Annotated in this window: 106 protein-coding genes and 3 pseudogenes (1 of these 109 cut by a window edge); 56 read left to right on the forward strand and 53 right to left on the reverse strand. The window is 40.4% G+C overall.

Going from position 1 to position 115,343, the window contains the following annotated elements; translation table 11 throughout:
- From rpoD to ACGTJS_RS08900, 8 genes are all read right to left on the reverse strand, one after another.
- On the reverse strand, nucleotides 1-1,166 hold the 5' portion of the coding sequence (gene rpoD, locus ACGTJS_RS08865; protein WP_410471796.1) for an RNA polymerase sigma factor RpoD. It extends 736 nt beyond the left edge of the window; the window shows 1,166 of its 1,902 coding nt (coding positions 1-1,166); its start codon is at nucleotides 1,164-1,166; its stop codon lies off the left edge, out of view.
- Nucleotides 1,167-1,312: 146 nt separating this feature from the next.
- The gene (locus ACGTJS_RS08870; protein ID WP_410471797.1) at nucleotides 1,313-1,567 is read right to left on the reverse strand and encodes a 2Fe-2S iron-sulfur cluster-binding protein; all 255 of its coding nucleotides are present in this window, start codon (nucleotides 1,565-1,567) and stop codon (nucleotides 1,313-1,315) included.
- A 54-nt stretch (nucleotides 1,568-1,621) separates the two neighbouring features.
- Nucleotides 1,622-2,755, reverse strand: a complete 1,134-nt coding sequence (nrdB, locus tag ACGTJS_RS08875; RefSeq protein WP_410471798.1) for a class Ia ribonucleoside-diphosphate reductase subunit beta — start codon at nucleotides 2,753-2,755, stop codon at nucleotides 1,622-1,624.
- 359 nt (nucleotides 2,756-3,114) lie between these two features.
- Complete coding sequence (locus ACGTJS_RS08880) at nucleotides 3,115-4,911, reverse strand: acyl-CoA dehydrogenase C-terminal domain-containing protein (protein WP_410471799.1); 1,797 nt, start codon at nucleotides 4,909-4,911, stop codon at nucleotides 3,115-3,117.
- Nucleotides 4,912-5,003: 92 nt separating this feature from the next.
- Nucleotides 5,004-6,788 (reverse strand): EAL domain-containing protein, encoded by a 1,785-nt coding sequence (locus tag ACGTJS_RS08885; RefSeq protein WP_410471800.1) that lies wholly within the window; start codon nucleotides 6,786-6,788, stop codon nucleotides 5,004-5,006.
- Nucleotides 6,775-7,536 (reverse strand): 16S rRNA (uracil(1498)-N(3))-methyltransferase, encoded by a 762-nt coding sequence (locus ACGTJS_RS08890; protein WP_410471801.1) that lies wholly within the window; start codon nucleotides 7,534-7,536, stop codon nucleotides 6,775-6,777. Before ACGTJS_RS08890 ends, ACGTJS_RS08885 begins: the two co-directional genes overlap by 14 nt.
- 55 nt (nucleotides 7,537-7,591) lie before the next feature.
- Nucleotides 7,592-8,743: a PilT/PilU family type 4a pilus ATPase gene (locus ACGTJS_RS08895; RefSeq protein ID WP_410471802.1), complete on the reverse strand. Its 1,152-nt coding sequence runs from the start codon at nucleotides 8,741-8,743 to the stop codon at nucleotides 7,592-7,594.
- Nucleotides 8,744-8,836: 93 nt separating this feature from the next.
- On the reverse strand, nucleotides 8,837-9,886 hold the full coding sequence (locus ACGTJS_RS08900) for a type IV pilus twitching motility protein PilT (RefSeq protein ID WP_315043068.1): 1,050 nt from the start codon (nucleotides 9,884-9,886) through the stop codon (nucleotides 8,837-8,839).
- Nucleotides 9,887-10,086: 200 nt separating this feature from the next.
- Here ACGTJS_RS08900 and ACGTJS_RS08905 point away from each other — a divergent pair, with 200 nt between their 5' ends.
- From ACGTJS_RS08905 to ACGTJS_RS08915, 3 genes are read left to right on the forward strand one after another with little or no spacing between them, the layout of a single operon-like run.
- A complete protein-coding gene (locus tag ACGTJS_RS08905) occupies nucleotides 10,087-10,761 on the forward strand; it encodes a YggS family pyridoxal phosphate-dependent enzyme (RefSeq protein WP_410471803.1) in 675 nt (224 codons plus the stop codon).
- Nucleotides 10,762-10,816: 55 nt separating this feature from the next.
- Nucleotides 10,817-11,002, forward strand: a complete 186-nt coding sequence (locus tag ACGTJS_RS08910) for a hypothetical protein (RefSeq protein WP_410471804.1) — start codon at nucleotides 10,817-10,819, stop codon at nucleotides 11,000-11,002.
- Complete coding sequence (locus ACGTJS_RS08915) at nucleotides 10,999-11,448, forward strand: helix-turn-helix transcriptional regulator (RefSeq protein ID WP_410471805.1); 450 nt, start codon at nucleotides 10,999-11,001, stop codon at nucleotides 11,446-11,448. Before ACGTJS_RS08910 ends, ACGTJS_RS08915 begins: the two co-directional genes overlap by 4 nt.
- Nucleotides 11,449-11,450: 2 nt before the next feature.
- On the opposite strand, the gene ACGTJS_RS08920 is transcribed toward ACGTJS_RS08915, so the two are convergent.
- Complete coding sequence (locus tag ACGTJS_RS08920; protein ID WP_410471806.1) at nucleotides 11,451-12,335, reverse strand: hypothetical protein; 885 nt, start codon at nucleotides 12,333-12,335, stop codon at nucleotides 11,451-11,453.
- A 416-nt stretch (nucleotides 12,336-12,751) separates the two neighbouring features.
- Here ACGTJS_RS08920 and ACGTJS_RS08925 point away from each other — a divergent pair, with 416 nt between their 5' ends.
- Nucleotides 12,752-13,261, forward strand: coding sequence for a C40 family peptidase (locus ACGTJS_RS08925; RefSeq protein WP_410471807.1), 510 nt, complete (start codon nucleotides 12,752-12,754; stop codon nucleotides 13,259-13,261).
- Nucleotides 13,262-13,420: 159 nt separating this feature from the next.
- Entirely contained in the window at nucleotides 13,421-14,794 is a 1,374-nt protein-coding gene (locus ACGTJS_RS08930; protein ID WP_410471808.1) for a GGDEF domain-containing protein, read from the forward strand.
- Between the two features lie 4 nt (nucleotides 14,795-14,798).
- Here ACGTJS_RS08930 and truD read toward each other — a convergent pair whose 3' ends face one another.
- Entirely contained in the window at nucleotides 14,799-15,893 is a 1,095-nt protein-coding gene (gene truD, locus ACGTJS_RS08935) for a tRNA pseudouridine(13) synthase TruD (RefSeq protein WP_410471809.1), read from the reverse strand.
- A 10-nt stretch (nucleotides 15,894-15,903) separates the two neighbouring features.
- Nucleotides 15,904-17,052, reverse strand: a complete 1,149-nt coding sequence (locus ACGTJS_RS08940) for a beta-ketoacyl-ACP synthase III (RefSeq protein WP_315043060.1) — start codon at nucleotides 17,050-17,052, stop codon at nucleotides 15,904-15,906.
- 222 nt (nucleotides 17,053-17,274) lie between these two features.
- Between ACGTJS_RS08940 and ACGTJS_RS08945 the strand changes: the two genes are divergently transcribed.
- Entirely contained in the window at nucleotides 17,275-17,622 is a 348-nt protein-coding gene (locus ACGTJS_RS08945) for a DUF485 domain-containing protein (protein ID WP_410471810.1), read from the forward strand.
- A gap of 140 nt (nucleotides 17,623-17,762) precedes the next feature.
- Entirely contained in the window at nucleotides 17,763-19,415 is a 1,653-nt protein-coding gene (locus tag ACGTJS_RS08950) for a cation acetate symporter (protein ID WP_410473252.1), read from the forward strand.
- 72 nt (nucleotides 19,416-19,487) lie between these two features.
- Here ACGTJS_RS08950 and lysS read toward each other — a convergent pair whose 3' ends face one another.
- From lysS to prfA, 3 genes are all read right to left on the reverse strand, one after another.
- Nucleotides 19,488-21,014: a lysine--tRNA ligase gene (lysS, locus tag ACGTJS_RS08955; protein WP_410471811.1), complete on the reverse strand. Its 1,527-nt coding sequence runs from the start codon at nucleotides 21,012-21,014 to the stop codon at nucleotides 19,488-19,490.
- A 30-nt stretch (nucleotides 21,015-21,044) separates the two neighbouring features.
- Nucleotides 21,045-21,446, reverse strand: a complete 402-nt coding sequence (locus ACGTJS_RS08960; RefSeq protein ID WP_410471812.1) for a type II toxin-antitoxin system VapC family toxin — start codon at nucleotides 21,444-21,446, stop codon at nucleotides 21,045-21,047.
- Nucleotides 21,447-21,718: 272 nt separating this feature from the next.
- Nucleotides 21,719-22,798 (reverse strand): peptide chain release factor 1, encoded by a 1,080-nt coding sequence (prfA, locus tag ACGTJS_RS08965; RefSeq protein WP_410471813.1) that lies wholly within the window; start codon nucleotides 22,796-22,798, stop codon nucleotides 21,719-21,721.
- Nucleotides 22,799-22,960: 162 nt separating this feature from the next.
- Between prfA and pnuC the strand changes: the two genes are divergently transcribed.
- The 3 genes from pnuC to dcd are packed head-to-tail and all read left to right on the forward strand — an operon-like array spanning nucleotide 22,961 to nucleotide 24,851.
- Nucleotides 22,961-23,638: a nicotinamide riboside transporter PnuC gene (gene pnuC / locus ACGTJS_RS08970; protein ID WP_410471814.1), complete on the forward strand. Its 678-nt coding sequence runs from the start codon at nucleotides 22,961-22,963 to the stop codon at nucleotides 23,636-23,638.
- A 10-nt stretch (nucleotides 23,639-23,648) separates the two neighbouring features.
- Nucleotides 23,649-24,218 carry an AAA family ATPase gene (locus ACGTJS_RS08975; protein WP_410471815.1) on the forward strand — a complete coding sequence of 190 codons (570 nt, stop codon included), beginning with the start codon at nucleotides 23,649-23,651 and terminating at the stop codon, nucleotides 24,216-24,218.
- Between the two features lie 57 nt (nucleotides 24,219-24,275).
- Nucleotides 24,276-24,851 (forward strand): dCTP deaminase, encoded by a 576-nt coding sequence (dcd, locus tag ACGTJS_RS08980; RefSeq protein WP_410471816.1) that lies wholly within the window; start codon nucleotides 24,276-24,278, stop codon nucleotides 24,849-24,851.
- Nucleotides 24,852-25,146: 295 nt separating this feature from the next.
- Here the strand turns inward: dcd and ACGTJS_RS08985 are convergent, their stop codons facing one another.
- Nucleotides 25,147-26,925 carry an acyl-CoA dehydrogenase C-terminal domain-containing protein gene (locus ACGTJS_RS08985; protein WP_410471817.1) on the reverse strand — a complete coding sequence of 593 codons (1,779 nt, stop codon included), beginning with the start codon at nucleotides 26,923-26,925 and terminating at the stop codon, nucleotides 25,147-25,149.
- A 334-nt stretch (nucleotides 26,926-27,259) separates the two neighbouring features.
- Here ACGTJS_RS08985 and ACGTJS_RS08990 point away from each other — a divergent pair.
- The 7 genes and pseudogenes from ACGTJS_RS08990 to fdx form a co-directional block, all read left to right on the forward strand.
- Nucleotides 27,260-27,691 (forward strand): annotated as a pseudogene (locus ACGTJS_RS08990) (Rrf2 family transcriptional regulator); the annotation flags it as partial.
- 170 nt (nucleotides 27,692-27,861) lie between these two features.
- Nucleotides 27,862-29,079 (forward strand): IscS subfamily cysteine desulfurase, encoded by a 1,218-nt coding sequence (locus ACGTJS_RS08995; RefSeq protein WP_315042751.1) that lies wholly within the window; start codon nucleotides 27,862-27,864, stop codon nucleotides 29,077-29,079.
- Nucleotides 29,080-29,266: 187 nt separating this feature from the next.
- Nucleotides 29,267-29,650, forward strand: coding sequence for a Fe-S cluster assembly scaffold IscU (gene iscU / locus ACGTJS_RS09000; RefSeq protein ID WP_315042752.1), 384 nt, complete (start codon nucleotides 29,267-29,269; stop codon nucleotides 29,648-29,650).
- 121 nt (nucleotides 29,651-29,771) lie between these two features.
- Nucleotides 29,772-30,092, forward strand: coding sequence for an iron-sulfur cluster assembly protein IscA (gene iscA / locus ACGTJS_RS09005; protein ID WP_315042755.1), 321 nt, complete (start codon nucleotides 29,772-29,774; stop codon nucleotides 30,090-30,092).
- Nucleotides 30,093-30,168: 76 nt separating this feature from the next.
- The gene (gene hscB, locus ACGTJS_RS09010) at nucleotides 30,169-30,687 is read left to right on the forward strand and encodes a Fe-S protein assembly co-chaperone HscB (RefSeq protein WP_315042756.1); all 519 of its coding nucleotides are present in this window, start codon (nucleotides 30,169-30,171) and stop codon (nucleotides 30,685-30,687) included.
- Between the two features lie 59 nt (nucleotides 30,688-30,746).
- Complete coding sequence (gene hscA, locus ACGTJS_RS09015) at nucleotides 30,747-32,675, forward strand: Fe-S protein assembly chaperone HscA (protein WP_410471818.1); 1,929 nt, start codon at nucleotides 30,747-30,749, stop codon at nucleotides 32,673-32,675.
- 148 nt (nucleotides 32,676-32,823) lie between these two features.
- Nucleotides 32,824-33,165, forward strand: coding sequence for an ISC system 2Fe-2S type ferredoxin (fdx, locus tag ACGTJS_RS09020; RefSeq protein ID WP_410471819.1), 342 nt, complete (start codon nucleotides 32,824-32,826; stop codon nucleotides 33,163-33,165).
- A gap of 39 nt (nucleotides 33,166-33,204) precedes the next feature.
- On the opposite strand, the gene ACGTJS_RS09025 is transcribed toward fdx, so the two are convergent.
- The gene (locus ACGTJS_RS09025) at nucleotides 33,205-34,557 is read right to left on the reverse strand and encodes an adenylate/guanylate cyclase domain-containing protein (RefSeq protein WP_315042764.1); all 1,353 of its coding nucleotides are present in this window, start codon (nucleotides 34,555-34,557) and stop codon (nucleotides 33,205-33,207) included.
- Nucleotides 34,558-34,580: 23 nt separating this feature from the next.
- Nucleotides 34,581-35,018, reverse strand: a complete 438-nt coding sequence (locus tag ACGTJS_RS09030) for an HIT domain-containing protein (protein ID WP_315042766.1) — start codon at nucleotides 35,016-35,018, stop codon at nucleotides 34,581-34,583.
- 312 nt (nucleotides 35,019-35,330) lie between these two features.
- Between ACGTJS_RS09030 and ACGTJS_RS09035 the strand changes: the two genes are divergently transcribed.
- Entirely contained in the window at nucleotides 35,331-36,953 is a 1,623-nt protein-coding gene (locus tag ACGTJS_RS09035) for a mechanosensitive ion channel family protein (protein ID WP_410471820.1), read from the forward strand.
- Between the two features lie 29 nt (nucleotides 36,954-36,982).
- On the opposite strand, the gene ACGTJS_RS09040 is transcribed toward ACGTJS_RS09035, so the two are convergent.
- Nucleotides 36,983-37,450, reverse strand: a complete 468-nt coding sequence (locus ACGTJS_RS09040) for a threonine/serine exporter family protein (RefSeq protein WP_315043057.1) — start codon at nucleotides 37,448-37,450, stop codon at nucleotides 36,983-36,985.
- The gene (locus ACGTJS_RS09045) at nucleotides 37,450-38,229 is read right to left on the reverse strand and encodes a threonine/serine exporter family protein (RefSeq protein ID WP_315043059.1); all 780 of its coding nucleotides are present in this window, start codon (nucleotides 38,227-38,229) and stop codon (nucleotides 37,450-37,452) included. The genes ACGTJS_RS09040 and ACGTJS_RS09045 overlap by 1 nt, the downstream gene beginning before the upstream one ends.
- 185 nt (nucleotides 38,230-38,414) lie before the next feature.
- Here ACGTJS_RS09045 and ACGTJS_RS09050 point away from each other — a divergent pair, with 185 nt between their 5' ends.
- Together ACGTJS_RS09050 and iscX are read left to right on the forward strand one after the other, a co-directional pair.
- Nucleotides 38,415-39,551, forward strand: coding sequence for a vWA domain-containing protein (locus tag ACGTJS_RS09050; protein ID WP_410471821.1), 1,137 nt, complete (start codon nucleotides 38,415-38,417; stop codon nucleotides 39,549-39,551).
- 242 nt (nucleotides 39,552-39,793) lie between these two features.
- Nucleotides 39,794-39,994, forward strand: a complete 201-nt coding sequence (gene iscX, locus ACGTJS_RS09055; protein ID WP_315043055.1) for a Fe-S cluster assembly protein IscX — start codon at nucleotides 39,794-39,796, stop codon at nucleotides 39,992-39,994.
- Between the two features lie 87 nt (nucleotides 39,995-40,081).
- On the opposite strand, the gene ACGTJS_RS09060 is transcribed toward iscX, so the two are convergent.
- From ACGTJS_RS09060 to mnmG, 8 genes are all read right to left on the reverse strand, one after another.
- The gene (locus ACGTJS_RS09060) at nucleotides 40,082-40,864 is read right to left on the reverse strand and encodes a sulfite exporter TauE/SafE family protein (RefSeq protein ID WP_315043053.1); all 783 of its coding nucleotides are present in this window, start codon (nucleotides 40,862-40,864) and stop codon (nucleotides 40,082-40,084) included.
- A gap of 74 nt (nucleotides 40,865-40,938) precedes the next feature.
- On the reverse strand, nucleotides 40,939-42,486 hold the full coding sequence (locus tag ACGTJS_RS09065; protein WP_315043051.1) for an aspartate aminotransferase family protein: 1,548 nt from the start codon (nucleotides 42,484-42,486) through the stop codon (nucleotides 40,939-40,941).
- 86 nt (nucleotides 42,487-42,572) lie between these two features.
- Nucleotides 42,573-42,722 (reverse strand): transposase, encoded by a 150-nt coding sequence (locus ACGTJS_RS09070; protein ID WP_315043049.1) that lies wholly within the window; start codon nucleotides 42,720-42,722, stop codon nucleotides 42,573-42,575.
- Between the two features lie 2 nt (nucleotides 42,723-42,724).
- On the reverse strand, nucleotides 42,725-43,054 hold the full coding sequence (locus ACGTJS_RS09075) for a hypothetical protein (RefSeq protein ID WP_410471822.1): 330 nt from the start codon (nucleotides 43,052-43,054) through the stop codon (nucleotides 42,725-42,727).
- A 129-nt stretch (nucleotides 43,055-43,183) separates the two neighbouring features.
- Nucleotides 43,184-44,563 (reverse strand): diaminobutyrate--2-oxoglutarate transaminase, encoded by a 1,380-nt coding sequence (locus ACGTJS_RS09080; protein ID WP_410471823.1) that lies wholly within the window; start codon nucleotides 44,561-44,563, stop codon nucleotides 43,184-43,186.
- Between the two features lie 498 nt (nucleotides 44,564-45,061).
- Nucleotides 45,062-46,018, reverse strand: coding sequence for an AEC family transporter (locus ACGTJS_RS09085; protein WP_410471824.1), 957 nt, complete (start codon nucleotides 46,016-46,018; stop codon nucleotides 45,062-45,064).
- Between the two features lie 110 nt (nucleotides 46,019-46,128).
- On the reverse strand, nucleotides 46,129-47,427 hold the full coding sequence (locus ACGTJS_RS09090) for a citrate:proton symporter (RefSeq protein WP_315043041.1): 1,299 nt from the start codon (nucleotides 47,425-47,427) through the stop codon (nucleotides 46,129-46,131).
- A 110-nt stretch (nucleotides 47,428-47,537) separates the two neighbouring features.
- Nucleotides 47,538-49,415, reverse strand: a complete 1,878-nt coding sequence (gene mnmG / locus ACGTJS_RS09095) for a tRNA uridine-5-carboxymethylaminomethyl(34) synthesis enzyme MnmG (RefSeq protein WP_410471825.1) — start codon at nucleotides 49,413-49,415, stop codon at nucleotides 47,538-47,540.
- A 231-nt stretch (nucleotides 49,416-49,646) separates the two neighbouring features.
- Here mnmG and purH point away from each other — a divergent pair, with 231 nt between their 5' ends.
- Nucleotides 49,647-51,230, forward strand: coding sequence for a bifunctional phosphoribosylaminoimidazolecarboxamide formyltransferase/IMP cyclohydrolase (gene purH, locus ACGTJS_RS09100; protein WP_410471826.1), 1,584 nt, complete (start codon nucleotides 49,647-49,649; stop codon nucleotides 51,228-51,230).
- Between the two features lie 143 nt (nucleotides 51,231-51,373).
- On the opposite strand, the gene ACGTJS_RS09105 is transcribed toward purH, so the two are convergent.
- Nucleotides 51,374-53,593 (reverse strand): NADP-dependent isocitrate dehydrogenase, encoded by a 2,220-nt coding sequence (locus tag ACGTJS_RS09105; protein WP_315043363.1) that lies wholly within the window; start codon nucleotides 53,591-53,593, stop codon nucleotides 51,374-51,376.
- Nucleotides 53,594-53,783: 190 nt separating this feature from the next.
- Entirely contained in the window at nucleotides 53,784-54,611 is an 828-nt protein-coding gene (locus ACGTJS_RS09110) for a DHH family phosphoesterase (protein ID WP_410471827.1), read from the reverse strand.
- Nucleotides 54,612-54,748: 137 nt separating this feature from the next.
- On the opposite strand from ACGTJS_RS09110, the gene ACGTJS_RS09115 reads away from it, so the two are divergent.
- The 8 genes from ACGTJS_RS09115 to ACGTJS_RS09150 all read left to right on the forward strand — a co-directional run bounded on the left by ACGTJS_RS09115 (nucleotide 54,749) and on the right by ACGTJS_RS09150 (nucleotide 65,790).
- Entirely contained in the window at nucleotides 54,749-54,913 is a 165-nt protein-coding gene (locus ACGTJS_RS09115) for a rubredoxin (RefSeq protein ID WP_410471828.1), read from the forward strand.
- A 249-nt stretch (nucleotides 54,914-55,162) separates the two neighbouring features.
- Complete coding sequence (gene pyrH, locus ACGTJS_RS09120) at nucleotides 55,163-55,888, forward strand: UMP kinase (RefSeq protein WP_410471829.1); 726 nt, start codon at nucleotides 55,163-55,165, stop codon at nucleotides 55,886-55,888.
- A gap of 54 nt (nucleotides 55,889-55,942) precedes the next feature.
- Nucleotides 55,943-56,497, forward strand: coding sequence for a ribosome recycling factor (gene frr / locus ACGTJS_RS09125; RefSeq protein WP_315043356.1), 555 nt, complete (start codon nucleotides 55,943-55,945; stop codon nucleotides 56,495-56,497).
- Nucleotides 56,498-56,627: 130 nt separating this feature from the next.
- Complete coding sequence (gene uppS / locus ACGTJS_RS09130) at nucleotides 56,628-57,335, forward strand: polyprenyl diphosphate synthase (RefSeq protein WP_410473253.1); 708 nt, start codon at nucleotides 56,628-56,630, stop codon at nucleotides 57,333-57,335.
- Nucleotides 57,336-57,353: 18 nt separating this feature from the next.
- Nucleotides 57,354-58,241: a phosphatidate cytidylyltransferase gene (locus tag ACGTJS_RS09135; RefSeq protein ID WP_410471830.1), complete on the forward strand. Its 888-nt coding sequence runs from the start codon at nucleotides 57,354-57,356 to the stop codon at nucleotides 58,239-58,241.
- Nucleotides 58,242-58,357: 116 nt separating this feature from the next.
- On the forward strand, nucleotides 58,358-60,484 hold the full coding sequence (gene uvrB / locus ACGTJS_RS09140) for an excinuclease ABC subunit UvrB (RefSeq protein ID WP_410471831.1): 2,127 nt from the start codon (nucleotides 58,358-58,360) through the stop codon (nucleotides 60,482-60,484).
- Between the two features lie 67 nt (nucleotides 60,485-60,551).
- A complete protein-coding gene (locus ACGTJS_RS09145) occupies nucleotides 60,552-61,463 on the forward strand; it encodes a hypothetical protein (protein WP_410471832.1) in 912 nt (303 codons plus the stop codon).
- Nucleotides 61,464-61,506: 43 nt separating this feature from the next.
- Nucleotides 61,507-65,790 carry a DUF3418 domain-containing protein gene (locus ACGTJS_RS09150; protein ID WP_410471833.1) on the forward strand — a complete coding sequence of 1,428 codons (4,284 nt, stop codon included), beginning with the start codon at nucleotides 61,507-61,509 and terminating at the stop codon, nucleotides 65,788-65,790.
- A gap of 60 nt (nucleotides 65,791-65,850) precedes the next feature.
- Here the strand turns inward: ACGTJS_RS09150 and ACGTJS_RS09155 are convergent, their stop codons facing one another.
- From ACGTJS_RS09155 to ACGTJS_RS09170, 4 genes are all read right to left on the reverse strand, one after another.
- Complete coding sequence (locus ACGTJS_RS09155; protein WP_315043310.1) at nucleotides 65,851-66,081, reverse strand: hypothetical protein; 231 nt, start codon at nucleotides 66,079-66,081, stop codon at nucleotides 65,851-65,853.
- Between the two features lie 28 nt (nucleotides 66,082-66,109).
- Nucleotides 66,110-67,735: a cell envelope integrity protein CreD gene (gene creD / locus ACGTJS_RS09160; RefSeq protein ID WP_410471834.1), complete on the reverse strand. Its 1,626-nt coding sequence runs from the start codon at nucleotides 67,733-67,735 to the stop codon at nucleotides 66,110-66,112.
- A gap of 108 nt (nucleotides 67,736-67,843) precedes the next feature.
- On the reverse strand, nucleotides 67,844-69,028 hold the full coding sequence (locus tag ACGTJS_RS09165; protein WP_410471835.1) for an aspartate aminotransferase family protein: 1,185 nt from the start codon (nucleotides 69,026-69,028) through the stop codon (nucleotides 67,844-67,846).
- Nucleotides 69,029-69,149: 121 nt separating this feature from the next.
- Nucleotides 69,150-69,773 carry an FxsA family protein gene (locus ACGTJS_RS09170; RefSeq protein WP_315043313.1) on the reverse strand — a complete coding sequence of 208 codons (624 nt, stop codon included), beginning with the start codon at nucleotides 69,771-69,773 and terminating at the stop codon, nucleotides 69,150-69,152.
- 213 nt (nucleotides 69,774-69,986) lie between these two features.
- On the opposite strand from ACGTJS_RS09170, the gene ruvC reads away from it, so the two are divergent.
- The 9 genes from ruvC to ACGTJS_RS09215 all read left to right on the forward strand — a co-directional run bounded on the left by ruvC (nucleotide 69,987) and on the right by ACGTJS_RS09215 (nucleotide 78,340).
- Nucleotides 69,987-70,586, forward strand: a complete 600-nt coding sequence (gene ruvC / locus ACGTJS_RS09175; protein WP_315043314.1) for a crossover junction endodeoxyribonuclease RuvC — start codon at nucleotides 69,987-69,989, stop codon at nucleotides 70,584-70,586.
- A 9-nt stretch (nucleotides 70,587-70,595) separates the two neighbouring features.
- On the forward strand, nucleotides 70,596-70,736 hold the full coding sequence (locus tag ACGTJS_RS09180; protein WP_315043315.1) for a hypothetical protein: 141 nt from the start codon (nucleotides 70,596-70,598) through the stop codon (nucleotides 70,734-70,736).
- Between the two features lie 179 nt (nucleotides 70,737-70,915).
- The gene (locus ACGTJS_RS09185; protein ID WP_410471836.1) at nucleotides 70,916-72,019 is read left to right on the forward strand and encodes a calcium:proton antiporter; all 1,104 of its coding nucleotides are present in this window, start codon (nucleotides 70,916-70,918) and stop codon (nucleotides 72,017-72,019) included.
- A gap of 206 nt (nucleotides 72,020-72,225) precedes the next feature.
- Nucleotides 72,226-72,714, forward strand: coding sequence for a peptidoglycan-binding protein LysM (lysM, locus tag ACGTJS_RS09190; RefSeq protein WP_410471837.1), 489 nt, complete (start codon nucleotides 72,226-72,228; stop codon nucleotides 72,712-72,714).
- Between the two features lie 299 nt (nucleotides 72,715-73,013).
- Nucleotides 73,014-73,463 carry a hypothetical protein gene (locus ACGTJS_RS09195; protein WP_410471838.1) on the forward strand — a complete coding sequence of 150 codons (450 nt, stop codon included), beginning with the start codon at nucleotides 73,014-73,016 and terminating at the stop codon, nucleotides 73,461-73,463.
- Between the two features lie 69 nt (nucleotides 73,464-73,532).
- The gene (gene topA / locus ACGTJS_RS09200; protein WP_410471839.1) at nucleotides 73,533-76,175 is read left to right on the forward strand and encodes a type I DNA topoisomerase; all 2,643 of its coding nucleotides are present in this window, start codon (nucleotides 73,533-73,535) and stop codon (nucleotides 76,173-76,175) included.
- On the forward strand, nucleotides 76,168-77,022 hold the full coding sequence (locus ACGTJS_RS09205) for an NgoPII family restriction endonuclease (protein WP_410471840.1): 855 nt from the start codon (nucleotides 76,168-76,170) through the stop codon (nucleotides 77,020-77,022). The genes topA and ACGTJS_RS09205 overlap by 8 nt, the downstream gene beginning before the upstream one ends.
- Nucleotides 77,019-78,011 carry a DNA cytosine methyltransferase gene (locus ACGTJS_RS09210; protein ID WP_315043481.1) on the forward strand — a complete coding sequence of 331 codons (993 nt, stop codon included), beginning with the start codon at nucleotides 77,019-77,021 and terminating at the stop codon, nucleotides 78,009-78,011. Before ACGTJS_RS09205 ends, ACGTJS_RS09210 begins: the two co-directional genes overlap by 4 nt.
- Nucleotides 78,012-78,025: 14 nt before the next feature.
- A complete protein-coding gene (locus ACGTJS_RS09215; protein ID WP_410471841.1) occupies nucleotides 78,026-78,340 on the forward strand; it encodes a DUF3817 domain-containing protein in 315 nt (104 codons plus the stop codon).
- Between the two features lie 61 nt (nucleotides 78,341-78,401).
- On the opposite strand, the gene ACGTJS_RS09220 is transcribed toward ACGTJS_RS09215, so the two are convergent.
- The 9 genes from ACGTJS_RS09220 to rlmN form a co-directional block, all read right to left on the reverse strand.
- Nucleotides 78,402-80,258 carry a sensor histidine kinase gene (locus ACGTJS_RS09220; RefSeq protein ID WP_410471842.1) on the reverse strand — a complete coding sequence of 619 codons (1,857 nt, stop codon included), beginning with the start codon at nucleotides 80,256-80,258 and terminating at the stop codon, nucleotides 78,402-78,404.
- Nucleotides 80,259-80,284: 26 nt separating this feature from the next.
- Nucleotides 80,285-81,685 carry a ribosome biogenesis GTPase Der gene (gene der, locus ACGTJS_RS09225; RefSeq protein ID WP_410471843.1) on the reverse strand — a complete coding sequence of 467 codons (1,401 nt, stop codon included), beginning with the start codon at nucleotides 81,683-81,685 and terminating at the stop codon, nucleotides 80,285-80,287.
- Nucleotides 81,686-81,749: 64 nt separating this feature from the next.
- Complete coding sequence (gene bamB / locus ACGTJS_RS09230; RefSeq protein ID WP_410471844.1) at nucleotides 81,750-82,979, reverse strand: outer membrane protein assembly factor BamB; 1,230 nt, start codon at nucleotides 82,977-82,979, stop codon at nucleotides 81,750-81,752.
- Between the two features lie 49 nt (nucleotides 82,980-83,028).
- Nucleotides 83,029-83,856: a YfgM family protein gene (locus ACGTJS_RS09235; RefSeq protein ID WP_410471845.1), complete on the reverse strand. Its 828-nt coding sequence runs from the start codon at nucleotides 83,854-83,856 to the stop codon at nucleotides 83,029-83,031.
- Between the two features lie 135 nt (nucleotides 83,857-83,991).
- Nucleotides 83,992-85,344, reverse strand: coding sequence for a histidine--tRNA ligase (gene hisS, locus ACGTJS_RS09240; RefSeq protein ID WP_410471846.1), 1,353 nt, complete (start codon nucleotides 85,342-85,344; stop codon nucleotides 83,992-83,994).
- A gap of 43 nt (nucleotides 85,345-85,387) precedes the next feature.
- Nucleotides 85,388-86,509: a flavodoxin-dependent (E)-4-hydroxy-3-methylbut-2-enyl-diphosphate synthase gene (gene ispG, locus ACGTJS_RS09245; RefSeq protein WP_315044093.1), complete on the reverse strand. Its 1,122-nt coding sequence runs from the start codon at nucleotides 86,507-86,509 to the stop codon at nucleotides 85,388-85,390.
- Between the two features lie 38 nt (nucleotides 86,510-86,547).
- Nucleotides 86,548-87,408 (reverse strand): helix-turn-helix domain-containing protein, encoded by an 861-nt coding sequence (locus ACGTJS_RS09250; protein ID WP_410471847.1) that lies wholly within the window; start codon nucleotides 87,406-87,408, stop codon nucleotides 86,548-86,550.
- A gap of 58 nt (nucleotides 87,409-87,466) precedes the next feature.
- Nucleotides 87,467-88,354, reverse strand: a complete 888-nt coding sequence (gene pilW, locus ACGTJS_RS09255) for a type IV pilus biogenesis/stability protein PilW (RefSeq protein WP_315043578.1) — start codon at nucleotides 88,352-88,354, stop codon at nucleotides 87,467-87,469.
- 140 nt (nucleotides 88,355-88,494) lie between these two features.
- The gene (gene rlmN, locus ACGTJS_RS09260) at nucleotides 88,495-89,682 is read right to left on the reverse strand and encodes a 23S rRNA (adenine(2503)-C(2))-methyltransferase RlmN (protein ID WP_410471848.1); all 1,188 of its coding nucleotides are present in this window, start codon (nucleotides 89,680-89,682) and stop codon (nucleotides 88,495-88,497) included.
- 417 nt (nucleotides 89,683-90,099) lie between these two features.
- Between rlmN and ACGTJS_RS09265 the strand changes: the two genes are divergently transcribed.
- Nucleotides 90,100-91,344: a S1C family serine protease gene (locus tag ACGTJS_RS09265; RefSeq protein WP_315043587.1), complete on the forward strand. Its 1,245-nt coding sequence runs from the start codon at nucleotides 90,100-90,102 to the stop codon at nucleotides 91,342-91,344.
- 57 nt (nucleotides 91,345-91,401) lie between these two features.
- On the opposite strand, the gene ACGTJS_RS09270 is transcribed toward ACGTJS_RS09265, so the two are convergent.
- Both ACGTJS_RS09270 and ispH read right to left on the reverse strand, forming a co-directional pair.
- Nucleotides 91,402-92,727 (reverse strand): AarF/ABC1/UbiB kinase family protein, encoded by a 1,326-nt coding sequence (locus tag ACGTJS_RS09270; RefSeq protein ID WP_315043582.1) that lies wholly within the window; start codon nucleotides 92,725-92,727, stop codon nucleotides 91,402-91,404.
- Nucleotides 92,728-92,771: 44 nt separating this feature from the next.
- Nucleotides 92,772-93,704, reverse strand: a complete 933-nt coding sequence (ispH, locus tag ACGTJS_RS09275; RefSeq protein WP_410471849.1) for a 4-hydroxy-3-methylbut-2-enyl diphosphate reductase — start codon at nucleotides 93,702-93,704, stop codon at nucleotides 92,772-92,774.
- A gap of 125 nt (nucleotides 93,705-93,829) precedes the next feature.
- Here ispH and gmk point away from each other — a divergent pair, with 125 nt between their 5' ends.
- The 13 genes from gmk to ACGTJS_RS09340 all read left to right on the forward strand — a co-directional run bounded on the left by gmk (nucleotide 93,830) and on the right by ACGTJS_RS09340 (nucleotide 105,555).
- Nucleotides 93,830-94,444: a guanylate kinase gene (gene gmk, locus ACGTJS_RS09280; protein ID WP_315043585.1), complete on the forward strand. Its 615-nt coding sequence runs from the start codon at nucleotides 93,830-93,832 to the stop codon at nucleotides 94,442-94,444.
- Nucleotides 94,445-94,634: 190 nt separating this feature from the next.
- Nucleotides 94,635-95,735 carry a ParB/RepB/Spo0J family partition protein gene (locus tag ACGTJS_RS09285; RefSeq protein ID WP_410471850.1) on the forward strand — a complete coding sequence of 367 codons (1,101 nt, stop codon included), beginning with the start codon at nucleotides 94,635-94,637 and terminating at the stop codon, nucleotides 95,733-95,735.
- Nucleotides 95,736-95,765: 30 nt separating this feature from the next.
- Nucleotides 95,766-96,404, forward strand: a complete 639-nt coding sequence (locus tag ACGTJS_RS09290) for a MotA/TolQ/ExbB proton channel family protein (protein ID WP_410471851.1) — start codon at nucleotides 95,766-95,768, stop codon at nucleotides 96,402-96,404.
- A 24-nt stretch (nucleotides 96,405-96,428) separates the two neighbouring features.
- The gene (locus tag ACGTJS_RS09295; protein WP_315043698.1) at nucleotides 96,429-96,881 is read left to right on the forward strand and encodes a biopolymer transporter ExbD; all 453 of its coding nucleotides are present in this window, start codon (nucleotides 96,429-96,431) and stop codon (nucleotides 96,879-96,881) included.
- Between the two features lie 45 nt (nucleotides 96,882-96,926).
- On the forward strand, nucleotides 96,927-97,706 hold the full coding sequence (locus tag ACGTJS_RS09300; RefSeq protein ID WP_410471852.1) for a TatD family hydrolase: 780 nt from the start codon (nucleotides 96,927-96,929) through the stop codon (nucleotides 97,704-97,706).
- Nucleotides 97,707-97,829: 123 nt separating this feature from the next.
- Complete coding sequence (locus ACGTJS_RS09305) at nucleotides 97,830-98,474, forward strand: TetR/AcrR family transcriptional regulator (RefSeq protein WP_410471853.1); 645 nt, start codon at nucleotides 97,830-97,832, stop codon at nucleotides 98,472-98,474.
- A 63-nt stretch (nucleotides 98,475-98,537) separates the two neighbouring features.
- Nucleotides 98,538-99,191, forward strand: coding sequence for a prepilin-type N-terminal cleavage/methylation domain-containing protein (locus tag ACGTJS_RS09310; protein ID WP_410471854.1), 654 nt, complete (start codon nucleotides 98,538-98,540; stop codon nucleotides 99,189-99,191).
- On the forward strand, nucleotides 99,188-99,637 hold the full coding sequence (gene gspI, locus ACGTJS_RS09315) for a type II secretion system minor pseudopilin GspI (protein WP_410471855.1): 450 nt from the start codon (nucleotides 99,188-99,190) through the stop codon (nucleotides 99,635-99,637). Before ACGTJS_RS09310 ends, gspI begins: the two co-directional genes overlap by 4 nt.
- Nucleotides 99,638-100,657 carry a type II secretion system minor pseudopilin GspJ gene (gspJ, locus tag ACGTJS_RS09320; protein WP_410471856.1) on the forward strand — a complete coding sequence of 340 codons (1,020 nt, stop codon included), beginning with the start codon at nucleotides 99,638-99,640 and terminating at the stop codon, nucleotides 100,655-100,657.
- Nucleotides 100,657-101,781 (forward strand): type II secretion system minor pseudopilin GspK, encoded by a 1,125-nt coding sequence (gspK, locus tag ACGTJS_RS09325; RefSeq protein WP_315043685.1) that lies wholly within the window; start codon nucleotides 100,657-100,659, stop codon nucleotides 101,779-101,781. The genes gspJ and gspK overlap by 1 nt, the downstream gene beginning before the upstream one ends.
- A gap of 114 nt (nucleotides 101,782-101,895) precedes the next feature.
- Entirely contained in the window at nucleotides 101,896-103,194 is a 1,299-nt protein-coding gene (locus ACGTJS_RS09330; RefSeq protein ID WP_410471857.1) for an NCS2 family permease, read from the forward strand.
- A 125-nt stretch (nucleotides 103,195-103,319) separates the two neighbouring features.
- Nucleotides 103,320-104,132, forward strand: coding sequence for an exodeoxyribonuclease III (xthA, locus tag ACGTJS_RS09335; protein ID WP_410471858.1), 813 nt, complete (start codon nucleotides 103,320-103,322; stop codon nucleotides 104,130-104,132).
- A 40-nt stretch (nucleotides 104,133-104,172) separates the two neighbouring features.
- On the forward strand, nucleotides 104,173-105,555 hold the full coding sequence (locus tag ACGTJS_RS09340) for an FAD-binding oxidoreductase (RefSeq protein WP_410471859.1): 1,383 nt from the start codon (nucleotides 104,173-104,175) through the stop codon (nucleotides 105,553-105,555).
- A 284-nt stretch (nucleotides 105,556-105,839) separates the two neighbouring features.
- On the opposite strand, the gene thiS is transcribed toward ACGTJS_RS09340, so the two are convergent.
- The 6 genes from thiS to ACGTJS_RS09370 all read right to left on the reverse strand — a co-directional run bounded on the left by thiS (nucleotide 105,840) and on the right by ACGTJS_RS09370 (nucleotide 108,791).
- Entirely contained in the window at nucleotides 105,840-106,049 is a 210-nt protein-coding gene (gene thiS / locus ACGTJS_RS09345; protein WP_315044132.1) for a sulfur carrier protein ThiS, read from the reverse strand.
- An 89-nt stretch (nucleotides 106,050-106,138) separates the two neighbouring features.
- Nucleotides 106,139-106,507: a DUF423 domain-containing protein gene (locus ACGTJS_RS09350; protein ID WP_410471860.1), complete on the reverse strand. Its 369-nt coding sequence runs from the start codon at nucleotides 106,505-106,507 to the stop codon at nucleotides 106,139-106,141.
- Complete coding sequence (locus ACGTJS_RS09355; RefSeq protein WP_315044130.1) at nucleotides 106,504-106,803, reverse strand: hypothetical protein; 300 nt, start codon at nucleotides 106,801-106,803, stop codon at nucleotides 106,504-106,506. Before ACGTJS_RS09355 ends, ACGTJS_RS09350 begins: the two co-directional genes overlap by 4 nt.
- A 171-nt stretch (nucleotides 106,804-106,974) precedes the next feature.
- Nucleotides 106,975-107,100: a hypothetical protein gene (locus ACGTJS_RS09360; RefSeq protein ID WP_410471861.1), complete on the reverse strand. Its 126-nt coding sequence runs from the start codon at nucleotides 107,098-107,100 to the stop codon at nucleotides 106,975-106,977.
- An 11-nt stretch (nucleotides 107,101-107,111) separates the two neighbouring features.
- Complete coding sequence (gene rpoH / locus ACGTJS_RS09365) at nucleotides 107,112-108,248, reverse strand: RNA polymerase sigma factor RpoH (RefSeq protein WP_410471862.1); 1,137 nt, start codon at nucleotides 108,246-108,248, stop codon at nucleotides 107,112-107,114.
- A gap of 186 nt (nucleotides 108,249-108,434) precedes the next feature.
- Entirely contained in the window at nucleotides 108,435-108,791 is a 357-nt protein-coding gene (locus tag ACGTJS_RS09370; protein ID WP_410471863.1) for a sulfurtransferase TusA family protein, read from the reverse strand.
- A gap of 152 nt (nucleotides 108,792-108,943) precedes the next feature.
- Here ACGTJS_RS09370 and ACGTJS_RS09375 point away from each other — a divergent pair, with 152 nt between their 5' ends.
- The gene (locus ACGTJS_RS09375; protein ID WP_410471864.1) at nucleotides 108,944-110,470 is read left to right on the forward strand and encodes a M48 family metalloprotease; all 1,527 of its coding nucleotides are present in this window, start codon (nucleotides 108,944-108,946) and stop codon (nucleotides 110,468-110,470) included.
- Nucleotide 110,471: 1 nt separating this feature from the next.
- Here ACGTJS_RS09375 and yihA read toward each other — a convergent pair whose 3' ends face one another.
- Nucleotides 110,472-111,149, reverse strand: coding sequence for a ribosome biogenesis GTP-binding protein YihA/YsxC (yihA, locus tag ACGTJS_RS09380; protein WP_410471865.1), 678 nt, complete (start codon nucleotides 111,147-111,149; stop codon nucleotides 110,472-110,474).
- 319 nt (nucleotides 111,150-111,468) lie between these two features.
- Between yihA and ACGTJS_RS09385 the strand changes: the two genes are divergently transcribed.
- Nucleotides 111,469-112,137, forward strand: coding sequence for a c-type cytochrome (locus tag ACGTJS_RS09385; RefSeq protein ID WP_410471866.1), 669 nt, complete (start codon nucleotides 111,469-111,471; stop codon nucleotides 112,135-112,137).
- 68 nt (nucleotides 112,138-112,205) lie between these two features.
- Nucleotides 112,206-112,721: pseudogene (locus ACGTJS_RS09390) on the forward strand (phosphate ABC transporter ATP-binding protein); the annotation flags it as partial.
- Nucleotides 112,722-112,971: 250 nt separating this feature from the next.
- On the opposite strand, the gene ACGTJS_RS09395 reads toward ACGTJS_RS09390, so the two are convergent.
- Both ACGTJS_RS09395 and ACGTJS_RS09400 read right to left on the reverse strand, forming a co-directional pair.
- Complete coding sequence (locus ACGTJS_RS09395; protein ID WP_410471537.1) at nucleotides 112,972-113,868, reverse strand: IS982 family transposase; 897 nt, start codon at nucleotides 113,866-113,868, stop codon at nucleotides 112,972-112,974.
- 85 nt (nucleotides 113,869-113,953) lie between these two features.
- The gene (locus ACGTJS_RS09400) at nucleotides 113,954-114,895 is read right to left on the reverse strand and encodes an IS4 family transposase (protein ID WP_410471867.1); all 942 of its coding nucleotides are present in this window, start codon (nucleotides 114,893-114,895) and stop codon (nucleotides 113,954-113,956) included.
- A gap of 76 nt (nucleotides 114,896-114,971) precedes the next feature.
- On the opposite strand from ACGTJS_RS09400, the pseudogene ACGTJS_RS09405 reads away from it, so the two are divergent.
- Nucleotides 114,972-115,187: pseudogene (locus ACGTJS_RS09405) on the forward strand (phosphate ABC transporter ATP-binding protein); the annotation flags it as partial.
- Nucleotides 115,188-115,343 lie beyond the last annotated feature (156 nt).

Genomic DNA, 115,343 nt, shown 5'->3' on the forward strand with positions numbered 1-115,343 from the left:
GCTTCGCCCACAGACATATTGCGAGCCACCACTTTCATTTGGTTAATTTCCATACCCAACTGTTGTTCATAGTTGGCAATACGCTGTTGGTAAGGCAAAACTTCGTCCAATACTTTTGCCAAGGTATCGGCAAAATCAGGCTTGCCAGCGATACGGTTTGGCAACCAGTCCAAATTGGTTTCGTTACTTGGGAATGATTTACGAAATTCTTCTTTTGGCATTTTACCACGACGAATGACGAGCTTCATGATTTGGCGTTCGTTTTGGCGTACATCTTCGTACACTTCACGCATCATATTCATGATAATATCAGACATACGTCCTGTTAATTTAAACAGCATAAAGCAGTTTGCCAAATCTTCGTAGGCTTTGTTGGCTTGTTTACTATCACGACCGTGTTTTTCTATGGTTTTTTTGGCGACTAGATAAATTTTTTCTAATTCTTCAAAACGGGTTTTTACTTCTTCAGGGTCAAGACCGCTGGTATCGTCAGCTTCAGCGTCATCGCTGATATCATCGCTATCAAGCGATTCTTCATCTTCTGCAACTTCGTCCAACTCATCAAGCTCTTCATCTTTAACGGATTTTTTGGCAATGACAGGCAATTGAATGTCATCAGAGCCTTCACCAATCTCAATATCATCAGTCCCTGCATCTAAAAAACCTGTGATAATGTCCGAAACCTTTTTTTCACCTTCAAATATTTCTTGATACTCTTTTAAGACAAGCTCAACAGTACCAGGCCAAAATGTCATGGCATATTGCACATCACGCACGCCATCTTCAATGCGTTTGGCAATGGCGATTTCACCTTCACGCGTGAGCAAATCCACCGTCCCCATCTCACGCATATACATACGCACAGGGTCTGTGGTACGCCCCGGTTCTGATTCAACCGATGCCAGCACCGCCGCCGCTTCATCTACCGCAATCTCGTCATCATCGCCATCGTTGCTCAGCATCATGTCGTCTTCATCAGGGGCGACATCATAAATTTTGATACCGACATCAGATAACATCTGAATGATGTCTTCAATTTGGTCGCTTTCAGTTACCGAGTCAGGCAGTTGGTCATTGATTTCGGCATAAGTCAAGTAGCCTTGTTCTTTACCCATTTGGATTAACGTGGCTAGTTGGGAAGTTGAATGTTCGTCATAATCGCTCATGCTGGCTCGCTTTTATTATATAAAAATAATTGTGGGAAATATTAAAAATTTGGAAAGAAAAAGTTAATCGTATATTATAGCTGAAAAAATGGGGATTGTTGGTAAATTTATAAAGGGTAAGAATAAATTTTTTTATAAAACATGCGTCAAATTAACGCCAAAACCCCTTTAACATAACAACAACACGGCAAAATCTCATCATCATTTAACATCACAAGCGGTGGGCTAGGGTAGTGAAGTTGGGTTTGTTCATTCATCGCTTTGAACTTTTTTTTACAAGTGCCACAATAACCTTGCCGACATTCAAAATCGGCAACCACGCCCACACGCTGTAACCCTGCCAACAAAGTTTCATTGTCATGCAAATAAAATTGGCTGTCTTTGGTGATTATCCACGCCATAAAAGCAACGGTGTTGTTTGCTAAAGTTATTAATAAAACTGTTAAAAAAGAATATTACAATTCAAAATCATCAAACGCACCATCGCCCAATTCTGCGTCAATCTGACCGACCAAATAGGTGGTAATCTCCGACTCTTGTGGCGCGACTTGTACATTGTCTGATGACAACCAATTGTTAATCCAAGGGATAGGGTTGTTTTTGCTATTGGCAAAAATAGATGGCAAACCAACCGCTTCCATACGCAGATTGGTAATATATTCTACATACTGTGCTAAGATATTTTCATTTAAGCCAATCATTGAGCCATCTTTAAACAGATATTTTGCCCATGCTTTTTCTTGCTCGGAAGCGACTTTAAAAATTTCAATACAATCTTGCTGACATTCTTGGGCGATTTGTGCCATTTCTGGGTCATCACGACCTGACTGCATAAGATTAATCATGTGTTGTGTGCCGTTTAAATGCAAGGCTTCATCACGAGCAATCAATTTGATAATTTTGGCATTACCTTCCATGACTTTGCGTTCGGCAAAGGCAAATGAGCAAGCAAACGACACATAAAAACGAATCGCTTCCAAAACATTAATCGCCATTAAACACAGATATAATTTTTTCTTAAGTTCTCTTAAGCTGATTTTGATAGTTTTGCCATGAATGATTTGTTCACTTTCACCATAAAGATTGTACAATTGTGAAGTTTCATACAAATCATCATAATATTTGGCAATGTCGGTCGCACGTTCCAAAATTTGTTCATTTTCCACAATTTCATCAAAAACACGGCTTGGGTCGGTCATGATATTGCGAATGATATGGGTGTAACTGCGTGAATGAATGGTTTCGTAAAACGACCACGTTTCAATCCAAGTTTCCAGCTCTGGTAAAGACACCAACGGCAATAACACCGCATTGGGGCTACGTCCTTGAATACTGTCAAGTAATGTTTGGTATTTTAGATTGCTTAAAAAGATGTGTTGTTCGTGGTCTGGCAAATTAGCAAAATCCAATCTATCTCGTGATACGTCAATTTCTTCGGGTCGCCAAAAAAATGACAATTGTTTTTCAATCAGTTGCTCAAAAACAGGGAATTTTTGTTGGTCGTAGCGTGCCACATTCACAGGTTGCCCAAAAAACATCGGTTCGGTTAAAGGATTGTTTTTGATTTGGACAAAAGTTGAGTAATTCATAAGCGTTACGACCCTACAGCAATAAAAATGGTGGTTATTATACCGTTTTTGTACAAAAATTGCCATGCCATTTATTCATAAATTCTTAGAACCTGTATTCACAATGTTACGCAGTAAAATCTTACAAGTTTTTTAATCAATATTTATTTGCTTTTGCATGAAAAATGGCTAAATCTTGCTTTTCTGCGTCAAAAACTTGTTTGATAGAATAGCTATCAAACTGCATTTTTTCCTTGAAAAGCTGGCGATTTATCTCATTTTTCATTGCAAAAATGTTATGAATACAGGTTCTTAAATAAAAAATCCGTTTTTAATCGTAAAAACGGATTTTTGTTGCTTTGACAAAAGTGATAAATCAATTAAAACACAAATTCATCAACTTCCATGCTCATTAACGGCTCAAGACCGCTGTCAATGCGTTTGACATAGGTCAAAGTGCGTGGCAACAGTTTTGCAAAATAAAACTGTGCGGTTTTGATTTTGGCGTTATAGAACTTGGCTTCGGTGGTGTCGCCTTTTAGGGCTTGCTGTGCAACCAATGCCATTTTTGCCCATAAATAGGCTAGGGTAACGTAACCGCTAAAGTACATATAATCCACCGCATTCGCACCAACAGCATCAGGATTTTCAACCGATTGCATACCGATGCGAGCGGTCAAATCGCTCCAATCTTTGTTTAGGCGGGCAAGTGGGCGGACAAATTGTCCCATTTCGTCATTGTCTTTGTGTTCTTCGCAGAGTTTGTGAATGACTTTGGTAAAGTTTGCCAACATTTTGCCTTGCGAACCCAACACTTTACGACCCAATAAGTCAAGCGATTGGATTTCGGTTGTGCCTTCGTATAGGCAGGCGATACGGGTATCACGCACGTTTTGTTCCATACCCCATTCACGGATAAAGCCATGCCCGCCATACACTTGCACGCCGTGATTTGCCGATTCATAACCTGTTTCGGTCAAGAAGGCTTTGGCAATTGGCGTTAAAAGCGATAGCATTTGGTCAGCGTAAGCGACTTGGGCAGGGTCTTCGCCTTTGGCAACCACATCGGCAAATTGAGAAAGGTAATACACCAACGCACGACCGCCTTCGGCAAATGCTTTGGTTGTCAAAATCATATTACGCACCGCAGGGTGAACGATAATTGGGTCAGCAACTTGTTCTGGCACTTTTGCACCGCTTAACGCACGCATGGCAAGGCGTTCTTTAGCGTAGCTTAAACCACCTTGAAACGCCACTTCAGACGCTGTTAAACCTTGAATTGCCGTACCGATACGAGCGGTATTCATAAAGGTAAACATACAGTTTAAACCTTTGTTTTCAGTCCCAATCAAAAAACCTTTCGCTTTATCAAAGTTCAAAACGGCAGTCGCTGACGCTTTAATTCCCATTTTATGCTCAATAGAACCGCACGTTACCGCATTGCGTTCACCGATTGAGCCGTCTGCATTGATGTTAAATTTTGGCACGATAAATAGCGAAATTCCTTTTGTGCCTTGTGGTGCGTTGGGCAAACGAGCCAATACAATATGCACGATATTGTCCGCCATGTCGTGTTCGCCAGCAGAAATAAAGATTTTTTGACCTGTAATCGCAAATGAACCGTCATCATTTGGCTCAGCTTTGGTACGGATAATACCCAAATCAGAACCTGCGTGTGCTTCGGTCAAGCACATTGTACCTGTCCATTCACCTGTAATCAGCTTGCTTAAATAAGTAGATTTTTGTTCATCGTTACCATGATGTTCAATAGTACGAATTGCCCCTTCAGAAAGACCTGGGTACATAGAAAACGACCAGTTTGCCGAACCTACAATTTCGTTAATGATAGAACCTAGCGAAATTGGCATACCTTGACCATCATATTCAACATCGCCACATAATGACGTAAAACCAAGCTCACAGTATTGTTTGTACGCTTCTTTAAAACCTGTTGGCGTATAGACATTGCCATTTTCAAAACGACAGCCTTCTTCATCACCTGTACGATTGAGCGGTGAAAGTTCGTTTTGAGCAAAATCCGCACCTGCTTCTACAAAGCTGTCTAGCGTGTCTTTATCCACTTCGGCGAATGCAGGAATGGTTTTATAATGCTCTTCAAACTTTAACAACTCGTGCATGACGAATTTAATATCACGGATAGGTGCGGTATATTGCATGGTATTTTCCTTTTTAATAAAATGAAATAAGTTTAAAAAATATGCCTATAAGATAGGAAATTTTTAAAAAACTTACAAGGTTTTTACCATGACTATGCGGTCATAAAATCTTGTATCCAAAGGGTTGTTTCGTCCACAGACATGGGCTTGCCATAAAAATAACCTTGAGTCATATCACAGCCGATTTGTTGGAGTAACGCCAACTCTTCAGCCGTTTCCACGCCTTCGGCAACCACTTCCATATCAAGGCTATGCGCCATATCAATGACCGATTTTACCAGTTTTAATTTGCGTTCATTGGTGTGAATATTTTGGATAAAAATTTTGTCAAATTTGACCGTATCAATCGGATAATCCAACAAATAACTGAGTGACGCATAACCTGTCCCAAAATCATCAATGGCAAGTTTAATGCCTCGTTCATGTAAAAAATTGAGCATGGCTAGGGTTTGATGATTGTTATGCAGTTGAGCCGTTTCGGTAATTTCAAACTCAATATGATTGGCAAAAGTTGGATATTTTGCCAAAATCTCTGTCATAAACGGCAAAAAATGGGCATGCCAAAGCTGACGCACATCTACATTAATCGCCACTTTGACATCAAAGCCCATCTTGTCCCAAAGATTGACTTGTGTCATACAATAATCCACAATATTTTCAAACAAATCTTGAGAAAAATTCTCTAACACTTCATCTAAAAAATCTTTTGGCGATAAAATTCCAAGCATAGGGTGCTCCCAACGCACCAAAGCTTCAAAAGACAAATATTTGGTTTTAAAACAAATTTTTGGTTGAAAAAACGCAATCAACTGCGAATCTTTTAACGCCTGTGTAAACGCACTTTTCACGTGCACACGATTAAACATGGGACTATAATCCAACGTATCAAACCACACAATCCGATTACCGCCCGTGCTTCTAGCTTGTTTTAATGCCTTGTCCGCTTGGTGCAACAAGGTGTCATAAGTCAGAATATTGCCTTGATACAATGCTACGCCCATAGAAAAATGCACATAAATATGAGAGCCATTAATCAAAAAATGTTGATGAGAAATCTGTTGCAACTGTTCCAAATAATTTGTCAAATCTGCTGGCGAGCTCATAGTAATGAGCAAAGCAAAATCATCACCGCCTAGACGAGAAAAGCCTTGCACATTGCAGTTTATCGGCTCAATTTCTTTCACACGTTTGACAAATGCCTTTAAAATCATATCGGTGGCAAGTCTGCCGATACTGGCATTAAAGGCTTGCAAATTATCAATATTGATTCGCACAATTGCCAATTTTTGTTGATATTTTTCAACCAAATCTGCATTATTAATGATATTGCGAATAAAAACGCTGGTTAATGTAAAAAAGTTTTGACGGTTTTGTAGCCCCGTTAATTGGTCGTATTCCAACACATTTTTTAATGACGTTTCTATCTTGGTTTGTTGGCTGACATCGGACAAAAGTCCTAGATAAATGCTGATATCATCATTGATTTTTATCGGAATACCTCGAATATGAGCAAAAATTTGTTTACCATTTGGCGGCATGATTACCATCAAACGGTCAATTTTTTCGCCATTTTTGAGTTTTTCTTCGGCTTGCAAAAAAATCTCTTTGCGACTGTCTTCAAACCCTTCAATCGGATTGATGGAAAAATAGTGCCCTAAAATATCTTTTGGCTTGCGTTGCAAAACGTGCATCAATCGCTTGTTAAAAGCAATAAATTGACGACGATGGTCAAGCAAAAATACCGCATCTGATATGTTATCTAACAAATGGTTTAAAAAAACTTGATAAATATCAGCAGAAATATACTGCTCAAAAAATGCGGTATCGGTATAAAAAGCGGGTTGTTCTGGATAAGCGGATAAATCAAATGTGTTCATATGTTACAGTGTATAACGTTTGTAAAGCAGTTAAAGCGACAACTGGAGCGGTCTCGGTACGCAAAATGCGTTCACCGATTTGCCATGCCAAAAAATGATGCTGATAGGCAAGATTTAATTCTTCATCAGACAGACCACCTTCTGCACCAATCAGTAAACAGTAATTTTTGTTTTTATCAAATTTATTAAAACCAAAAATTTGTTCACTTGACAAACGTTCTGGTACGGCAAGCACGATTTTTGTCGTATTTGGCTCGTCAAAATTTTTGATAAAATCGTCAATGCCAATCGGTGCTAAAATTTGTGGAATGATGTTTAATCCGCATTGCTCGCACGCAGCATTTGCCACGCTTTGCCAATGTTCTAGTTTTTTGGCGATTTGGTCAGGTTTTAAACGCACTTCACCGTGATGACTGGTTAATAACTGAATAGTGGATACGCCTGTTTCGCACGCTTTTTGAATGGCGTAATCCATACGCTCGCCACGACTCATGACGAGGGCAATCGTTACACCAAATGGCAAACTGCGGTTCACTGGATTAAAATCAGTGATGGTAACTTGGGCAGTTTTTTTGTCTATTTGGCAAATTGTTACGCTGTATTCACCGCCTTGCCCATCAAAAAAAATTGCGGTATCGCCAACGTTAGCTCGCAATACTTTGCACCAATGATGAAAAATGTTGTCGGTCATGGCGATGGTGTCGCCAATTTTTAGTAGATTGGGTATGTCAAAATAAAATCTTCGCATGATTGGTTATCATTTTATAAATAAAAAGGCTGGTAGAACCAACCTTTTTAAGCTTTTAAGAGAAAAAATTGCCTTTGTCGGTATAATCTTCATCAGCTTGTAATGAAAAGTTAGAATCTTCATCATCAACTTGGGCGGCGTGCTTACTGTGTAGCTTAATCATCAGACGTAAGTCATTCGGACTGTCGGCAGATTTTAACGCATCTTGATAAGTGATTTCGCCGTTTTCGTATAGGTCAAACAAGGCTTGGTCAAAGGTCTGCATACCGACTTCACGAGAACGTTTCATTACAGGTTTAATCTCATGGATTTCGCCTTTACGAATATAATCACCGATTAATTGAGTATTTAACAAAATCTCAATGGCGGCACGGCGACTTTTACCATCAGGCGTTGGAATCAACTGCTGAGCGATAATAGCACGCAAGTTCAATGATAAATCCATCAAAATTTGTTCATGTTGTTCCGCTTCAAAAAAGTGAATAATACGGTCAATCGCTTGGTTGGCGTTGTTGGCGTGCAGGGTAGCAAATACCAAGTGACCTGTTTCAGCGTATTGTACCGCATAGTCCATCGTTTCACGCGTACGAATCTCACCAATCAAAATCACGTCTGGGGCTTGACGCAGGGTGTTTTTTAGCCCCGCTTCAAACGACATAGTATCAATGCCAACTTCTCGTTGGGTAACGATACAGCCTTTGTGTTCGTGTACGTATTCAATCGGGTCTTCAATGGTGATGATATGTCCACGAGAGTTTTCATTACGATAACCCATCATCGCAGCCAGTGTCGTGGATTTACCAGTACCAGTCGCACCTACGAGTAGCACGATACCACGTTTTTTCATTGCCACTTCGTTCAAAATCGGTGGCAAATTAAGCTGTTCAACCGTTGGAATTTTGGTTTCAATTTTACGCAAAATCATACCCGCAGCGTCTTTTTGGATAAAGGCTGACACACGAAAACGTGCGGTTTTATTTTTATCACTAATCGCAAATTGACATTCTTTGGTTTCGTCAAATTCTTTAATTTGAGCAGGTGTCATCACACTTTTGACAATCGCCATAGATTGCTCAGAGGTTAAAGGGGTTTTGGTGACAGGCATAATCACGCCATTGACCTTCATTGAAGGCGGTACATCGGCGGTGATAAACAAGTCAGAACCGTTTTTTTGTACCATTAATTGTAATAATTTATCAAAATCCATGAAAGTATCCTAACATTTGATTCATAAATAATCATGAAATTTGGTGGGTTACGCTTTGCTAACCCACTCTACATTTTTACCAAATTTTTAACATTACATAAAGGCTTCAGGCTGTTTTGCATACGCACGAGCGGATTCTTTGCTAATCACGCCTTTGTTGAGCCATTCACGCAAACTTTGGTCAAGCGTTGTCATACCTTCGCCAGCACTGGTTTGGATTGCCGAGTACATTTGTGCGACTTTATTTTCACGAATCAAGTTACGAATCGCAGGCGTGCCAAGCATGATTTCATGCACCGCCACACGACCGCCTGTTTGACGTTTTAACAAGGCTTGTGAAACAACGGCTTGCAATGATTCTGATAACATCGCACGAATCATATCTTTTTCAGCAGCAGGGAATACGTCCACCACACGGTCAATGGTTTTGGCAGCAGATGTGGTGTGCAATGTACCAAATACCAAGTGTCCTGTTTCAGCGGCGGTCAAGGCAAGACGAATGGTCTCCAAATCTCGCATCTCACCCACCAAAATCACGTCAGGGTCTTCACGCAGTGCCGAACGCAAGGCTGCGTCAAAACTTAAGGTATCACGGTGGACTTCACGCTGGTTAATCAGTGATTTTTTGGATTGATGAACGAACTCAATCGGGTCTTCAATGGTCAAAATATGCTCTTTACGATTTTCATTAATATAGTTAATCATCGCCGCAAGAGTGGTAGACTTGCCCGAACCTGTCGGTCCTGTAACCAACACAACACCACGCTTAAAGCTAGAAATTTTTTTAAACACTTCACCCATGCCAAGCTGTTCCATCGTCAAAACTTCTGATGGAATGGTACGAAATACCGCACCTGCACCACGGTTTTGGTTAAAGGCATTGACACGAAAACGTGCCACTTCAGGAATTTCAAACGAAAAGTCCGCTTCCAAAAACTCTTCATAATCAGCACGTTGTTTATCATTCATAATATCATAAATCAAACCATGCACCGTTTGGTGGTCTAGCGGTGGCATATTGATTTTGGTGATTTCACCGTCCACACGAATCATCGGTGGCAAACCTGCCGAAATGTGCAAATCCGATGCTTTATTTTTGTGCGAAAAGCGTAATAAGTCGTCAATACTGAGTTTTTTTGACATAATTTTTACCTATAAATAAAATGAAACGATGAAAAATTTTTCACACTATAAACAAATTTTTTTAAAAAAACCACCAAAAACCGACAAACATACAAAGTTTTGGGATTTTAACAACTTATCAAAAAAAGTGTGTTAAATAGTTGCTATTATAGCTTGAATTGATAAAATTGTTCAAAGTTTTTAGCAAAAGAGAAAATGTGATGAACGAACAACAATTAATCAACAATTATCAAGCAATCAAATCGCAAATCCCCAATCATGTCACCCTGCTTGCCGTATCAAAAACCAAGCCAAGCGAGATGATAAAAACACTGGCAGGTGTGGGGCAAAGCGATTTTGGCGAAAATTATGTACAAGAAGCCATTGCCAAAATCAACGAATTAAAAAATGTAACTGCCAACGGCAAACCGCTCATTTGGCATTATATCGGACACATTCAACGTAACAAAACCAAAGATTTAGCCGAACATTTTGACTGGGTGCATGGCGTGGATAGGTTGATTATTGCCGAACGGTTAAACGAACAACGCCCAAAAAATTTGCCAAAATTAAACATTTGTATCCAAATTAACATAGACGATGAAGACACTAAATCAGGCTGTCAGCCAGAAGAATTGACTGAATTGGTCAAAAAAATTAGCCAATTAGAAAATATTGTGTTGCGTGGGCTGATGATTATCCCTGCCAAAAACAGCGAAACGGCATTTGTCAAAACCAAACAATTATTTGACAAAAATCGCCAATTTCACGCCAATCCGCAAGATTGGGATACGCTGTCAATGGGGATGAGTGGCGATATGGCTCAAGCGATTGACGCAGGTTCAACTATTGTAAGAGTGGGGACGGCGATTTTTGGGGCGAGGGATTATAGCTAGTCTATTTACAGTTGTAAATACTTGGTTTATAATATTTTGAACAAATGGAGAGTATGTGGAAACAGGAAAATCCGCTCATGCTTTTTGTAGATTGCGTTGCGTGCTTGGACATTCTGAACATCAGATGGGTATTTGGAGTACGCCAAAAAATCCAGAAAATCATGCCAAACAAATTATCAGAAAGGTCAGTCAATGCCAAAGTGATAATCAAGTTATTGAAAATAATGGAGAAAATGAATGAATACATACCATTTTACCATCGTCATTCGTGATAACCAACTTGATGAAATAGAAGACAAATTATTTGAAGCAGGCTGTGATGACGCACTACTTTGTTATTATAATGACGTGCCATATTTAGAGTTTGACCGAGAAGCAGACAACGCCGAACAAGCCATTAAAACCGCCATACAAGACATTCATTTAGCAGGATTTTATGATTTAGCAGTGCAAGAAAGTGGGTTTAGCACGTTGGCAGAAATGGCAAACAAAATTGGTGTCTCTCGCATGACCATGACAAATTATGCCAAAAACAAACGGGGCAAAACAGACTTTCCCAAACCGATGTATGGCATTACGTCCGCTTCAGCCCTGTACCGTTGGCAAGATGTAGCAAATTGGCTATATAAAGAAGGCAAGTTAGCCAAAGCCGATTATGATGTTGCACAAGTTGCCGTTGCATTTTAAATTTATTTTTCTAACGATTTTAACAAAAAATTGATATAACGAATTTGGGCGTTTTTTGTGTCCATTTCGCTTTTGCCGTTGCCTTTTTTAGCCATTTTTATCTCAATATTGACATAATCAATGTCATGAAAATGGGTGAAATTTGATAAAGATTTGTCCGTTATTTCACCAACATTTTCAACCACCACATTAAAATCATTTTGACAAATATTGTTAATCAATTGATTTTTATCAAAATTTTTAAAATCATTTTGGGTAAACCAAAACAAATTTTTTTGCTCTCTATCATGACGACACGCCACACGAATATCGCCCAATTCATCAATAAAATTTAGCCCAAAACGGCTGTAACGGCTGTTATTATGCAATGCCAACAACAAACTATCTGATTTTAAATTCAGTTTTTCTAAAATATATTGTGAAAATAAATACAAATCTTGCTCATCAAGCGGATTATTTTCATCATAAAAAAAGATACGATTGGGGTCAATTTTGGTTTCGGATTGGCTGATTTGGTCGTAAAGCCCACGTTTTTCGTGATTTTCTAGCACCACCATACGTCCGCCATGATTGACAAGGCTCTGCAAACCACTGTCAAAACTGGCATCTTCAGAATCATGCACCACCAAATACCGCACTTTACCAATCGGTTGTTTTTCAAAAATGCCGATTTGATAGGCTTTTCCGTTTAAGCTGATTTGTTCATAATGGTAATTTACTTGATTTTTGTTGGCAAGTTGCAAATTGCCACGACTGATTAAATCTTTGTCTACAGGGTAAAGATTGGATAGTTGTTGAACATTAATAGCAAAACTCGGCTGAATTTGACAAAAAAAGGCAAATAAAAAGACAAAAATTGGGTAAGGTAATAAAAGATTTTTTGACATGGTAAGAAAAATTTAAGAATTGGTTAAAAAATATACAACTGAATAATGTCTATCATGACAAATTTTGGCATTTTTTTCTAGGGGGTTTTTGTAATTAATCAACAAAAGTTTTTTAAAGTTATATTTTTGTTACGGTATTATTACTGTGAACTTTCTGTTAGCTTTCCGTAGAGGGATTTGGTTACATTGTAATATTTTTTAACATTTTAAATGAAAAAGATATCCAAATTTTGGACATTTTGTTGGTATCATAGCCGAAATTTTATGATTATGTAACCAAATGAGATGTTATGTAATCAAATTTACCATTTTGTATAGATTGTTTTATTAAATTTTTTATCCTTATATTTACTTTTTTGTTCATGTTAATAACTTTTTACAGACGATATACGGATAAAATGTTAAGCGAGCCGATTATGACTTTTATCAAAAAAACTTTGCTAACGATTGTACCTTGTGTGATGTTCAGTGCGATGCCAGCGACTGCAATGGCAAATGACAAGGTTGATAGTTTATTGGAAAAAATCACCACCATACAAAATCAAACGTCAAGCACTGCTGAAGGTTTGTTGATAAAAGCAAAATCATTGATTGGCACGCCATATCGCTTTGGTGGCACAACGCCAAGCGGATTTGATTGCAGTGGTTTTATGCAATATGTGTTCAAAAATGCAGGGGTAACTTTGCCACGTACTTCTCGTGATATGGCGTTGGTCGGTAATAAGGTGTCTCGTGATGAGTTACAAGTGGGCGATATGGTGTTTTTTGCACATAGCGGCAGCCGTATTTCACATGTGGGTATGTATGTGGGCGAAGGCAAATTTATCCATTCACCATCAACAGGCAAAACAGTAGAGATTACTAGCATGGATTCAAAATATTGGGGCAATCGCTTTGTAACTGCTCGCCGAGTATTGGAATCTTAATTGTTCTGATTGTTCACATCATAAAAGTTTGATAATTTACAAAAAAAACAGGCATTTGTCTGTTTTTTTTATGCGTTTGTCAAAATTTTTACTGATATTGCGTGTATTTTTAAGTAAAATTAATTATAATTTTGGTTTTTAATTATTTTACTTTGTATCATGTCTGCCAATATTCCCCAAGTCCAAAATTCTTCTGCCAAAGCGACAGGTGTGGTTGCGTTTTGGTCACATTTGGCATCGGTTTTTTATTTGTTACCAAAAAGATGGCAAAATCCAAATACTTTATCAGGACAACTCAAGGCAAGCGAAACAGACAAGTTTATTTTGTTTGTGCTGTTAACTATGATTGAGCTGTTTTTGCATGGCGGTTGGTATATGTTTATGCTCAATGCCGAAAAATATGTCGTAGGTATATCCAATATTGTTGCCGATGATATGTTGTTATCAATGGCGACATTTGCGTTGGCATTGTTTAGCCTGTCTATATTAACTATTGCTGCTGTGTTAAATATCCCTGAAAATAGCAAACGTTGGCTGTGGCTACAGGGTGCGTATGTGATGATGTATTTGTCTTATGGTTTGATGTTTACCATGGGATTTGGCGAAAATACCAGTGCTGTGAGTATTATGTTTTTGGGTGGCATGGTGTTAGGGCTGTTGTTATTGCGTTGGCGATTTATTTTGGCAGTGTATATTATTGCGGTGTTGATGTTGGTGGTTTTTTTGTTAAACCAACAGTTTAATTATATTGCTTCGTTACCAAGTTTGTATCCATCAGCTGAATCAGCAACGCACCCACTTTGGAAAGTCAGTCATATTTATTTGTCAGTAACAAAAATTACGCTAACAGTATTGAGCGTTGCCCAAGTATTGCGAGTGCTTGAGTTACAGGAGGATACCATTTATCGCTTGTCCGAAGTTGATGCGTTGACAGGGGCGTACAATCGGCGTAGCATTTATGCCTATTTTGATTATTTGTGGGATTATCGTAACAGTTGGTCATCGGTGAGTGTGATTTATTTTGATTTGGATAAGTTTAAACAGGTCAATGACACTTTTGGACACCCAATCGGTGATAAAGTATTGGTCAATGCGGTCAAAGTGGTAGAAAATCTTTTGCCAAACCATGCAATCTTAGGTAGGTTAGGGGGCGAAGAATTTGTTGTGATTGTGCCAAATAGCGACAAACAGATAGTTGCAGAACTGGCACAAAATATTCGCAAACATATTGAAATGTATCCGATTATCTTAACGGATAACGCCCACATCGCCTTAAATCACAATCAACATCACCTAAAAGTAACCGCAAGTCTCGGCATAGCGACACTCTATCGTCAAAGCGAGTACGCATTACAAATGCCGTATTTTGATTTTTTATATTATTTGCGAAAACAAACATCAGTGTTGTTAGATTTACCAGTGGTATTTGATAAACTGGTGAATCGTGCTGACGAAGCCATGTACAAAGCCAAAATCACAGGTAGAAATCAAGTCATTACCGCCAAAGCCATGCAATTTACCGACAATATTTGATTTATCAATTCATCAAACACGCCAAAACAGTCGTGGCAAAACACCCAGTCGGCAATTTAAAATCTAACTGCAAACTGTTATCATCAAGCCATTGCCAATCAAAATCGCTAGGCAATAACCGTAACGCTCGGCGTTGCTGTTTTAAGCCAAATTCTGCCAAACCTGTTGCCAAAATTTGATACGTTGGATTATTATCAATCACACTTTGTTCAAGTGTTTTAATCGCACCAAAACTTAATAACTCACCATCGCCCCACATCGCCCCTGTCAAATGAATATCGGCAAGATTGATCCGTTGGATAATCTCATCATCAATCTGCGTTGGCACAAAAATACTTTGACTGCCTGCCAAATTCATCACATCGCCCAACATTGGCATTTGCCAAGTCTGTTCTCGGACACGTTTTGCCAAAATGGCGTTAAACAGTTCACTTCTGGCAGATGACAAATAAAGGCTGATACGGTCTTTGTCTTTTTTTGGGTGGATTTTTTTACCAAAAATGGTTTTATTTTCAAACAGTTGTAACGCTTGTTCAAGATTACCATCATCTCGCCCAAAACGCTGTTCACCAAAATAATTTGGCACACCGTGTTGTTTAATAAGCGTTAATTGTGTGTCAATTTCTGCATGATTGCCAACAATATTTTGCAAGGTAATAATAAATTGGTTAAATTTGTGCGTGCCACGATTGAGTTTTTTATCGTGCCAATGCGTTGCCAAAATATGAATATTTTCATTAGTTTGCAAATCATTTTTGACAAAATCTAACAAATCTTGGCTAGGGGCTTGTTTTTTTGGAATTCTTAAACTAAACCATTGGCTTGTGATGGCATGGCGGTCTTTTAACCCTGAAAAACCAATGTCTTTGGTGGGAATATTCGCCCATTTTGCCAAAAGCTTGACAACATATTGGGTGTTAAGATTGGTTTTTTGTAAATGTAGCCAAAGATGTTCACCTTGATTGGCAAAATCTATGTGCATGATTTCATTAACAATAAAATCACTGGGCTTTTGTCTGTAAATCGCCGATTGGATACTGGGTGCATAAGGGTTTGGTAACGCCTTTGCACCCAGTTGTGTTGGTTTTGTGGTTGTCATTTGCGTGTTATCACACTTTTTTAACCAAAACCGAGCCGATAGAATAACCTGCCCCAAATGAACAAATCACGCCCAAATCGCCTGATTGCATATTTTCTTGGTGTTTGTGAAAGGCAATCATTGGGCTGGCTGAGCTGGTGTTGCCGTATTCTTGGATAACGGTTGGGGCGAGTGATTTGTCCGCATCTTTGCCGACTACCGAACGCAAAATCAAGTCAATCATATTAATGTTGGCTTGGTGTAGCCACATTTTTTTGACATCAGTGCCTTGCAAATTGTTTTCTTTTAAATGCTCGTTAATCAAATTTGACACCGCAGGGCAGACTTCTTTGAATACTTTTCGCCCTTCTTGCAAAAATAATTTGTCAGTAACAGGCTCGTTTAAGTCATGATACAGTGGTTTGTCGCTTGCCAATGATTCGGCACGGTCTAAAAAGCCCAACTCGTTTTTGATATTGGTTGAAAACTGGGTGTAAAGTTTGCTATTGATGATTTCGTAGCCTTTTGGCGAATCGCCACATTCTTCAATGATACTGGCGGTCGCCACATCACCAAAAATAAAGTGGCTATCACGATTTCGCCAGTTTACATGAGCGGTGGTAACTTCAATATTTAACACGGCTATGCGTTTGCCAAGCCCTGCTTGGATTGAGCCAATCGCTTGGGCGATACCAAAGGTCGCCGCACTACATGCCACATTCATATCATAGGCAAAGCCTTTTGTCATGCCGATGGCGTGCTGAATTTCAATGGCAATGGCAGGGTAGGCACGTTGAAAATTTGAACTGGCGACAATAATCGCATCAAGTTCTTCGCCTTTTAATTCTGCATTGTCAAGAGCTTGGTTTAAGGCTTTTACGCCCATTTCCGCCATGATGGACAGCTCTTCACCAAGTTTGCGAGCAGGGATAATCGGCGACATGATTTTTGGGTCTAAAATCCCTGATTTTTCAGTAACATAGCGTGATTTTATGCCAGATACTTTTTCAATAAATTCGGCTGATGAATGCTCTAATGCAACTTTTTCGCCTTTGGCGATGGCTTCGGCATTTTCAGCGTTATAATTGTCCACATATTGATTAAACGCTGTTACCAACTCTTCGTTGCTAATGCTAAACGGTGGGGTGTAAAGTCCTGTTGCGGTAAGGCAAATTGTCATGATTTATTCCTTTTGAAAAAAATGATAAAAGTGAAAATGGTAGTATATTATGCCTGTTTTTTTTTAAATTTGCGAATATTGTTACAAAATATTTCAAATTTTTGAAAAATAGAAATTTATTATCAAAATTTTTGTAAAGATACTTGTTAATTTAGCAAAAATAGTTTACATTAAGTTACAAGGGAACTTTTCGCCTTTCGTTTTTTTTGCAAGGAGCTTGGTATGAACGAAAATCAACTTGACCAAATCAAAAATCACCCATCATTTAAACTGATGGAAGCCAAAAAATCTCGTCTGGGTACAGTTTTTACTATTTTAACCTTGGTTGTTTATTTTAGCTATATTATTATGATTGGCACAATGCCAGAGCTATTTGCAACCCCTGTGGGTGCTGGTAAAGTTACGACTGTCGGTATTTATTGGGGCGTGTTTGTTATTTTGTTTGCCTTTGTCATCACTGTCATTTATATTTATAAAGCCAATGGCGAATTTGATGATTTAACCAAAAAAGTTATCAGCGATTTAGATTTATCGGTGGATAAAGCCCCTGTGGTCACAAACGCTCATTAATCGATTTTTAATTGTAGTCTTTTTATTTGGTTGGCTTGATAATTAAGATTAGTGTCTTTATATTGTTAAGTTTTTATAAATATAGTTTTAAATAAGTATGTTTTATGAAAAGACACGTTATTCGTTTATTTTCATTTATCATGGCGATGTGTATTAGCCATGGAAGTTTTGCTGATGCCATTAGCGGTGAAGTACAAAAACAACCGCTAAATGTTGCCGCCATTGGTATGTTTGTGCTGTTTGTGTTGGGTACGCTGGGTATTACCTACTGGGCATCAAAACAAAACCAAACCACTAGCGACTTTTATACCGCTGGTGGTGGTATTTCTGGCTTTAAAAACGGCTTGGCGATTGCAGGCGACTTTATGTCGGCGGCGTCATTCTTGGGTATTTCGGCAATGGTATTTACCAACGGTTATGACGGTTTGCTCTACTCAACAGGCTTCTTAATTGGTTGGCCTTTGGTGCTGTTTTTGATTGCTGAGCGGTTGCGTAACTTGGGTAAATTTACCTTTGCGGACGTAGCGTCTTATCGTTTTGCCCAAAAACCTGTGCGTATTTTTGCAGCGTCTGGCACGATGATTGTTGTGTTATTATACCTGATTGCTCAAATGGTGGGTGCAGGTAAACTTATTCAATTATTGTTTGGTTTGTCGTATATTTGGGCGGTGATTATCGTTGGTATTTTGATGATGGCTTATGTGCTGTTTGGCGGTATGCTTGCGACCACGTGGGTACAAATTATCAAAGCGGTACTTTTGCTCTCTGGTGCGTCATTTATGGCAATTTCGGTATTATACCACGTTGGATTTAGCCCAGAAGAGATATTTAGACAAGCGACTTCTATTCATGAAAAAGGCACAAAAATCATGGCGCCTGGTAGCCTTGCGTCAAACCCAATTGATGCGGTGTCTTTAGGCTTAGCTTTGATGTTTGGTACAGCAGGTTTGCCACATATTTTGATGCGTTTCTTTACTGTGCCTGATGCGGCAGAAGCTCGTAAATCGGTGCTGGTTGCCACAGGATTTATCGGTTATTTTTACCTATTAACCTTTGTCATTGGTTTTGGTGGTATCTTGCTCGTTACCAAAGATAACCCACATTTCTTTGAAACGGTTGTTAAAGACGGCAAAGAAGTCGTGCAAATGATTGGCGGTAGCAACATGACGGCAATCCATTTGGCAGAAGTGGTTGGTGGTAATATGTTCTTGGGCTTTATCTCGGCAGTTGCCTTTGCCACGATTTTAGCGGTAGTTGCAGGTTTGACGCTATCAGGTGCATCAGCGGTTAGTCATGACATTTATGCTGAAGTGATTAAACAAGGCAAAGCAAGCCATGAAGATGAGCTAAAAGTTTCTCGTCGTACTGTGATGGCTTTGGGTGTGATTGCGGTGATTTTGGGCATTGCGTTTGAACAACAAAACATTGCCTTTATGGTGGGCTTGGCGTTCGCTGTGGCAGCATCGGCAAACTTCCCTGTGTTGGTATTGTCAATGTTCTGGAGTGGTTTGACCACCAAAGGTGCGGTAATGGGTGGTTTTGCAGGTTTGGTAACAGCGGCGGTGTTAATCGTGCTAGGTCCAACGGTTTGGGTAGATGTGCTACATCATGAAAGTGCGATTTTCCCATACAAAAATCCTGCTATTTTTAGTATGCCAATTGCGTTTTTTGTATCGTGGATTGTGTCAAAAACTGATTCATCACCACGAGCCGCGATTGACAAAGACGGATTTGATGCGCAATATGTACGTTCATTGACAGGGATTGGAGCAGCAAAAGCGTCTGACCATTAATTGTTAGTCCTTTAAATTGTGAAATAAAAAAGCCCTAATGTGATATTAGGGCTTTTTTAAATGGCTATAATATTAATCAACTTTTCTACGCATATGCGGGAACAAAATCACATCGCGAATACTTGGTGCATTGGCAAGTAGCATGACTAAGCGGTCAATACCAATGCCTTCCCCTGCCGTTGGTGGCAAGCCATAATTCAACGCTTCAATATAATCGCCATCATAGTGCATGGCTTCATCATCACCTGCATCTTTTTCGGCTACTTGTTGTTTAAAGCGTTCGTCTTGGTCAATTGGGTCGTTTAATTCGCTAAAGCCGTTGGCAATCTCACGCCCACCGATAAACAGCTCAAAACGGTCGGTAATTTCTGGATTTTCGTCATTACGGCGAGCCAGTGGCGATGTTTCGGCAGGGTATTCGGTGATAAAAGTCGGCTGACGGAGCTTAGTTTCTGCCGTTTCTTCAAAAATAATCGTTTGCAATTTACCAATACCAAAAATGTCTTTAACTTCTTCTTTTAGCACATTTTGTACATAGTCTGCCAAATATTCACGGTCGTTGATTTTTGTCATGTCAAAATTTTCAGCATACATTTCAATGGCTTTTGTCATTGGCAAACGTGCAAATGGGGCTTTAAAGCTAATCGCTTCACCTTGATAATCAAGTTCGGTCGTGCCTAAAATATCAGTCGCCAATTTTTCAAACATAGTTTCGGTCAGTTTCATCAAGTCTTGATAATCGGCATAGGCTTGGTAAAACTCAATCATGGTAAATTCTGGGTTGTGACGAGCGGAAACGCCTTCGTTACGGAAGTTGCGGTTAATCTCAAACACACGCTCAAAACCGCCCACGACAAGGCGTTTTAGGTACAGCTCTGGAGCGATACGCAAAAACAACGGCATATCTAAGGCGTTGTGGTGCGTGATAAACGGACGAGCCACCGCACCACCAGGGATAACGTGCATCATCGGCGTTTCTACTTCCATAAAACGCTCGCCAAGCATAAAGGCACGCATCCCTGCAATGACTTGACTGCGGATAATAAAGGTTTTGCGAGTTTCTTCGTTCATCATCAAATCAATGTGGCGATTGCGATAGCGGGCTTCGGTATCAGCAAGTCCATGAAATTTGTCTGGCAATGGGCGTAAAGATTTGGTCAAAAGTTCAAGCTCGGTGATATGCACATACAAATCGCCTTTGCCTGAACGTCCAATATAGCCTGCAACCGCCACAATATCGCCCAAGTCTAGACTTTTGATGACCGCAAGCGTGTCAGCGTCTAGGTTTTTTCTGTCCACATATAGTTGGATACGCCCAGTCATATCTTGGATGACGATAAACGAGCCACGATTTAGCATGACACGACCTGCGACTTTAACAGAAACATGGTCGGCAGATTCAATTTCTTCTTTGCTTTTGCCGTCAAATTTGGCTTGCAAGTCACCACAGTAATCTTCACGTTTGAATTGGTTTGGGTAGGGATTTTTGCCCGATTGTTTGATTAAGTCAAGTTTGTGATGACGTTGTTTGATAAGTTCGTTTACGTCTTCTTGGGTTTGAATTTCGTCTTGATTTGGGGTTTGGTTTTGGTTTGACATTTTGTTACCTTAAATTTTAACAATTAAAAGTTAGTTTGCGTTAATAATAAAATCAAATGGGTATAAAATAATTTTTTCATCAACGGTTAAAAAATGAAAATTTTCAATCTTAGCTTGAGCGATTAATAAACGGTCAAGTGGGTCTTTGTGAATGTGGGGTAATTGCTTTATTTCTAAAATTTGTTTGACATTAACTGTTATTTCTTTTAAACCGTTTTTTAACAGTCCTAATCTCACTTTTTCAATATCAACAGGAAAATCCAATTTATTTAAAGATGATTTAATGGTTAATTCCCAAATACTGACCAAACTAAAATACAATTCGTTATCAGTATCTTCCAATAACGCTTTTGTTTTTGGAGAAATTTTTTTACCATCATTGATTGACAAAAAATTGTTTTGTGTTTGCTTAGTGCTAATTACTTGTTCCATAGTTTCACCTTAAGATTAATCCACACACATAATACCATCTGTTTTTCCATTTTTTACCAATCCATAACAACCAATTTTTGACAAATTTCGGTTTCTGATTGGGTAGCTTTCAGCGATTTTATTTCAACATTGGCAAGATTAGGTTTTTCAATTTTTGCCACTTGGGTGTTATTTGTTTGTTCTATTGGATTTGTACAAGCAAACAAACTTGTAGATAATAAACAAATGCTTAATTTTAATAAAATTTGCGTTTTTAACCTTTTTGTTTAAATTTACTCGCCACTCACGCTAGCCATCAAATCCGCTTGATGTTCACGCAACAAGCTGTCCAAGAGTTCGTCCAAATCGCCTTGCATGATTGCGTCAAGTTTATACAAAGTCAAATTAATGCGGTGGTCGGTCATACGCCCTTGCGGAAAATTATAAGTGCGAATCCGCTCGGAGCGGTCGCCACTTCCCACCAAGTTTCTACGCATATCGCTTGATGCGTCAATTTGCTTTTGCACTTTTTCTTGTTGGATTTTTGAGACAAGCATTTTCATGGCTTTGTCTTTGTTGGCGTGCTGACTGCGTTCTTGTTGGCATTCCACCACCGTGCCTGTGGGAATGTGGGTAATTCGCACCGCAGAGTCGGTTTTGTTGATATGCTGACCGCCCGCTCCGCTCGCTCGGTAAGTGTCAATCCGCAGGTCAGCAGGATTAATCTCCACCGTATCATCAATCTCTATCTCTGGCATGACCGCCACCGTACAGGCAGACGTATGCACACGCCCTTGACTTTCAGTTTCTGGCACACGTTGCACACGGTGAGCCCCACTTTCAAACTTTAAGCGACCGTACACGCCTGTGCCAGACACACGAGTGATGATTTCTTTATAACCGCCATGCTCGCCTTCGCTCTCGGATAAGACTTCCACCGTCCAGCCTTGCGACTGGGCATAACGCTCGTACATACGAAACAAATCACCGCTAAAAATCGCTGCCTCGTCCCCACCTGTCCCTGCTCGGATTTCCAAAAACGCAGGCACTTTGTCATTAGGGTCTTTGGGGAGCATCATCACGTTTAGCACGTCTTCAAGCTTATCTATCGTGGCTTTGGCGGTTTGGATTTCTTCTTGTGCCATCTCTTTCATGTCAGGGTCGGCAAGCATTTCTTCTGCCGTTGCCAAATCTTCTTCTGCTTGGCAATACTTCCCCCAAACTTCCACAAGCTCGGATAAATCGCTGTGTTCAACGGATAATTCACGAAATTTTTTGTTATCGCTCATGGTTTCTGGGTCGGATAACAATGCCGTTACTTCTTCAAAACGGTCGGACATTTGGTCAAGGCGAAAACGTAAGGATTCTTTCATAATGATGATTTAAACATAAGTTTTTAATAAACTGCCTATTTTGCCATAATTTACAAGATTTTGCATGGATTTTTGTAAAATTATTGTGGTGAAGGTGGGATAAGCATTTACAACTGTGCTACTTCGCCCTACAATAGTGTTTTTAACTGTGGATATCGTCCTATGCACGAGTTTTTTCAATGGCTTTTTGCCCAATACCAAGATTATACGCCGTTATTGATGACGCTTGAGCTGATTGCCAGTGTGTTTGGGCTGGCGAGTGTGTTGCTTGCTCGGCGTGGTAGCGTGTGGGTGTTTCCTGTGGGGCTTGTTAGCACTGGGCTGTATGTGTATTTGCTGTGGGAATGGCGGTTGTTTGGCGATATGCTGATAAACGCATATTATTCGGCGATGAGCATGTATGGCTGGCTGGATTGGACAAAAAACCGTCAAAATCAAAACCATACTGTCATTGTGGAAAAAACCACAAGTCAAGAATGGCAAACTTTAAGCCTAATCGCCATCGCAACTTTTATCTTTGTCGGCGTGGTTTATTATTTTAAACCATTCATTAACAATCATTTTAGTTTTGATAATATTACTTTAGGTTTATCAAATTTTGTTTGGACGGATTGTACCGATATGCTTACCACAGGGTTGTTTTTGGTCGCCATGCTGTTAATGGCAAAACGCAAAATTGAAAACTGGTTGGTGTGGATAATTGCTGATGCGATTAGCGTGCCATTGTATTTTTACAAAGGGCTGATTTTTACATCGGTGCAATATTTATTGTTTACCATCGTGGCGATTTTTGGCTTTATCAGTTGGCAAAAATTGTTAAAACAACAAAGCAAATTATAGGAAAAAAACCATGCCACAGTTACCACCTTTGCCAAACCATTTGCCAAAACCACTCGCCACCGATGTCAAAAAAGTGCTGATTTTGGGGGCGGAATGTACAGGCAAAAGCACGTTGGCAAGCGATTTGGCAAACGAATTTCACACAAGTTTTGTCAAAGAATATATGCGAACCTATCTTGAACAAAAGCCCCAAGGCTATATTTGTCAATATGATGATTTGTTACCGATTGCTATTGGACAAATTGATAGCGAAAACAAACAGTTAGTCCACGCAAACGATTATTTGTTTTGTGATACAGGACTGCTACAACTGATGGTGTATGCCGATTTTTACTATCACGATTGCCCTGAACAAATCGTGTATCATGCCTTGCATTATCGTTATGATGTGGTGCTATTGACCGATAATCGTGGCGTGGCATGGGTGGCGGACGGTATGCGAGATTTGCCAAACGGTCATGATGTGATTTACCAAAAATTAAAAAGTGTGTTAAATCAATATGATATCAAATTTCACACTATCACAGAAGATAGAGTACAACGTATCGCACAGGTAAAAAAGATTTTAATGGGCGATTAATTTGTGTCAAATTTATGCTAAAATAGCCAAAATTTTATGAATTAAAGGAAAAAACTTATGTCAATCAAATCCGACCGCTGGATTCGCCAAATGGCTGAACAACATGGCATGATTGAGCCGTTTGAGGTAGGTCAAGTGCGTTTTAATGACGCTGGGCAAAAATTGGTGAGTTACGGCACGTCAAGCTATGGCTATGATGTGCGTTGTGCCAGAGAGTTTAAAGTGTTTACCAACGTGCATTCGGCGATTGTAGACCCAAAAAACTTTGATGAGCGTAGCTTTATTGATATCGTGGGTGATGAGTGTATCATTCCGCCAAACTCGTTTGCACTGGCTCGCACGGTGGAATATTTTCGTATTCCACGAGATGTTTTGACGATTTGTTTGGGGAAATCAACTTATGCACGCTGTGGTATTATTGTCAATGTAACACCGCTTGAGCCAGAGTGGGAAGGTCATGTGACGCTTGAATTTAGCAATACGACCAATTTGCCCGCTCGTATTTATGCAGGGGAAGGCGTGGCTCAAATGCTGTTTTTCCAAAGCGATGCTGATGATGTTTGCGAAACGTCTTATAAAGATAGGGGTGGAAAATATCAAGGGCAAACAGGGGTAACGTTGCCGAGAACCTAAAATTTTTGCTCATCAAAAATATGTGTGATTTAGTCTTGTTGCATAAGTTAGAGTTAAAAACTGACACAATTCGTCTTTAGATAAATTAAATTTTCAAGGAATATTTTATCAACGACTTTAAAATGATTAAGCAAAATGGTAAATATGTGATTGATGATGTGTATTCCGATGTTGCTAATGGCTCATATAAACAAAATTTAGTGTCATGTATGAATCAATAAGCAAAAATTAAAACAATAAAAAACCCAATTAAATTAATTAATTGGGTTTTTTATTTTACTTAAATTCTCAAAAATCACTCACCAACAGCAAAGAAACTCACATCAAAATCCATAATCGGCTGACTGGTGGCTTTTACCATCGCAATATGAGCATCAAGGCGTGGCAACATACGAGCGATATAAAAATCGGCTAATTTGGCTTTATTGGTATAAAACTCACCATCTTTACCATTTGACGCTTCCACCATCAAGCCCCACATATAAGTGAAACTTACATAACCAAACGCTTGCAAATAATCCACCGCACAGCCGTTGATTTCGTCTTTTTTATCCAAATTACCAAGCAGTGATTTTGTCAAATCCGCTAATTTATTGGCACTGTCAATCATGGCTTGTTTGATAGCATGATTGGCTGTCATGTTGTTGGCAAAATCAAGGATTTCGTTCACATAATCAGTCACGAACGCACCGCCATTTTTGGCAACTTTACGACCCAATAAATCAAGCGATTGAATACCATTTGTGCCTTCGTAAATCTGAGAGATACGAGTATCACGGACGATTTGTTCCATGCCCCATTCACGGATATAGCCATGACCGCCGAACACTTGTTGGCAATCAATACTCGCTTCCAAGCCACGGTCAGTCAAGAACGCTTTGGCAACAGGCGTTAAAAGGGCGACACGGTCGTTGGCTTTTTTAGCGGTTTCGCTATCATCGCTAAATTTGGCAGTATCAAGTTGTTTAGCAACGTACATGGCAAAGCAACGAGACGCTTCGCTAATCACTTTGGCGTTTAACAACATACGGCGAACGTCCGCATGGTGGATAATGCTGTCGGCAGGTTTGTCGGCGTTTTTGACACCGCTATCGGCACGCCCTTGTACACGGTCGTTGGCATAGACAACCGCATTTTGGTAGGCAAGTTCTGCACCGCCAATGCCTTGTAAACCCATGGTCAAGCGTTCATAGTTCATCATGATAAACATAGACGCTAAGCCAGTATTTTCCGCACCAATCATCCAGCCTTTTGCACCGTCAAAGTTCATCACGCAAGTGGCAGATGCTTTAATCCCCATTTTATGCTCAATTGAACCTGCTTGTACCTTGTTACGTTCACCAACAGAGCCGTCCGCATTCACCAAGAATTTTGGCACAACGAATAACGAAATACCTTTTGAGCCTTCAGGGGCGTTTGGCGTTTTTGCCAAAACAAGGTGAATGATATTTTCGGTCAAATCATGCTCACCTGCAGTGATAAAGATTTTTGTACCCGTAATGCTATACGAACCGTCATCATTTGGCACAGCTTTGGTTTTGATAATGCCCAAGTCCGTCCCTGCGTGTGGCTCGGTTAAGCACATTGTGCCAGACCATTTGCCTGAATAGATTTTTTCCAAATAAGTGGCTTTTTGCTCTTCTGAACCAGCATAATACAAGCACAGACACGCACCGCCAGACAAGTTGGGATAAAGGGCAAATGATTGATTAGCGGTGAATACCATCTCTTCAGACAGCATGGTTACCATTTTTGGCATACCTTGACCGCCAAAATCTGGGTCGCCACCCAAGCCAATCCAGCCACCTTCGGCATATTGTGAAAAGGCTTCTTTAAATCCTTTTGGTGTGGCAACTTTGCCATCGCCTAGATAAGTCGCACCTTCTTCATCGCCTGTGCGGTTTAATGGCAATAACACATTTTTGCTAAATTTTGACATTTCTTCCAAAATCATACTGACGGTGTCATTGTCAAGGTGGCTAAGTTGTTGATTATTTTGCCAAAATTCTTCGGCTTTAAAGACATCGTTTAAGATAAATTGCATATCACGAATGGGTGCATTATAAACTGACATATTTTTTTCCTTTAAAATTGCGTTGAAATGGTAGGGTAAAAATATTAATGTAGCGTATTTTTTTTGATAACTGTAGAAAGGTTTATGACTTATAAGTCATTCATGCGGATTTTGCTTTTTTGACGTATAATTCTGATAATTTTTTTTTAAAAACTTTGTAAAATTTGAATTTGATTAAATTTTTTTAATCAATATTTTGGTTTTATTTATGACGATTTAATCTTGACTAAATCACTCGGAATTATTTATAATACACCCAATAACAATGCCAATGTCATTTTTACTTGATTTTTATTTTGATATTTAGCAAATAACAAAATACTGGGGAATTTGTATGCGATTAACAACACGAGGGCGTTATGCGGTAACGGCGTTGCTAGACTTAGCCTTGCAAGATAGCCAGCACGATACAGCTGTGTCTTTATCCGACATTGCCAAACGCCAAGAGATTTCCATTTCTTATTTGGAACAATTATTTTCAAAATTGCGTAAGCAAGGTCTTGTAACCAGCACTCGTGGGGCTTCTGGCGGTTATCGTATGGCAAAGCCACTTGACCAAATCAGCGTGATGAGTATCATTGCGGCGGTTGATGAGTCGGTTGATGCCAGAGCCTGTGAGGGTATGGGCAATTGCCAAGAGGGTGCGATGTGCTTGACGCATGATTTGTGGACAGGTTTGTCAAAACATATTGAAGCGTATTTATCAAGCGTAACTTTGTATCAGTTAATTCATCATGACAATATTCGTAAAATTGCCGACCGTCAATTGTTAGCAACGGACGAAGAAAAAGTGATTCAATTAAAATTTAATCCGCAAGTGGTACAGCAAAACAGCCAAAATCATGATACAATACCGCACGCAAAATCACTTGTCAATCCGACTGTAAAAAATTATACAACGACCACAAAAACTAAACCATTGGAGAACGTGCCAGCATGAGCCAGCTTATCTATTTAGACTACGCCGCAACCACACCGATTGATGAACAAGTCGCCAAAAAAATGATACAATACATGACATTTGACGGCACTTTTGGTAATCCTGCAAGCCGTTCGCACGCTTTTGGTTGGCAAGCCGAAGAAGCGGTAGAAACTGCACGTCAGCAAATCGCTGATGTCATCAATGCCGACCCAAGAGAAATCGTGTTTACATCAGGGGCGACTGAGTCAAATAACCTTGCCATTAAAGGTGCAGCACAGTTTTATGCAACCAAAGGCAAACACATTATCACCAGTAAAATTGAACACAAAGCGGTGCTTGACACTTGCCGAGAGTTAGAAACGCAAGGTTTTGAAATCACTTACCTTGAGCCACAACAAGGCACAGGCTTAATCACAGCCGATATGGTAAAAGATGCCATTCGTGAAGATACCATTTTGGTAACGTTAATGATGGTAAACAACGAGTTAGGCACATTGACCGACTCAAAAGCCATTGGCGAAATCACTCGTGAAAAAGGCATTATTTTCCACGTTGATGCGGCACAAGCAGCAGGCAAAACGCCAATTGATTTAGAAGAGATGAAAGTGGATTTGATGAGCTTTAGCGGTCATAAAATCTATGGACCAAAAGGTATCGGAGCGTTGTACGTTCGCCGTAAACCACGAGTGCGTATCAAAGCCCAAATGCACGGTGGCGGTCATGAGCGTGGTATGCGTTCTGGCACGCTTGCCACTCATCAAATCGTGGGTATGGGTGAAGCCTTTGCCATTGCCAAAGAACGTATGCAAGCAGACGAAGCTCGCATTGCTAAACTGCGTGAAAAGCTGTGGAATGGCGTGCAAGATTTAGAGCAAATCTTTTTAAATGGCGACTTAGAACACAGTATTCCAAACATTGTAAACATTAGTTTTAACTTTGTGGAAGGTGAGTCTATGATGATGTCGCTAAAAGATTTGGCGGTGTCAAGTGGTTCAGCTTGTACATCTGCGACCCTTGAGCCGTCTTATGTGTTGCGTGCGATTGGGCTATCTGATGAACTTGCCCATTCGTCAATCCGTTTTAGCTTAGGACGCTACACGACTGATGAAGACATTGAGCGTGTGGTAACAGAAGTGCGTAGTGCGGTAGAAAAACTGCGTGAATTATCACCACTTTGGGATATGTACAAAGAAGGCGTTGATTTGTCAAAAGTTGAATGGAATGAACATTAATTTTCACTTTTGATTAATAAAAACGAAACAAAAACGAGTAGGGGCGTATTGAATACGCCCAATACTAAAAAGTTTGAAAACTCAAAATATTAAAAAATTCCTGCAAGCATTTCGCAAGCAAAGTGAAAAATATTTAAAAAATAAATTAAGATTTGGTAAAAAAATCCAAACCTAACGGAGAATAAAAATGGCATATTCAGACCAAGTAATTGACCACTACGAAAACCCACGCAATGTCGGTAATCTTGACAAAGACGCAAAAAATGTCGGAACAGGCATGGTGGGTGCACCTGCGTGTGGTGATGTGATGCGTTTACAAATCCAAGTTGGCGATGATGGTATCATTCAAGATGCCAAATTCAAAACTTACGGCTGTGGCTCGGCAATCGCATCAAGCTCGCTTGTTACCGAATGGTTAAAAGGTAAAACCCTAGACCAAGCCCGTGAAATCAAAAACAAAGACATCGCCGAAGAATTGGCATTACCACCTGTAAAAGTACACTGTTCAGTACTTGCCGAAGATGCGATTAAAGCAGCGATTGATGATTATCAAGCCAAAGTAAGTGCTTAAATGTAAGTAATTGATAACATTAAATTTAGATTGGTAGGGTGGGTTAGCGATAGCGTAACCCACCAAAGATATTTGAATTATCTTTTTACTTAAAATTAATAAATAAACAACGGAGTCTAACATGATTGAACTAACCGACAGAGCAGGCGACTATGTTCGCAACTTTTTACAAAATCGTGGGCATGGCGAAGGCATTCGTGTCGGCGTGCGTACGGCGGGCTGTTCTGGATTGGCGTATGTGTTAGAATTTGTTGATGACCCAGACCCAAACGACCAACGTTTTGAAAGTCATGGCGTATCATTGTTCGTTGACCCAAAAAGCATGGTTTATTTAAACGGTTTGCAAATGGATTATGTGAAAGAAGGCTTAAACGAAGGCTTTAAATTTACCAATCCAAACCAAAAAGGCGAATGTGGTTGCGGTGAATCGTTTACCGTTTAATTAATGATTTATTAGTAGGGGCGTATTAAATACGCCCAATGTTTGATAAAAAAATACAAATAAGCTAAACAAAACCATGAATTTTTTTGAATTATTTCAATTACCTGTCGCTTTTACCATTGATAACAATAAGTTAGAACAACAACTGCGACAGCTACAAAGTCAGCACCATCCAGATAATCAATCTGATAACGAAAGCAAAAAACACGCTGAAAAAATGTCGGCAGTCATTAACCAAGCCTATCAAACCCTAAAATACCCAGACAGCCGAGCGAGCCATTTGCTTGAGCTTGATGGACAGGCGGATAATTTAAGCCAATCTATCCGTGATTTGGATTTTTTGGATAAGGCGATGGATTTTCGCATTGAGCTTGATGAAGCGGATAATGTTGGTTTAACGGCTTTAAAACCTCGTTTGCAAACATGGCTTGATGAATTATCCGCCCAATTTAATCAAGCCTATCAACAACAAAACTGGACACAAGCGATTGATTTTGCACAAAAATTAAAATTTTTGGTAAAAATTGATAAAGACCTTGCCAAAAAAGTTGATGAATTAGCCAATTCACAAAATGATGATGATTTATACGTTTGATTTTTAATTTTTTGTATAATATTTTTTAATTATCCTTAAAATAGGACTTTTGATTTTTTATGTCGTTATTACAAATCGCCGAACCCAACCAAAGTGCTAAACCGCACGCCCACCGCTATGCTCTAGGCATTGATTTAGGTACAACTCGCTCGCTAGTCGCTGTCGTCCGCTCTGGTGAACCGCAAGTCATTGGCGATAAAGTCAGCGAATGTCAAACAGGTAAAACCGAAAACGGCAAAACAGGCGTTGATTGTCAAAAATTATTGCCATCTGTGGTGTATTTTGGCAAAAATGAACAAGGCGAAGATGAGACATTAGTCGGCAGTCATGCCGAAGCAATGGCGGACAAATTTCCACAATTTACCGTGCGTTCGGTAAAACGCTTTATGGGTCGTAGCCGTCAAGATATTAAATTTAACCACCCTTATCAATTGGTCGGTGATGACAATGTCATGCCGAGCATTGCCACGCCACAAGGGGCGAAAAACCCTGTGGAAATTTCGGCAATTATCCTAAAGCACCTTTACGACCGTGCAAAATTGGCCTTGCCTGAAAATAGCATTGTTGGGGCGGTGATTACCGTACCTGCGTATTTTGATGAAGCCCAACGCCAAGCCACCAAAGATGCCGCTAATTTAATTGGTTTAAACGTTATTCGTCTACTGAACGAACCGACTGCGGATGCAATGGCGTATGGATTAAATCGGCACAGCGACCAAGAATATCATCTCATTTATGATTTGGGCGGTGGTACGTTTGACGTGTCCTTGTTAAAACTCAATCAAGGCGTGTACGAAGTCATGGCAACAGGCGGAAACAGTGCGTTAGGCGGTGATGATATTGACCGATTGATTGCCAATTATTTGATAAAACAAACAGGCATTGACCCAAAAAATGTTGATAATCAACAAAAACAACAGCTTAATTTGCAAGCTCGTCAATATAAACAAAAATTGACAGATAATGACAGCGTAACGGTTGATATTAATATAAATGGTGTAAATTATCAAGGTGAGCTTAATAATCAGATTATCGCTGACGTGATTAAACCTGTTACCGATAGAACCTTGTCTGTTTGCGAACAAGTGTTAAGAGATGCCAATTTAACTAAAGCCGATTTGCATGAAGTTGTACTAGTTGGTGGTTCAACTCGTATGCCTGTTATTCAACAATTGGTTGCCAAAACCTTTGACAAAAATCCGCTTTGCCGTATCAATCCTGACGAAGTCGTGGCATTGGGGGCGAGCAAATACGCTGACCAACTGATTAGTGAATCACAAAATCAGATTTTATTGTTAGACGTTACGCCTTTATCGTTGGGGCTTGAAACGATGGGCGGATTAACGGAAGTCATCATTCCACGTAACACGCCAATTCCTGTTAAACGCAAACAAGTGTTTACTACTTATCAGGATTACCAAAACGCCATGATTATCCATGTGGTGCAAGGCGAGCGTGATACGGTGGCGGACAATCGTTCATTGGGTCAATTTAAATTGACGGATATTCCTGCGATGAAGGCAGGTTTAGCAAGAATTGAAGTTACGTTTGCCATTGATGCGAATGGGCAATTAACCGTTACCGCTCAAGAATTAACCACGCAAAAACACAGCGAAATTCAAGTTAAACCGTCTTATGGCTTGTCTGATGCGGAACAAGAAAAACTGCTACAAGCAGGATTTGACAATGCACAGCTTGATAAAGATAACCGCAGTTTGATAGAAGCGGAAGTAGAAGCAAAACGTGAATTGTTGGCGATTGAGTCGGCTTTGGTAGAATTTGGGCAATTGTTAAGTAAAACTGAACAAGAGCAATTAACCAATGCTATGCAAAACGTACAACAAGCGATTGAAATTCATGATAAAACCACGCTTGATAAAGCGGTGGCGGATTTAAAAGTGTATAGCGATGAATTTGCCAGCGTTATCATGAACCAAGCGGTTAGCCAAACTATGACAGGCACAACAACTGAACAATGGCAATCGTAAGGTATTTTGTGCTATATGAAAAATGAATATGATTTTTCCAATGCAACAACAGCCAAGCAAATCCCACATTTAAACCGTCTGCGTGAACAACAAAAATTTAAGAAATTACACATAAAAATTAAAAAAGCCAACCATTATTGGAGTAGCTATGCCAAAAATTACCATTTTACCTCATCATGAAATTTGCCCAAACGGTGTAGAAGTTGAACTTGCCACAGGTGATAATCTGTGTAAAGGTTTATTAGAAAAAGGCGTGAAAATAGAACACGCTTGCGACTGTTCAAAAGCCTGCACGACTTGCCATGTCGTTGTGCGTAAAGGGTTTAACAGTCTTGAAGAAATGGACGATATTGAAGCGGATTTGTTAGACCGAGCTTGGGGGCTTGAAGCGGATTCTCGCTTGTCATGTCAAGTGGCGGTAGAAGATGAGGATTTGGTGATTGAAATTCCAAAATACACGTTAAACCATGCGTCAGAAGGCAATCATTAATTTATTTTAATATGATATTTAATTTGGGCTAAATTTTATTTAGTCCATCTTTTTGTCCACCAAATCTAAGGCGTGGTTCAGATGATTAATAATCGTGCGTTTATCATAGTTACGAATATCATTAAAGTTCAAATGCAAGTTAAAACCATCTAACTGATAATCCACCCATTTATCATTGTTATCGCCTTGTTGTGGGTCTAGCACTTCCCAAACATTGGCGACTTGCTGTAAGCCTTTTAGTCGTACTTGTCCGACCATACGACAGGTATGTTTGTGCGAAATTAGATTATATGTGCTTTCGCTAATCAAAATCTGATTCGGTTTAGCAGCAGATTCAAGGCGTGATGCAAAATTGGCTTCTTTGCCGATAAGCGTATAAGTCATACGATTGCTACTACCAAAATTGCCGACATAGCAATAACCTGTATTAATCCCCATTCTTATTTGTAGCCCATCAAAACCAAGTAATCGCCACTGCTGACGCAAAACTTGCATTTCTCTTCGCATTTCAATCGCCATCGCAATACAGCGTAATGCATCATTGCGTTCATTACTATTGGCTTCATCGCCAAAAAAGCATAATAAGCCATCACCAATAAATTTATCCAGTGTTGCACCGTATTTTTTGGTGATTTTTGTCATGCTATCAAAATACGTATTGAGAATATTTGCTAAATGGTCTGGGCTAATTTTATCAGATAATTCGGTAAAACCAACAATGTCCGAGAAAAAAATCGTTAATTTTCTACGTTGATTGATAACTTGTACAGTTGAGTTTGTTTTAACAATAGGTTGCCAAACTTGTGGTGGTAAAAATCTGGTTAATTTGTTCGTAACACTGACAAAAGTTGTTAAACGGGAATTTTGCTCAACAAACTTATTTTTGTAGCTTTGAATGCGATTAATCAAATACCACATTTGTTGAAAAATTGCTAAAGTAGTAAAAGAAACGGCAATATTATCTGCGATTTTGCGTTCATCTGTTGATAATACCATTAAAAAATCTTGATTGTACAAACTTAAAAGAATAAACCCAATCAAGGCAACCGAAGCAATAAATAATGGTAATATAAATTTTTTGTTAATTAAAAATAAGCGATAGCAAAACATCAACCACAAGTAAGCAGATGGCATATAGTTGTAAAATTGAAGCAACCCTAGACAAACTGCCATCGCCAACAAACTGAGCGTATCAAAAATAATATTGCGACTTTTGATGGTTGAAATAACAAACAAAATTAAGCTAAAAATAGTCAGTCCAATAAAACCAAACAAATGTACTTTATTTAAAGATAAGCTCGCAAAATAACTAGACAAAGCTAGTAACAAAACTAGCTCAGGATAACGAATCTTGCGTAATGCTGTCAAAAAATTTGGAATAGATAAAGTCACATGTGTACACCAAAATTTAGGTTTTAAACGGACATTTTCCAGTCAAATGGCATATCACGATGCCCACGCAGCGCCATCATCAAGGTCTGCTGCATATGGCTCAACACTTGTGGGGTGTAGGGGATAGCAGGTCTGCCCCACACAGGATTTGGCCAAGCTACATCATTTTGATAACGTACAATATGATGAAAATGCAACTGTGGCACTTGATTGCCCAACGCTGCAATATTCATTTTGTCCGCTTGAAACGTTTTAGCAAGCTGGCTAGATAACCAGCTAGATTCACGCAAAAACTGGGCTTGGTCGCTTGGGCTAAGTTCATACAACTCTTTTGCCCCTGCAACTCGTGGTACTAAAATCAGCCAAGGAAATTGGCAATCATTCATCAAACGACACGTTGAAAGCGGAAATTCGCCAACCAAAAAGGTATCTTTGGCAAGTTGTGGGTGTAAATTAAACATAATCTCTCAATATTTTTTGTGTTTTGTTATGAAATGTTTTTAAAAATATAATCGGTTGCTATTTTAGCATTTTCAAATTAAATTTTATAGCAAAAAACCGATGAAAATACAAATTTTTCGCCCATATTTTGTCTTTTTTTACAAAAAATTTGACAAATTTTGGTTACGATTTGGTAAAACTTCTCACAATTTGCAACTATTCATCAAAAAAATATTTGGTTACAATAGCCGATTATTTTTGTTTTTTCTGAGGTTGTTGTGCAGTTTTTTTTCATAAAACCAATTATTCGTTTTTTTGTGGCTGTATCGTTGATGATGACGATGTTTTTGGGTGGTGTGATGCCGTCAGTTGCTGTTGCAGATACGGCAGCTTCTGCCCCTGCGGATACCAGTATGCAGGATACTTTTGGGCGTGATACACCAAGGGGGACTGTGCAAGGTTTGTTAAAAGCTTTGGCACAAAATGACAGCGAATTGGCAAGCAATTATTTGGATTTAAAAAGTAAAAAAAATGCAGAGAAAGTGGTGGGTGAAATCAAAACTGCCCTTGACACAGGTGGACGAATTGCCAATGAGTTGCAAATTAGCAATGAGCCTTCGGGTAATCTTAATGATAAACTTGCCCCTACCTTGGATAAAGTGGGCGAATTTAGCCTAAGCAATCCTGCAAGTACCAATAAAAAAGCCGATATTTTGGTTGAACGGGTAAAATTGTCCGATGGTACGCAAGTTTGGTTGGTATCGAGTCGCACATTAACGGCATTGCAACAAGTAGAAAGTTCATTACAGCCAACTTTTGTTGAAAAATATGTGCCAGAAGATTTGGTGAATCAAGAAATCAAAGGCTATAGCATTGGGCATATTTTGGCAGTGATTGTGGTATTTGTTATCACTTATTTGTTGTCGGTGATGATTAGTTGGGTGTTGTATGCGTTGTTTCGTGTGGTTTATCAAGCGACGCACCGCAAAAAGTTGGACGATGGGACTGTGCGTAGCATTCCGATTGATAAGCGTGTGATTGTGCCGATGGCGATGATTTTTACAGGGATTATCATTCAAGAGTTAATGCTGGTTGTCGGTATTAATTTGGTGGTGCGAAATGTTGTAGAACGTATGGCAGAGATTTTGTCATGGGTGGCATCGGTTTGGTTGTTTTTGCGAATTTTGGACATTATTTTTACACCGCTGGAGCGTTATGCCAGTGAAAACAATCACCCAGAACGCTTGTCCGTGCTAAATTTGATGCGAAAAGTGATAAAAGCCTTGTTGTTAATTTTGGCAACCATTGTCATTTTGGGTAATTTGGGCTTTGATTTGACAACAGGTTTGACGGCATTGGGGATTGGTGGTTTGGCATTGGCATTGGGTGCACAAAAAACCATTGAAAACTTGGTCGGTAGTGTGTCTTTGGTCGCAGACCAACCTGTCAGTGTGGGTGATTATTGTGTGTTTGGCAGTCAAGAAGGCACGGTGGAAGATATCGGCATTCGTTCTACACGTTTACGCACCTTAGACCGCACGCTTGTAACCATTCCAAACGGTAGTTTTTCGTCTATGAGTATTGAAAATTATACCAAACGAGATATGTTTCATTTTAATCAATTGTTTTATATTTCAAGGGACAGCGATGCTGATAAATTGCGTGAATTTATTGAAGAAGTGCAAATTTATATCGTTAATCACCCAAATACCAACAGTAATTGGAATCAAGTACGCATATCAGCCACTCAGCAAGATGCGTATATTATTGAAGTGCGAACTTATTTTGAAGTCAAAGGTGTGATGGAATTTTATGAAAAACAAACCAGTATGATTATTCGTATTGCCGAAATTATGAATGAAGTTGGGCTGAAAAATGCCTTGCCAACCAGTCAAATCAAAGTGGAAAATCAGCAAGACTTACAACAACTTGAAACGCAAAAATTGGATAGTTAATGGGTTTTTTCTAGCTTTGATACAGGTTCTTACAAAATCGGCTCTTTTCTATATACGATGGTGGACGGTAACGACAGCCCAAACACCAACGCCAAAGTGGTAAAAAAAGCGTTTAACGCATAATCCATCATTTGTGAAAATAGCACAGGATTGTAGCCGTCAATGCCGAGCTGTACAAGGCTTAACATCGCCTTGTACGCAGGCACACCGGGCATCATGCACAGCATGGCAGGGACAAGCACCGCCTTTGGCGTAACCAAATAGCGTTTGGCAAAATACACCGCCAAAAACGCCATCATCATGGCAGACACAAAACTGGCACTTATCATATTCATGCCAAGTTGTAGCCACAGATTGCGAGAGCCAAAGCCAACAATGGTAATGACGATACATTTCCACAGGTGCATTTTTGGCACATTTACCATCAAGCTCCAGCCCAACGTCATGAGCGATGCGTAAAATACCGCTTCTAACAGTTTTAACACATGGATATCCATTAGGAAATTCCCCATTGGCGAATTTGTAATAATAACAATGCCAAACTAATGCCGATTCCTGCCGATAATGTCAAAATAATCACAAACATAAACCGACCAATCCCCATATTCATATAACCTTTTAACATATCCGAAAATGAATTTATCAAAGGAAAACTTGGCACAAGTAACAAAATGCTGGACGCAATCGCAATGTGTGGGTCATTGCCAAAACCGACCAACAGCCCCAAACTGCTAATCACAGACGCACAAAAAGCAGTACAACCCGTCACCACAAAAGGATTAAAAAAAAGTTTGGTCATATAATACCGCACCAACTGCCCGCACATACCCGCCAAAAATGTCAAAGACACTACCAGCACATCACCGCCTGCCAAATGGGCAAAACATGCACACGCCACACCCACCATCACCGCCACCAACCAAAACGGATAGGAACTTCTATCCAACTCATCAAAGCGTTCACTGGCGTGTTCTAGGGCTTCAGACGCATTCATTTTTTCCAAATCCAAAATAATCCGTTGAATCTGCACAATGATATTCACATTGATAACATGGGTCGTGGACGCTCGCAACGTGGTGATACAGCGATTGTTATAAATGGTCGTGACGGTAATGCCATTAAATGCCAAACTGCACTCCACACTACCAGCCCCAAGCGACAGCCCAAGTCGCTTGCACAAATCCACAATCGTGGTAGACTCCGCCCCATATTGCATTAACAACAGCCCACACCGCACGCACAGCCGAGTGATACGTTGCTGGTCTTCATAAGTCATAAACGGCAAACGGCGAATCGGTTTTTCATCGTTTTGTTTGACAAAAGGCTTTGGGGTTAAAGGGTCTAAAGGTGCTAACGCATCATCAAAAATCTTATCCATAAGTCAAAAATCGCAAAATTTTGTTGCGTTATTTTACCACCAAATTGACAAAAAATAACCAAAAAAAGCACCAAATTTTTGTCTTGTTAAATTTTGTAAACACGCTCGTTATTATTCAAAATTTATTTTATGATAAGACAGTTGTTATAAACATTTTTGCCAATTTTTACCATTTAATCAGTACCGAAACGGTACAATCGCCTTGGAAACCGACCAATCAAATCATCAAAGTTGCCATCAAAGCCACCGATACGGTGAGCGAAAACAAAGACTTACCGCCTGCCAATCTGGTATTTTTGGTTGATGTGTCAGGTTCAATGAACGACAGCGACAAGTTGGAACTTGCCAAATCATCGCTTGCCATGCTCGCCAAACAACTTCGCAAGCAAGACACCATTAGCCTTATCACTTATGCGGGCAACACCGAAGTGGTGCTACCTGCGACATCAGGCGACCAAACGAGCAAAATTTTATCCGCCATTAATAAACTTGCTGTCGAAGGCTCAACCAACGGAGAGGCGGCAATAAAACTTGCCTATGCCCAAGCCCGTGAAAACTTCAAAAAATACGGCATTAACCGCATTTTGATGATGACCGATGGCGATTTTAATGTGGGTGTGTCGGACGTTGATGAAATGCTTGACATTATTCGCCGTGGGCGTAATGGCGGTGTGTCGCTGTCCACGTTTGGTTTTGGGCAGGGCAATTACAACGACTACATGATGGAGCAAGTGGCGGACAACGGCAATTACAGCTATATTGATAACTTAAGCGAGGCAAAAAAAGTCTTGATTGATGAGATGAGAGCGACTTTTAACACCGTTGCCAAAGATGTCAAAGTGCAAGTGGGATTTAACCCAAATACCGTCAAAGAATGGCGACTGATTGGCTATGAAAACCGAGTGCTTGCCACCGAAGATTTTAACAATGACAAGGTGGACGCAGGTAAATTGGGGGCGGGCAAATCGGTGGTGGCGTTGTTTGAGATTACCCCTGTTGGGCAAAAAGGCTGGCTTGATGAGAGCCGTTATCAATCTAATACCAAAGCTAATAATGATAATAAAAACAATGAGTTAGGATTTTTAAAAATCCGCTACAAAGCTCCAAATGGCGACACTTCACAGCTTGTGTCTGTGCCAATTGGCAAAACGATGAGTAAACCAAGCTTGGATTTACAATTTGCGATGGCAGTGGTAGGGTTTGGTGAATTGTTAAGTTAAAGTAAATATATAGATAATTGGTAATTTAAAAAATAGTCAAACGTTTGCCAAAGAAAATATCGGTAAAGATGATAACGGCATTCGTGCTGAATTTGTTAAATTGGCGGAATTGGCAGGGGAATTAGAGCCTGTAAAAGCTGAAAAAGAATAAACCTTGTAAAAAATGGTTGCATAAATTTGGCAAAATGTTTGTCAAATTTATGCTAAAATAGGCATTTATGCAAACAAATAAAGGAACAATTATGTCATTAAAATGGTCAAATACGCTGGATATTGCGATTGCGTTGGCAGAAAAATATCCCAATGAAGATGTGCAATATATCCGTTTTACCGATTTGCACCGCTATGTTACCGAACTTGATGAGTTTGTTGATGACCCCAACAAGTCTAACGAAAAAATTTTGGAAGCCATTCAAATGGCGTGGCTAGATGAAATGGATTAGTTAAAATATGTTGGTAAAAACCCTTTTGTAGTCGTTGCTAAAGGGTTTTTATTTGATAAAAACCTAATACAAAACTTATCAAAAAATTTATCCAAAAACCACGCTACTACCTTGCCATAACGCATAAAAACCTAACAATAACAACATCATAGCCACCGCATGATTAAAAATTTCTTGGGAAAGACGATTGCGAATGTGCGAACCAATATACACAAAAAACAACGAAATAAAAATCACCAAACCAAGTAACCACATTTGTTTTTGCTCAAACTTCATCATCACAGGCAACAACATCACAATCTGAATGAGCTTGGTAATCAAAATACTGATATTATTCACAATCACCATTTCATGCTTGCTACGGTCAGTGCCGAGTAAATAAATCATCAAAAACGCCACAATCGCATTGGTCGCACCACCGACAATCCCTGCCACCAAGCCAAAAATCGCCATGGTTTTGTTGTCTTTTTTAAAAGTAATGCGGTATTTTGTGTATTGCGTATAAACATAAAAAAGCAAGGTAATACCCAAAAAAATCTTTAGCCAACCTTCAGGAATAATTAACAAAAGTTTAACACCGAGCAATCCACCGACAAAACTTGTCAAAAATAACCAAAAATACTGTTTACCATATTTAACAATATTGCCAAAAATCGTACCGCCTGTGCGTAACATCAACAAATTCAACACGATACAAGGCACGACCACCATAGCCACCGCCACTTTTAGCGGATAGAAACTGGCAATAATCGCCGTTCCGACAATCGGATAGCCAAAGCCTGTAATGCCGTGCAACAACGCCCCAAGTACAAAGCAAATAATGATAATCCAATCATTACTGTCAAACGAATTTATACCAAAATTTTGCATTTTTACCTTTTTTAAAAAAATGTTAAAAAAAGCCACTTAAGGGTAAGTAGCTTTTTTGTTGTCAAACTCAAAAATCAATCAATCGGTGGTGTATAAGTGCCATTCTTAATATCGTCTTTAATACGCTCTGCCTCACTCATCACTTGATTTAACAAGGCTTTCACATTTTCAAGCGTAGCGATTGGGCTTAAGGTGGTCATTTTTAATGACTGCACATCGCCATATTTTGGACTGTTCACACGAGTTACGCCAATATTCGCCTCGCCACGAGCAAACAACTCGTCCGCCACGTTTTGATTTAAATTATCAATTAATTCAACAGGATAATCTTTTGGACACACACGGAATAACACGGACGCAAATTGCGGCTCTATCAGCATTTCAATACCGTCTGTCGCCTTGATGTAATCCGACACTTCACGAGTCAAATCCACACCATGGTCAATCATTGAGCCGTACAAATCCTCGCCCAACGCCTCCACCGTCAGCCACAGTTTTAATGCGTCAAATCGGCGAGTGGTTTGCAGAGATTTTGACACCAAGTTCGGCACGCCGTGTTCTTCATCATAAGCCGAGTTAAGATATTCCGCCTCATAGTGCATAAAGCGATAATTTTTCTCATCTTTTAGCAAGAACGCACCGCAAGAAATGCTTTGGAAATAATGCTTGTGGAAATCTAGCGTAATCGAGTCAGCAAGCTCAATGCCATCAAGCATTTGGCGATAATTGTTGGACAAAATCAACGCACCGCCCCACGCCGCATCAATGTGTAGCCACGCACCGCAAGCGTCTGCGATTTTGCGAATGGCTTTGATGTCGTCAATCGCCCCTGCGTCCGTTGTACCAGCCGTTGCCACCACGCACGCCACGATATTGCCATCTGCTTGCAAGTCGTCAATCACTTTTTGCAAGGCGTTTGTGTCCATTTGGGCGTTGTCATTGCACGGCACAGCCACCACCGACTGAAAGCCCATACCCATCATCGCCATATTTTTTTGCACACTAAAATGGGCATTTTCCGAACATAATACTTTGACTTTTTTCATCGCATCGGCAGGAATGCCATCACGCTGAACCGACCATTCTTTGCCGTTTTCATCTTTGTAATTTTTGGCAATGCACCAATCACGAGCTAACAAAACGCCCATCAAATTTGACTGCGTACCGCCTGAAGTAAACACGCCCGCTTGACCTGTGCCAAAACCGACTTTTTGGCGTAACCAGTTGATGAGTTGCACTTCCATCAATGACCCTGCAGGGCTTTGGTCCCAAGAATCCATTGATTGATTGGTGGCGTTAATCAGCACTTCGGCGATTTGGCTCGTTACCATCGTTGGGCAATGCAAATGGGCAAGCGAGTGTGGGTGGTGAACTTTTAGGCTTTTATTTAAAAAAATCTCGACCGCACGATTGACCGCATTTTCCAAGCCTAAGCCGTCTTTGCTTGGGTTAAAAGCAATAGCTTTTCTTAGCTCGTTAATGCTACCACCTGTGTACATTTTTTCATTTTTAAGCCATTCGCTTACGGCTTTGACTGCTTGATTCATGCCTTGTTCATAATCGGCAATGGAATTGCTGTCGTTACAAAATAGGGCTTGGCGGTGTTTTTGAAGGTTTGACATTTTCATTTATCCTTAAAATTTGAACCTGTAGGGGCGTATTGCATACGCCCTATTAAGAATTTTTAACAATTAAAACAATCTTCTTGTCATGTTAAAGGGTTGTTTGCGATATATTCCACAATCATTTGATAGGCTTTTTCATCTCTAATGATGTGTTCATAATAATTGCGTTGCCAAACCGTTTGCCCAATTTTATCTTTTAATTGACTGCTAACGGCTGACTTATATCCACGCACAATCACCCCAATGGTTTGGCTTGGCGATTGTAAAGACGCTTTTTAATTGAATTTTGTAAACGATTTTTAATATGAATAATGCCGTGTATGTGATTTGGTATAATGACAAACGCATCAAGTTCAACATTTTGCCGTTTATTTATGGTATTTAACCATTCATTTTGAGCGATTAAGCCATTTTCATTTAACAACATTTGACCATTTATAATATTGCCAAAAAACGGCAATCTTTCAAAACAACAAATGGTGATAAAATAATAACCAACCGATGAATAATCAAACCCTTTTAAACGAATGCTTTGGCGATGATGAATTAATGGGGTGTAAGACATATTAGAAAAACCAAGTTTATTGCGTTTGGTATTATTCATGAAGTAAAGGGCGTATGCAATACGCCCCTACAAAGCCAATTATGATAAAAGGCATGACAAACACACCCTTTATCATTATCAAAAAATCAATCAACCACGCACTTTTTGAACGGCTTCTTTGACTGCTTTTTTAAAGCGTTCTAGCACCGCATCGCACTCATCAGCAGTGATGGTGATAGGGCAAAGCAGACGAATTACCGTACCGCCACGCCCGCCTTTTTCAAGCAATAATTTGTTGTTAAAACAAGCGGTTTGAATCGCCGCCGAAAGCTCGCTGTCAGCAGGATATGAACCCATACGGTCGGCAGGTTTACGCTCGTCCACAATTTCAATGCCGTTCATTAAGCCACGACCACGCACATGACCGATACATGGATATTCTTCAGCAAATTTCTTGATTTCGCTACGCAAATACTCCCCACGCTCTTCGGCATTTTTTGCCAAATCTTTGGTACGGATTTCATCAATCACTTGAATTGCCGCCGCCATCGCAAGCTGATTACCACGAAACGTGCCTGTATGACCCGCTGGCAACCATGCATCAAATTTTTTGTTAATCGCAAGTACGCACAGTGGCAAGCCACCGCCCACCGCTTTACTCATGACGACCATGTCAGGCACAATGCCAGCATGTTCAAAGGCGAACATTTTGCCAGAACGAGCAAAGCCTGCTTGCACTTCATCAATGATTAACACGATGTCGTGTTTGGCGGTCACTTCACGAATTTTTTGTAACCATTTAGCAGGGGCAGGGACGACACCGCCTTCGCCTTGAATGGCTTCCAAAATCACCGCAGCAGGTTTAACCACGCCACTTTCCACATCTTCAATAAAGTTTTCAAAATAATAAGTCAAAGCGTCCACGCCCGCTTCACCGCCAAGTCCTAGCGGACAGCGATATTCGTGCGGATATGGCATAAACTGTACACCCGGCATTAAGTTACCGACTTTTTCTTTTGCCGATAAATTGCCCGTCATCGCTAATGCACCGTGCGTCATACCATGATAACCACCGCTAAACGCAATCACATTATCACGACCTGTATAAGTTTTGGCAAGTTTAATGGCTGCTTCTGTGCCGTCAGCTCCTGTTGGGCCACAAAACTGCAACACAAAATCTTTTGGAAAAAATGATAACAACAACTCGGTAAACGCATCTTTCACAGGGGTTGTGATGTCAAGGGTATGCAGTGGCAACCCACTGTCTAGCACGTCATACAAGGCTTGTTTGACTGCAGGGTGATTATGCCCCAACGCCAACGTACCCGCACCTGCTAGGCAGTCAAGGTAGTCATTGCCTTCCACGTCTGTTACCCAAATGCCGTTTGCTTTGGCAATGGCTAGGGGCAGTTTGCGTGGATAGCTACGCACATTTGACTCCATCTCATTTTGACGTGTCAAATAGTAGTCGTTGGTTGCATTTTGGATAGGATTAACAGGGGTTGCAATGTGTAAATGCGTTTTGCTCATATCAGATTACCATCTCAGATAAAGGCGGAAGAAAAAACCAAAACTTAAGTTTTGATTGGCGAAAAAAAACCTATACAATCGCATAGGTTCTAAGATTTATTTAAGAAAAATCAATTGCTTAAATAAAAATGGCAGACAAGCTTATTCTAGATAATAAGCCCGATATTGGGTTATCTGTTTTTAATAAAACAGCAAACTTGCTATCACTTTTTTGTCTAAAATTTAGTATCTTAAAACCTTTTTTGAAATTTATCACATCAATATGAAATAATAATGACATGACAAATTAAATTTGTTTGTTTAAAATTTGGTTAATTGGTTTTGTTGATAAAACTTTATGGAAAAACAAAACCTCACTAACAGGGGCGTATGATACGCTTTTTTTTGAAAAAAGCTATCATTTTTTTATCATATTGGCAACTATGAGATAATCGGTATTATTTTAAGTATAAATGGAAAAATTAACAAAGGGTTTTGAACAAAATTACCAAAAAACCATCAAACCAAACCGACTGTCCGCAAAACCGCTATACCCACGCCCATGCCAACCATACTAAAAACGGTAGTAAATGCCAAAATATTGGCGGCTAAAATGTCGTTTCCGCCCATTGCTTTTGCCATCACATAACTTGCGGCCGCGACAGGACTTGCCACCATGATAAATAGCACGCCAAACTGTACAGGCGTTAAAGCGAACGCCATGCCAAACGCCACAGCGATAAGCGGTGCAAACAAAATCCGCCCAATGCTCGCTTGCATGGATACGCCAGACAGCTGAAACATGGTTTTTAAATCCATGCTCGCTCCTGCACAAATCAGAGCAAGTGGCAAGGCAACCGCACCGACAAGTTGCCCTGTTTTGGTGATAAATTCTGGCAACATCGGCAAACCTAAAAATTTATAGGCAAACGCTGATACAAGGGCGATAATCAGTGGATTTTTTGCCATTTTGGTTGTCATGCCAACGGCTTTTTGTTGAAAACCTGTGCTTTTGGTATCGGTTCGGCTTAAGCAAATGACGGATAACACATTGTATAAAATGGTAATCACGCCCATATACACAGCCCCCATGCTCATGCCCATTTCGCCATAAGCATTGACAACGGTTGCCAAGCCGATAATCGCCATGTTACTGCGAAAAATCGCTTGCACAAATACGCCTTTGTCTTTAATGTCTTTTACAAAAAAGTAAGCGTAAAGTTCTGCCAAAAAATACAGTAAAAACGTTACTAAAAAACCTGTTCCGAGCAAGTTTATTTGTTCAGAAATATTAATTTCACTTTTTAGCACACTAAAAAATAGTAAGCACGGCAAACTGTAATTAAAAACAATGTGCGATGCGGTATTGACAAAATTATCGTTTACGACTTGGCGTTTTTGCATAAACACGCCCAATGCCATCAGTAGTAAGTTTGGCATGGTGATGTTAAAAGCAAAAAGTAAAGCGGAAAGCATATTAGTCCTAAATTACTTGGTATAGGGTTTTCATTTCATTATCATTAAGCACAGATACAATTTTAAAGCCAAAGTTTTCATACAAATCTATTAATTGAATTAGGTTAAGGTTAAATCACCCCAATCACCCACGAACAGAACATAATCGCAAGCGACAATCCCCAAATCCAAAAGAATGAATAACGAATATGCTTACCCATTGACAGATTAGCAAGCCCTAGACCCATCCATAATGCAGGCGAAAATGGTGAAACAAACGTACCAACAATACTACCTATCATCACCGCATAGCCAGATTTTGCAGGTTCAACGCCTACATCCGTGGTAATCTGCTCAACAACAGGGAATAAGCCAAAATAATACGCATCCGTTGATAACACAAGCTCTAACGGTACGCCAAAAAATCCTGTAACATAATGCAAGTTTGGCAATAAGGCTTGTGGCAAAATGCTGACCAAATCTTTTGAGATAGAATCCAACATTCCCGCCCCTTTAAGCGTACCCAAGAATGTCCCTGCTGCCAAAATAATGGTTGCCATCATAATCGCACCACCAGCATTGGCATTGATACAAGCGATTTGCTCTTTTGGTGTACGATAATTGACAAGCAACGCAACCGAAGTACCAAGCATAAAGACAAACGCAGGTGGCAATAAATTAGCAAACAATACAATCATCGCTGCGATAAAGATAGCAACGTTTGCCCAAAATAGTTTTGGATTAAGCGGTTTTTCATCGGCATTTTCTGCAACATGATTGGCTTCTGCACCTGATACCAATGCACCATGCTCGGCAATAATACGGCGTTTTTCACGCATACCCAAAATCACCGCCATAATAATGGTTAAAGTAATACCGATAATTTGCACCATAATAAGCGGACGATAAATCACTTCCACATCAGCTGACAACACAGTCGCCACACGAGCGAGTGGACCGCCCCACGGCAACATATTGGTAATACCTGCACTTGCTGCAAGTAACAAAAACAGCATATAAGGGTTCATTTTTAGACGTTGATAAAGCGGTAATAACGCAGGTACAACCAATAAAAATGTCGTTGCCCCTGCACCATCTAACTGTGCGACAACAGAAATTAAAACTGTACCCACAGCAACCGAAATCACGTTACCACGAGTAACCTTAATTAATCCATCAATTAACGGCTTAAACACGCCTGCATCTCCCATAATGCTAAAAAACAAAATAGCAAACACAAACATAACAACAATCTGAATCACAGATGTTGTACCATCAAGATAAAATTCTTTTATCTGTGCTAAATCAAATCCTGCCAGCAATGCACCGATAAATGGCACAAGCACCATTGCAATCACAGGTGATACTTTTTCAGTTAATAACAAGCCCACAATCACAAAGATAATGGCAAGCCCAACAATAGTCAGCATAATCTCTCCATAAACTAAACAAAATTACTGCATTATAAATAAAAAATTAAAAATTCACAAATACAATATAATTTTAGCTTATGAAAAATTGGCACAAGTTTATAACAATATCAAGACTTTAGCTTTTTCAATTTTTTAATCGTCATCGCTAATAGACTCACCGCTGCAGGGGTTACACCGCTGATACGGCTTGCCTGTCCCAGCGTAGCAGGGCGAACATGAGTCAATTTTTGTACAATTTCATTGGACAATCCAGACACAGATTTATAATCAAAATCGGCAGGCAAAGTAGTGTTTTCAAGACGTTTCATCTGCTCAATCTCGTCTGATTGGCGGTTGATGTAGCCTTCATATTTTACGCCAATTTCAATCTGCTCGCCCACTTCATCACTCACTTCAGAATTTGTAATGACTGCAATATCCTTAAAACTAATATTAGGACGTTTTAATAAATCCAAACTGTTTACTTCTTTGGTCAAAACTTCATCAGGATTATTTTGCATAAACGCCTTGCCAAGTGCATTGTTTGGCGTTGCCCAAAGAGCCTTTAATCGCTCAGTTTCTGTGGCGATTTTTTCCATTTTTTCACTATAGGCTTGCCAGCGTGCGTCATCAACTAGCCCCAATTCACGCCCTTTTTCGGTCAAGCGTTGGTCGGCATTGTCTTCACGCAGCATCAAGCGATATTCGGCACGGCTTGTAAACATACGGTACGGCTCTTTTGTGCCGTTAGTGATTAAATCGTCCACCAACACGCCCACATAAGCCTCGTCACGGCGTGGCGTCCATGCGTCTTTGCCTTGCGTGCGTAGCCCTGCATTTAGACCTGCCAATAAGCCTTGAGCTGCCGCCTCTTCATAGCCTGTTGTGCCATTGATTTGCCCTGCAAAAAATAGGTTGGCAATCGCTTTGGTTTCCAAACTTGGATGCAAGGCTTGTGGGTCAAAATAATCGTATTCAATGGCGTAACCAGGTCGTAAAATATGAGCGTTTTCAAGCCCTTTCATGGAATGCACAAGTTGTAATTGAATGTCAAACGGCAAACTGGTAGAAATGCCATTTGGATAAAGTTCATGCGTGGTCAAGCCTTCTGGCTCAATAAAAATTTGATGGCTGTCTTTGTCAGCAAAACGATGAATTTTGTCTTCAATAGACGGACAATATCTTGGCCCAACCCCTTCAATCACCCCAGAATACATGGGTGAGCGGTCAAGCCCACTTCTAATAATGTCATGCGTTCGTTCGTTGGTGTGGGTGATGTAGCAGTTGATTTGGCGTGGGTGCATAGCAACATTGCCCATATAACTCATGACTGGCAAAGGCGTATCGCCAGCTTGCACGGTCATTTTGCTAAAATCTACCGTGCGTGCGTCAATGCGTGGCGGTGTGCCTGTTTTTAGTCGTCCCACAGGCAAATTTAACTCACGCAAACGCTCGGCAAGACGAATGGACGGTGGGTCGCCTGCTCGTCCGCCTTTGTGGTTTTGTAGTCCGATATGAATTGTTCCACCCAAAAATGTGCCAGACGTTAGCACCACCGCACCGCAAGAAAACTCAATCCCTGCTTGTGTTACAACGGCAACGGCTTTACCATTTTCCACCAAAATATCATCGGCAGCTTGTTGAAAAATATCCAAATTTGGCTGATTTTCTAGGGTATGGCGAATGTAGGCTTTGTATAAAATTCTGTCAGCTTGAGCGCGTGTCGCGCGCACTGCCGCCCCTTTTCGGCTGTTTAACACACGAAATTGAATGCCTGCGTGGTCGGTCGCCAACGCCATGACACCGCCCAATGCGTCCACTTCACGCACAAGGTGCGATTTGCCAATACCGCCAATGGCAGGGTTGCACGACATTTGCCCAAGCGTTTCAATATTGTGCGTCAAAAGTAGCGTTTGTTGCCCCATGCGAGCTGCCGCCAAAGCTGCCTCTGTACCTGCATGACCGCCACCAATCACAATCACGTCATAAATTTTTGGGTATTTCATAATTTTCTCTTTATTATTAAATATAATGTTAAAAACCAATTATTATAGCATTTTTATTGGGGTTTGGGATTTATTTAAACGTGGTTTGTGTAAATTTTTTTGTCAAAATTTGGCTAAAAATTTATGGTTAACTGTGTTAGAATATTCAACAGTTTTTGTTTTTTTTGGGCTTATAAAATAATTTTTAGATTGTTTTATAAGATTTTTTTAAAAATAAATTGGACTTTATTTATGAATAACCAACCTTATGCCTTGCTGTCTGTGTCTGATAAATCTGGTATTGTTGATTTTGCCAAAGGTTTATTGGTGCATAATTTTCGCCTTTTATCAACAGGTGGTACTTATAAACTGCTCAAAGAAAACGGTCTTGACGTTACAGAAGTTGCCGAATACACAGGCTTTGCCGAGATGATGGACGGTCGTGTCAAAACCTTACATCCAAAAGTACATGGCGGTATTTTAGGTCGTCGTGGCACGGACGATGCGATTATGGCGGAGCATGGCATTGATCGCATTGACATGGTGGTGGTAAATCTGTATCCATTCGCTCAAACCATCGCAAAACCAAACGTAACCAAAGAAGATGCCATTGAAAACATTGACATTGGCGGTCCTACAATGGTGCGTGCTGCCGCTAAAAATCATGACCATGTGAGCATTGTTACCAATCCAAACGACTACTCAATGATTTTGGGCGAATTGACTGCGGACGGTGCGATTTCGGCACAAACTCGTTTTGATTTGGCGGTCAAAGCCTTTGAACACACCGCCCATTATGATGGTATGATTGCCAACTTTTTGGGCAATCGTTTGCAAGGCTTTGATAATGCTGAACAATTTCCACGCACGTTTAACGTACAAATGGACAAAGCCCAAGACTTACGCTATGGCGAAAATCCACACCAAAATGCCAGTTTTTATGTGGAAAAATCCCCTGTCAATGGTGTAAAAGAAGCCAGCATTTCAACCGCTAAACAATTACAAGGCAAAGAATTATCCTACAATAATATTGCCGATACCGATGCGGCGTTAGAATGTGTTAAATCATTTGAAGCCCCTGCTTGCGTGATTGTGAAACACGCCAATCCATGCGGTGTGGCGGTAGATAGCGACTTGACATCAGCGTATCAAAAAGCCTTTGCCACCGACCCAGAATCAGCCTTTGGCGGTATTATCGCCTTTAACCGTCAGCTTGATGTGGCGACTGCAATGGCGATTGTGGAACAGCAGTTTGTAGAAGTTATCATCGCCCCAAGCGTTGCTGATGGCGTGCTTGAAATTACAGGTGCTAAGAAAAACGTGCGTGTCCTCGTGTGTGGCGAATTGCCAAAACCAAGCGAGCGTAAAGCCCAATTTGATTTTAAACGAGTAACTGGTGGTCTGCTTGTACAAGACCAAGATTTGGGTTGGATTAGCCTTGATGATTTAAAAGTGGTAACAAAAGCACAACCAACCAAAGAACAGCTTGATGACTTGTTATTTACTTGGAAAGTGGCAAAATACGTCAAATCCAATGCGATTGTGTATGGCAAAGACCAACGCACCATTGGTGTGGGTGCAGGGCAAATGAGCCGAGTGAACTCTGCTCGTATCGCAGGGATTAAAGCCGAACACGCTGGATTATCGCCTGTTGGTGCGGTGATGGCTTCGGACGCATTTTTCCCATTCCGTGATGGTATTGACAATGCTGCCAAAGCAGGTATCACTGCAATTATCCAACCGGGTGGCTCAATGCGTGACGATGAAACGATTGCGGCAGCCGATGAACATGGTATTGCAATGGTGTTCACAGGTATGCGTCATTTTAGACATTAATCTGTAAGTTTGAATTAATAAAAAAAGCGAAAATTTTGGTTTTCGCTTTTTTTTGGTAATTTTTTCCAAATTTTTACATGATAAAAAAATACACCCAAACTTGTGATTTGGGCATATTTAACATGATGCAAAGTTATAAACGATTAGATATTGGCAATAATATCGTTTAAGGTTTTGCTTGGACGCATGGCTTCGCTTGCTAATTTTTCATTTGGTAAAAAATAACCTTGCATATCCACAGGATTACCTTGTACGCTGTTTAATTCTGCCAAAATATCGCTTTCTTTTTCGTTCAATGCTTTGGCAACAGGGGCAAATTGTGCTTTTAATTCAGCGTCTTTGTCTTGCTCTGCCAACGCATTTGCCCAGTAACGAGCAATGTAGTAGTGGCTACCACGGTTATCAAGTTCGCCTGCTTTGCGTTTTGGTGATTTGTCATTTAACAACAATTCTTCGGTTGCTTTGTCCAACGCATCGGCTAATACTTGGGCTTTTTGGTTGTTATTGGTTTGTGCCAAATGCTCTAATGACACCGCCAACGCCAAAAATTCGCCCAAACTGTCCCAACGCAAATGGTCTTCTTCTAAGAACTGTTGTACATGTTTTGGTGCTGAACCGCCCGCACCTGTTTCAAACATACCACCACCATTCATCAAAGGCACGATTGACAACATTTTGGCAGAAGTACCAAGTTCCAAGATAGGGAACAAGTCGGTGTTAAAGTCACGCAATACATTACCTGTAACCGAAATCGTGTCTTTGCCGTCTTTGATACGCTCAAGGCTAAACAAACAAGCGTCCGCAGGTGGCAAAATGCGAATGTCCAAACCATTGGTATCATGCTCGCCCAAATATACGTTTACTTTTTTAATGAGCTCAGCGTCATGTGCACGTTTTTCATCTAACCAAAATACCGCAGGGGTGTTAGACAATCTTGCACGATTAACCGCAAGTTTCACCCAATCTTTGATAGGTGCGTCTTTGGTTTGGCACGCACGCCAAATATCGCCTGTTTCAACTTCGTGGCTAGTCAATACATTGCCTTTGTCGTCAATTAACTGCATTGTACCGTCAAATGGGATTTCAAAGGTTTTGTCATGTGAGCCATATTCTTCAGCTTTTTGAGCCATTAAGCCGACATTTGGCACGCTACCCATCGTTGTTGGGTCAAATGCACCGTGTTTTTTACAAAAATCAATCACAGCGGTGTAAATACCTGCATAACTGCTATCAGGAATGACAGCTTTGGTATCAACGGCTTTGCCGTCTTTGTCCCACATACGACCTGAATTACGAATCATCGCAGGAATTGACGCATCAATAATTACATCGCTTGGCACGTGTAAGTTGGTAATGCCTTTGCTAGAGTCCACCATTGCAATGCTTGGGGCTTTGTCATAGCTTTCTTGAATGGCTTGTTCTACGCCAGCTTTGACTTCTGGGGCTAATTCTTCTAAATTTGCCAACAAATTACCAAAACCATTGTTTACATTCACGCCAACCGCTTCTAATTCTTTACCATATTTTTCAAACACAGGGGCAAAAAATACTTTCACCGCATGACCAAAAATAATTGGGTCAGACACTTTCATCATGGTGGCTTTCATGTGCAAGCTAAACAACACGTCTTTGGCTTTGGCATCAGCGACTTGTTCTTCTAAAAATTTCACAAGGGCTTTTTTGCTCATAAAGGTGGCATCAATGATTTCGCCTTTTAGCAGTTTTAATGGTTTACGCAATTCTTGTTTTTGACCGTCTTTGCCTGTCAAAACAAATGAAACGCTGGTTTCTTCGCTGACTGTAACAGATTTTTCATTGTGAAAAAAGTCGCCATCAGTCATGGTTGCCACGTGCGATTTGCTGTCGGCAGTCCACGCACCCATGCTATGTGGGTATTTTTTGGCAAAGTTTTTTACCGCTTTTGGGGCACGGCGGTCAGAGTTACCTTCACGCAACACAGGGTTTACCGCACTGCCTTTGATACGGTCATAGCGAGCTTGGATATCTTTTTCTTCGTCAGTTTGGGCGTTTTCAGGATAGCTTGGAATATCGTAACCGTCCGCTTGTAATTCAGCGATTGCCGATGTTAATTGTGGCATTGACGCACTCACGTTTGGCAATTTAATCACATTGGCTTCAGGTTTTTTTACCAATTCGCCAAGTTCTGCCAATGCGTCAGGCACACGTTGTTCAGCGGTCAATTTTTCTGGAAAAGTGGCTAAAATACGACCTGCAAGCGAAATATCCGCTGTTTTAAATTCAATATCAGACGATTTGGTAAAGGCTTGAATGATTGGCAACAAAGATTTAGTTGCAAGGGCAGGGGCTTCGTCAGTGTGGGTGTAGATAATGGTTGCAGTCATAAAAACTCCATTTGGTTATTATAAAAAAGAAAAATGGGAAAATCACAAATTTGGCATAATATCCAACAAATGTCAAATATTACAAAAATATTTGCGACATTATAGCACAATTTGTTGGATTTTGGAAAAGTGAATGTGTACAAATGTTTTTGTTATTTTGATAAAAAATTGTTGATAAAAAATTCAAAAATTAGCCCTGATAAAAACGTTCCAATGCAGGCACAATTTGTTTTTTGCGACTGACAATTTGACCCAAATTGATGACTTGTTGATGAAGATTGTTTTGAGTTTTATTTAAGTTAAATGATTGATAAATAATATGATTTTGTTCATCATCGGTACAAATCGCCCAAGATTGTTGTTGTAAGATATCCACAATCACCACCAACAAAAAATCCAAATGGTCTTGTTGTTTGACATTGTTAATAGTCGCTTGTAAATCAGTAATTCTCTCAAAAATTTGTTCAGGATTAACCGTTTCTATACAAGAAATTCCCCATTTTTTATTATGATACCCAATGTCATTTTTTGTGATAAAGGTAAAATGTTTGTAATCAGTAGTCAATAATTGTTCACTTGTTAAGTGACTAACATCACTTTTGGCATTAAACAACTGTTTAGCAAAATCAGACACATCAGTGATATCGGCGATTTCACAAAGTTTTTGTAAAACGGTTTTGTCGGTGTGGGTGGCGGTTGGGCTGTTAAGATTTAAAGTATCAGAAATTATCGCCCCTGTCATCAATGTAGCAAAGTGTTTGGGCGGTAACAAGCCCAATTCTTGATACATCAAAAACAGCAACGTACAAGTCGAGCCGACAGGTTGCAAACGAATATAAGCAGGCTCGAACGTGGTCAAATCGCCCAATTTATGATGGTCAATCACATAGCGGATTTGGTAACGGTGCAAATCGGCGATGGATTGTCCGCTTTCGTTGTGGTCAAGTAGGGCGATGGGGTGGTTGTCCGCTAAATTTGGACACAAATCTGGCGGATTAATATTGACAAGATTTAACAAAAATTTTTAATATTTTAACAAAATTTTTGTGGTGTGTATTTGATAATTTCATTGCAAAGCCATTAATCTACTTGATAATATAAGTGAATACTTGTAAACTATATTTTTATATCAATTTTTTAATTTATAGGTAAGTTATGAAAAAATACCAATGTATCGTCTGTGGTTGGATTTATGATGAGGAGGTCGGCTGCCCAGAAGAGGGCATTGTAGCAGGCACAAAGTGGGAAGATATCCCAGAAGACTGGTCTTGCCCTGACTGTGGTGTTAGCAAGCAAGATTTTGAAATGATAGAAATTTGAGAATATAGGATACGATTTTTATCAAGGCGTTTGCAACATCAAGCAAATGCCTTTTTTTGTGGCAATTTGTGCCAAAAATTTACTCTATAACAATATTTTTAACAAGACATTAACTTTTTGCCAGTTTGTTTAAGAAAAATAAACTATCAAAAACCACTTTTTTTTGTTAAAATTAGCACATTTGAAAATTATTTCTTAATCTTACAATAACCACATTGAACCAAAAATTGAACACAAAAAGGTGAACACATGTCAGATAAAGCCCCCCGTTATACACGCATTTTATTAAAACTTTCTGGTGAAGCATTGGCAGGCGTCAATGATATGGGGATTGATTCAGGGGTGCTCGACACCATGAGTTTGTCCATCGCACACCTTGTGGGATTGGGCGTTCAGGTCGGTATCGTGGTCGGCGGTGGCAATCTGTACCGTGGTAGCCAACTACAAAAACAAGGGCTTGTCGGACGTGTAACAGGCGACCAAATGGGTATGCTTGCCACCGTGATGAATGGCTTAGCCATGCGTGATGCCCTAGAACGCCGTAATATCAAATGCCGTCTGATGTCTGCCATGCAAATTGGCGAAGTGTGCGAAAACTATAGCAGTCGTAACGCCATCCGCTACCTAAAAGATGGCGAAGTGTGCATATTTGTTGCAGGTACAGGAAATCCATTTTTTACCACAGATACCGCCGCTTGTTTGCGTGGGATTGAGATTGAAGCGAATTTGATTTTAAAAGCGACCAAAGTTGATGGCGTTTATAACAAAGACCCAAACAGCCATGACGATGCGGTCAAATATGACGAGCTGACCTTTGACCAAGTGCTTGACCAAAAATTGGGCGTGATGGATTTGACAGCGATTGCGTTATGCCGTGAACATAACGTACCGCTACAAGTGTTTGATATGGGTAAACTAAACGCCTTGTTAAATGTGGTGATGGGCGAAGCAGAAGGCACAAAAGTTTACCACTAAGATTTTTTAAAATTTTTAACAAATTTATTTACCTTTTTATTTTAAGGATTTTTTATGATAACCGAAATTCAAACCAAATGCGAAAACCAAATGAAAAAAGCGATTGAAGCTTTGGAAAATTCATTTAGCAAACTGCGTACAGGTCGTGCTCACCCTGGTATTTTATCAGGCGTGATGGTGTCGGCTTACGGCTCAGAAATGCCATTAAACCAAGTCGCCAGTATCAATGTAGAAGACAATCGCACTTTGCTGGTGCAACCATTTGACCGTAGCATGGTGCAAGCAGTGGACAAGGCGATTCGTGAGTCTGATTTAGGTCTTAATCCGATGAGTGCCGAAGTTATTCGTGTGCCACTGCCTGCCTTGACCGAAGAAACTCGTAAAGATATGCAAAAACTGGCTCGTGGCGAAGCAGAAAACAGCCGTGTATCAATCCGTAACGCTCGCCGTGATGCCAATAACGAATTAAAAGCATTGGCAAAAGACAAAGAAATCAGCGAAGATGATGAACGCCGTGCGACCGATGTTATCCAAAAAATGACCGACAAATACATTGAAACGGTGGATAAAAAATTGGCAAGTAAAGAAAATGAATTGATGGAAGTGTAATTATTTGTCAAGAAAGATTAGGGCAAATGCCTTAATCTTTTTTATTTTTATAAAATATATTGTTAGTTCAACTTAATTGAGAAAAAACGTGCCAAATACCGCTTCATCATCACTTCCCAAACATATCGCCATGATTATGGACGGTAATAATCGCTATGCAAAATCGCATGGCTTAGCGACAGGTGGCGGACATTTGGCAGGTAAAGATGCCTTAGACCCTTTGGTTGAGCATTGTGTGCGGATTGGTATTGAAGTTTTGACTGTGTTTGCGTTTTCTAGTGAAAATTGGCAACGCCCACAGTTTGAAGTGGATTTACTAATGCAGTTACTTGAGCAAACCATTCACGACCAACTGCCTAGAATGTTTCAACATAAAATCGCCCTGCGTTTTATCGGTGATAGAAGTCAATTATCACCAAAATTGCAAACACTTATGCAAGATGCCGAAAGCAAAACCGCCCATTTTTCACGCATGACATTGGTGATTGCGGTGAGTTATGGTGGTCAATGGGATATCGCCAATGCGACCAAACATCTATTGGCAGATGTGCAGGCAGGCAAGGTCGGCATTGATGATATCAATCAGACGATATTAGCTAACTATATTTCATTATCAGATTTGCCACCTGTGGATATGCTAGTCCGAACGGGCGGTGATTATCGGATTTCTAACTTTTTATTGTGGCAAAGTGCTTATGCAGAGCTGTTTTTTACTGAAACTTTGTGGCCAGATTTTACTCCAAATGAGCTTGATGATATGATAGCAATTTTTATGGGACGTGAACGCCGTTTTGGCAAAACTTCTGAACAAATTTCTAATAACAAAAATATTCAATAACAATAAAAGGATTGAACCATGTGGGAACGTATCCGCACAGCGATTGTGCTGTTAATTATCGTGGGAACTGCCATGTTTGCCACTCGCACAATCACTTTAATCATTCCTTTATTTTTAATCATTACCGCCGTTTCTGCTTATGAATGGGCAAAAATGCTACCGCCTTTATTTAAAAATCCGCATGAATTTTTGGATACAGACAAGCCCTTGCACCAGCCGATTAAAGAAGTGAATAGAAAACATCAATTTTTGTACTCAGCTTTGGTGTTAAAATTCGTTTTAATCAGTTTGTGGTTGCCAAAAACTTGGGCAATTTGGTGGGGAATTTCGGCAATTTTATGGGTGTGTGCGATTTTTTGGGTAAAAAATTTCCCGCATAAAACCGAACAATGGTACGGAAAACGCCTAATCGGTATTGGTGTTACCATGATAGTCGCCTGTATTACCGCCATGTTCTTTTTGTGGCGATTGTCGCCTTGGTGGTTGTTGTATGTGTTTGTGTTGGTGTGGTGTGCTGATAGCGGTGCGTACTTTGTTGGGCGAAAACTTGGCAAACGTAAAATGTCGCCCCATGTTTCCCCAAATAAAAGCGTAGAAGGCTTATACGGTGGACTTGCGACTGGGTGCTTGGTGGTGCTGGGTGTGAGTTTTGGTTTATTAAAAAATTGGTCTAGTCTTGCGATTGTACTGTTTTTGGGTTTGTCTTTGCTGACAATTGTGATATCGGTGTTTGGTGATTTGTTTGAGTCTATGATGAAACGCCATGCAGGGATTAAGGATTCTGGGCGAATTTTACCGGGGCATGGCGGTGTGCTTGACCGTATTGATTCGCAGTTGTCTGCTATGCCGATTTTTGCGTTAGGGTTTTGGGCTTTGCAATATTTTGGTGTGGTTCATGTCGCTTGATTTTTGATTGTCATTAATGATAGTTTCGTTCATTTGTCTGTCTCTATTAATTTCACTTTAATTCTATTACAAAACCCCCATATTTATACCAAATTTTTCACAAAAAAGACAACAAAATGCGACTACCCGAAACTTCCCGTGCCGAAAGAGAATTAAACCAACTAGCCCGCCAACTGCAAAACGAAGCTGAACTTACAGGCGTAAACGCAAGTGGTACGCAAATCTCAAGCCGTGCCTTTGAAATGGTTACAGAATTTGAGCCAAGTGGCGACCAACCGCAAGCCATTGCCAAACTCACAGACGGCATAGAAAAAGGCTATCATGACCAACTTTTGCTCGGTGTTACAGGCTCTGGCAAAACCTACACCATGGCAAAAGTCATCGCCCAAAGTGGTCGCCCTGCCGTCATTATGGCTCATAACAAAACCCTTGCTGCTCAGTTATATGGCGAGTTTAAGGCGTTTTTTCCGCACAATGCGGTGGAATATTTTGTCAGTTATTATGACTATTATCAGCCAGAAGCCTACGTTCCTGCGTCCGATACTTTTATTGAAAAAGATAGTGCCATTAATGACCACATTGACCAAATGCGACTGTCCGCCACTCGAGCGTTACTTGAGCGTAGAGATGCGATTATTGTCGCTTCGGTGTCGGCAATTTATGGTTTGGGCGACCCAGAAAGCTATTTAAAAATGCTATTGCATATTGTCGTGGGCGATGTCGTGGATAGAACGGCGATGATAAAACGCTTGGTGGAATTGCAATATGAACGCAATGAGCTTGACTTTGGGCGTGGTACATACCGTTTGCGTGGCGAAGTGCTAGACATTTACCCTGCCGAATCCGAACAATTGGCGGTTCGCATTAGTATGTTTGATGATGAAGTGGAAAAAATCACTTGGTTTGACCCTTTGACAGGCAAAAACGTTAAATCCGTGCCACGCATTACCATTTATCCAAAATCGCATTACGTTACGCCACGAGAAAAACTAGAGCAAGCAAGCATTACCATTAAAGAAGAACTTGCCGAACGCTTAGAATTTTTTCGCCAAAATGACAAATTATTAGAAGCCCAACGTATTAAAGAACGCACGCAATACGACCTAGAAATGATTCAACAGTTAGGTTATTGTAATGGTATTGAGAATTATTCTCGGCATTTATCGGGTCGTCCAAGTGGCGAAGCACCACCAACATTATTTGACTATATTCCGCCTGATGCCTTGCTATTTATTGACGAAAGCCACGTTACCGTACCACAAATCGGTGCGATGTATAAAGGCGATAGAAGCCGTAAAGAAACGCTTGTGCATTACGGATTTCGCTTGCCGTCTGCGATGGATAATCGTCCCATGAAGTTTGAAGAATGGGAACGCATTGCCCCAAGCACCATTTATGTATCGGCAACGCCTGCCCAATACGAGCTTGAAAAAAGCGAGCAAGTCGTAGAACAAGTCGTGCGTCCGACAGGGTTGGTAGACCCAATTTTGGAAATTCGCCCTGTTTTAACCCAAGTTGATGATGTATTAAGCGAAATTAACAAATGCAAAGAACTTGACGAACGTGTGCTAATTACCACGCTTACCAAACGCATGGCGGAAGATTTAACCAGTTATCTCAAAGAATATAACGTCAAAGTCGCCTATCTGCATTCGGACATTGACACGGTGGAGCGAATGAAAATCATTCACGAATTACGCACAGGTGTGCATGATGTGCTAGTTGGCATTAATTTGCTCCGTGAAGGCTTGGATATGCCTGAAGTGTCGCTTGTGGCGATTTTTGATGCGGATAAAGAAGGCTTTTTACGCTCGGAACGCTCGCTTATTCAGACGATTGGGCGTGCCGCTCGTCATGTCAATGGCAAGGCGATTTTGTACGCTGATAGCATTACGCCAAGTATGCAAAAGGCGATTGACGAAACCGAACGGCGTAGGGCAAAACAAATCGCCTTTAACCAAGAACACAACATCACGCCAACATCGGCAAAACGGGCGATTACCGATAAGATAGATACAGGCGAAACCGAACGTTTAAATGACGTGCAAAATCTAATTCCAGATGGTAAAAATGAAGCCCTAGCCGATGTAGATATACAGATTTTGCGTTCGCCAGATTTATTGGCAAAACATATCAGTCAGTTACAAAAGCAAATGCAAAATCTGTCAAAAGAGTTAAAGTTTGAAGAAGCAATGAAAATCCGTAATAAAATCGCTGTGTTAAAAGAGTTTGTGATACAATAATCTAACGGATAAAGTTACCACGACTTTATTTATGATAAAAAAAACTATATTTATTGGTCTAAACAATATGAGTGAAATTGAATTCGTATTAGATAATGGAACAACTTTTAGTCCATCACACAATGACACACAACCTATTGAAAATCATCATTATCTATATCTTGCCATTTCTGATAATGGTGGTTTTTTTACAATCGGTGATACACTAAATTGTGGAGAAGTTATTCAAGATTTAAATAGAACAAAATTTGCTCATTACAATGATTGGACACTTGTATTTTCAGCAACTTTTTTTGAGGCTGATAAATTGGTGGCATATCTAAAATGGTTTTTTGAAGATGAGTTAGTTTTTGACGATACTTTTGATGTGGATATTCATAAATTTTTATCAAAAATTTTTGCCCATCAAATTATAGAAAAATTTCATAATAAAGAACATATTAACAGGTTTAGAGTTGCAAAAGGTTGGTATTTAAAGTATGGAAATATGATTGAAGTATTGAATAAAGAGAGTGAGCAAAATTTTTACCAAAATTGGAAAAATCAATATATTCAAACACATGAAACTACTGCTGAACTACAGACAGATATTAACTTACCAATGCAAAAAATTATTGATAAACAAAATTTAATGTATCAAGAATTAGATTTATTAAAACATAAATTGGCTAACCTAATTAACCAACCAACAAAAACTGTGATTGTTCAAGAAACTAAGGAAATAATTGAGTATAAAGATAATTTAAATGCTTTATATAGACGAATTTTAGTTTTAGAACATCAAATAAAAGAAATCATCAATATTCAAGAAAATACAGACATAAATTTAGCTGATAAGATAGATAAACTAATTGATGAAAAGCTAAGTTTAATTGAATTTACTGATGAACATGAACAGCCAAAATATTTTTGGTTTATTATGGGTTTAGTAGTTCTTATGTTTATATTAACTGTTGCATATTTTCTATTTAAACCCTAACAAAAAAATCACAATTTATTGATACTATTAAAGAAATAAGTATATGATAAAAAATCCAACAACTCCAAAACCAATTATGGCAAAAGACCGTTTTTTCTTAAAAAAGCGTTTTGACGAGCTACAAAAAACCGATAAAGAAAGCCCAAATTATCAAAAACTTGCCAAAACTTACCAAGAGCAACTAGAAAAATCACAACAACAAGTCCAAGCTCGCCTTGACAGTTTGCCGACCATTCACTTAAACGAAGACTTACCTGTTAGCTCTCAAGTCCAAACCTTAATCAAAGCCATTCAAGACAACCAAGTCATCATCGTGGCAGGCGAGACAGGCTCAGGCAAAACCACCCAACTCCCCAAAATCGCCATGCTCGCAGGGCGTGGTATCACAGGGCAAATCGGACACACGCAACCTAGACGACTAGCGGCAAGAAGTGTCGCCAATCGCATTGCCGAAGAATTGGGCGAACCGCTCGGACAGACGGTCAGTTTTAAGGTACGATTTACCGAACAAGGCTCGCCAAATTCTATTGTCAAGCTGATGACGGACGGTATTTTGCTTGCGGAAATGGCTCATGACCGTTTTTTGAGCCGATATGATACCATTATCATTGACGAAGCCCACGAACGCAGTCTAAACATTGATTTTATTATGGGTTACCTTAAAAATCTGTTGCCAAAACGCCCAGATTTAAAAGTGATTATCACGTCCGCAACGCTAGATACTGAGCGGTTTAGCAATTATTTTAGCACGTTTAACAAAACCAAAAAACAACCCAAAAAAGCCCCTGTTTATGTGGTAGAAGGGCGTAGCTACCCTGTGGAAGTGCGTTACCGACCACTGACGGACGATATTGTGCAAAGTGCCGATGACGATGCGTTTGACGATGTGGAAGAAAATCTGCCACGAGCCATTGTCAATGCGGTAAATGAATGCTATGCCGATGCGACCGAAAAAGGTCATGCCGACCAAGCGGATATTTTGATTTTTGCGGCGACAGAAGCTCAAATTCACGACTTGGCGGAGGTTTTAACCCAATATGCACCCAAACATACCCAAGTCTTACCGCTGTTTGCACGCCAAACTTTTGCCGAGCAACAACGCATTTTCCACCCCACAGGTGGACGGCGGATTATCATCGCCACCAACGTTGCCGAAACTGCTTTGACAGTACCTAACATTCGTTACGTCATAGATTTGGGTTTTGCGCGTGTTTCTCGTTATGATTATCGTTCTCGTGTGCAACGCTTGCCGATTGAAGCGATTAGCCAAGCTGCTGCCAATCAGCGAAAAGGGCGTTGTGGGCGTGTGTCAGCAGGCGTGTGTATTCGGCTGTATTCTGAAGAAGATTTTAACAGTCGTTCGCACTTTACCGAGCCAGAAATTCTGCGCACCAATTTGGCAAGCGTGATTTTGCAAATGGCAAATTTAGGGCTTGGCGATGTGGAAAAATTTGATTTTATTGAACCACCTGATAATCGTTTGGTCAATGACGGACGAAAATTATTAGAAGAATTGGGGGCGATTACTAAAGAAAAAGAACCGTTCGCCCTGAGCTTGTCGAAGGGAAACGGTGTTCATGGTTCGACAAGCTCACCACGAACGCAGAAAAAAGATAGAAATTCACCAAAAAACGGTTTAACCAAAATCGGTCAAGCAATGGCAAAAATGCCGATTGACCCACGTTTGGCAAGAATGTTGATTGCTGGCGAGCAGTTTGGCTGTTTAAAAGAATTGCTTGTCATTGTGTCCGCCTTGTCGGTGCAAGACCCACGAGAACGCCCTGCCGATAAACAAACCCAAGCCGACCAAAAACACGCTTTATTTCGCCAAGCCGATAGCGATTTTTTATTTTATATTAGCCTATGGCAAGCGATTTATGGTTCACTTTGGCAAGCAAAAGCGTTAGAAAATCTTAACAATGATGAAAAACAAACTATCGTGTTAAGCCCATTTCAAGACAATCAAAACGACAAAAATAGTAAAAATAATGAACAAATTTTTGTCAATGAGAAATTAACCAATAGCCAACGCAAAAATTTTGCGAAAAAACATTTTTTAAGTTCGCCACGCTTGCGAGAATGGCAACAAACGCACGCCCAACTTGAACAAATGACGATAGATTTAGGCTTGACGATTAACCAAGAACCTGCCAATTTTGTGCATATTCATCGTGCGTTATTGACAGGTTTGTTGTCCTTTATTGCCCATAAAATCAATGATGTAGATAACGCCACGCTCAAATCCAACAGCACCAAAGCCAAGCCGTCAAAACGTGGTGAATACCTAGTCGCTCGCCAAAATAAAGCCAAAATTTTTCCGTCAAGCGTGCTGTTTAAGCAAAATCCGCAATGGGTCATGGCGTTTGAAATCGTGGAAACTTCGCAAGTATTTATGCGAAATTTGGCAAAAATTGAACCCGAATGGATTTTATCGGCGACGGGCGATTTGCTAAAATACCATTATTTTGAGCCACATTGGTCGGTGAAAACAGGTCATATCAAGGCTTACGCCCAAATTAGCTTGTTTGGTTTAATTGTAATTCATAAACAATTGATGACTTATGATAAAATCAACCTTGCCGAATCGCACGACATATTTTTGCGTGATGCGTTGGTGCTTGGCAACTTGTTTCCGCAGGGCAAGCAACTGCCATTTTTACAACATAACATTGCCAAAGTCGCTGATGTGTCGCTGATTGAAGACAAATTACGCCGTAGGGATTTGCTCGTTGATGAAGAAGTCCTGTATCAATTTTATGCCGACAGAGTGCCAGAGCATATCGCTAGTCGCAAGGCGTTTGAAGATTGGCGAAAAGAAGTTGAGAAAAAAGAGCCGAAATTTTTATTTTTTAGCGACCAAGACGTGCTAAACGAGCAAGCACCGACCACGCAAGCCTTTCCAGAAACGTGGCGACTTGGCACGCTAAAATTGCCGTTAAGCTATGTGTTTGACCCAAGTTCGGACGATGACGGCGTAACGGTGAAAGTGCCGTTGCAAGCCTTGCCACAGCTTGATGCTGTTGAACTTTTGTGGGGCATTGCAGGTTGGCGGTATGAGTTGGTGTTGCAATTGTTAAAAACTTTGCCAAAAGAAATCCGCCGTCAAATCGTGCCGATACCCTATACAGCTAAACAAATTTTTGATAATTTGGAAAAAATCCACAAAACAGGGCTGTTAAATCAGCTTTGCCAAGCCTTGACCAAAATGGGCGTGCGTGGGCAAAATAATCAATTTGTTGAACCAAAAGATTTTAACCCAAAAGATGTTGAGCAATATTTACAACCACAAATTGCCTTGGTGGATAGCAAAAATCGTCTGATTGAAAAAGGGCGAGATATTGATGCGTTAAAACTGCGTCATCAAGTCGCCACAAGCCAAGCGGTTAGCACGTCCAAAGGCTTGCACCAGACCTTTCCAGAACATTTTGATTTTATCCAAAATAAACACAGTGCAGGCGTGTTGATTAAACAATTTTCCGCCCTTGTAACTGATAAAAATGATGACAAAAATGCCGAAAAAAATCTAATTCAAGGCGTTTCTATTCATCATTTTACCGATTTAAGCTCGGCAATGACAACGCATTATCAAGGCGTGTTGGCGTTAATTCGCAACGAATTGGGGGCAAAAGCCAAACAATTAACGAGCCAAATTGATAAAAGTTTTAAACTTGCTTTTGCACCGCTTGGCGATTTGGAAAAGTTAAAAATGCTAGTCATTGATGCGACTTTAGATGCGACTTTTACCAAAGTCGCCCCAACATTTGAGCATGATAATGTACCGATTGGGCAAAAATTAATTGCTAAAGATAAACAATTATTTGATAAATTGCCGATTAATATTAAGGAATTTAACAACACAAAAACCGAGGTTTTAAACAATTTTTTATTAATCGGACAAACGGTGTTAAAACAATTACAAGATATTTATCAAACGTGGCAACAAATCCGTAGGCAATTGTTGATGCTTGAGCGAGAGATTTTTGAAGAAAATATTGACGATATTGAAGACCAACTTGATGATTTACATTTGTCGGATTTTATTTATCGTATGGATTATGAGCATTGGCAACAGTATCCACGCTATTTGCAGGCGTTGCTTGTTCGGCTTGAGCGGTTGGAGCATAATTTGGACGCTGACCTTGATGCGGTGTATCAGCTTGATAAGCATATGGAGCGGTTGGCGACAAGGGCGAATGATGGCAAGATAGCGGACTATCGTTGGCTGGTGGAAGAGTTTCGCATTCAGTTGTTTGCTCAGCCGATGAAAACAAAAGTGCCTGTGTCGGATAAACGCCTTGAAAAATTGTGGGAAGAGTTAAATTCGTAGCTGAATTTGTAATAACAAAAAAACCGCCAAAAATTAACGGTTTTTTAACTTTTACAATGATTAATAATCACTTATTTGATAACAAATTTGTTTATCAAATTTTAACAATAATCCCAACGTGGGAACGGCAAGCCAATGCACAAATTCCACATAATCCACCTTTAAATTTAACAATTTTTTGACGATATCGGTTTTATTTTGTCCAATGTAATGGTTGTTTTGGTTTACATTGTCAAACGGTTGTGAGCCGATTTTGCTGTGTTGTGTGGTTTCGTTGTTGATGATTTTCACGATTTTTTCCTAATTTTTAAAAGTTTGTTTAATATTCAGCTTGTTGATTTTGTAACGTTTGGCTCAATGCTGGTTGTGAGTTTTGGTGGTCGTTTGGGTCATCGTTTTGTTGGTCGTTGCCGATTTTGTACCAGTCAATATGACGTGTTAAAAACATGACAATCGCAATCAACGCAAAGCAGAACACCGCACCAAGCAACAAATTCATGCCTTCGCTTGCCAAAATCAGATAAAAACCTGCGTACAAACTGCCCAAAATACTGGCAAAAACCAAACTACGTTTCACACTTTTTAACACAAAATAAGTGTACCAACCAATCAACCCCACGCACGCAAGCGATGCGATACTGTAGGCTTGCCAAAAGGCGATATGTTCGGCAAATGACAACACCAACACATAAAAAGTAAGCAACGCCATCGCCACCAAACCGTACTGAATTGGGTGAATACGCAAGTTTTTTAACACTTCAAACAAAAAGAACGTGCCAAACGAAACGATTACCAACAATAACGCATATTTGAGCGTGCGGTCGGTCTGTGTGTAGATGTTGTTGCTACTGACAAAGGCGGTGCTTAGCCATTTGTAGTCGCTGATTTGGATATCACCAATTTGACAACCGCCTGATGAGCCGTTGGTGTATAGGCAATTACTCAACTTTTGGTTGTTATTGGTTGCTAAAAATTCGTTTTTCCAAGTAGCGGTAAAACCTGTTGGGCTAAATTGTTTGGTCGGCAAGGCATCGCCAAAAAAGTTGGGGTCTGTCCAGTTGGCTTGTAGGCTGTAGTTAAAGCCTTCACCCAATGGCAATACGTGAATACTGTCAATACCGACCAAGCTCATGTTGATTTTGACATCAAGCGGTTTGGCAAGGGTGAGCGAGCGTGTCAAATCATCCTTGAACAAATCTGCTAAATCCACTTCCACATAATCAAACTGTTCAATATCTTTGTGTTTGGGAAAATAGGCAGTGTAATCTTTGCCATTAATAGTAACTTTTGGCAAAGTAACGCCACGCAAATCCGACACAGGAATGATAAGTTTGGCGGTGTTCCATTGATAATAGCGAGCAGGTGGCTCTTTGGGTTTTACCGTTGGGGTAGGCAGTGGGTTGGCTTTTTGGGCTTGTTCAATGTCTTTTAATGATTGTCCTTTAGCCAGTACGACTGCCGATGGGCTGGCTTGTGGGGTTGGCGTTGTGTCTGTTGTTTCTGTTGTTTCTGTTGTTTCTGTGGCGATTGGGTTTTCGGCTGTGCCACCTGTGATAATTTCGTAACCTGTTTCGGTTTTTTGGATAAGGGGGGCAATTTCACCAAAATTGGCAAGGTTGAAATTTTGTTGAATATTTAACACGTTGTTATAACTAATCGCTTGGTAAATACTGCGTTTGTAGTCTTTATCGGTAACTTGGGCTTGGGTTTTGATGTCGCTTTGACTGGCAAACTGCGGAATATACACGCCTTGAGCGTTGGCAATGGCGACAAAGGGCGTGGCGAGTAGTTGGTCTTTGACGTGGGTTTGTTTGATGTCGTCCATCACGGTTTGGTAGTAGCTTTTGCGTTCGTCAATGATGTTATCAACAAACGCCAAGCCAATGCCAAACAGTCCACACAGGATAAAAATCAGGGTGATTTTGGCGATAAGTGATTTTTGCATAAGGTTTTCCTTTTTTAACGTTGTGGTTTTAGTATAAAAAAGGAATATGGAAAAATGGTGCAAAAATCTTGTGAGTTTTATGGAAAATTGATGGATTTTTTATAGGATTTAAAGTACCGATTTTACCAACGCTACCACACGTCCTGCGATATCGGTGGCTTCTTCAACTGTCAAATTTAATGCTGGTAACAGACGAATGGCATTGCCCCCTGCCACGTTAATAAGAAGTTTGTGATTATCACGAGCTTTATCAACGAGCGTGGCAAAATCAATATTGCGGTCGGTAGGCAATACCACGCCAATCATCATGCCAGCCCCACGCATGGTTACGCCATCTTTGGCAAGGTTTTGCTCAATGATGGTTTTGATGATGTCGTGCGTTTTGATGACGTTTTCGGTCAAATTTTCATCAATGATGGTATCAATCACTTCGCACACCACACGGCAAGCAAGCGGTGTTCCGCCATAGGTTGAGCCATGCGAGCCGTAGCCAAAAATGTCGTTTGCTTTGCCTGTGGTCATACACGCCCCAACAGGAAAGCCATTGCCCAAGCCTTTTGCAGTAGTCAAAATATCAGGCTTAATGCTTGTGTGCTGATAGGCAAAATATTTGCCCGTGCGTCCGTTACCTGTTTGCACTTCGTCAAGTATCATCAGTAAATCATTGTCATCACAAACTTTACGCACTTGCGTTAAAAACTCAAAACCATTGTCCGTCGTGCGTACACCACTTTCGCCTTGAATTGGCTCAAGCATAACCGCACAAATGTCGTCATTATCGCTAATTGCTTGTTCAATCGCATTTATATCGCCAAATGGCACACGCACAAATTCATCATCAAGGGTAAAAAAACCTGCACGAGCGGTCGGATTTGCCGTTGCTGATACGGTCAGTAGCGTGCGACCATGAAACGAGTTTTCCATGACAATCACTTTGGCTTGCTTTTGTCCACGTTTTGACGCATACAGACGAGCCATTTTTAGCCCAGCTTCGTTGGCTTCTGCACCGCTATTGGCAAAAAATACTTTGTCCATACCTGCGACTTTGCACAGTTTTTCGCCAGCTTGCTCTTGCCAGTCAATGCCGTAAAGGTTGCTTGTGTGTACAAGGGTTTGGGCTTGTTGTTGGATTGCTTTGGTAATGCGTGGGTGGCAATGCCCCAAGCCACACACCGCAATGCCTGTGAGTGCGTCAAGGTAGGCTGTGCCATCATTGGTATAAAGGTACGAGCCTTGACCTTTGCTAAAGCTGATGGGTTGGCGTTTGTAGGTGGGGAGTAGGTGTGATATCATGGTGTGCCTTTTTGATTGATAAAATGAATGGATAAAATAATCAATATATTAACAAATTGCCAAAAAAAAGCCAATTTTTGTGATAAAAATTGGCTTTTTAATGTAAAATTCTTTGATAAAATCAATCATCATTGGCAGAATGACCGATGGTTTTGGTATTTTTAACCGTTTTGGCAGTACCATCCACTGTTGTGCCTTTATTGTTAAAACCGTTATTACCAAAGCCACCGTTACCAAAACCGCCAAACGGATTTTGCCCCCCAAAAGGGTTTTGACCGCCCATTTTTCCCATCATTGACGGGTCAAAATTTGGCATACCGTTCATACCGCCCATGCCCCCCATTTTGCTTGCCATCATTTGCACAAGTTTTTCTGGGTTTTTGGTCGCATAATCTTTGGCAAAGTTTTTAAACTTGGTCTGCACCGCAGGCAACAGCACGACTAACGCCACGATATCACTCAAAATCCCCGGCAATAATAACAACAAACCTGCAAACGCCATCGCCACCGCTTTGACAACGGTGTTTTCTTGCGGACGCATGGCAGGGTTTAACATGGCGGCTTGGGCTTGACCTGCTAAGGGTTTTAGGGTTGCCATGCCTTTTTTAATTAAGGCAGAGCCGATAAAAATCGCCACCACAAACCAACCAAACACCCACCAACCACTGACAAATTGGGCGATTAAGTACCAAAGCAACATTTCAATGATAAACCAAACAATCGCAATGCCTAAGATATTTCCCATACACTAACAGCCTTTTTACAAAAAATTGACGAAAAATTAAAACAGTATTTTAAAACATTCTTAGGTATAATGGGGCATTTTTTTGCAAAAAAAAATAGGAAATTGACATTTTTTTGCAAATTTTTGCAAAATGTTTGACAAAACATAAAAAACGTTGAATGAATTTTAAAAATTTACAAAATGTTAAAACAAAAATTTAAAAAGTGATAAGTTATGACGATTTTTATTGGCATTGACCCCGGTTCTCGTATGACAGGCTACGGTATTATCCGTGATGTGGGTGATAGGCTGGAGTTTTTGGACGCAGGCACGATTCACACGCAGTTGGACACAGGTTCAGAAACCATGCCAGAGCGGTTAAAACGCATTTATTTTGGGGTCAATCGCATTGTGGAGCATTACCAAAAATACACCGATGAGCCGATAACCACAGCGATTGAACAGGTTTTTATGGCAAGCAATCCAGATTCGGCGTTAAAGCTGGGGCAGGCTCGTGGAGCTGCGATTACGGCGTTGGTCGCCAAAGATTTGGAAGTGGCAGAATACACCGCTCGCCAAATCAAACAAGCGGTCTGTGGCTATGGGGCAGCCGACAAAGAACAAGTGCAAGCGATGGTCATGCGTCTGTTAAATCTGACGATTCGCCCACAGGCGGATGCGGCGGACGGCTTGGCGTGTGCGATTTGTCATGCGTACCATCAACATAGTTTAGCCAAAATTATTGGTTCTGTGACTGGCAATCGCTTAAATCAACCGACACGCTCAAAGAAAAAAGGGCGTTGGCGATTAGATGAAACCGATTTTAAAAAATAAGACAACACCATGCAAAAACAAACCATGCACACGCCAATACAATCTTCACAACATTACAAAATTTTAGCCATACTTTTAACCTTATACTTTGCTCAAGGCTTGCCCGCAGGCTTTATTACCCAAGCTTTAGCATGGTGTTGGGATTTTTAAGTTTAACAGCGATAATTTTTTGGCAAAAAACCAAAATGACAGAAAATTAATATCAATTTTTATAAATAAATGAAAAAAAATATTGAAAAATAATAAAAAATACAATATTATTACAACAAATAAATTTTAATTGATAATTTTTCTTGATTTAAATTTAATTAACAAATGTAGGGGGAAAAATGTCAAAAGTTTTTTGGTTAGAACAACGTTTTAAAATCAATTTGCCAGCGTGGACAGTCATTGCCCCTGTGTTGGCATTTGTGCTGTTGGCGATACACCTTGTCGCCCACCCAACAGGGGCATTGGTGTACAGTCTGACGGCGGTCGGTTTGATTGGGGCGGTATTTTCGGCGGTACACCATGCCGAAGTCATCGCCCACAAAGTTGGCGAACCGTTTGGCACATTGGTGCTTGCAGTCGCCGTTACCATCATTGAAGTGGCGTTAATCGTGGTATTAATGAGTAGCAGTTCACCCGAAGACAGAGCGGTATTGGCAAGGGATACGGTGTATTCTGCGGTGATGATTGTGTGCAATGCGATTGTCGGTTTGTGTCTTTTGACAGGCGGTTTACGCAACTATATTCAAGGCTTTGAATTAGAAGGAGTCAAAAAAGCGGTCAGCGTGCTGTTAATCTTGGCGTTGATGGTGTTTATGTTGCCAAACTTTACCACATCGTTGAGCGGTGGCAGTATGCTCAACTCGCAACTTATCTTTTTGGCGGTGTGCTGTTTGGTGATGTATGGGGCGTTTTTGTTTACTCAAACCATTCGCCATCGCAACTATTTTGTTACTGAGTTGGAAACCCAAAGCCATCACAGCGACAATATGCTAACCATTGCCTTAAGTGGCGGACTTTTGTTGGTCGGATTGGTAACGGTGGTTGGCTTGGCAAAAATGCTATCGCCGTTGATTGAAAGCACACTTGTGGCTATGGGTTTGCCAAAAGTGGTGCTAGGTATCATCATTGCAGGCTTGGTACTGTTACCAGAATCCATCGCCGCCGTCAAAGCTGCCTACAACGACCAACTACAAAACAGCCTAAATTTGGCACTTGGCTCGGCATTGGCAAGCATTTCTTTAACCATTCCAGTCATCGCCATCTATGGCGTGGTAACAGGCAATGAGCTGATTTTAGGCTTGTCGCCAAAAGATGACATGATGTTAATGGTAACGTTATTGCTACTGATGAACACGCTTAGCACAGGCAAAAGCACCTTTTTACAAGGCGTAATGCACCTTGTTATGTTTGCCACCTTTATCTTTTTTTCAATCGTGCCATAAAATTGACAAATAAATTTTAAAAAAATATTGTAAAATAAAAGTTGCAAAAATTAACAGATTTTTACCAAACTAATCTAAATTAACACCCAAAAATTTGTTAATATTTGTACAAATAACAACCAATTTATAAAACTTGTTTTGACAAAGTTTTAAAAGTTTTATAAATTATCAAAACACAACCAAAACACAAAATATGTGAGGAAATTATGGGAATTTTTAGTTTTGCTAAAGACATCGGTGATAAAATCTTTAACCGTGATAAAAAAGAAGAAGCACCAGCATCAACGCCAGCCCCAACTGCACCTGTAGAGCCATCAGCTCAAGAAATCGCCAATCTATTATTGGCTCGTATCCAACAAAATGCCACCATTGAAAACCTAACGGTGAACTACAATGGCGATACTGATACCGTTGATATCTCTGGTACAGCCGCTAACCAAGCCGAGCGTGAAAAAGCGATTTTGGCAGCAGGTAACGTACAACACGTTTCAACGGTAGTAGACCATATCAGCGTAGTTGCCCCAGAGCCTGAATCTCGTATGTACACCGTTAAATCTGGTGATACTTTGTCAAAAATTTCTAAAGAAATGTATGGCGATGCCAACCAATACCAAAAAATCTTTGAAGCAAATCAACCATTGCTAAAAGATGTAAACAAAATTTATGTAGGTCAAGTATTGCGTATTCCTGCATAATGATGTTAAATTTTAACAATGTTGCACCATTAACTTTAACTTTTTAATTAAACGTTTTGTTAAAAACATTGTTAAAATTGTCAATTCAAAAACGCATTTACCAAAATGTTTGATGGTAAATGCGTTTTTTTATGGTGATGTTTGGATTTTTTGGCTTTACTTCATTGTATAAAATGATTATGATAACCGCCTTTTAACTAATATTTTTAAAAAAATTTATTTGATAATTTTTTATAAAAAGGCAAAAAATGGGCATTTGGATAACCGTTGCAATTGTAATTTTTATTTTAGGCAGTATCATGGGGCTAAAGCCGTCCGCACGAGATACCTACCTTGACAACCTACGCATGACCGCACGCAAAGTCGGCTTACAGCCAAAACTGGTCGCCTGTCCGCATTGGATAGTAGGTCGCACAGGCGAAAAAGGCAAAGGCATGATAGCTCAATACGGACTGATTGTGGAAGACGGCAAAATGTCGCCTTGCGATTATCAAATCATTGATGGCGAATGGCGACCGATGACGGATAATTTTTCGGCGAATTTTGCCCTTGATAAACACAAAGCCGAAATCACTCCAGACATCACGCCAACCATACAAGGAATCAGTTGTAAAGCCAATTTTATCTGTCTATATTGGCAAGAAAATGTGAACATGGGTAACAAAGCCAACCTTGAAAAAACCGAAAAAGACCTAATTTTTTTAAAAAATGAATTGCAAAAAATAGCCAATTTAGTGCAAAATAAATAGCAAAATATCGCAGTTATGAGCATTTTTACCCTTTTTATTCAACTTTATTTGACAATGTGAACCACGACAATGACAAAAACCGTAACCAAAAAAACCACCACAAAAGCCAAACCCACCACAACAAAAACTACAAAAGCAACAGGTAAAGGAAAAGCCTTGGTCATCGTGGAATCCCCTGCCAAAGCCAAAACCATCAACAAATATTTAGGTAGTGATTACATCGTCCGCTCAAGCGTGGGTCATATTCGTGATTTACCTGTCTCTGGCAGTGGCGATAAAAAATCTGCCAAAGATGACGGCGTGAAACTCTCTCGTGAAGAAAAAGCCCAACAAGCGTTGGTGCGTAGAATGGGCATTGACCCAGAACACGACTGGCAAGCCACTTATGAGATTTTGCCCAACAAAACCAAGGTCATCAGCGAATTAAAATCGCTTGCCAAAGATGCGTCCGCCATTTATCTAGCAACGGACTTGGACAGAGAGGGAGAGGCGATTGCGTGGCATTTAAAAGAAGTCATCGGCGGTGATGACAGCAAATACAGCCGTGTGGTGTTTAATGAAATTACCAAATCCGCCATCACGGACGCTTTTAACCACCCTACCAAACTTAATATGGACAGGGTGAACGCCCAGCAAGCACGCCGTTTTCTTGACCGTGTGGTTGGCTTTATGGTGTCGCCCTTGCTTTGGGCAAAGGTTGCTCGTGGCTTGTCGGCAGGGCGTGTGCAGTCGGTTGCCACTCGCCTTGTGGTGGAGCGTGAGCATGAAATTCGTGCCTTTATTCCGCAAGAATATTGGGAAATTCACGCTGACACCCACCGCCAAAATGAAGATGAAAATATTTGGTTAGAAGCGGTAAAACAAAACGGCAAAACGCTTGCCCTAAAAAATGAGAGCGACACACAAAAAGTTGTAGCAATTTTACAAAAATCGGATTTTATCGTCTCTGACCGTGAAGAAAAACCCACGCAATCCAAGCCGTCCGCTCCGTTTATCACGTCCACCTTGCAACAGTCGGCAAGCACTCGTTTGGGCTTTCCTGTTAAAAAAACCATGATGCTTGCCCAGCGTTTGTACGAGGCAGGCTACATCACTTATATGCGTACCGACAGCACGTTTTTGTCAAAAGATGCCATTGACAACGTGCGTGATTATATTGGACAAAATTTTGGACAAAATTATTTGCCAAAATCCGCCAACGTCTATGGCAACAAACAAAACGCCCAAGAGGCTCACGAAGCCATTCGCCCATCGGACGTAAATATTAAGCCCACCGCCCTAAAAGACGTGGAGCGAGATGCACAGCGACTGTATGAGCTGATTTGGCGACAGTTTGTGGCGTGCCAAATGCTACCTGCCCAATATTTGTCCATGACTTTGACGGTAAACGCAGGGGGCGTGGAGCTAAAAGCCAAAGGGCGTACCATGACTTTTGACGGCTATACCAGAGTGCAACCACCTGCCAAAAATGATGAAATTTTGTTGCCAAATGTGCAAATTGGCGAAAAATTGGTGGTAAACGCCATTGACCCAAGCCAACATTTTACCAAACCACCTGCTCGCTACACCGAAGCAAGCCTTGTCAAAGAGCTTGAAAAACAAGGCATTGGGCGACCTTCTACTTATGCCAGTATCATTTCTACCATTCAAGAGCGTGGTTATGTCAAGGTGGAAAACAAACGCCTATTTGCCGAAAAAATGGGCGATATTGTTACCGACCGTTTAATCGGCAGTTTTCCAGATTTGATGGATTATGCCTTTACCGCAGGGCTTGAAGGCAGGCTTGATGAAGTGGCGACAGGCGAGCAAAATTGGAAAACTGTGCTAAACGATTTTTACGGTGATTTTAAAACAAAATTAAATCATGCTAAAGAAAAAGACGGCATGAAACCCAACGACCCAACGGACGTGCCAGACGTACATTGCGATTTGTGTAGTCGTCCGATGCAAATTCGTACAGGCTCAACAGGCGTGTTTTTGGGCTGTACAGGCTACAATTTGCCCCCAAAAGAACGCTGTAAAGGCACAAAAAACCTTATGGCGGTGGAGGCTTTTGCCAGTCAAACCGCAGATGACGACACGGACGAAGTGCAAGCCTTGCTTGAGAAAAAACGCTGTCCAAAATGCAACACAGCAATGGACGGCTATATCGTGGACGGTGGTTTAAAATTGCACATTTGTGGTAATAACCCCGACTGCGATGGCTATTTGCTAGAAAAAGGCGTGTTTGAAACCACGGATGCACCGACCATTGACTGCGACAAATGCGATGGGCAAATGGAGCTAAAAACAGGGCGATTTGGAGCGTATTTTGCTTGCCAAAAATGCGACAATACCCGAAAAGTGCTAAAAAATGGTGAGGCTGCACCGCCACGAATGACGGCAATACCAATGCCAGAGTTACGCTCGCAAAAATTTGACGACCATTATGTCCTGCGTGAGGGGGCGGCAGGGCTATTTTTGGCGGCAAGTAAATTCCCCAAAGTGCGTGAAACTCGTCCGCCAAAGTTAAGTGAATTACGCCCAATTAAATCGCAATTAGAAGAAAAATTCCACTATTTGCTAGACGCACCCGACACTGATAATGACGGCAATCCGACCATTGTTCGCTGGAGCAGAAAAGGGGCGGAGCAGTATATCGGCTCGGAAAAAGACGGCAAGGCGACTAAGTTTGCGTTGGTGTGGCGAAAAGGGGCGTGGGTGAGTGAGTAATATTATCAATGCCATTTGTTGCTTGATTAATAATCCAATCATTAACTTACAAGCGACTTATCTAGGACGAAGCCGCATTAATAATGTTGGTGATGCCCTTGAGCGTTATGTGCAAGATTTATTTATTAATGGTTTTAATTTAGATGAAAACCAAAGAAATCCAGCAATTAGCGAACATTTTTCTTATCTTGGCAATACCAGTAATCCGCCTGATATGATGTTAAAAGGTGGCGATGCGATAGAAGTTAAAAAAATTGAAAGTAAAAATTCTGGTTTAGCTTTAAATTCTAGTTATCCGAAAGCTATTTTAACCGCTGATAGCCCAATGATAACCGCCACTTGCAAAACGGCTGAAAATTGGCAACAAAAAGATATGCTCTATGTGGTTGGTATTGTGAATGGTGAAAACTTACAAGCCTTAGCATTGGTGTATGGTGTGGATTATGCGGCCGATGAAAGCGTTTATGAAACAATTAAACAGCGTATCAAAACAGGCGTAGAAACCATTGAAGGCGTGGAATTTACCCCAACCAAAGAGCTTGGAAAAATTAAACGCATTGACCCACTTGGAATTACCAATTTGCGTGTGCGTGGAATGTGGCACATTGAAAATCCGTTTAAAGTTTTTAGTTATGTGTATGAACGCAATTTTGACCATGCCTTTAATTTTATGGCGATTATTAATGATGAAAAATGGCAAGCTTTAATTAATCGTCAAGAATTAATTTCGCTAATTGAACATACACCAAATGCACAATTAATTGATATTAATATTAAAAATCCTAATAATCCTGCTCAATTAAAATCAGCAAAACTTATCCAATTTTTTGTTGGAGAAAGTGCATGAAACCAAAAATTATTAGCCTATTTGCAGGGGCAGGGGGCATGGATTTAGGCTTTCGTCAAGCAGGGTTTGATATTGTCATGGCGAATGAATACGACAAAAGTATTTGGGCGACTTATGAAAAAAATCATGATAACCCTTTATTAAAAGGCGATATTCGTCAATTTAGCGACAGCGATTTTCCCGAATGTGATGGTATTATTGGTGGACCACCGTGTCAAAGTTGGAGCGAAGCAGGGGCATTGCGTGGTATTGATGATGAACGTGGGCAGTTGTTTTTTGACTATATTCGCATTTTAAAAGCTAAGCAACCTAAATTTTTTGTTGCTGAAAATGTGTCAGGTATGCTTGCCAAACGTCATAGTACTGCAGTACAAAACATTATTGAAATGTTTGAAGATGCAGGGTATCACGTCTTTATTGAACTGCTTGATGCTTATGATTATGGCGTGGCTCAAAATCGCAAACGAGTGTTTTATGTTGGCTTTCGTCATGACTTAAATATTAGCGAATTTGACTTTCCAAAGCCCATTGATGATGATAAAAAAATCCATTTGCAAGATGTGATTTTTGATTTAAAAGATACCGTCATTCCTGCATTAGACAATAATAAAACCAATGGTAACAAATGTTTAGTAAAAAATCATGAATATTTTGTCGGTAGTTATTCGCCCATTTATATGAGCCGAAATCGTGTGCGAACATGGCAAGAGCCGTCTTTTACCATTCAAGCGAGTGGACGGCAAGCCCCACAGCACCCACAAGCCCCAAAAATGAGCAAAATTGCCGAAAATGTATTTGAATTTAATCCCATAAAAGCCGATTTATACCGCAGATTATCGGTGCGTGAATGTGCAAGAATCCAAGGCTTTCCAGATGATTTTGAATTTGTTTATACATCAGTGAATGACGGTTATAAAATGATTGGCAATGCTGTGCCTGTGGGATTAGCAAAAATAGTTGCTGACAGTATTTATCAAAAAATTAATTAAAATAAGGACAAAAAATGACCCCAACCCACTTACGCATTGTTAGCTTTTTAGAAGGCTTATCATTTTTGCTATTATTGGGCGTTGCCATGCCGTTAAAGTACAAATTTGATATGCCCCAATTCGTCCCTTACGCAGGTATGGCTCACGGCGTGCTATTTATCAGTTTTATTGTAATTTTGCTGATTGTTTGCCAATTACAAAAATGGTCGCTAAAAGTATTTTTATTTGGGCTGATTGCGTCCATTTTGCCGTTTATGCCCTTTGTTTTTGAGCGATATATTCACAAATTAACACTGGCAGATGATGATTTATACGAAACGGAAGAATAATTCTATAGGTATATTAAAAAATGCCTCAAAGCTCGTATTTGAGGCGTTGTATTATTGGTTATTAACGCACATATTGGATTAAACGTTCAATATATGCGTGTAAGCTGGTGTCTAATTCAATCGCATTCTCAAAATAATCCACCCCTGCCGTTTTGAGTTTTTCGGCATCCAGTGCCGTTAGGTATTTGGGTTGATAAAAATAAGTAATCAGCGTGCGAAAATTTCGTTTTTGTTCAAATTCTCGCAAACGTTTGGCGATTTTTAACACTTGTTCGTGTGGAATTTTAAAGGTGATAATCAACATTTCTACATGATTGTTTTGCAAAAAATCAAATAATAGTTCACTATCCTTAAACGTGCTAATGTCCACCCCTGTATTAATTAAGCGTTTTGCTTGAGATAGCACCGCTTCGTTTTTGTACCAGATGGCAAATTTTTTACCTTGTAGCACATTTTGCTCGCTGTGGCTGTTCCAGTCTTTTAACAGTACGTGTAGGCGAAAGGTCGTCCCATGCCCAAGTTGGCTATCCACTTCAATATCACCATGGATAATATCGGCATATCTTTTTGCCAAAAATAGCCCAATGGTGTTGGGGTTAGTGCTATGCTTGTGGTTTGGGTTGATTTGGAAAAATGGCTGAAAAATATCGTGTAGATGGGCTTTATCCATGCCAATGCCTGTGTCAATCACTTGAATTGTCCAGCGGATATTTTTTTCTAAGTGTTGGATTTGTGATGTGATGGTAACTGAACCATTATCGGTAAATTTTAACGCATTTTCTAACATAGATGAGATGATAAGCTGAATTTTTTGGGCATCACCTTCTAATATATAGTCCGCATGGTAACTTTTGACGGACAAAAGTATGTTTTTTTCACGTGCGTCATTTTGAAATCTGTCTATAAGATTGCTAAGCAAAATCGCAGGGTTAAATTTTTGGGCTTCAATGCCGATTTGCCCTTTTTCAAGGTGATTGAGCTGAATAAGCTGATTGAGTTTGGCATTTAAATCATTCACGCCAAAACCAATCATTTCAATGGCACTTTTTTGTTCATTGCTGACATATTGATTTTCTAACAATGTCAAACCTGCTTGCACATCGTCCAATGACAGTTTTAACTCTTGGGTTAGGCTACTTTGGAAATTGGCGCTTTGTTCTTGTTGTTGAAGCTTGGCATCGTTGATAAAGCTGATTTCACTGGTGGCTTTGTCCAAAGCGTATTGTAATTTTTTTTCTTTATTTAATAAATAAAACAAAGCCTGTTCGTATAGCCAAACGGCTTGATTGTCTTTGTTTTGTTGGTATGCGTTTTGGTCAATGGGTTCGTCTTGTAGGGCTTTTTTGCTTAACTCTTCTAATAAAGGCAAGCGTTTGGTCGCTTTTTTTAATGCCATTAACATAAGCATTAAGCTAATCATCGAGGCGATAATAATTACTGCAAACATGGGTAAATTATCATGAAACCAATGTTTGCGAATATATTGCAAATTCAAAGTCGTGTTAATATAGCCAATGAGCTGATTGACGTGGGTCTGGTCATTGGACGTTTGGTAATTGAGCTGTAGCACCACAGGCACATTCAGACCATAATAATCGCCAAAAAATATATTGCCAAGCGTCAAATCATCATTATTCACCGTCTGAGCCATGGTGGTCGGAAAAAAATTAATACTTTCAATCTGTGGCGACAACTGCGAAATATTTTTTACTTGTGCATTAATCAGTTCGGTATTTTGCGTGGTCGCTGTTTTGGCAAGGATTTTATTGATATTTTTAACATAAGCCACTTCGTGGTGCATTGTGTATATCATGTCGCTAATCAGATAAATGACAGAACACATCGCCAGCACCAAAATAAACGGCATGGTAACAAAGCGTTTTGCCAAATATGAATAGTTAAATGATTTCGTTCCCATAGCGTGCCTTACTTAAAAATGTTTAATTAGCGTTTTTCACGTTTTTTAAATTTTTGTACTTGACGGCGTTTGCGTTCTTTTTGGGCATCGGTCAATGTATTGGTTCTACCTGCATAAGGATTGGCATTTTGTTTAAATTCCACTTTAACAGGCGTGCCTTCCAGTTTGAACACTTTGCGAAATTCATTTTCCAAATATCTGCGATAGCTGTTTGGCACTTGGCTGGTCTGATTGCCATGAATCACAATGATAGGCGGATTGTGTCCACCCAAATGAGCAAAACGCAATTTGATACGGCGACCAGACACCATCGGCGGTTGATGAGCGGTTACGGCATCTTGCAAAATTTGGGTCAAACGACTGGTAGAAATGTCAAACATTGCCGAGTCATACGCCTTGTGAATGGACGGATACAGATTACCAACGCCTGTGCCATGCAAGGCTGAAATAAAATGAATTTTCACATAGGGAATAAAGTTAAAACGGCGGTCAATCTCCAGTTTTACCCAATCTTTTTGGTCTTGGTGCAAGCCGTCCCATTTATTAATCGCAATCACCATCGCACGTCCTGCTTCTATGGCATAGCCCAACAAATGTAAATCTTGGTCGGTAATGCCTTCACGAGCATCCACCACCAACACGACAACGTTGGCATCTTTGATGGCTTGTAGCGTTTTAATGACCGAAAATTTTTCTACTTTTTCGTCAATTCGCCCACGTCTGCGTACCCCTGCGGTATCAATTAACACATAATTTTGATTTTCACGCTCAAATGGAATATAAATGCTGTCCCTAGTTGTACCAGGCATATCAAACACAACAACACGCTCTTCACCCAGCAAGCGATTGACAAGGGTAGATTTACCCACATTGGGGCGACCGATAATGGCAAGTTTTAAACCGTCTGGCGATTGTTCTTCTTCGGCATTGGTCGGCATATTCTCGGTCAAACTTTCCAACAAATTGGTAATACCACGTCCATGACTTGCCGTTGTCGGAAATGGTTCGCCAAATCCTAACGCAAAAAACTCGTTAATCGCAGCTTCATGCACGCCATCAATTTTGTTTGCCACCAAAAATACAGGCTTGCCAAGCGTGTGCAATTGTTTGGCAATCACTTCATCAGAGCCGACAATCCCTGCACGAGCGTCCACCACAAAAACAATGATATCCGCTTCATGAATGGCGGTATAAGACTGGTGAGCCATGTAGTCATCAATGTTGCCAGAGCCGTCATCATCTTCGCCAATACCGCCTGTATCCACCACGATAAAAGATTTTTCTTCAAAAGTCGCATCGCCATATTGACGGTCTCGGGTTAAACCTGCCAAATCAGCGACTAAGGCTTGACGGCTTTTGGTAAGTTGGTTAAAAATTGTGGATTTACCAACATTAGGACGACCGATTAAGGCGACAACTGGTTTCATAAAATGTATTCCAAACAATAACTAAGTTTAATTTTTTTTAATAATTTTTTAATAAAATTGACAATTAATCAACAGACTGCCAAACGCTAAAGCTACCATTTTGGCTTTGGGCGATAACACGTTTGCTATTGGGCTGTGATGTTAAAGCATTGATATCGGTTTTGCTTTGGCTTCTGCCGACAATCTGTCCGCTATTTTTATCCAAACTGTGCAAATAGCCGAGCTTATCACCGACCACGACATAATTTGACGTAACAATCGGATTGCTCAAGCCACGGTATTTTAAGCTTTCTACTTGCCAATTTTCATTGCCTGTAAAACGGTCAAAAGCGACAACCGAGCCGTCCAACGTGGTTGCATAGACTTGTGAATTGTCCACTGCAACCGATTTTAAACTGGCGATTTCTTTGACAAAGGCTAACTGGCGGCTACTCATATCAAACGCCACCAATTGACCGCTATAAGTCGTTACATACAGCATATTGTCCACAAACACAGGCGTTGCATCAATGTCGGACAAACGGTCAATTTCACTTGCCCCCACACTCATACTTACACGGCGAGACCACAATGGCGAACCATTGTCAATATTTAACGCATGAATACGCCCATCAGCCGTTGGGATAATGGCGGTTTTGGTATCTAACAATATCGGAGTGGCACTGCCACGCACGCTAAGGCTTGGGTTTTGTGTGCCAAATTGCCAAATCACATCACCTGTTTGCAATGATAAGCCATAAATCAAGCCATTGTTTGCCAAGGCTACCACACGATTACCGCTAATTAGGGCGGGGGAGAGTACATTGCTAGACAGTTGACGCTCCCAGCGGATATTGCCTGTCGCACGGTCAAGGGCAATCAGCTTGCCAAGATTATCAGCGACAATGACTGTCGTGGCAAAGGTTTGGGCGTTGTCTAGAGCAACCCCTGCGTGCAAGCCTTGTTTTAGTTCAACTTGCCAAAGCGTTTTACCATTGTTATCAGTCGCAACGACTGTGCCATCAGGGCTAGCACTGATGTAGCCTTGAGTGTCTACAGCGGTTTTGAATGCGGTCGTGCTTTGGGTTAGGGTTTGTTTTTTATTTTTAAAACTTTTGGATTTACCAGATAAATTTTGGCTAAAAATTGGGTTTAGCGTTGTTTTGTCGTTTGCCAATTGCACCAATGGCGTCGGCTCGTTCATGTTGTCAGATTTTTTAAAACGTTGGCAAGCGGTGGTGTTTAACGCCAACAATGCAATCACAGAAACACTGGTCAAACGTAAGGCAAATGCTGATGAAAAAAGTGTGTTCATTATCATTACTCAACTGTTAAATAAGAGGTTGTAAAATTCGGATTAAAGTTTAAGGGCTTGGGGTAGATGCGACACTTGACGCAATCGTCGCTGATGATGCGATATCAGTCGGCAACTCGCTCACCGCAGGTGTTGCGACAATCCCACTATTTAAATCTGGCTGTTTGGGCGTTAAACCCAAATTTTCCATTTTTAACCGCAAAAAGGCACGGTCTTGTTGAATGACGTTGTCCTTATTACGTTGTTCAATCATTTCCCACGCTTTTTGATAGTTATCCGAAGCGGTTTTTTTGTCGTTTTTGCTCAATGCAATATCGCCTAACAACTCAAGTTTGCTCGCCTCAAACGCCTGTGGCATTGGGTTTTGCAATGCTTTTGTCGCCTCGTCAGCTTGATTGTTACTTAACAAGGCTTGAGCATAACGCAATGTTGCAATCGCTTTTAAACCATCATCTTTGATATTTAACGTCATTGCCTGTTGCAAAGTGGCAATCGCCCCTTTATTATCGTTGCCATCGGTCTGCTGTTTAGCTTTTAACATCAAGGCTTGCCAAGTGTAAACCGAATTGCCATGTTTGGCAATAAAAGCGTCCACATCTTTGTTAAAAGTCGCTTGAGCGGTGGCTAGCTGGGCTTGTGCCTTGTCATCGGTGGCTGATGATAGATTGGCTAGATTATCTTCACTGGCTTGGATTTTGGCAAAATCGGTTGACGCAGCTTCATCAATACGTCCGCCATGATTTTGCCAATATTGCCAACCAAAATAACCACCCAAAGCCAACACAATTGCCATCACAATATAGCTACCGTATTGCTTTAACGCTTGCATGGATTGCTGTTCGTCATTCATGCTTTTTGGCGTTACATCTTTTACCATTGCTTACCCTTTTGTATTTTTAAAATACTCATCGTAAGGTGGGCTTAGCCCACCACTTAAATCTAAATATTTGTTATCAAAAGGTGGGTAAAACCCACCCTACATCTACATTTTTGGCTTTAAACAAGCAATTAATCAAGCGTTGTCATCATCAAGATTGTCTAAGAAACCAAACATTTGTAATGCTTCTTCATCAAGGAAAAACGTATCGTCATTTCTATCTGTGCTAAATTGTTCGCCTGTTTTCATATTTTTGACGGTGATTGTGTTGTTATTCACTTCATCTTCCGCCAAAATCACGGTAAATTCCGCCCCAGATTTGTCCGCTTTTTTCATCTGTGCTTTTATGCTTGTCGCACTTGCCATTTTGACACGCACATACGGATTGGTCGCTCGTAAATCGTTCGCATAAACAATGCCTTGCAAATAAAAATCTGGGTGAGCCACCACGAACACATCGCACGCTGACTCCGTTTCAAACGGATTAACCGCTTGGATTAATAACAGCAGACGTTCAAGCCCCATCGCAAAACCAACGGCAGGTTGCGTTTGAGCAGGTTTATCTTTACCGATTGATGCGATTTGACCGATTAACCCATCATAACGCCCACCACCGCAAACGGTCGCTTGACTACCAAGTTTGTCAGTCGTCCATTCAAATACGGTTTTGTTGTAATAGTCCAAACCACGCACCAATTTTGGATTAATGACAAAATCAATGCCAACAGCGGTTAAATATTCTTTAACTTTGTTAAAATGTTGTTGGGTTTCTTCACCCAAAAAATCCGCCAATTTTGGTGCATTTTCTAAAATTTGTTGGGTTTTAGCGTCTTTACTGTCCAAAATTCGCAACGGATTTGTGCTTAAACGGCGTTGGCTGTCTTCGTCCAAGTCGTTTTTGTGAGCGGTTAAATACTCAATTAATGCCGTGCGAAAGGCTTGGCGTTCGTGGCTTTCGCCTAAGGTATTTAATTCTAATTGCAAATTGTCAATCAGCCCCAATTCACGCCACATATTATAAGTCATGATAATCAGCTCGGCATCGGCATCAGGCAATTCACTGCCAAAACTCTCCACGCCTAGCTGATGAAACTGACGGTAACGCCCTTTTTGCGGACGCTCGTAGCGAAACATCGCCCCTGTGTACCAGAGTTTTGGCGTATCGCCACGCAATAGATTATGCTCAATAACGGCTCGCACCGCCCCTGCTGTGCCTTCTGGGCGTAAGGTTAGCGGTGTTGGTGGTTCGCCTTTGTCAAAAAATGAGTACATTTCTTTTTCAACAATATCGGTGGCATCGCCAATCGCTCGGCTAAACAGTTGCGTTTCTTCTACAATCGGCAAGCGGATTTGTTCATAGCCAAATTGGTCTAGCACGCCTGTGAGTGTGGCTTCTAGTTGTCGCCATTCGCTACTTGGGCGAGTGTCTTCGGTGGCGATGTGTAAAATGTCTTTAAAACCTTTGATTGCTTTTAAGCTCATATTCATTACTCTTATTTATTATTTAGTTGTACTTGATAGTAAATATCGTTTATTGCCCCACCCGAATAATCTCATTCGCTCGTTTTTCTTGCAACTCTTTAACGTGCTGTCGCACCATGCTTTCAATTTCATCAGCTAATTGATGAGTATCAATTAAATGACTTTTTTTCCCTGCTTTATAAACAAGCGAATTTGGACTTGCCCCCACCACGCCAATATCCGCTTCTTTGGCTTCGCCCGGCCCATTGACTTTACAGCCAATTACCGACAAATCAAGCGGTTCACGAATGTCTTCAAGACGAGATTCCAACACATTCATCACCTTAATCACGTCAAATTCTTGACGGCTACAGCTAGGGCAAGCGATAAAATTCACGCCATTACTGCGAATGTTTAGCGATTTTAAAATGTCAAAACCGATTTTAATCTCTTCTTCTGGCGGGCTGGCAAGCGAAATTCGCATGGTATCGCCAATGCCGTCAAGCAGTAAACCACCCAGTGCAATTGCCGATTTTACCGTGCCTGTGCGGTACACACCTGCTTCGGTAACGCCAAGATGAAGTGGATTGTCAATTTGGGCAGAAATCAAACGATAAGCGTCAAGGGTCAAAAACACATTACTTGCCTTGACCGAGATTTTATATTGGTCAAAGTTGTTGCGATCTAAAATGTCAATATGGCGTAAGGCGGATTCTAACATCGCCTTGCCTGTCGGTTCGCCATATTTTTTTTGCAAATCTTTTTCTAGCGAGCCTGCGTTTACGCCAATTCGCATACTAATGCCGTGATGTTTTGCACAAGCAATCACTTCACGCACTTTTTGTTCATTGCCAATATTACCTGGGTTAATCCGCAAGCAATCTGCCCCTGCTTCTGCAACTGCCAACGCAATTTTATAATCAAAATGAATATCGGCAACCAGTGGCACGCTCACACGTTTTTTGATTTCGGAAAATGCTTCAACACTTTCCATCGTTGGTGTGGACACACGCATAAAATCCGCCCCTGCGTCTACACACCGCTGAATTTGAGCAACGGTGGCTTCAACATCGCACGTTTCGGTGTTGGTCATGGACTGCACGCTAATCGGTGCATCACCACCCACAGCGACAGAACCAACATAGATTTTTTTGGTGGGTTTGCGTTTGATGGGGGTGTGATGATTTGACATAATTTTTCCTAAATTTACTTTAAATTTAATAGTTTATTTTATTGTAAGGTAAAATTCGCTTGGTTATTTTGGGCGTATTGTTTGATATTCATGGGTTGTTTGTTAAAATCAATGCTCACATTATTTACTTTATCAATTTGTACATTAAAAGGTGCTTGTCCTGTGAGCTGATGTCCACCACGTGTATAATCGCCTTGCATAATCACTTTGCCTGTGGCATCGGTGATATTGATGGTGGCATTGGCTTGAATCCAAATATCCAGCGTTGAACTACCTGCTGTCGCAATACCTGTACTCATCGGTGTGCTGGCAGAATTGGCAGTCGCAATAGGCGTACTGGCAGGTGCTTGCATATTAATTGCCGAGCCCGTATTAGACAGTGATGCCCCTGTTGTTTGCTCTTGTGGGGTAACTTCTTGGATAGTTTGCTGTGGTTGATTTTCGTGGTGGGCGTTTTTGATGGTTCTATAAACCAATATCGCCACCACTAAGGCAACAATCGCACCAATCACCACAAACCAATTGATTTTTAAACCGCCATAACTGTCTCTTTGTAGCGTACCCATCGGCTGTAGTGGGGCATTTTGTTTAAAATCTTCATATTTTTGGCGTAAATTAGCAGGGTATTGAGCATCAAAACTTTGATTGATAACTTGCGAATCAATTCCCAAAAAACGCCCATAATTCACCGCAAAACCACGAGCAAAAGTCGGCTGTGGCAACGACTCATAATCACCTTCTTCTAGTGCGACCAAATGCCGTTTTAAAATATTGGTTTGACTTGCCACATCTTCAAGGCTCAAGTTTTTCTTTTCACGTGCTTGTTTTAAACGTTGCCCCAATGGGTGCGAGGTATCTACGGTCGGTGCGTTTTTTGGGTTGGTTGTTGGATTGCTCATGATACTGTTAAACTCTTGTTAAATGTATAAATAATTACCAAAATAAAAATCGTCGTTGTTATTTCCAAACCGCATTGGGCGTTTTTAACCATTGGCGTAGTTGTTTTGCCTCACTGCTAAGTGGATATTTATCAAATAATTGTTGGCTAAATTTTTGCAAATCTGCTGAGTTACCCAATAATTTACCCAGTCTAGCCCCTTGTTGTAGGGTTCTTGGGTCTAATCTTTTTTCACCCAAAATTAACACAAGGTCGCTGTGCAGTTTTTTGGCATTCATGGTCTGACCTTCTTTGATAAAAATATCAATCATCTCAGAACGGGCAATCACGCTAAAACGGTCAGCATCTAAGGTTTTGGCAAAGGTTTTTTTCGCCATGTCGGTATTGTTCATTTGTAGATAGGTTCGCCCCAAATTTTCAAGTGCTTCAATACGCCCATCATAACCCAGTGTAGAACCTGCGATTTCAAACTGTTGCACCGCTTCTGGATAGCGTTTGACTTGTGCTAGATACACGCCGTAATTGTTATGAGCTTGGGTAAAAGTCGGGTCTAACTCAATCGCTTTTTTAAAATAACCTTCGGCTTTTTGTAGATTAAGGCGACTGCCTTCTTGTTGTAACAAAACGCCCATCATGTCATGAGCGGCGGCAGAGCGTGGGTCAGATTTTAAGGCTTGTTCTAATTGGCGTTGGGCTGCATCAAGTTTGTGGTCTCGGATAAACTCGGCAGCAATCGCTGTGCGAGAGCGAGCGATTTCTTTGGGGTCTTGTCGCCATTTGCTAGGGTCGCTTGATGTAAGCGTTTGGCTAGAGACGGTTTGACTTGAGGTACAGCCTGACAAATTTGCCAAAGCAAAAATCGCCAACCCCCCCATCACAGTAGGGGTAAAAGCACGTTTTAAGATCGGTGCTTTGATGATGTTATCCATGTGTGATTGTGTATTCATATTAACAAGCCTGTTAAAAAAAATGAACCAAAAAAAATGGGATTTTTAAACGTGAAAAAAATTTATGTTACTATATCAAAAAAATCATAAAAAACCAATCATTGCATGACGGCTATTTTAATTGTTTGAATGCAGTTTTCCTATTTTTGTTGTTCAATTTTTCCTTGCCAAATTTTTTGTTGCCATTGTTTTGCTCGGCGAGTTTTATCCGCCACTTGCCCAACCAACTGCCCACACGCCGCATCAATGTCATCGCCACGAGTTTGGCGAATGGTACAGACAAAACCTGCGTTATTTAAAATGTTGCTAAAAGCATGAATACGATTGTTGCTAGAACGCTGATACGGTGCGTGCGGAAATGGGTTAAACGGAATTAAATTGATTTTACTGGGCAAATCTTTTAATAATTTCACCAACTGATGAGCGTGTTCATCGCTGTCATTTACGTCTTTTAACATGACGTATTCAATGGTAACGTGCTTTTTGTGGCGTGGATTTTCGTCATACACATAGGCTTTAGCGGCGGCGATTAGGTCTTTTAATGGATATTTTTTGTTAATCGGCACAAGCTCGTTACGCAGTTCGTCATTTGGGGCGTGCAAAGAAATCGCCAACGCCACATCAATGTCTTTTGCCAAATCGTACATTTTTGGCACGATGCCAGATGTAGAAAGGGTTACACGGCGTTTTGACAAACCAAACCCAAAATCATCAAGCATTAGCCCCATGCTCGCCACCACAGGCTCATAGTTTAACAACGGCTCGCCCATGCCCATCATTACCACGTTGGTTACACGGTTTTCACGCTCAGTTACAGGCACATTCTCCATGTAAGACTGATTTGCCACCCACAATTGTCCGATAATTTCGCTTGCTTTTAAATCTCGCTCAAAACCTTGTTTACCTGTACTACAAAATGAACAATCCAATGCACAGCCCACTTGCGATGAAATACACAAGGTTTTTCGCCCAAACTGTTTGCCATCTTCGGCAGGAATTAATACGGTTTCTACCAATGAACCGCCCGCCACTTCAAACACCCATTTGCGAGTGCCATCTTCGCTAAACTGTTTAAATTTTACTGCAGGTGGCACAACGCACGCCACTTCGTCCAATTTTTCTTGCAATTTTTTGGACAAATTGGTCATTTGATAAAAATCGGTAACGCCAAATTGGTAAATCCATTTCATCACTTGCGTGGCACGAAACGGCTTTTCACCCAAATTTTTAAAAAACTCACCCAACTCATCTTTTGACATTCCCAAAAGATTGGTTTTTTGTTCGGTTTGGTTTAATTCATTTGGGTTAAATACTGGAATTTTGTTCATGATGTTTGCTTGATGATTGAAAGTTGTGCTTGGCCGCTGTTGCCAAAGAAATAAAACCGTTTATTATAACCAATTTCTTTGCCAAAGTCATTTTGTTATCGTGTTTTTAAAAAAGTTTTTTCAAAAATCAGAAAAATTTGAAAAATTAGCGATTTGTTCAGCCTTTGAGTAAGAATTACGACAAAAAATATACATTTTTATGAAGAAAATGTTAAAACACAAAAATATTTTGGTGTTACAATAGGCAAAAATTTTATAGTTGCCAATTTTAATAAACTTTTTGGAATAAAAATGACACAACAGCCTCAAGAACCCAATCCTAACGAGCCTAAAGCACCGCAAAACCCATTGCCAACCACTTACCAAAAACCCAGTCAGTTTTTGTTATTTTTGCCGTGGCTGTTGTTATTATTGCTGATGTTGGCAGGGTTTTGGTTAATTACACAGGGCAAAATGTCTTTTGGTGAACAAAAACCCGCTATTGCCAATAGTCAAACAACTTGGCAACCACCCAAAGCCGAGCCTGTACCAGCCCAAACCTTAAAAAATGACACGGCAGTTAGCAGTTATCACAATGCGGTGGCGACTGCTTCGCAATCGGTTGTCAATATTTATACCACCCAAAAAGTGGAAAATCCGTACATGAACGACCCAGTGTTACGCCGTTTTTATGAATTTCACGGTATGCGACCACAAGATGATGAAAATACCAGCTTGGGTTCTGGTGTGATTGTGTCGCAAGATGGCTATATTATCACCAACGCCCACGTGATTTCCAAGGCGGATAACATTGTAGTGATGCTCAATGATGGCAAAAAAGCGACTGCCAAACTGATTGGCTCTGACCCAGAGAGTGATTTGGCAGTGATAAAAGTGGATATGGTCGGCTTAAAACCGCTTGGCTTTAAGGAGCAAGCCACCCAAGTAGGCGATGTGGTATTGGCAATCGGCAATCCGTTTGGGGTAGGGCAGACGGTAACGCAAGGTATTATTTCAGCCACAGGGCGGACAGGGCTTGGTATTAATACAGTGGAAGATTTTATCCAAACTGATGCGGCGATTAACCCCGGTAACTCAGGCGGTGCGTTGGTAGATGCTTACGGACAGTTGGTTGGTATTAATACGGCGATTTTTTCACGTTCTGGCGGTTCTATGGGAATTGGCTTTGCCATTCCAACTAGTATTGTGGAACACGTAATGAACAGCATTATCAAGGACGGTAAAGTCCGCCGTGGCTGGCTTGGTATTGAGTTGCAAGGTCGTGTTAAAGACCCAACCCAATTGCAAGATGAAACGGGCGTGAATGTCGTTCACGTGATGAAGGATAGCCCTGCAGGTAAAGCAGGCGTGATGCAAGGCGATATCATCATTGCGATGAACAAACAACCTGTCAATGATGCCAATGCGCTTATTCAATTAATCGCACGCCAATCGCCCAACAGTAACGTAACTTTGACGGTCAAACGTGGCGATAAAGAACAAGATATCGTGGTAACGCTAGGCGAGCGTGAAGCCCAAAACAAAGTGCAACAACTGCAACAAAATCAACAAGGCAGTCAAGAGCAACAATTTATAGACCCATTCGCTGAACAAGATGCCCAAGAGCAACAAATTCCGCAAGAATTTTTGGATATGCTACGCCGTGGTCAACGCCAAGAATAATTAAAAATACGATTGGTTTTGATAGTTTTTTAAAAGGGTAAAATTATTTTTACCCTTTTAATTTTTGGCATTTGGCAAAGTCGGCAAATCAATATATTCTGCCATCAATTCGCTTAAATCAATGGTTACACCCAAATTGACAAGATTCCAATATTGTCCAGAAATGGTGCGGTCTAACATCATGGTTTTGGGCGATGGCTGAAAACTTTGCCAATATTTTAGCGACACTTTGGCTTGTTTCATGATGTCATGATGGGTTTGACTGTTGCCAAAATCAAAGGGTTTGTGCTGACTTAAATTAAACGGTTGGGTAAAACCATAGGGTTTTAGCCCAATTTGTAACCAATCATAATAAAAATCGGCTGGCAACGGTTCATTATCTTTTTTGATTGTCAAGGTGATTAAATCTTGCTCAACGGCGGTGACATCACCTTTTAAACAATGAATTGCAAAGCGATGAAATAACGCCACTTCGTCATGGCTGTAGGATTTTATCCCACCAAAATCATACGCAATCACCGAACCATCAGCACGAAATGCAAAATTGCCGGGGTGTGGGTCGCAATGCACACGATACAGTTTGAATAATTGTCCTGCACTAAAGCGAAATAGGCGAGTGGCGATTTTTTGTTTGATGTCATTGTCCCAATGACTTGCAGTTTCTAAGGTTTCACCGATTTCTTGGGAAAGGGTCAAAATCCGTTTGCTAGAATGACTGTGAAACACGGTGGGAATAATCAAACCGTCATCATCGCTGTGAAATTTGGCAAAAATCGCAAGATTATGGGCTTCTTTGGTGTAGTCTAGTTCGTCATACAGGCTATCACGGATTTCGGTAAAGATTTTGTCTTGTAACGCTTTATCCATATTTATCACGCCTGCGATTTTTAACGCCATTTTGACCTGTTTTAGGTCGCTGTCAATGTTGTTGTCAATCTCTGGGTATTGCACTTTGACAACGACAGGCTCGCCTGTGGCAAGCACCGCCTTATGTACTTGACCGATGGAAGCAGAAGCAAACGGCTGTTCATCAAACTGCAAAAACAGCTCGTGCAAAGGCTTGTTAAGCTCTTTTTCCACTTGATTTTTGATAATGGCAAATGGCATGGGCGGTGCGTCTTTTTGCAGTTTTTCAAGGGCTTTGGCAATTTCAGGCGGAAATACGTCTTTGTATTGTGAAGCGATTTGCCCGACTTTCATCACCGCTCCTTTCATTTCGCCAAGCGTGTCAGCGATTTGGATACCGATGGTTTGGAGCATTTCGCTACGGGCTTTTTGGCGGTCTTCGTCTGAGCCTGCGATGGATTTTAGCGAGCTTTTGACGGTTTTGCCTGCGATACTTGCGGTCATGCCTGCAAGTTTTAAAAAACGGTTTGATGACATGGTATTTGGCTTTTTTTAGAAGGTTTAAAATATTTTAAACAAAATTAACGTAAAGATTTTGGCAAACTAAACGTTACATTTTCTTCAATCCCAGACAGCTCTTTTGGCGTATCACCACCCCAAGATTGTAGCGTGTCTAGTACTTCTTGGATTAAAATCTCTGGTGCGGATGCACCTGCGGTAACGCCCACTGTTTTGACATTATCAAACCAGCTTTTATCCATCTGTCCTGCATTGTCAATCAAATACGCCTTTGCCCCAAGTCTTTCGGCAAGTTCACGCAAACGGTTGGAATTTGATGAATTTGGACTGCCAACAACCAACACAATTTCACAATTTTTTGCCAAATCTTTCACCGCATCTTGGCGGTTTTGTGTGGCATAGCAAATATCATCTTTGCGTGGGGCGTGGATTTTGGGAAATTTGTCCTTTAATGCGTCAATCACCCCTGCGGTGTCGTCCATTGACAGCGTGGTTTGCGTTACAAAAGCAAGCTCGCTGTCGGTGGGCAAATCAAGCGATTTGACATCGTCCACATCTTCAATCAAATGAATGCGGCCGCCAAATTGTGGGTCAAATCGTCCCATCGTGCCTTCCACTTCTGGGTGTCCTGCGTGTCCGATTAAAATGGCGTCCATGCCTGTTTTGGCAAATTTATTGACTTCAATATGCACTTTGGTAACCAGCGGACAAGTTGCGTCAAACACTGTTAAATCACGGCGTTCGGCTTCGTCTTCCACCGCTTTTGATACGCCATGAGCCGAAAAAATCACAATCGCCCCATCTGGCACTTCGTCCAATTCTTCCACAAAAATCGCCCCACGACTTGCCAAATCATTGACGACAAATTTGTTATGCACGACTTCATGGCGTACATAAATGGGCGGATTAAAGCGGGCAAGAGCTTCATTGACAATGGCAATGGCTCTGTCAACCCCTGCACAAAATCCTCGTGGATTGGCTAATAAAATTTGCATGGTTTTCTCGTTTTATCAATATTTAAAAATGTTAATTTTACCCAAAAATGATAAAAATAACCATGCAAAAATGTGTTAAAATACAACTTTCATTTAAATTTCATACAAATTATAGGAAAAATAACATGGCTCAAGGTTCATTATTTATCATCACCGCCGCATCAGGCACAGGCAAAACATCACTAGTTAAGCAACTGACCACCACCACCAATAACCTATCGGTCAGCGTATCTCACACCACACGAGAGCCACGAGTAGGCGAAATTAATGGACAACATTACCATTTTGTCAAAAAAGATGAATTTGTGGCAATGATTCATAATAATGCGTTTTTGGAATATGCCGAAGTGTTTGACAACTTTTATGGCACATCGCAACAAAGCGTTGAATATATGCTGTCGCACGGCACGGACGTGATTTTGGAAATTGACTGGCAAGGGGCATTACAAGTCAAAAAGCTCATGCCACAAGCAGTCATGATTTTTATTTTACCGCCCAACAAAGACGCTTTGCGTGAACGCCTGTCAAATCGTGGACAAGACAGCGATGAAGTGATTAACAAGCGTTTGGCAGGCTCGGTCAAAGAAATGCAACATTATTTGAATTTTGACTATGTGGTGATTAATGATAATTTTGACGTGGCATTGGCAGAAATCAAATCTATCATCATCGCTCATCGTTTGACATTGGACAAGCAACAAATCCGCCAACATGACCGCATTGCACAATTGTTGGCATAAAGGTTGATATAAATAACTGATAATTAAAAAAGCTGATTTTTTGTCAGCTTTTTTTGTTGTTGCGAAAAAAATGTATAAAATATTTTGTTGTCGTGCAGATTTTTTGTTAAAATAACATGTTCTAATGATTTTAGCAACAATTTTAACAAAACCGATTTAACAAAACTGATGAGCAAACAGGTAATTTAACATGGTCAAAAAACGAGGTCTTGCATCAAACAGAGGGCTAGATGCACTGCTTGGGTCAATTAAAAAAGAAAAATTGATTACAAACAATTTGACCGAGACAAGTGTGCCTGTAGAACCACAGATTAAGCCATCTGTGCCAAAAGATTCGTCATCAAAAGCCAATACAAAAGATATACCTGTAAAAGATACATCAAAAATTACCCCTACCAACAAAGCACAACCATCTGACAAAAATAAAAACAAAAGTTTAGAAAATAGCACACAAACAAGCGAAACGAACCCAGATAAAACCGATAATCTTAACTTGTTGCACATTGATGTCAAATGTTTGCAACGAGGCAAATATCAGCCACGTATTGATTTGGGCGAAGAGGCATTGCAAGAGCTTGCTACATCTATCAAACAACATGGTGTAATGCAGCCGATTGTCATTCGCCCATTAACAAAAGTTGATAAAAACGCCACAATGACCCATGAAATTATCGCAGGGGAAAGACGTTGGCGAGCGGCGCAGATTGCAGGGTTAAAACAAATTCCTGCGATTGTCCGTCCGATTTCTGATGATTTGGCGATTGCGTTGGCGTTGATTGAAAATATTCAGCGTGAAGATTTGACCGTGATGGAGCAAGCAGTCGCATTGCAACGCTTTCACGATGAGTTTGGCATGAGCCACGCCCAAATTGCTGATGTTGTCGGCAAGGCACGTGCAACGGTGTCAAATTTGTTACGGTTAAATCAGTTACACGATGATGTCAAAACTGCATTAAACGAAGGCAAGATTGATATGGGTCATGCCCGTGCGTTGTTATCGCTGTCGCCCGCCCAACAGCCCATGATTGCCAAACGGATTGTCAATGAGCAACTGACGGTACGCCAAACCGAGCAACTTGTCAAAGAAATTCTTGACCCAAAACAAGAACAAAAACCTGTCAAAGAAATAGATTATGACCGTTTGCGTTTAAATCAACGGCTGTCAGAACAGTTGGGTGCGGTGGTAAAAGTAAAAGGGTCATCATCGGGCAAGGGTAGTATTGAAATATTTTTTCACAATGAAGAAGAATTAAAAGCATTGCTTGAAAATTTGCAGTCAAATGTTGATTGATATGATACAGTTTAAAAAAGGTGGTAAGCTATGTGGGAATTAGTGAGTGCAGGTGGCTGGTTGATGGCACCGATTATTCTGTGTTCGGTATTGATGTTGATTATCATTATTGAACGTGGTATCAAATTACGATTTAGCGAAGTTGCCCCTAGTCAGTTGCGTGAACAGCTAGTCGTTCACTTGTTGGAACGCCATAATATTGAGCGTGAAAAGCTACTCAATGTAAAAAATAATTCACCTTTGGGCGATATTTTGGCGACAGGTTTGTTATATCGTCAGCATGGTATTGAATCGATGACCATGCACATGGAGAATCGTGCCAGCGTCCAAATTCACAAACTTGAAAAAAATATCAATATGCTTGGCACGATTGGGGCGATTGCACCTTTGCTTGGGCTGTTGGGGACGGTTTTAGGGATTATTACTTCGTTTTTGGCGGTCACTGATGGCTCTATGCAAGACCCTGCTATGTTAGCAGCGGGTGTCTCACAAGCCTTGATTACCACCGCTGGCGGTATGTTTGTTGCCATTCCTGCGGTGATTGCTTATCGTTTTTTTCAGCGTCGTATCGTAGATATTAATGCTTATTTTGAGCGAGAAGCAGGCTTAATGTTACAAGAATTATTAGACAACCATCTAATCCAAACCAAAACGACCGATAATCTGTAATTGATAAAAAACAAAAGGATAGCCATGCGTTTTCGTAAGCCAACCGTAGAACCTGTTGATATCAATCTTACGCCGATGATTGATTGTCTATTGTTTTTAATTGTGTTTTTATTATTATCAACGACATTTAACCACTTTAGCAAATTAAATATCGTATTACCACAAGCTGAAGGTGTGCCAATCACCGAAAAAGACCAACGTGTAGAAGTATCGGTGCAAAAAGACGGCAGTTATTTGGTAAATGGTATCGCACTGGTAGGGACAGGCGAAGCCGAGCTAACTTCGATGATTCGCCAAGAAACTGGCGACAATCGCAAACTATTGTTCGTTATTTCGGCAGATGCCAACACCAGCCATCAGTCTGTTGTAAAAGTGATGGACGTTGCTGGTAAAATGGGCTTTTTAAATCTCAATATCAGTACCGTTGTGCCAGCAGGTGCAGTCTCTGATACGCCAAACAAAACCAAATCCAACTAAATATCACTTTTATATTTTTTCTTTAAAATCAACCAATTAAAACTTATGTTCACCGATACCCACGCCCACTTAAATCGTTTAGACTTAGAAAAACACGATAACGATATTCAAAAAGCCCTACAAATCGCCAAAGATGCCAATGTCCACCGCATTATGGCGATTATGTGCGATTTTGATGAATATGATGGCATTCAGCAGATTATCAGCACGCAGATTGACGGTTTGACGCTTGGCATGAGCGTTGGTATTCACCCTTGCCAAGACACCATCAATCAAGTTACCGCTGAAAAACTCATTGAACTTGCCAATCGTGAAAATGTCTGGGCGATTGGCGAAACGGGGCTGGATTATTATTGGTCAAAAGATTTTATCAACGAACAAAAATCAAGTTTTTCTTATCACATTCACGCAAGCCAAACCCTAAAAAAACCAATTGTTGTGCATACTCGTGAAGCTCGCTATGACACCATAGATATTTTGACCGCAGAAAAGGCGGAACATGGTATTATCCACTGTTTTACCGAAGATTATGATACCGCCAAAAAAGCGTTGGATTTGGGTTTTTACATTTCGTTATCAGGTATTGTTACCTTTAAAAATGCGACCGATTTACAAGATGTTGCCAAAAAATTGCCGTTAGACCGTATTTTGATAGAAACGGACAGTCCGTATCTTGCCCCTGTGCCAAAGCGTGGCAAGCCAAACGAACCTGCCTTTGTGCCGTATGTGGCAGAATTTTTGGCAAATTTATACCAATTGCCGCTTGAACAATTTGCCAACATTACCAATCAAAATTTTGATAATTTGTTAAATCAATATGTTTAAAAGCCAACAATTCTTTATTTATTTTAAAAAATTATAAAAAATGTATAAAAAACGTTTGGCAATGACTTGTCAGTCATGTATCATAGTTGCGAAAAATTGATACGAATAAGGAAATAAGATTTGATGAGCCGACAGCAACAATTTAAACATAGAGAAGAAAGCATTTTACAGGTCGCCGAGCAGTTATTATTAGAATCGGGCGATGGCGATATCACCTTGGATAGTTTGGCGGAGCAGTTGGATTTGGCAAAAGGTACGTTGTACAAGCATTTTGTCAGCAAAGACGAACTGTTTTTACGCATTATTATCCGTCATGAACAGCAACTTTTACAAAATAGCCAAATTGGTGATGATGCGTCCGCTGGCGTGGCTCGGATTATTTTGTATCAGTTGTTAAATCCGCAACGAGCGATGTTATTAAACCAAATTGAGGAAAAATTGGCAAGTTCGGCGGTTGGATTAAATCGTTTATTTTCAGAGCTTTACGGTATTCGCCGTGAGCGTATGCGACAGATGATTGCCACCACCAACGCTTATTTGCAGTCGCTTGACAGCAATTTGACGACACGAGATTATTTGTCCACGATTTGGGCGATGGGCTACGGTGGGGCAGGTTTGCTTAATTCCAGCTTTTATCAGCGTTATTTGGGCAGACGTGATACCTTGCGGTTGGCGTTGGTTCAGCAGATTTTGGATTTGCCAAAACAATACCGTGAAACCTTGCCAAATAGCTTTCCACAAAGTTTATCAGACACATTAGCGTCATGATTTGTCAAATTTTGTTTGTTTTAATAAAATTTGTATGGATAAAAAACGATATGGCAAATTGATATGACAACGCAATATCATTTTTCACGCACTTTTTCGCCCCCTTTGTCATCAAAAGGCTTTACGCTGGTTGAGGTCATGGTGGTGATTGTGATTATGTCGGTGTTTGCAGGGCTGATGACGCTGTCGGTTGGCAGTAGTGATAACCGCAAAAATTTGGCATTTTATGAACATTTGCAAAGTAATTTAAACTATATTCGTCTGTTATCTGCTGAACAAATGCAACCGTACGGCTTGGCAATTCGTTTGGCAAAAGATGACAATCCAACACAACTGGTCGTGGTAAAACTTGAAAATAGCCTAAGCAATCAAAACCAAACAAGCCAAACCCAATCTCAAACGAACAATCAAATAAACAATCCAGCCAATAACCAAGCCCCAACTTGGGCGTTAGAAAAAGATATTCCACCGCTTGACGTGCCGAATAATATTACCGTGGATATCAAACCGCTTGACATGGTGGACAGTCGCCAAATTCCCAATTATCTGGTCGGTAATCAAGCACCGCCTGTGGTTTGGTTTGGCACAGGCGAGGCAACGCCAGTACACATTTATGTGCAAAAGAAAAATAACAATGATGACACGATTTATCCTGTTGCCGAGCCAATCATTATCAACGGAGCAGGGGCGATGGAAGTAGAGGGGCAACATCAATGAGTTTTTTGTCAAAAAGACTGTCAAAAAGTTTGTCAAATTTGCCAAAACAGCAAGGTTTTACGCTGTTAGAGGTGATGGTGGCTTTGACGATTTTGTCGGTGGTGGCGATATCGGCAAGCCAAGCCAGTCGCAGTTATGTCAGTTCTGTTGGCAATATGAAAATGCGAACGCTTGCCAATTTTGTCGCCCAAAATAGCATTGCTGAGCTAAAAATTCAACAAACGTGGACAGATAGCGTCATTACCAAACAAATTGAAGCACAGGGACAACAATGGCAAGTTACCATCACGCCAAACAATTCATCAGTCAATTCAAACAGTTTTGCCAGTCAAAACAACCAAATTAAGCCCATTAGCGTAAGTGTCACCCCAATGACTGACGGACAAGCCAAAAATAGCATTGTTACGGTGGAAAGTTTTTTGTTAAAACCTGTGGGGCAACGTTAAATGACAAGCTATTTTGACAGCTGTTTTGACAAAAAGTTTAGCAAAAAAGTTAGTAAAAACAATACCTTTCAACAAGGTTTTACCTTGATTGAGCTGTTGATTGCCATGTTGATTTTTGCGATGTTGGCGTTATCAGGTTGGCAGATTATGGATGCTTTGACCAAAAGCCGAGAGCGTGCCAAAGTGCAGATTGAGACGTTAAGCCAGTTGCAGTATGCTTATTTGCAGTTGTCGCAGGATTTTGCTCAAGTTACCAATTATGTCGCTGTGCCTGTGGGCTTGTCCAATGACCCAAATAACCAAAACAACCAAAACCTAAACCCACAAGCGATAACCGCAAGTTTTACTTTAACGCCAGAGCAGGTGAGTTTTATCCGTTTTGCCAGTCCAGACCCACGCTTTAACCCCATGCCGACTTTGGCAAAAATCGGTTATTTTGTGCAAGATAACAAACTTGTCAAACAACGCAGTTATCAGTTATCAGTCAATGATAAAAATCAACAAACGCAGATAAACAGCGTGATTTTAAACGATGTTAAAGATGTCAAATGGTCTGCTTGGTCGGCAACGCCACAGCCAGAATTGGTCAATCAATTTCCTGATAGCAAAACGTTGGAATTTGTTAAACAAAATTCGGTTAATATCCACAATCAACAGGTTAGTAACCAAAATAATGCCAATGGTTCGCAAAACAATTCGCAAACCAATTTACAAAATGCTTCACAAAATACAGCACAAAATTTGGATTTAACCGATTATCAACAATTGCCAAAAGGCGTGGTGTTAAGTTTTACGTATCAAGACCAACCGATTGTTTGGCAATTTGCTTTGGCGGATAAAGCCCCAAAAGCGGTGGTAGCGTTAAACCAAACGCAAAGTAACCATTCGCAAGACAATTCACAAAATTCGCAAAATAACCAACAAAACAGTTCACAAAATAATACACAAAATTCAGATAATACCAGTAATGCTGATAATACGAACACGAGCAACGAACCCAATAACGGCGGTAATAACTGATGAAACAATCTGAACAGGGCGTGGCGTTATTGACGATTTTGTTATTGGTGGTGGCGATTACGGTGGTCGCAGGCAGTATGCTTGCCAGCCAAAAAGTGATGTTGCGAGAGTATGCACTCACTCAAAACCAACGCCAAATGAACGAATATGCCCTGTATGGCGAAGCGGTGGCAAAGGGGTTAATCCAAGATGATGCCAATGTGAACCAAACCGACAGCCCACAAGATATCTGGGCAAAACCCATCAAAGCGATAAAACTCAATCAAGCCGAGATTCAGATTGAAATCCAAGACGACAGCCAATTTTTTAACATCAACAATCTGTACCATGATGGGGCGGTGGATAAGCAAGCGATGGCGTATTTTACCGCACTTTTGACTGCCAACGGTATTGAGCCGACAGTCGCCCAAGCAGTGTTGGACTGGCAAGACCCAGACAGCGATGTGTCAGGCGATGGCGGTGCGGAATTTGATTATTATCAAAGTCTTGGCAAGCCTTTACCTGTGAATATTGCCAATCAGCCGTTGATGTCGGTTGATGATTTGTTGTTTGTGCGTGGTATGGATAAACAAAAATTGGCAAAAATTAAGCCTTTTTTGACCGCTGTGCCGTATTTTTTGCCGATGAATGTCAATCAGATAAAACCTGAATTGTTATCCGCCATCACCTTGATAACAGATTCACAAACGGACAATCAAAATCAAAGCCAAAATCAGACAAACAACAGCGAAACAGACACGAATAAATCAGCAACACAACAAAATTCAACCAACTTAACCCTTGATATTATCGCCTTAAATGACTGGGCAAGCGAACGTGAAACGGCTGTGCCAATAGAAAGTATCAACACTTTTTGGCAAATACCGATTTTTGCCAATATCAGTGAAACACAACGCCAAACCATGACAAATTTACTCAGTGTGGAAAGCCGAGCGTTTCATGTGTGGGTTACGGTCAAAGTTGATGATAAACAACGATTTTTTAGCAGTCAATTGGCAAAGGTGAGTCAAAATCAAGGCAATCAAAACAGCAATTCAATGATAAACAATCAAAATAATGAACAAAACAATCAACAAATTTTGGCATTTAATCGGCAAATTTTGCCATTTTTGCCAAAAAAATGATTGTGATTAACCCTTAACTCTTATAAAATAGGTTGCTTTACAAACTTTTACAAAACCCACGCAAAAATTGACAATTTGTGTGTTTTTTCACTTTTTTATTATTGGGCGGTCATTATGGACGCAATAGAACGTTATTTTGGGATTGATGGTAACAATACCACCATCAAAACAGAGATTTTGGCAGGTGTTACCACGTTTTTGACGATGGTGTATATTATTTTTGTCAATCCGTCAATGCTTGCAGAAGCAGGCATGGACTCAGGTGCGGTATTCGTGGCGACCTGTTTGGCATCAGCGATTGGCTGTTTTTTGATGGGGTTAATCGCCAAATTGCCTGTGGCACTCGCCCCTGGTATGGGCTTAAATGCGTTTTTTACCTTTAGTGTCGTGCTAGGTATGGGCAAAAGTTGGCAAGTGGCATTGGGTGCGGTGTTCGTATCTGGCTTGTTATTTGTGTTAATCAGCGTGTTTAAACTGCGTGAATGGGTGATTAACGCCATTCCTTATACCTTAAAACAAGGCATCGTGGCGGGGATTGGGGCATTTTTGGCGTTTATTGCGTTAAAAAATGCGGGAATTATCGTTGCCAATCCTGCGACTTTTGTGAGTATGGGTAATATTACCGATTTTGCCCCTGCGATGGCGATTTTGAGTTTCTTTTTGATTGTTGTGTTTGTGCAACGAAAAGTCCCTGCCGCGGTGATGTTGTCCATTTTGATTGTAACGGTGATTAGCCTAATCACAGGACACGCTCAATATCAAGGTATCGTGTCCGCACCGCCGTCTATCGCACCAACCTTTATGCAGTTAGACATTGCAGGGGCGTTAGATGTCAGTATGATTAGTGTAATTTTTGCGTTTTTATTTGTGGTGCTGTTTGACACCTCAGGTACGTTGATTGGCGTTACCAAAAAAGCTGGCTTGATGAAAAATGACGGTGAAATCCCAAATCTTGGCAAAGCCTTGTTTGCCGACTCTTCGGCTGCGGTAGCAGGTTCGTTGCTGGGTACATCCTCTGTGACAAGTTATGTTGAAAGTACGGCAGGCGTGGCGGCAGGTGGTCGTACAGGTTTGACGGCGATTGTCGTTGGCTTGTTGTTTTTGTTGGCGTTGTTTTTTGCACCGCTGGCTGGTATGATTCCTGCGTATGCGACTTCTGGGGCGATTTTTTATGTGGCTGTGTTGATGTTGTTTACCTTGCGTGAGATTGATTGGGACGATTTGACCGAAGCCTCGCCTGTGGCGGTTGTGCTACTTTTAACGCCTTTGACTTTCTCCATTGCAGATGGTATTGCATTGGGCTTTATCACTTATACGATTGGCAAATTGGTAAGCGGTCGTCATAAAGAAGTCAGCGTTGCGGTATGGGTTTTGACAGCGATTTTATTGGTAAAATTTATCTTTTTGCATTAATTTTTGACAATAAGTTTTTAAGTTTTATTAAAAAATGCAATCGTAAAAGGTTGCATTTTTTATTTGGTTTTCACCCTAAAAAATGCTATCATAGCCATTTTTTAGCGATGTAAAAAGAGTGAATTATGCCACGTTTTGTCAGTTTTAATATCAACGGTATCCGTGCCAGACAGCACCAACTACAAGCCCTTACAGATGTTATCAATCCAGATATTATCGGTCTGCAAGAAACCAAAGTTCATGACGAAGCCTTTCCTTTGGACGATGTCAAAAGTTTGGGCTATCATGTGGAATTTTTTGGACAAAAATCGCATTATGGCGTGGCATTGCTGTCAAAACAAGCCCCAATTTTTGTGCAAAAAGGCTTTATTGGTGCAAATGATGACGAACAAAAACGGCTGATTCATGCACGTTATGATTTTGATGGCAAACAAATTGACGTGTTAAACGGCTATTTTCCGCAAGGCGAAAACCGCAAACACGAAACCAAATTTCCCATGAAACAAGATTTTTATCAACGTTTGACCGATTATATCCTTGATTTAAAACAACAAAATCGTGAAATTATCGTCATGGGTGATATGAACATCGCCCCAAATCCGCTAGATATCGGTATCGGCGAAAAAAATGCCAAACGCTGGCTGTCGCAAGGGGTCTGTTCGTTTTTGCCAGAAGAGCTTGAATGGTATCAAACCTTGATGAATACAGGGTTAAGCGATACCTATCGGCATTTGCACGCCGAGAGTGATGGTTTAAGCTGGTTTGATTATCGTTCTAAGGGTTTTGATGACACGCCCAAGCGTGGCTTACGCATAGACCATATTTTGTGTACGCAAGATTTGCTTGCTAATGTCAAAAACGCAGGTATTAGCTATGAGTTGCGAGCGATGGAAAAACCGTCCGACCATGCCCCTGTTTGGGTGGATATTGACGTTTAATTGCCAAATTTTTATTTAATTTGATGAAAGGGGAACAACAATGATAAATGAAAATCAACGCTTTGCCCAAGCCATTGAAGCCTTACAACAGCGATTTGGCAAACAATTATCCACCAATTTAACCACTCGCCAGCAACATGCCCACACGATGACATGGCTAGAAAATCAGCCTGCCGATGCGGTGTTGGTCGCTCATGACAAGCACGATGTGGCAGATGCAGTGAAAATCTGTAGCGAGCATAAAATGCCTGTGATTGCCTTTGGTATCGGCTCGTCATTGGAAGGTCAGCTCAACGCACCGCATGGCGGTCTGTGCATTGATATGTCCACGATGAATCAGATTTTGCACGTCAATGCCGAAGACTTGACAGCGACTGTGCAAGCGGGCGTTACTCGTGAGGAATTGAATCACTATCTGCGGACGACAGGGCTATTTTTTCCGCTTGACCCCGGTGCGAATGCTACGATTGGTGGTATGGTCGCTACTCGTGCATCAGGTACGAATGCGGTGCGTTACGGCACGATGAAGGACGTTACTTTAGCGTTAGAAGTCGTGATGCCAAACGGTGAAATTATCCATACAGGTAGCCGTGCCAAAAAATCGGCTGCGGGCTATGATTTGACACGTTTAATCGTAGGTTCGGAAGGGACGCTTGGTATTGTTACTGAGATTACGGTGCGTTTGTTTGGCTCACCTGAGTGCGTGGGAAGTGGCGTTTGTAATTTTCCGAGTATTGATTTGGCGTGTCAAGCGACCATTGCAACCATTCAAATGTGTTTGCCAATTGCTCGTATTGAATTGCTTGACCCTGTGCAAGTCAAAGCGTGTAACCAATATTCAAAATTGGATTTGTCAGAATTACCGACTTTATTTGTGGAATTTCATGGCACAGAAAACAGCGTAAAAGAACAAGCGGAGCTGTTTGCGTCCATTATTGAAGAGTTTGAAGGTTCAAATTTTGCATGGGATAGCGATGAACAAGCTCGAAGAAAACTGTGGACAGCCCGCCACAATGCGTATTTTGCAAGCTGTGCCTTACGCCCAGAGGCTCGTGGATTATCAACCGATGCGTGCGTGCCGATTTCTCGCCTTGCTGAATGCGTTACGGCGACACAAGCCGACATTGAGGCATCAGGTATGCTTGCACCGATTGTTGGACATGTTGGCGATGGTAATTTTCATGTGTTGTTGCTTGTTGATACCAATAGCGAACATGAGTTGAAAACTGCTGAAGAGATTTTAGCTCGGTTGGCGTATCGTGCGATTGAGATGGGCGGAACGTGTACAGGCGAGCATGGTATCGGTCAAGGCAAACGCAAGTATATGGAAAAAGAACACGGCAATGCCATTCAATTCATGCGTGCGGTTAAGCAGGCGATTGACCCAAATAATATTATGAATCCTGATAAAATTTGGTTTTAAGAACCTGTATTCATAACGTTTTTGCGATGAAAAATGAGATAAATCGCCAGCTTTTTAAGGAAAAAACGCAGACTGATAGTCATTCTATCAGGCAAGTTTTTGACATCGAGCCGCAAGATTTAGCCATTTTTCATGCAAAAGCAAATAAATATCTGCTTTTAAAATTTGTAAAATGTTACTGCGTAATGTTGTGAATATAGATTCTAAGATTAAATGGCAATTGCTTAATAACTTGAATAACAAGGACGTAAAATCAATACGTCCTTTTTTATGTTAATTTTTAATTAACCACCGCCAACCGCTTGCACGACTTCAATTTTTATATTGTCGGTTAAATTGATGTTGGCAAGCTGGCTTTTGGGAATGAGCTCGCCATCAACTTCTACTGCAAAACGCCCTGTCGTTTGCCCCATTTCATCAAGCAATGCTTGTAAATGGGTGTGGGCAGTTTGTAAGGTTTCACCGTTTAATATTACTTGTATTGTTTGGGGCATTTTTGCTCCTTCCTTTATTTAATTTAAAAAAATATTTAATTAAAATGAACGTTAATTAGCGTAAGACCCATTGAAATGGTTAGCATTTTTTATCCTTTAACTTTTGCCAAAACAACCGCCAACCACACCCAAGCGATAATAAACAACGTTCCGCCAATTGGCGTAATCGCTCCAAGCCATCTTGGAAAACCCAATGCCATCAAATACAACGACCCGACAAAAAACACAATGCCAAATTGTAAAACCCAAGCAATTTTGGCAGGGGCAAATTTTAACTTAATCAGCAACCCCACAATCAGCAATCCCAACGCATGATAAAAAAAATACTGCGTGCCTGTTTGCCACCAGTTAAGCTGTTCTGCGGTCAGACGAGCCTTTAAACCATGCGAGCCAAACGCCCCACACGCCACCGCAATCGCTAGATTTATCGCACCGATAGATAACCAATTCACATTCATGATAATTGCTCTTTTTGCATGGTTTGGCGAAGTAACTGATTGATAAAACGGTCAAAATGTTCGGCAAAGCCTTTTTTATCAAGCCATTCTGCAACATCATCATCAATTTTGATACGATGAATATTTTTATTAAAAAAAGAACCACGAGTTGCATTAGACCAATCAAGCTCTTCTGGTGCATCGCTTAAATCAATTTCGTTATCTGACATATTTTTCAGATAATCAATTTCCGCTTGCATGGCAGGTGTGATAGGTGGTGGATTATTTTTATATAATACATTTCTAATAATTGCCATAATATTCTCTCTTTTCAAGATTCGTTGCAGGGCGAGCGGTGATAATGCGAAAAACTTCTTTGCCACTTGCATCGCCTTGGTATAAATGTCCCACAAACAAAATCACGTTGTCAGCAATTTTGTCAATACTTCGCCAACGTTGTTCGCCATCTTTGACAAAGTCAGTTTCGGTTAAAAAATTTTCATCAAAAAAACAAGCTGTGCTAATTCAAACAATACTTTGTGTTTTTGTTTGTTGGATTGGTTTTTGTTTTCGTCCCATTCAATGATGATGAAATCATGTTCAATATGTGTCATGTTTTATCCACTCAATCCAACTGCAAATGCGTATTAGCAAGCATTGCTTCTTTAATTTTATCCATCGCATTTTTCTCAATCTGACGCACCCGCTCCGCAGATATATTATACTCCGCCGCCAACTCATGCAAGGTCGCTTTTTGCTCATTCAACCAACGCTGTTGCACAATATCACGAGAACGCTCATCAAGGCTGTCCATCGCTTCAGCTAGGGCGTTATTATTGCTCTCTTCCCAGTCGGCATCTTCCACCATATCGGCAGGATTAACTTCATCTTCTAGGTAATACTGCGGTGCGTAACGCCCTTCATCTTCGTCATCGCTTTGGGCTTCAAAAGACGCATCGTACGATGTCAAACGGCTTTCCATCTCAAGCACTTGTTTTACCGTAACGTTCAAATCTTTAGCAATCGCTTCGGCTTCTTCTAGCGTGAGTTGATTATTGGTTTTTTTCAAAGAACGCAAATTAAAAAACAATTTTCGGTGGGCTTTGGTCGTGGCAACTTTGACAATTCGCCAATTACGAATAACAAATTCATGAATTTCCGCCTTAATCCAATGCACCGCAAACGACACCAAACGCACGCCCTTATTTGGGTCAAAACGTTTTACCGCTTTCATCAAGCCAACATTGCCTTCCTGAATTAAATCGCCCTGTGGCAAGCCATACCCTGAATAACTGCGAGCAATATGAATGACAAATCGCAAATGCGACATCACAAGCAATCTTGCCGCTTCCACATCGCCTTCATCATAATAGCGGTGGGCGAGTTCCTGCTCTTGCTCTGGGGTCAAAATCGGAATTTGATGCACCGCATTGATATACGCACCCAAGTTTACCCCGGGAGCGGTTAGGCTCGTTGGCATGGCAGGGACTAGGGCATTGGTGGTTTTGGATTTTTTGCGACTGGCGGTACGTTTTGGACGCTCGTCAAAGTCATCATCAAAATCGTTATCAAAATCATCGTCTAAGGTATCGTCCAAACTTTCCAAATTGTCTAAGTCATCAAAATCACCGTACGCCAACTCATCAAAATCAGGCTCATCATTGTCATACACCTCATCGTCAAAATCATCAAAAATCTCATTTGGTGTGTGGTTTGTTGGGTCTATGGTTTTTGTTGTCGGACTTGCTTTTTTATGGCTCATAACTTTTCTCTATCTAAATTTTTGTATGTGTTTTGTGTTTGTCAAATCTGTTTGTCAAATCTGTTTGTAAAAATTGATACATGACGTTTATTATAAACCCAACGCCAATAAAAACCATTAAAAATTGTACTACAAATTTGTAACGATAACGGTTTAAAAAATTAACAATACTGTTTAGCAAAACAATTATTTTTTGACAATGATATGAAAAATTGGCATATTTGACAGGGATTTTACCAATAACAAATCATGCTTGGCGTGTTGACAAAACGCCTTAATATCGTGTTCGCTGTTGGGGTCGGTGGCGGTTACATATACAGATTGTCCGTCATCGGTGGTTTTTAACGCCATTTTTAATTTTAATAAAGGCATGGGGCAGGCGAGATTTTTGCCATTGACATATTGCTGTAAATTGCCAAAATTGCTTAATTTTGTTAAATTTTCGTCATCAATGGCTTGACAAAAGTTTTGCCAATCTTGTAAAAAATCATCGTTTTTTTTATCAAATTGATTAAAATTATTTAAAATTTCGTTATTATTCATCAAATTTCCTAATAAGTTTTTTTAAATGGTTTAAAATTACAAAAAGCGTAAATTTTTGTTAATTGCCTTTAACAAAATTGTGCTAAGCTATTTTAACCATTTTTTATAAAAAATACAGATTATGTCAAAAAAAAATATCTTTGCTAAATAAAATGATAAAAATAAGTTTGTTGTTTTCGGTGTTTGGCTTGCCAATCAGTTTTGCCAATGCCCATGATTTTAATCAAAATAGTTATCAAGAAAATGGCTACGGACAAAGTTTGCCAGAAATGAGTCATGGCGGTGGTTTGATTGATAATCAACAAAGTTTGATGATTGGCGAATGGGCGTTACGCCAATTAAACAACGCTGCCCCCATGCTAACCGACTACTGGCTACAGGCGAGTATGGAACAAATCGTCTGGCAACTGAATGCTGTCGCTCGTGCCGACGCACCGCTTGGCTTGGTGATTATCAATGACAAGCAAATCAACGCCTTTGCTGTACCTGCTGGCTTGATTGGGTTAAATGTGGGTTTGATTGACAAAGCTCGCAGTATGGACGAAATGGCAAGCGTCATCGCCCACGAAATCGCCCACGTGAGCCAACGCCATTATCAACATCGCAATGATGAAAAAACCAAACATTTATTGACCCAAGTGGGCGGTATTTTGGCTGGTGTTGCCGCCGCAAAATCAGGAGGTGGCGATGCGGCAGCGGTGGCGATTATGGGAGCTCAGACCTTGTCCGCCAACCAAGCCGCCAGTTTTAGCCGTAGCCAAGAGCGAGAAGCCGACCGAGTGGGTATGCAAATCATGGCAAAAGCAGGCTATGATGTGAACGCCATGCCCACATTTTTTGCAACCCTTGACCAACAAAATCCTGTCAAACCAAACGCCTTTATTCCAAGTTTTGTGCTAAGCCACCCATTAACCGCCGAACGCCTTAGCGAAGCACGAGATAGAGCCAGAAATTACAACAATACGACCAATACCAACGGCGATAATAGCTTGTACCGCAAACAATTATTTGAACAAATTCAATGGCGTAGCCGATATCTTGCCAAATTAACCAACAAAGTTGAACTAACTCAAAGTGCCAAATACAGCGATGGGGCAAAATTGGCATTGGCAAGCCTGCTGATTGACGAACGCCAATATACCGAAGCAAACAAAATTTTACAATATTTTGCTAATGATATCAATAACTTAAACAATCCATTGGCGGTGGTGATTTCGGCAAAATTGAACGAAAGTCAAGGCAATCTTGACAATGCCAAAGCCAAACTGACTCAACTTACCAATTTATTTCCTGAACGGCGAGATGCTAAACTGTATTTGGTTGATTTATATTTAAATGACAATAAATATTTGCTAAATAGTGCTAAATCGGCGGTGCAACTGTTGCAACCTTTATCCAAACAAAATCCACGAGATGTGATTGTGTGGCAAAAGTTGCAACAGGCAAGTGAGATTTTGGCAAAAAATGCCCAAGGCGATGATAAAAAATTGCAACAAATCAATGTGTTACGTTATCGTGCCAATGCCGAATTTTGGCAAAATCGGTTGGAAAATGCGATTACTTCACTTAATCAAGCCAAAACCATCGCAAATAGCCTAAGCAGTAATAAAGCGATTTTGGCAACGATTAACAATCAAATTGAGCAAATTCAAATTGCTAATCAATTAAAAGTTTCGTGATTTATTGTTGTTGAACGGTATTTGGCTCAACACCAAGCTCTAACCATTTTGCCAACGTCAAACTTAACTCATCAAGCCCTTGTTTGTTTTGAGCCGAGAATAATTGCACACTAAACGGCAATTTTAGCTTTTTTAACTCGTTTTTGACTTGTTGCAAGGTATTTTTTGACGCACCGTATTTGAGTTTATCCGCCTTTGTCAAAAGCACATGAACAGGCAAATCACCATCTTTTGCCCAATGGAGCATTTGCTCATCAAAAAATTTTAATGGGTGGCGAATATCGGTTAATAAAATCAATCCTGCCAAACTTTTACGAGAAACCAAATATTTTTCTAACTCTTTTTGCCATTCTTTTTTCATCGACTCTGGCACGGCGGCATAGCCATACCCTGGCAAATCTACCAATCTTTGTTGGTCATTTCCCATATGGAAAAAGTTAATCATCTGCGTACGTCCAGGTGTTTTTGATGAGCGGGCGAGCTGACGTTGATTGGTTAACGCATTGATGCAAGACGACTTTCCTGCATTAGAACGCCCAGCAAAGGCGACTTCTAGCCCTGTATCGGCAGGGCAAAGTTTAAACGTGGGGGCAGATAACAAAAATTGGGTTTGTTGTAACCAACGCTCGTTATCTGCTATGCTGATAGTATTGCTTGTGGTTTGGTCTAATTCGGTCATTTTTTTTGGCTTGGTAAAAATTTGGGTGTATTTTAACAGAAAAATCACGCAAAACGTGCAATTTTTCAAATGATTTGATAATTATTATTTCACTTATTCGGCAAGTTATGGCATAATGTGCAACGAAATCAATTATACGACTAAGGTTTTTGTGTTTTGATAAAAAATCTGGTTGTTCATCATTGTAAAAAATTTTAACAAAATAGAAAAAATCTTGGTATAATAGTCAAAAATTATAACCTATTTTTATAAATTTTGTTTAAAGATGGCATCTTAAACATAAAAAGATTGCCAACAATCTTTAGTAGGAAGATTACCAATGAAAAAAATTATCACTGCCGCAAGCCTTTTAATCGCCAGCGTGAGCGGTTCAGCAGCGATTGCTGTACCAAAATATGATATAGAAAAAGGCAAAGTCATTGCCGAAACTGTGTGTGCCGCTTGTCATGGTGCAAATGGTGTCAGTGCTGTGCCTGCTCAACCAAACCTTGGCGGTCAAAGCGTAAAATATTTGTATAAACAATTGGTTGCCTTTAAAAGTGGCGACCGTGTCAACTTAATTATGAAACCATATGCCAGTCAGTTAAGCGACCAAGATATGGCAAATGTGGCAGGTTACTTTGCAAGCCAACCACGTTGGACAGTTAGCTATGCCGACCCAGCGACTGCCGAAAAAGCCCAAAAATTGTATTTTGGTGGAGATAGCAAGCGTGGCGTGATTCCTTGTTCTGGTTGTCATGGTGGCAAGGGCAATGGTAATGATTGGGCGGCTTTCCCACGTTTGGGCGGTCAGCACCCTGAGTATATCGCAACGCAGTTAAAACTGTTCCGTGCTGCAGGTCGTGAAGACGAAGTGATGGATGCAAGCCAAACTCGTACCAACGATTCAGCCAAAAAAGGCGAAAAAGGCATGATGCAAGTGGTCGCAGCCAAATTGTCAGATAATGATATCAAAATTTTGGCAGATTTTATTGGTGGTTTACACTGATATTTTTTGCAACATTTTTTTTAAAGCCAAGTTTATCTTGGCTTTTTTTTCGTCTAACGTTTTATGATATTTATTATGACAAATTTCATGCGTTAAAAAATATCAACTTAACCATTGCCGACAAAAAAGTCACCGCCTTTATCGGATCATCAGGCTGTGGAAAATCAACGCTACTACGTACCTTTAATCGTATGTACGATTTGTACCCCAATATGCACACCAAAGGCGAAATCTTGTTAGATGGCAACAATATTTTGGATAAATCAGTAGACGTAAATTTGTTGCGTGCCAAAGTCGGCATGGTGTTCCAAAAACCAACTCCATTTCCCATGTCAATCTATGACAACGTGGCGTTTGGCGTGCGATTATACGAAAAATTGAGCAAGGCAGAACTGGACGAACGAGTGGAATGGGCATTAAAAAAATTGGCATTGTGGAACGAAGTCAAAGACAAACTCAAAGCGTCAGGCTTATCACTATCAGGCGGTCAGCAACAACGTCTATGTATCGCTCGTGGCGTAGCAACTCGCCCAGAAGTGCTACTACTTGACGAACCCACGTCCGCACTAGACCCTATTTCTACACTCTGCACACGACAGAAACTACTAAAATAAAGTTGATTTTCTTTTAAAACTGAGAAAATCAACCAACCTATTAAAAAAAGCAAAATCACCACACATAATAAACCGTCTAAATCCATCAATCAGAAAATCTAACCCCAAAGCAAAAACACTTGACTGAGGACGACCATTAGACTTAAAGCAACGTTTATAAACCTCAATTCGATATAAAAAATCATTTAACTTATTGAAAAAATATAAACAAATAAGAAACCTACAATAAAGAATACCCCAACAGGACATTTTTTAATGTAGGCTTCTTTGTTTGATGACAATAAGCAATCAACCCTGCCAACAAATTACTCATAAACCCAACATAACTACGATGCCTTGAATGCTCAATTTGACACATATTCTTTAACTCATCAAACACAGTTTCAATCAAAAAACGGCGTTTAAGCAATCGTCTATTTAACCATGAAATATCTTTAGATTTCATATTCTTTTTAACATTCGTGATTAACTCAATATCTAAATGCTCATCAAGCCAATCTGTCAATGATTTATCAATATAACCTTTATCAGCAAAGAGTTTACCAAAAACATGAGATTCACAAAGTCTTTTCACAGGTTGCCTATCATCAACATTGCCTTTGGTTACGGTTAGATTGACCAATTCACCTTTATCATTGATAATGACGTGTAGTTTAAAGCCAAAAAACCACCCCATACTGCTTTTACCTCGCTGTGCTGTTTCTGCAAATACTTTGTTGCGGTTGATACGGTGATTATCACATACGGCTAAACTGGTTGAGTCAATGTAGTTTATGCCTGTGCAGTTGTTTTGCATGAGAGATTGTAGGTAGTCACACATGGGAACTATTGCTTTTTCCATGAGTTCTACCATTCTTGTGTAGCTTGGTAGGTTTGGAAAGGCAGGTTTTAGCCATTGGGTGAGGTAGTTGTAGTAGAAGGCTTTAAATTCTCTGTATTTTATTTGGTGAAATACTACCAATATGGTGATGATTTCTGATAAACTAATACGGCATGGTTTGTTTCGTGTTTTTTTACTGCTTTTGCTCTTTTGGGTTAGCATTTTCTTCTGTTGTTCGTTTGTGTATGTTTTGCAATAGTCGTCTATGTGGCAGTATAGTGCTTCGAGGTTGTCCATGTAAGAAGTCCTTGTTAGGGTTGTTTGTGGTGAATTTACTTTAACATATTGGGCTTCTTTTTTTTAGTTTTTTCTTATGTCGAATTCAGGTTTTATAATGACTAGGCTTATCATCAATGACCGCCAAGCCAGTCAAATAAGCCCAACAAAAGGCTAACGCATTTACCGCAACCAATTTACTCACTCTGTCTTGTTTAGTCAAATGCGTATCCTCAAGATTAAAACCACGCCCCTTTAAACAAGAAAACAGCGTTTCAATCTGCCAACGCATCGCATAAGTTGCCATAGGGTCAATATCATCAAAATCATTGGTAGCCACAATCACATAATCATTATCACTATCAAGCTTTGCCGATACCTTGACAGGACACTTATCAACAAAGAGTGTTCTAGCATGGTGATAAGTATCTTGCTGGTTTAAATTATGAAATAGTGTTTTAATTTGTACGCTTTGTCCTTGTGTATTGGTCACTTTACTGTCTTTTTTAATGCGTATGGCAAATTTAATATTTTGTTTTGTTAGCCAGTCGAACCATGCAGAACCCACAAATTCTCTATCGGCTAATACTTTTTGTATTTTATCTTTACCAAAGGTGTGAATGAATTTTTCAATGAGTTGTGTTCTCTCTAGTGTTTTTGAGTTGCCTTGTTTGTCTAGCATTGTCCAGTATAAGGGTATGGCAATGCCTTTGTGTACAACAGCTAACATGAAGATGTTGATGTTGCTTTTTCCCCATTTCCAGTTGGTACGGTCAATGGTGAGTGTGACTTTGTTTAGTCCAAATAGTTGAAAGATAAGGCGTGCTATTTGGTGTTCATTTAGGGGTGTTTGGGCGAAAAAGCGTTGTATTCTTCGGTAGTTGCTGTCATTTGTTGTGCTGTTGGTAAAGTGTCTGGCTATCTTTTTTAGGTTACTGCTTTGGGCGGTAATGATGGCTATTATCATTAGACTTAAGCAGTTGATTTTTGCCTTGTGTATTGTTAGGTTTTGCGATAAAATTCTTTCTAGTCTGATAAGGTTTGGCATGGTTTTAATTCGTCGGAAAAATTACTATTATGCCATTGTTTTATCAGACTTTTTTGTTTTTTTGTCGTGTGCAGAGATTTCTACAGGGGTGATTGAAGACTTGATTACCGATTTAAAAAACGACTACACCATCGCCATCGTTACCCACAATATGCAACAGGCAGCCCGTGTGTCCGATTACACCGTCTATATGTATCTAGGCGAAATGATGGAAATGGGCAAAACCGACCAAATGTTTACCAATCCGACATGCAAAGAAACCGAAGAATACATTACAGGCAAATTTGGTTAAATGCAATCAACTGCGAAGAAATGGGGGCATACTTGTTATGTCCTATTTTTTTGATATTTTTTTATAAAAGAATTGATAACAATTATCATTTATACTATAATAGTTTTGTAAATTTTGTTAATCATTGTAACTTTTTTAAAAAATATGGAAAATATT

This window comes from Faucicola mancuniensis, assembly GCF_046523945.1.
GTDB lineage: Bacteria > Pseudomonadota > Gammaproteobacteria > Pseudomonadales > Moraxellaceae > Faucicola > Faucicola mancuniensis.

Excerpts from the sequence above, each read along its gene's own strand:
- ACGTJS_RS09340 (WP_410471859.1), top strand. The coding sequence starts at position 104,173 with ATGATAAATGAAAATCAACGCTTTGCCCAAGCCATTGAAGCCTTACAA.
- ACGTJS_RS08880 (WP_410471799.1), bottom strand. The coding sequence starts at position 4,911 with ATGCAATATACCGCACCTATCCGTGATATTAAATTCGTCATGCACGAG.
- prfA (WP_410471813.1), bottom strand. The coding sequence starts at position 22,798 with ATGAAAGAATCCTTACGTTTTCGCCTTGACCAAATGTCCGACCGTTTT.
- ACGTJS_RS09040 (WP_315043057.1), bottom strand. The coding sequence starts at position 37,450 with ATGGATATCCATGTGTTAAAACTGTTAGAAGCGGTATTTTACGCATCG.
- ACGTJS_RS08960 (WP_410471812.1), bottom strand. The coding sequence starts at position 21,446 with ATGGAACAAGTAATTAGCACTAAGCAAACACAAAACAATTTTTTGTCA.
- ACGTJS_RS09105 (WP_315043363.1), bottom strand. The coding sequence starts at position 53,593 with ATGACTGCAACCATTATCTACACCCACACTGACGAAGCCCCTGCCCTT.
- frr (WP_315043356.1), top strand. The coding sequence starts at position 55,943 with ATGATAACCGAAATTCAAACCAAATGCGAAAACCAAATGAAAAAAGCG.
- ACGTJS_RS09185 (WP_410471836.1), top strand. The coding sequence starts at position 70,916 with ATGTCAAAAGTTTTTTGGTTAGAACAACGTTTTAAAATCAATTTGCCA.
- ACGTJS_RS09350 (WP_410471860.1), bottom strand. The coding sequence starts at position 106,507 with ATGAATGTGAATTGGTTATCTATCGGTGCGATAAATCTAGCGATTGCG.
- ACGTJS_RS09060 (WP_315043053.1), bottom strand. The coding sequence starts at position 40,864 with ATGCAAAATTTTGGTATAAATTCGTTTGACAGTAATGATTGGATTATC.
- ACGTJS_RS09195 (WP_410471838.1), top strand. The coding sequence starts at position 73,014 with ATGGGGCTAAAGCCGTCCGCACGAGATACCTACCTTGACAACCTACGC.
- ACGTJS_RS09285 (WP_410471850.1), top strand. The coding sequence starts at position 94,635 with ATGGTCAAAAAACGAGGTCTTGCATCAAACAGAGGGCTAGATGCACTG.
- ACGTJS_RS08890 (WP_410471801.1), bottom strand. The coding sequence starts at position 7,536 with ATGCGAAGATTTTATTTTGACATACCCAATCTACTAAAAATTGGCGAC.
- hscB (WP_315042756.1), top strand. The coding sequence starts at position 30,169 with ATGAATTTTTTTGAATTATTTCAATTACCTGTCGCTTTTACCATTGAT.
- rlmN (WP_410471848.1), bottom strand. The coding sequence starts at position 89,682 with ATGAACAAAATTCCAGTATTTAACCCAAATGAATTAAACCAAACCGAA.
- ACGTJS_RS09085 (WP_410471824.1), bottom strand. The coding sequence starts at position 46,018 with ATGCTTTCCGCTTTACTTTTTGCTTTTAACATCACCATGCCAAACTTA.
- ACGTJS_RS09215 (WP_410471841.1), top strand. The coding sequence starts at position 78,026 with ATGACCCCAACCCACTTACGCATTGTTAGCTTTTTAGAAGGCTTATCA.
- ACGTJS_RS08940 (WP_315043060.1), bottom strand. The coding sequence starts at position 17,052 with ATGACAATTTGCCTTACCGCAACAGGACTTTACACCCCACCGTTTAGC.
- ACGTJS_RS08920 (WP_410471806.1), bottom strand. The coding sequence starts at position 12,335 with ATGTCAAAAAATCTTTTATTACCTTACCCAATTTTTGTCTTTTTATTT.
- ACGTJS_RS09395 (WP_410471537.1), bottom strand. The coding sequence starts at position 113,868 with ATGGACAACCTCGAAGCACTATACTGCCACATAGACGACTATTGCAAA.
- ACGTJS_RS09235 (WP_410471845.1), bottom strand. The coding sequence starts at position 83,856 with ATGGTAAAAGATGTAACGCCAAAAAGCATGAATGACGAACAGCAATCC.
- yihA (WP_410471865.1), bottom strand. The coding sequence starts at position 111,149 with ATGACCGAATTAGACCAAACCACAAGCAATACTATCAGCATAGCAGAT.
- pilW (WP_315043578.1), bottom strand. The coding sequence starts at position 88,354 with ATGAATACACAATCACACATGGATAACATCATCAAAGCACCGATCTTA.
- creD (WP_410471834.1), bottom strand. The coding sequence starts at position 67,735 with ATGCAAAAATCACTTATCGCCAAAATCACCCTGATTTTTATCCTGTGT.
- iscX (WP_315043055.1), top strand. The coding sequence starts at position 39,794 with ATGTCATTAAAATGGTCAAATACGCTGGATATTGCGATTGCGTTGGCA.
- purH (WP_410471826.1), top strand. The coding sequence starts at position 49,647 with ATGAATAACCAACCTTATGCCTTGCTGTCTGTGTCTGATAAATCTGGT.
- ACGTJS_RS09370 (WP_410471863.1), bottom strand. The coding sequence starts at position 108,791 with ATGAATAATAACGAAATTTTAAATAATTTTAATCAATTTGATAAAAAA.
- lysM (WP_410471837.1), top strand. The coding sequence starts at position 72,226 with ATGGGAATTTTTAGTTTTGCTAAAGACATCGGTGATAAAATCTTTAAC.
- iscA (WP_315042755.1), top strand. The coding sequence starts at position 29,772 with ATGATTGAACTAACCGACAGAGCAGGCGACTATGTTCGCAACTTTTTA.
- ACGTJS_RS09295 (WP_315043698.1), top strand. The coding sequence starts at position 96,429 with ATGCGTTTTCGTAAGCCAACCGTAGAACCTGTTGATATCAATCTTACG.
- ACGTJS_RS08945 (WP_410471810.1), top strand. The coding sequence starts at position 17,275 with ATGAACGAAAATCAACTTGACCAAATCAAAAATCACCCATCATTTAAA.
- ispG (WP_315044093.1), bottom strand. The coding sequence starts at position 86,509 with ATGTCAAATCATCACACCCCCATCAAACGCAAACCCACCAAAAAAATC.
- xthA (WP_410471858.1), top strand. The coding sequence starts at position 103,320 with ATGCCACGTTTTGTCAGTTTTAATATCAACGGTATCCGTGCCAGACAG.
- ACGTJS_RS08900 (WP_315043068.1), bottom strand. The coding sequence starts at position 9,886 with ATGTCAAAAAAACTCAGTATTGACGACTTATTACGCTTTTCGCACAAA.
- nrdB (WP_410471798.1), bottom strand. The coding sequence starts at position 2,755 with ATGAATTACTCAACTTTTGTCCAAATCAAAAACAATCCTTTAACCGAA.
- ACGTJS_RS08950 (WP_410473252.1), top strand. The coding sequence starts at position 17,763 with ATGGCGATGTGTATTAGCCATGGAAGTTTTGCTGATGCCATTAGCGGT.
- ACGTJS_RS08975 (WP_410471815.1), top strand. The coding sequence starts at position 23,649 with ATGCCACAGTTACCACCTTTGCCAAACCATTTGCCAAAACCACTCGCC.
- ACGTJS_RS08915 (WP_410471805.1), top strand. The coding sequence starts at position 10,999 with ATGAATACATACCATTTTACCATCGTCATTCGTGATAACCAACTTGAT.
- ACGTJS_RS09045 (WP_315043059.1), bottom strand. The coding sequence starts at position 38,229 with ATGACTTATGAAGACCAGCAACGTATCACTCGGCTGTGCGTGCGGTGT.
- ACGTJS_RS09090 (WP_315043041.1), bottom strand. The coding sequence starts at position 47,427 with ATGCTGACTATTGTTGGGCTTGCCATTATCTTTGTGATTGTGGGCTTG.
- ACGTJS_RS09065 (WP_315043051.1), bottom strand. The coding sequence starts at position 42,486 with ATGTCAAACCTTCAAAAACACCGCCAAGCCCTATTTTGTAACGACAGC.
- fdx (WP_410471819.1), top strand. The coding sequence starts at position 32,824 with ATGCCAAAAATTACCATTTTACCTCATCATGAAATTTGCCCAAACGGT.
- gmk (WP_315043585.1), top strand. The coding sequence starts at position 93,830 with ATGGCTCAAGGTTCATTATTTATCATCACCGCCGCATCAGGCACAGGC.
- gspI (WP_410471855.1), top strand. The coding sequence starts at position 99,188 with ATGAGTTTTTTGTCAAAAAGACTGTCAAAAAGTTTGTCAAATTTGCCA.
- ACGTJS_RS09375 (WP_410471864.1), top strand. The coding sequence starts at position 108,944 with ATGATAAAAATAAGTTTGTTGTTTTCGGTGTTTGGCTTGCCAATCAGT.
- ACGTJS_RS09400 (WP_410471867.1), bottom strand. The coding sequence starts at position 114,895 with ATGCCAAACCTTATCAGACTAGAAAGAATTTTATCGCAAAACCTAACA.
- ACGTJS_RS09035 (WP_410471820.1), top strand. The coding sequence starts at position 35,331 with ATGATGACGATGTTTTTGGGTGGTGTGATGCCGTCAGTTGCTGTTGCA.
- truD (WP_410471809.1), bottom strand. The coding sequence starts at position 15,893 with ATGACAACCACAAAACCAACACAACTGGGTGCAAAGGCGTTACCAAAC.
- ACGTJS_RS09305 (WP_410471853.1), top strand. The coding sequence starts at position 97,830 with ATGAGCCGACAGCAACAATTTAAACATAGAGAAGAAAGCATTTTACAG.
- ACGTJS_RS08985 (WP_410471817.1), bottom strand. The coding sequence starts at position 26,925 with ATGTCAGTTTATAATGCACCCATTCGTGATATGCAATTTATCTTAAAC.
- ACGTJS_RS08925 (WP_410471807.1), top strand. The coding sequence starts at position 12,752 with ATGACTTTTATCAAAAAAACTTTGCTAACGATTGTACCTTGTGTGATG.
- ACGTJS_RS08995 (WP_315042751.1), top strand. The coding sequence starts at position 27,862 with ATGAGCCAGCTTATCTATTTAGACTACGCCGCAACCACACCGATTGAT.
- ACGTJS_RS09145 (WP_410471832.1), top strand. The coding sequence starts at position 60,552 with ATGAGTGAAATTGAATTCGTATTAGATAATGGAACAACTTTTAGTCCA.
- ispH (WP_410471849.1), bottom strand. The coding sequence starts at position 93,704 with ATGCAAATTTTATTAGCCAATCCACGAGGATTTTGTGCAGGGGTTGAC.
- hscA (WP_410471818.1), top strand. The coding sequence starts at position 30,747 with ATGTCGTTATTACAAATCGCCGAACCCAACCAAAGTGCTAAACCGCAC.
- ACGTJS_RS09250 (WP_410471847.1), bottom strand. The coding sequence starts at position 87,408 with ATGAGCAATCCAACAACCAACCCAAAAAACGCACCGACCGTAGATACC.
- pyrH (WP_410471829.1), top strand. The coding sequence starts at position 55,163 with ATGTCAGATAAAGCCCCCCGTTATACACGCATTTTATTAAAACTTTCT.
- ACGTJS_RS08885 (WP_410471800.1), bottom strand. The coding sequence starts at position 6,788 with ATGAACACATTTGATTTATCCGCTTATCCAGAACAACCCGCTTTTTAT.
- uppS (WP_410473253.1), top strand. The coding sequence starts at position 56,628 with ATGATTATGGACGGTAATAATCGCTATGCAAAATCGCATGGCTTAGCG.
- bamB (WP_410471844.1), bottom strand. The coding sequence starts at position 82,979 with ATGAACACACTTTTTTCATCAGCATTTGCCTTACGTTTGACCAGTGTT.
- gspJ (WP_410471856.1), top strand. The coding sequence starts at position 99,638 with ATGACAAGCTATTTTGACAGCTGTTTTGACAAAAAGTTTAGCAAAAAA.
- rpoH (WP_410471862.1), bottom strand. The coding sequence starts at position 108,248 with ATGAGCCATAAAAAAGCAAGTCCGACAACAAAAACCATAGACCCAACA.
- ACGTJS_RS09180 (WP_315043315.1), top strand. The coding sequence starts at position 70,596 with ATGCAAAAACAAACCATGCACACGCCAATACAATCTTCACAACATTAC.
- pnuC (WP_410471814.1), top strand. The coding sequence starts at position 22,961 with ATGCACGAGTTTTTTCAATGGCTTTTTGCCCAATACCAAGATTATACG.
- ACGTJS_RS09310 (WP_410471854.1), top strand. The coding sequence starts at position 98,538 with ATGACAACGCAATATCATTTTTCACGCACTTTTTCGCCCCCTTTGTCA.
- ACGTJS_RS09115 (WP_410471828.1), top strand. The coding sequence starts at position 54,749 with ATGAAAAAATACCAATGTATCGTCTGTGGTTGGATTTATGATGAGGAG.
- ACGTJS_RS09135 (WP_410471830.1), top strand. The coding sequence starts at position 57,354 with ATGTGGGAACGTATCCGCACAGCGATTGTGCTGTTAATTATCGTGGGA.
- ACGTJS_RS09300 (WP_410471852.1), top strand. The coding sequence starts at position 96,927 with ATGTTCACCGATACCCACGCCCACTTAAATCGTTTAGACTTAGAAAAA.
- der (WP_410471843.1), bottom strand. The coding sequence starts at position 81,685 with ATGAAACCAGTTGTCGCCTTAATCGGTCGTCCTAATGTTGGTAAATCC.
- hisS (WP_410471846.1), bottom strand. The coding sequence starts at position 85,344 with ATGAATATGAGCTTAAAAGCAATCAAAGGTTTTAAAGACATTTTACAC.
- ACGTJS_RS08895 (WP_410471802.1), bottom strand. The coding sequence starts at position 8,743 with ATGGATTTTGATAAATTATTACAATTAATGGTACAAAAAAACGGTTCT.
- topA (WP_410471839.1), top strand. The coding sequence starts at position 73,533 with ATGACAAAAACCGTAACCAAAAAAACCACCACAAAAGCCAAACCCACC.
- ACGTJS_RS09330 (WP_410471857.1), top strand. The coding sequence starts at position 101,896 with ATGGACGCAATAGAACGTTATTTTGGGATTGATGGTAACAATACCACC.
- ACGTJS_RS09220 (WP_410471842.1), bottom strand. The coding sequence starts at position 80,258 with ATGGGAACGAAATCATTTAACTATTCATATTTGGCAAAACGCTTTGTT.
- ACGTJS_RS09360 (WP_410471861.1), bottom strand. The coding sequence starts at position 107,100 with ATGACACATATTGAACATGATTTCATCATCATTGAATGGGACGAAAAC.
- gspK (WP_315043685.1), top strand. The coding sequence starts at position 100,657 with ATGAAACAATCTGAACAGGGCGTGGCGTTATTGACGATTTTGTTATTG.
- ACGTJS_RS09075 (WP_410471822.1), bottom strand. The coding sequence starts at position 43,054 with ATGTCTTACACCCCATTAATTCATCATCGCCAAAGCATTCGTTTAAAA.
- ACGTJS_RS09030 (WP_315042766.1), bottom strand. The coding sequence starts at position 35,018 with ATGTTTAATTTACACCCACAACTTGCCAAAGATACCTTTTTGGTTGGC.
- ACGTJS_RS09290 (WP_410471851.1), top strand. The coding sequence starts at position 95,766 with ATGTGGGAATTAGTGAGTGCAGGTGGCTGGTTGATGGCACCGATTATT.
- ACGTJS_RS09165 (WP_410471835.1), bottom strand. The coding sequence starts at position 69,028 with ATGATATCACACCTACTCCCCACCTACAAACGCCAACCCATCAGCTTT.
- mnmG (WP_410471825.1), bottom strand. The coding sequence starts at position 49,415 with ATGAAATACCCAAAAATTTATGACGTGATTGTGATTGGTGGCGGTCAT.
- ACGTJS_RS09265 (WP_315043587.1), top strand. The coding sequence starts at position 90,100 with ATGTTGGCAGGGTTTTGGTTAATTACACAGGGCAAAATGTCTTTTGGT.
- ACGTJS_RS09080 (WP_410471823.1), bottom strand. The coding sequence starts at position 44,563 with ATGAGCAAAACGCATTTACACATTGCAACCCCTGTTAATCCTATCCAA.
- ACGTJS_RS09150 (WP_410471833.1), top strand. The coding sequence starts at position 61,507 with ATGATAAAAAATCCAACAACTCCAAAACCAATTATGGCAAAAGACCGT.
- ACGTJS_RS09270 (WP_315043582.1), bottom strand. The coding sequence starts at position 92,727 with ATGTCATCAAACCGTTTTTTAAAACTTGCAGGCATGACCGCAAGTATC.
- ACGTJS_RS08930 (WP_410471808.1), top strand. The coding sequence starts at position 13,421 with ATGTCTGCCAATATTCCCCAAGTCCAAAATTCTTCTGCCAAAGCGACA.
- ACGTJS_RS09385 (WP_410471866.1), top strand. The coding sequence starts at position 111,469 with ATGAAAAAAATTATCACTGCCGCAAGCCTTTTAATCGCCAGCGTGAGC.
- uvrB (WP_410471831.1), top strand. The coding sequence starts at position 58,358 with ATGCGACTACCCGAAACTTCCCGTGCCGAAAGAGAATTAAACCAACTA.
- dcd (WP_410471816.1), top strand. The coding sequence starts at position 24,276 with ATGTCAATCAAATCCGACCGCTGGATTCGCCAAATGGCTGAACAACAT.
- ACGTJS_RS09355 (WP_315044130.1), bottom strand. The coding sequence starts at position 106,803 with ATGGCAATTATTAGAAATGTATTATATAAAAATAATCCACCACCTATC.
- lysS (WP_410471811.1), bottom strand. The coding sequence starts at position 21,014 with ATGTCAAACCAAAACCAAACCCCAAATCAAGACGAAATTCAAACCCAA.
- ACGTJS_RS08870 (WP_410471797.1), bottom strand. The coding sequence starts at position 1,567 with ATGGCGTGGATAATCACCAAAGACAGCCAATTTTATTTGCATGACAAT.
- thiS (WP_315044132.1), bottom strand. The coding sequence starts at position 106,049 with ATGCCCCAAACAATACAAGTAATATTAAACGGTGAAACCTTACAAACT.
- iscU (WP_315042752.1), top strand. The coding sequence starts at position 29,267 with ATGGCATATTCAGACCAAGTAATTGACCACTACGAAAACCCACGCAAT.
- ruvC (WP_315043314.1), top strand. The coding sequence starts at position 69,987 with ATGACGATTTTTATTGGCATTGACCCCGGTTCTCGTATGACAGGCTAC.
- ACGTJS_RS09170 (WP_315043313.1), bottom strand. The coding sequence starts at position 69,773 with ATGGGAAATATCTTAGGCATTGCGATTGTTTGGTTTATCATTGAAATG.
- ACGTJS_RS08905 (WP_410471803.1), top strand. The coding sequence starts at position 10,087 with ATGAACGAACAACAATTAATCAACAATTATCAAGCAATCAAATCGCAA.
- ACGTJS_RS09210 (WP_315043481.1), top strand. The coding sequence starts at position 77,019 with ATGAAACCAAAAATTATTAGCCTATTTGCAGGGGCAGGGGGCATGGAT.